Genomic DNA, 115,343 nt, shown 5'->3' on the forward strand with positions numbered 1-115,343 from the left:
CACTATTAAAAACAGAAGATGTCAAGCTTGAGTTTAGCGATGAGAGCATAAAAGCCATAGCAAAAGTCACGCAAAATGCAAATCAAAAAGTCGAAGATATCGGAGCTAGAAGGCTTCATACTGTCATTGAAAGAGTTTTAGAAGACATTAGCTTTAGTGCTGATGAGTATAAAGGACAAAAAGTGATAATCACAAAAGAATTAGTCGATGAAAAGCTTGGAGAGATCAGCCAAAACGAAGATTTAGCAAAGTATATCTTATGAAAAGCGGTTTTATAAGTCTTATAGGACGTACAAATGCTGGTAAAAGTAGCCTTCTAAACTATCTTTTAAATGAAAAAATCTCTATGGTTTCTCACAAACAAAACGCAACTAGAAGAAAAATAAATGGCATAGTCATGCACGGAAACGACCAAGCTATATTTGTGGATACCCCAGGTCTTCATGAGAGTAACAAAACTATGAATAAACTCATGATCGAAACTGCGATAAAATCAATTGGCGATTGCGATTTGATACTTTTCGTAACAAGTGTTTTTGATAATCTTGAAAATTATAAAAAGTTTCTAAATTTAAAACGTGATGTTCCGCACATCATAGCCTTAACCAAAATCGATGAAGCAAGTGATAAACAGATTTTTGACAAGCTTAGCCAATACCAAAAATACGCCGATGAGTTTAAAGCAATCATCCCAACAAGCACCAAAAAACAAGCTTATAAAAAGATTTTAATGGATGAAATTTGCAAGCATTTGCCAGAACATGAGTATTTTTATGATCCTGAGTTTATAACCACAGCCAGAGGAAAAGATATTTACAGAGATCTTATACTTGAGGCTATTTTTGAATGTGTTAGCGATGAGATTCCATACTCGACAGATGTCAAAGTCGATAAGGTGGTAGAAAAGCAAGATATAACTGAAATTTATGCTACTATCGTGACAGATAACAAGCATCATAAGAGTATTTTAATAGGCAAAGACGGAGCCACAATAAAAAGAATTGGCATCAATTCAAGAAAAATTATCAATCAATTAGTAGAAAATAAAATATTTCTTAAACTAAATGTTGAAGTAGATAAAAACTGGACAAGCGATGAAAATGCCGTTAAAAAGAGCTTTGAATATTGACTTTTATCAATTTTTGTAATACAATTAACTTAAATTTATAATAAACAGAGTTAAGTTGTGGATAAAAAACAAAGTAATATTAGCATTATATCTATAGATCCATTTAAGCAAACTGCTTTTTGCTGCCAAAAAGATAGCTTGAGTTCAAAAAGCATTCTAAAGCTTGAAAAAGAAAATGGATTTTTTATATCTTATGTCCAACACAAAGATATCATCATAAGCTCTATTGACATCACAGTAGCGAACTACGATATCCCAACATATGACGAAATCGAAGGAATTATCATCCAAAAGGCGTATCAAGAGCTTGGTCTTGATCCAAATTTAGAATACCAAATCAAATATATCAAACAAAACAATCCAAACACAAATAGCATATATGATGTATTTATAGCAAACAATAGAACAATTGAAAATAAATTTAAAGATATAATACCTCAAATAAAATATCTCGACTGCATAGCCCCAGCGCCACTTTTATTATCTAGCCTTTATACAAATTCACTGCTTGCTAAAGATAAAGTCGATTGTTTTATATATTTTCAAGAAGATGACGCATTCTTGGCGGTGTATCAAAATGGAGAATATTTTCAGTCAAAATCACTCACTAGATACTCTTTAGGAGCGATAAATAATAAATTTACAGAGCTGACTGGAAACAGACTAGAAAATGAAGATTTTTTCAACAAATTAAAGCAAAATGGTCTAAATATAGAGCAAAAAGAGTATTTAACTCAGATATTAGATGATATATTTTATTATGTTTCAGACGTCATAAACAGCATTACTAAATTCTCGGGCGTCATTATCCAAAACATCTATATAGGAAGCGATATTGGTTCTATCAATGGACTTGATAAATTTGTACAAGATAGACTTCTTATAAAAACTCAAGATTTTAACTTCGATATACCGCTAAAAAACAAAGAATTAGACCAAACATATCTGCATAATCTTATGATTTTGTATGCTAAAGATTATATAAAAGATAAAAAACTATTAAATTTTTCTAACTTTTTACGCCCTCCTCCTTTTTTAAGCCGCGATAGTGGAGTTTTTATACTTATAGTTTTTATATCTTTAGTAATTGGGCTTTTATATCCTATTTATCAGTTTAGTTATGGGTATTATTTATCTATGAAAATAGACAAAGAGCAGATTATCTTAGAAGAAATAAGTCAAAAAAATATACTATACAAAAACCAAATTAATCAGCTTATAGCTGACGTTCAGCAGATAAAACAGACGCTAGAAAACAAACAAAATGATTTGCAACTCAAAAAAGATCTACTAGATCAAATTTATGATAAAAAAATGAATTATCCTATGAAAGGTGTTGCTATATACGATATAACAAAATATATCAACAAAACGGATATTAAAATCAAAGAAATTTCTATAAATAATAGAATGATTGTTTTGGATCTAATCAGCAGCAATGATAAACACATCACGCAACTCATAGAAGATCTAAGAGCGTCAAACATCTATAAAACAGTGACAAAAGAGATAAGCTTGATTGACTCAAACTCTACTAAAAGATACTATGAGAGCAATGTCACTGTGGAGATCAGATAATGAATAATATAGAAAATTTGCTTTCAAGACTAGATGCGTATTTTAGCGGTAAAAAGAAAAATGAAATTTATGCTATATTTTGTATAGTATTTATTATTGTTTTTTATATTTGCTATATGTTTGTCTTTGATATTTCTCAAAAATATTACGATAAAAATGTAAATTTGTATGATAATATCATGGAAAAAATCAGTGTTTTAAATCAAGATATGAGCTCTCAAAAAGAGCTAAATGTAGAAGAAAATTTGCTTAAAAAAAATATCAATAAAATCCAAAATATAAAAGATGATGTTAAATATTTAGATAGCGAACTTAAAAAGCTATCTGCGATTTCTTTTGAGTTTAAAGATAAAAAATCATTTTTAAACTATATAGCCAAAGAAGCTCAAGAAAATGGTGTATTTGTCACAAAAATAGTAGATAATTCACAAGCGATATCACAACTAAGCGTTGGAAAAATACAAGATATAAATGTAGAGTTTATCTCAAATTTTGGTAATTTTGTTAAGTTTATAAACGCATTTGAGCAGTCAAATTTCATCATTGAGCTAAACAATATAATCATTACCTCAATAGATGATAAACTATATGTAAATATGAATATTTCTGCTTGGGGAGTTATGTATTGATGAAAAAATTTACATTAATAGCTTTGTGCTGCATTTTTATGAGCGGAAATGACGAAATAATAAAACAATACACAAATTTCATTCAAGACATAAATGAAAAAAGAACCGGACTTACTGAGATAGAGATACAAAGTCTATCAAATCCATTTATAATCAAGCCACAAACTGCAGTTTCATCAAATATAGTCGATATAAATGAAACTCAAGATCCATACAGACTTTATGCAATTTTTGATAATAAAGTCAAAATAAATAGTCTTTGGCTAAAAAAAGGTGATTTAATCGGTCCATATACTGTCGAAAAAATAAAACAAAGCAGTGTTATCCTAAAAAATCAAACACAAAATTTAGAATTAAATTTAACGAAAGGCGACAAAAATGTCAATATATCATATAAATAAAAAGACATTAAAAATACTATCTTTAGCCTTGTCTATGGTAATATTTACGCCAAATTTATCGGCCAATGACTGCTCTAAAAGAGTTTTTAATATCAAGATTACAGATTCAGTATCTACAAATGAAATTTTAAACCAAATTTCTGATATTTGTCATTTTAGCATAATCCAAAACGATGAAAACTCAAGGCAGGTATTAAACGGTAATATTTCTGGTATAAATATAAAAGATTTAACATTAAATGAAATTTTTAATATCTTAATATCACAAAAAGATTTAAACTACACATTTGACCATAATGTACTAAAAATTTCATCTTTAAAGACAAAAACCTTTAAGATAGATTATATAAACTCAAAAAGAGAAGGAAGTGCATCTATAAGAGCATCTGTGGATTCAGCTCCAGTAGAAATAGGAAATAGTAGCACAAGCTCAGGTCAGACACAAGACAATACATCTAGCAATACTCTTGATAACGAAATAAAAACAACAGAAGCTTTTGATTTTTGGGTAAATTTAAAAAGCGAGCTAGAAGCCATACTTGATAGCTCAGATAAAACAGATAATAAAGGCTCTATAGTAATCAATCCAAATGCTGGACTTGTCACAGTATCTGGAACAAGCTCTCAGATAAAACGCATTGAAGATTATATAAAAGATGTCGAACAAAGCCTTAAAAAGCAAGTTATGATCGATGTATCTATCATAGCAGTTGAGCTAAATAATGAATACACCAAAGGTGTTGATTGGTCTAAATTTGAGCTAGGATTTAATAGCTATCTAAGAGGAAACGATGGAAACATACTAACAGATAATAATGGTAATCCATTTTCTTCTGGCGTTCAATTTGGCACAGGAACTTTTGAAAATCCAGCTCAAAGCCTTAGAAATATAACAGGCGGATTTGTTCTTGGCGGTGGACTGAATTTAAGTATGGACGGCGTTTTAAACTTTTTAGAAACCAAAGGCAAAACAAAAGTCGTCTCAAGTCCGAAAATCATGACTATGAATAACCAACCAGCCCTTATAACAGTCGGAGACAATATAAATTATGTTGTTGCTACAGCTAGGACAGATGGCAATACCGGAACACAAACAAATAGCAATACACAATATTCTATTTTTATAGGCATTCTTTTAAATTTACTACCAGAAATTAGCGATGATGGGAAAGTAATGCTTAGAATCAATCCAAGTCTAAGTAATTTTAAATACAATGAAGACAATCAAAGACAAACAACCCCTAGAACGATAGCCCCAGATACTCTTCAAAAGAAGCTTTCTACAGTCGTTCAAGTAAATAGCGGAGATACCATCATACTTGGTGGTCTTATAGGCGAAACCAGAGGCAAAAATAACACCAAAGTCCCAGTTCTTGGCGATATACCAGTGCTTGGAAATTTATTCAAAAGCCAAAGAGATGCTTTAAGCACAACAGAGCTTATCTTTATCATTACTCCAAGAGTTGTGGATGCAAACGATGTTAAACCTATAAAAGCTTCATTAAAAGAACTTGGTTTTTCTGAGTCTGTGTATGAATAAATATACAAAACTAAAAGAGATATTTATCGAGGAAAATGGCGTATTTGACTATGTAAATCTCGATAAATCAACTCTTACGTATCACAAGATACTAAATGCACTTCAAAAACCGCTGAAGCTCATACTATTTTATGGCAAGCCAGGAAGTGGAAAGACATTTTTGCTAAATAAAATATGTAACGATCTATCTTCTAAACAAAAAGTTATCTTTTTTCCACAACCATTTTTCAATGAAAAAGAGTTTATAAACACGCTTTATTTTAATATATTTGGTCAAAATGCACAAAATATAGATAGCTATGAAGAGTTTATGAGAGTTTTTAAAGAAAAATATGGCTCAAATTTAGACACAAAAACAGTTATAAATCCACAAGATCAGATTATACTTTTGCTTGACGAGGCTCAGCTTTATCCTGATTATTTGATAGAAAAAATAAGGCTTATGGCTGATACAAGATATTTTAAAATACTTTTTACGGTTCATAAGACAAGCAGTGAAGATGTTTTGGCAAAAGATTATTTCAAAACTAGGATTTGGGAGAGCATAGAGCTTACTAGTTCAAATTTAGACGAAATAAGCCTTTATATAGAAAAAAAGCTTCTATTTCACGACGAACAAGCGTTTTTTAGTATGTTCAAACACTCTCAGCTCAAGCTCATCCATAAGCTAACAAATGGAAATTTAAGAACCTTAAATAGGCTTATGCATAAAATTTACGAAATTTATGAGCATTATGAAGCAAATAAACCGTCTTTTATAAACTCAAAATACATGGTAACTCAAATCATAGAGATGGCAGCCATAGACTCGGAGCTACTAGATGCTTGATGCGTATGAAATTTTAGAACTCGAAAATAGATGGAAAAAATACAAATCCAAACAAAGAAAATCATCATATAAAAAATACTCTATATTTGTACTAATTTTAGCAGTAATAGGCGCTGGGGTTAGTGGATTTTTTGCATATACTACGCATAAAGAAAATTTAGCCAAACAAGAGATTGCAAAGCTAAATTTACAAAAAGAAGTTGAAGAACTAAAACAAAGAGCAAGAGAAGCTAAGCTAAAACTAGAACAACAAGAAAATAATGTATCAAATACAACTTATGAAGAGCCAAGCCAAAATTTAGAAATAGTAGAGATACAAGAAGCGCCAGCACCTAAAAAACCTATAAAAATAGAAAAAAATATAACCACAAAAGAGAAGCTAACACCTAAGCTTATCACACAAAAAGAAGTAGAAATAGAAGAAAATTTGGAGTTTATAAACCAAATTCCAGAAGTAATCACCGTAGAAGAGTTTGCGAGCGTAAATGAACCACAAATTACGCCTGCAAAACAAGAAATAGAGCAAAAAGAGCAAGATCAAAAACAAAAAGTCATTATAGAAGTTGGCGAATTAAATTTATCAATAGCATCTTTAAAAAAGCGTTTTGAAAGTACAAATGATGTAAAATACGCCATTATGTTAGCCAATGAATACTATAAACAAAATGACTATCAAAATGCTATGAAATGGGCTTTTATAATAAATAATATAGATGCAAATAAAGCCGAAGGTTGGATCATCTTTGCAAAAGCCAAGTATAAAATGGGTAAAAAAGATGATGCTTTAAAAGTATTAGAAGCATTAAAACAAAAGCAACCGTCCACAAATGTCGATGGGCTTATAGTGCAAATACGAACAGGTACTCTATAACTAGGCAAAATTATGAATGAAGAAAAAGCTATATCCGGACCTGAATTTTACCAAAAACCAGTCTCGAGAGAGAACGAGCTAAATCCAGTAGATAAGCAGCTGCTACTCACTTTAGTAAGAGATGGGAAGCTAGATAGCTCACTGGCGATATCCTTAGAGCCACAAATCATACAAAATGGGCTAAAAAATGTTTTATTAGATCAAAATCACATCCAAAGCGATGATTTTAAATTTGCCCTGCTTGATCTATATAGAAGAGATAGAATAACACTTTTTGAAATCTCTGAACGCTTTAACATAGAAGCAAGCGACTTTTTAAGAGACGTGGCAAAGCACTTTAAACTTGAGTATTGCGACTTAGATAGTGCTAGTTTGGATTATGCTTTAGCAGAAAAGATACCAGTTTTTCAGCTAAGAAAACTAGGCGCTCTACCGATAAAAGAAGATGAGATAAATGTATATGTCGCATTCAAAAATCCATTTGATCTAGACTCTCAAGATAGAATCGGACATATATTTAATAGAAAATTACTTAAAGTTGTCGTCTGTGATCCAGCTTCTATAGACAAATATATGAGTAAAATCGAGCTAAATGAGAGCATAAAAGGCATTATCTCTGAGATCAGAAAAGACCTTGGTAGCTCAAGTACGGCTGAGAGCGACAGCAGCGGTATCTTAAAGCTCATCGAAACCATACTAAGAACCGCCATACAAAATAGAGCGAGCGATATACACATCGAACCAGCAGAAAACAACTGCATAGTAAGAAGCAGAATCGATGGTATGCTTACTGAGAGTTTTGTCTTTGATAAAGACATTTACCCACCACTAGTGAGCCGTATAAAGCTTCTATCAAATATGGATATTGCTGAGCGTAGAAAGCCACAAGATGGGCGTTTTTCGGCTCAAATTTTAAACAAAGAGTATGATTTTCGTATTTCGACTTTGCCTATTTTAAATGGCGAAAGCATCGTTTTAAGAATACTTGATAAATCAAAAGTCATCATTAGTCTTGAAAATCTTGGAATGCATCCAGATAATTTTTCTAAATTTAAAAACGCAATGCATCAGCCTTATGGCATAATCTTAGTTACTGGACCTACAGGTAGCGGTAAAACAACAACTCTATATGGCGCATTAAATGATATAAAAAGCGTCGAAAAGAAGATTATCACCGTCGAAGATCCGGTCGAATATCAGCTAAATTTGATCCAACAAGTTCATGTAAATGAAAAAGCTGGACTTACATTTTCTTTAGCACTTAGATCTATTCTTCGTCAAGATCCAGATATTATAATGATAGGTGAGATAAGAGATCAAGAGACATTGCGTATAGCAGTCCAAGCAGCACTTACTGGACACTTAGTGTTTTCTACACTTCACACAAATGACGCTATTTCAGCAATTACTAGAATAATCGATATGGGTATAGAAAGCTACCTTGTAAGTGGGGCTTTAGTAGCTATAGAGGCTCAAAGACTCGTAAGAAGATTGTGTCCACACTGCAAGCAAAAAACAGTTTTGCCAGAAAACACATTGAATAGTATCAAAAAATATCTACCACAAAATTATGAGTTTTACAAAAGCGTAGGATGTGAAGAGTGCTCGCAAACTGGATTTTTAGGCAGAGAGATGATAAGCGAAATACTGCCAATCAGTGATCATATTTCATCAAAAATAGCAGTTGGCGCCTCAAAAGAAGAGCTTAAAAAGATAGCTTATGAAGAGGGTTTTATCGATATGTTTAGCGACGGTATCATCAGAGCAGCGCGTGGTATAACAACCATCGAAGAAGTTTATAGAGTAGCTAAAACATGAGAGTTTACGAAGTAGAACAGATCATCAACTACAAACGCCAAAAGGTATTTATAAGGGCTGAAAACTTAACTGAAGCTAGAGAAATAGCCTCTAAAAATAATCAAGGCATTATAATAAAAATAACCCAAACAAAAAATATACCTTTAGATATGCAAATCGCAGAGCTAAAAGAGCAATTTGGTAAGTCTATGAGATTTTCTAAGATCAAAATACCTGGACTTGTCGCTTCTATAAGACAGCTGAGTGTCATGACAAATGCTGGTATATCCATACATGACAGCATAAAAGAAGTAGCAAAATCAACAACAGATAAAAAACTAAAGATGATTTTTGAAGGGGCGAACAACGACTTAAATGCTGGTATGAGTCTTACTGAATCTTTAATGGCATATGAAAAAGATCTTGGAAATATAGTAATTGCTATGGTAAGGCTCGGCGAAGAAGCAGGAAATCTAGCAGAAGCACTAAAAAAACTAGCAGATATACTCCAAGAAGTCTGGAATAATCAAGTCAAATTTAAAAAAGCCATAAGATATCCTATAACTGTCGTTGTAGCCATAGCTTTAGCTTTTATAGTTTTAATGGTTTTTGTTGTACCTAAATTTAGAGATATATTCGAACAGCTAAATGCGACCTTGCCACTACCTACTAGAATACTGCTTGGCATAGAATCAGGCATAAATAACTATGGCGAGTATCTGCTTATCGGATTTATAGCTTTTGTATTTCTCATCAAAAAGATTTACCAAAAAAACGATACATTTAAAAGCATAGTCGATAGATATGTATTAAAAATTTATCTAATCGGCGGGATAATATTTTACTCGACTATGAGTAGATTTAGTCTAGTTTTTGCTGAGCTTATCAAGGCTGGTATACCTATAGCAGAGGCTTTGGATACTGCTTGTATGACTATACAAAACTCATATATGAAAAACAAAATGCTAAGCGTAAAGCAAAACGTGCAAAGAGGTAACTCTCTAAATGATTCTTTTAAGGATACTGGACTTTATGAGAGTATGCTTATACAGATGATTAGTGCTGGTGAAAAAAGCGGTAGCCTTGATTCAATGCTAGAAAAAGTCACCGACTACTACAAAGAAAAATTTGATAATATCATAGATAATATAGCCAGTTATATTGAGCCTATTTTGCTTGTATTTATCGCAGCTATGGTTATTTTGCTTGGTCTTGGTATATTTATGCCGATGTGGGATATGGCAAACGCGGTAAGATAGTAAATTTGATAGGTTTTGCACTTATCAAATTTACTTAAATTTATTATTTGCTTAGCATTTTTTTAGCGCACTCACTCATTCTTTTGCCATCGCAGCTCGCGCCAAACTCATCTTTTGCCACTTTCATTAGCTTTCCAAGATCTTTTATATCATTTGCCCCAATGCTAGCTATAAGCTCTTTCATCTTAGCTTCTAGCTCTTCGTCGCTGAGTTGTTTTGGCAAATATAAAGAGATTATTGCTATCTCATTTAGCTCTTTATCTGCCAGGTCTTCTCTAGCACCAGCCTTGTACTGAGTGGCTGATTCGTTTCTACGTTTTATCTCAGTTTGCAAGATAGCAAAGACTCTCTCATCGCTAAGCTCCACTCTTTCATCTACTTCGATTTGTTTAAATACTGAGTTTATCAGCCTTAGAGTATCTCTTTTGAAGTTATCTTTTGACTTCATTGCCTCTTTTATGTCGTTTAAAATTTGCTCTTTTACGCTCATTGTTTCTCCTTTAGATTAGATTTATTTTCGCACCTACTGCGATGCCTTCTCTTAGCCCATCATCTATGACGATCCATGGTTTTGAGCTATCAAGCATGGATTTTAGTAGCCAAATCCCACCAAGCACGAGTCCAGCTCTACTATCTCCTGTTAGCTCATCGATATTTGGATTTGTTTTTATAAGCTCTATTGTGGCGTCCATATCGGCTTCATTTATGACTAGACCATTGACTAACTTTGCGTCATAAGAGCTATATGTCAGCCCAAGCTTCAACGCTGCCACGCTTGTAGGCACTCCAGAAGTTAGCAAAATGGTGTTGAATTTAAATTTAGATATAAATTCTCTAGCTTCTTTGGTCTTTTTTATAGCCATATTTTCAAAATCATCATAGTTTTTAAAACTACTTAAATCCTCACCCAAGCACTCTTCGCAAAATTTCACTATACCAAATCTAAAACTCTTAAACTCATCTTTAAAGCCAATCTCAGTACTTGCCCCACCAAGATCAATTAACAAAGCATTTGTGATGTCAATGCCAAGTTTGTCTGCCCTATTTTGCACTCCAAGTTTGGTAAGTCTAGCTTCCAATTGCCCACTTATGATAGTAAATTTAATACCAAACTCCACCAAAATATCATCAAAAAACGCCTTGGCATTGCTCGCAAGCCTAAAAGCCTCAGTCGCCACTGCTTTGTGCCTAAATTTACCAAAATCAAACTCATTTTTTATCTCTTTTAAGCCTGATTTTATGCGTTCCATCGCGTCATCAGCAAGCCCTTTTGGGCTTAGATTTCTTGCTGAGCCGACTATTTTTTCATAGCTTTTGATGACTTCTAAGCTCTCATTCATCAAACAAGCTCGCAAGGTATTTGATCCAAGGTCTATACATATAATCATTTTAAATCTTTTAGATAATTTTTTATAGCTAAATTTTGCCTACGCGAAATCTCTTTTTTGATATTTTCCCCACTAAATCCAGCCGATAAAATACTCTTTATATCGACATTTGGTTCAAATTTAGTCTCATAAAAGCCAAGTCGTTTAGCTAGATTGATCCTATTTTTTGTATTTAGTCCAAGCCATTTGCAAAGTGGTAAATTTAGGGCTACTTTTAGCATATCGAACTTACTAATTTTAGTAAAAAATGGTTCATTTAACACACTTTTATACTCTTTACTAAGCGAGAAAATCTCGGGCAAATTTTTTAAATTATATAAATTTATTAAATCATACAAAAACGTTCTATTATCTTTTGTTATTTTAAAATGTTCTTTGACAAGCCTAGCAAATTTTGGCTCAAATTTAGCCCCAAAAAGCTTGATATCAAGCCCCAAATCACTAAGCAAATTTATACCAAGATCTTGATTTTTTGCCGCAAAAAGCTTTTCAAGCTCAAGCCTAATTCGCTCTTTGCTAAGGTCATTTATATCAATATTTTGCATTATTTCTAAGCTTTTTGGATCGACCTTTAAGCCAAATCTAGCCACGAATTGAACCGCTCTTAAAACTCTAAGACTATCCTCGCTGAAGCTTTTTTCATCAACAATTCTTAAAATCCTATTTTTCAGATCAGCTCTTCCACCCCAAAAATCAAGCACTTCACCACTGAAAATATTTATCATCATTGAGTTTATAGTAAAATCACGCCTTTTACTAGCCAAAAGCTCATCATTGCAATACTCGACGTTAAACGCCTTGTGTCCGATACCGTTTTTGCTCTCAGTTCTAGGCAAGCTTAGATCAAAATTGCCAAATTTATAGACAAAATAGCTTTTACCAACACCTTTAGCTCCAATACTTTGCATCAAAGTATCAAACTTCTCAGGACTAATATCGTAAATTTCTATATCAAAGTCACAACTTTGCAAACTTTGCAATGTATCTCTGACATATCCACCGACAAAATATGCACGTTTTGTGTGTTGTTTGAGAAGTTTGCGTAAGCTTATAAACTCTTTATTTTGAGATATTGCTAAGGCGGTGTTCGATATTTGCAAGTAAAAACTCTAAGAATTTAGTGGTGAGTTCTAGCCTAAGAGCTATGTTGTCTTGTTTGGTATTATTTAGCCCTTCAAACAAAACTGAGATTCTATCTTTTAGATTTTGTAAGAAAATTTGCTCATCTTTTAAGTCTAAATTTGGCTTTGGCTCATTAGCATTTGTTTCTTCTATGACGATGATATCATCAGTTTTAGGTGTTTCATCAGCTCTTTGCATCTCTTCTAATTTTTGTATCTTTTCTAGCTCGGCTGCGACTTCGTCTATAGTAATTTTTGCTATATCTTCAAGTTTCATATTTTGATTAACCACCTTTTAAACTCTCTTATCTCATCTTCATTTTTTAAATTTAAAAAAAACTCAAGCATCTGCTCATTTACACTTATATTTTTTATCCTAAGCCCACTTAGACGGCGGATTGCCGACTGCGCTTCACTGTTTGTAGGATCGGCTTTGAGTATGTTTTTGTATATTTCAAGGGCATCATCTCTTAGCCCTTGATTTTCATAGATTAGTGCTTCGGTTACCGTATTTTTCATATTTTCTTTACATAGTCGCTGATGATAGATCCGATTTCACTCGTAGTGCAGATCTCAACAGCTCCAAATTTAGCTATATCTTTTGTTCTATAGCCATCTTTTAAGACCGCTTTTACAGCTTTTTCTATAGCTTCAGCGGCTTTGTTTTCGTTTAGCGCGTATCTTAGCATCATAGCTGCTGAAAGTATCATAGCTATAGGATTTGCAATGCCCTGTCCTGCGATATCTGGAGCGCTTCCGTGAATTGGCTCATAGATACCGACTTTGCCACCCATTGAAGCACTTGGTAAAAGACCAATAGATCCACATATCATACTTGCTTCATCGCTCAAAATATCGCCAAATAAATTCTCAGTCAAAATGACATCAAACTGAGCTGGATTTCTGACAAGCTGCATAGCTGCATTATCGACATACATAAACTCAAGGCTCACTTCTGGATAGTCTTTTGCGACTTCAGTGGTGACTTCTCTCCAAAGCTGGCTAGTTTCAAGCACATTTGCTTTATCCACCATACAGACTTTTTTGTTTCTCTTCATCGCCGCTTCAAAGGCGATTTTTGCTATTCTTCTTATCTCATCAGTTGTATAAACCATTGTATTGTAAGCTCTGTTTTGCTCTTTAACTCTTGGCTCACCAAAATAAAGCCCACCAGTAAGCTCACGGACAACGAGCAAATCGACGTCTTGCAAGATTTCAGGCTTTAGAGTTGAAGCGTTTACTAGCTCATCAAATATCAAAGCTGGACGCAAATTTGCGTATGCTTCAAGAGATTTTCTGATTTTTAAAAGTCCGCTTTCTGGGCGTAAGTTTCTTGGCAAATTATCCCATTTTTCTCCACCAATCGCACCAAAAAGCACAGCATCGCTTTTCAAAGCAGCTTCAAGAGTCTCATCAGGAAGCGGTACGCCAAATACATCTATAGCAGCCCCGCCCATCAAAAAATACTCATAATTTAGCTCAAAACCAAATTTATCACTCACACTATCAAGTACTTTTATCGCCTCATCAGCTATTTCAGGGCCTATTCCATCGCCTTTTATCACACAAATATTATATCTTTTCATTTTTTTACCTAACTTATAAACTTTTTTTAGCGTAATTAATAAGCCCGCCAGCTTTGACTAATTCTTGCATAAACTCAGGGATTGGCTCAAATTTATACTCACAATTTTGGGTTAAATTTTTGATGATTCCACCACCGAAATTTACCTCAAGCTCGTCGCCTTCATTTATATCATCAGTTTGAGTGCATTCTAGTATCAAAAGCCCAGTATTAAAGCTATTGCGATAAAAAATTCTTGCAAAAGATTTTGCTATTACTACGCTAATTCCCGCAGCTTTTAAAGCTAATGGAGCATGCTCTCTACTACTTCCACAGCCAAAATTTTCTCCAGCAACAATAATGTCACCTTTTGAAATTTTAGAATAAAAATCCTTGTCAGCATCTTCCATGATATGTTTGGCTAAAATATCTGGATCGCTTGTGTTTAAATACCTTGCAGCTATGATTATATCAGTATCAATATTGTCTTTAAATTTCCATACTTTTGACATGGTTTTCCTTGTAAAATTTGGTGGATTATAGCAAAATTAACATAATTTTTGAATAAAAAAATAACGCATATACGCATTTTCTTGCATTTTCAAAGATTAAATTATCTCTACAATCATAATAATAGCAATCGCTCCGATTAAAGTCGCGCTTATTTTTTCCAGCAAATACGCTTTTGTAGGCAATATTTTTTTAAAACTCATTCCGCCAAGCGCGTAAATATGAAAATCGATCATCTCAATCACCATTAAAACGGCTATCATCATATAAAGTCTTGAGCCAAATGGATCGGCTTTGTCCAAAAATGGCGGCATCAAAGCTACAAATAAAGCCCAAGCTTTTGGATTTGAGATCGAGCTCATAAATCCTTGCCAAAATAGCGCTTTTGGGCTTATATCAGTTGCTTTGTTTTCTAAGCTAAATTTAGAGCCTTTAAACATTTTATAGCTCAAATACAGCAGATAAAAAGCACAAATTAACGTAAATATTTGAAAAAACAGTGGAAATTTAAGCAGCAAAGCTCCAGCACTAAAAGCACAGACAAAAGCCACTATCCCAAGACTTAAAGTAGCTCCAAACATCATATACAAGGTCTTTTTATATCCCACACTCATACCAAGACTAAGAGCTAAAGTCATATTAAGTCCAGGCATCAAAGATGCAGCCCAAAAAAACCCTATAAATAAAAGCCAGTCCATTACTTTATAACCTCAAAAAGCATCCAAACTCCAAGAAGTCCAAACATGGTAGCGCTTATTTTATTGATTATTTTGAAATTTGCACTGAAAAATCTTTTGACTCCAGAGCCGCCGATCGCATAGATGTTTGTCGCGACAAACTCAATACAAGCTATGATGATGATAAATGCTGCAAAAGTCCCATTAAATGGGTCGTTTATATCCATAAATTTAGGTAGCAAGCTTATCATAAATCCCCAAATAATCGGATCGCCAAACGCACTTACAAATCCTTGAAAAACTATGGCTTTTGTGCTAAGCAAACTTGCATCGATATTTGTAGTTTGGAGTTTTGTTGTTGTAAACATTTTATAAGCTATAAAAAACAGATAAAACGCACCAAATATCTTTAAAATAGTAAAGAAAATCGGAAATTTGGTTATCAAAAATCCAATCCCTACTCCACTTAAAAATACGATAGCCGCTAGTGACACAGTCGAAGTCAAAATAAACAAAAACGCTTTTTTGTATCCAGCGCTAAGCCCAACAGTAAGTGCCATTATCATATTTAATCCAGGGCTAAGAGCTGCCAAGAAAAAACTAGTAGTAAAAAGCATCCAATCCATAAATTTCCTTTAAATTTTTCAAAATAGTATCTAAAAAAATATAAAATAATTTTTAATTCACAATTTTTTAACATCGCAAATTTATAATTCCACTCACAAAACAAAAAGGATACAAAATGAAACTCACAAAACCAATCGGTACAACAGCCACTATTGTTACATTTATAGTTGTTGGTGTAACTGGTGTGCTTATGTTTTTTCACTTAAATAATGGAGCTATGAAGCTACTTCATGAATACGTAGGACTTGCAATGATAGTAGCTTGTATCGTCCATATAATCGCAAATTTAACGCTTTTTAAAAAGTATTTTATAGGTAAAAAGCTAATAGCCATTGCCATTTTACTTGCTATTAGTATAGTAAGTTTAGAGCTCATGCCAAATGGACAAAAACCACCATTTAAAGATGTTTATGCTAATTTTTTACAGTTAAGCCTAAGTCAAGCCAAGCTTGCTTTTAGTACAAATGAAGATACTTTCAATGAATTTTTAAACAAAAATAATTTGAAATTTGAAGATATAAGCGTAGAAAAATTTGTGGCTAAAAACAACATAAAAGAAAGTGATTTGGTAAAAATATTAATCAATAAATAAAATATAAAGCCCCAGAATAAGGGGCTTTTGGTTAGTAAGCTAAAAAATACTCTTCAAGTTTTTTAGGATCATTTGTCTTTGTAAGTCCTAGCATTAAAAGCACTCTAGCTTTAACTGGATTTAGATTATCACTTGTTATAAATCCAAATTTAGCATCATCTATCTCACCTGGATTTGTTGTCTCTCCGCTACCTACTTTGCTGTCTCTGACAACCACAACGCCGTTTTGAACAGCATTTGCTAATGCATTAAGTGCAGATGGATAGACATTTCCATTTCCCATTCCGGCGTTGATTATGCCTTTTGCTCCATTTTTTACAGAAGTGTTGATAAAATCTGGATTGTCATTTGAATGGCTAAAGATTATATCTACTCGTGGAAGTAAATTAATTTTGCTTATATCAAACTCACTATTTTTTGTGTGTTTTCTTGTTGGTTGCATATAAAACTTAGCATTTCCATATATGACGCTGCCGATTTTGCCTGTATTTGGTGATTTGAAAGTATCAACTGCAGTTGTATTTGTTTTAGTCACTTCTCTAGCTGCGTGGATTTCATCATTCATCACGACCAAAACGCCCTTGCTGACAGCTTCTTTACTTACTGCCACGCTGACTGCATTATACAAATTTAAAGGACCATCGCTACTTAAAGAATCAGAGTTTCTCATAGCTCCGACCATTACAACTGGCTTATCGCTTTTGATAACTAAATTTAAAAAATACGCAGTTTCTTCCATAGTATCCGTGCCGTGTGTGATTACTACGCCATCAGCTTGCCCGCTAGATAAAAGCTCATTTATGCGTTTGCCAAGCTTTAGCCAAACCTCATTATTCATCTCTTGAGAGCCGATATTTGAGATTTGTTCGCCTTTTATGGTGGCTATTTGGCTTATTTGCGGAACTGCGGAGATGAGTTTATCGACTGTGAGCGTACCTGATGAATAAGCGCTACTTAATGAGCTTGATGAGCTTCCAGCTATCGTACCACCAGTTGCAAGTATGTAGATAGTAGGCTTAGCAAAAGCCGAAGTTATGGCTATTAGCATAAGTATAAAAACCTTTTTTAAAGACATAGTATTCTCCTTTGAATTTTAAAAATTAAGTACTAAAATCCAAGGCCTTGGTTTAAACAATTGGCATTATACAATTTAATTTTCATTAAGTCAATATAAATTATAAAATTAAATTATAATACTAATATTGTATTAATGCAAAGCATTATTTATATTTTTGCTTGTTTTTGCACCAAGTTTTTTGATATTTTCAAATCTACCAAGTAGATTTCCAGAACCTTCAAAAAGTGTTGTTTTACTAGTTTGCACGGTTTTTGATACTGTTTGGAGCTGGTTTTCTAGCTTTTCAAACTGCTCTAAAAATACTCCAAATTTATCATACATCTTACCAGCTTCATTTAGGATTTTCATAGCGTTTTCATCGCTTTTGAGATTTCTCCAGCACATATAGACAGTCTTAAGAGCCATCAAAAGCGTGAGTGGAGTAGTGATGAAAATACCCTTTTCATATGCGTATTCATATATCGTGCTATCTTGATTTAACGCTGTGTAAAATATGCTGTCATTTGGCACAAACATAAATATGTATTCGTAGGTTTTGGTGTCATAATCTTGATATTCTTTTGAGCTTAAGAGGTCAATATGTCTTTTCACGTCACCCGCAAGTGCCTTTGCAAAAGCTGGCTTTTCTAGATCGGTCGCATTAAAATACGCATTGTAATTTACAAGCGAGCATTTTGCATCGATTATCGCCTTTTTGCCCTCGCCAAAGTCAATTACCACATCAAGATATTTTTGATTTCCCCTGTCATCTTTGTAGCCAACTTGCTTGAAATAATTCGTCCCCAAAACAAGCCCGCTGCCTTGCAAAACGCTATCAAGCTGGATTTCTCCCCAGTTGCCAAGCACTTTTTTGTTGCCATTTAGTGCGTCGGCTAGATTTTTGGCTTGGGTCATTATGTTTTTGGTTTCAGTTTTGAGATTTTCAAAGTTGGTTTTGAAAGTCGTGTTTGTGTTTAGGCTCTCTTTTTGGTATTTTTCCATCTCATTTTTGAGTGGAGTTATGAGATTTTCAAGGATTTTTTGTGAGTTTTGACTTAAATTTTTTGTGTTCAAATTTAGCAGATTTTCACTCATTTGAGCTACTTTTAGATCAAAATACTCTCTAGTTTTTGTATCTAGCTCATTTTGGCGAGTTTTAAGCTCACTATTTATAGAAATTTGCTCATCAAATTTAGTCTGAAGTCTTGTATTTTGCATTTGCAAATCCAAAATCAAAGATTTAAATTTAGCATTTTCATCTTCTAAATTTAGCTTAAAAATCTCTAGCTTATCAAATTTATTTTGCAAATTTACTAAGCTTTGCTCTTTTAAAATAAGCTCAAATTTAAGCTTATTTAGCCTAAAAAACAGATAAATAATAGCCACACAAAGCAGCAAAATAATAGAGCCAAAAAGTATATAGATTTCCATATTTTTCCTAAATTTAGTTTTGCAAATTATATCTTAGATTTTCTTAAAAACTTTGTTTAAAACCCATAAAAGTGCTATAATAATCCACTTTTACAAACCAAATTTGGAGCAAAGCAATGGAGTATATATTTAACGCGCTATTACCTATTTGTTTGATTATAAGCGCTGGATATTTTTTTAAGCATATTAAGTTTCCTTCTACAGAATTTTGGCCTAAAATGGATAAATTTACATATTATGTTTTGATGCCGTGCTTGCTTGTGTATGAGCTTGGAAGTGTCGATTTAAACATATCTAAAACCATAAATGTGGTCTTTTCTTCGCTTGGATCACTTAGTATTATGCTAGTTATTTTGGTGCTTTTAAATTTGATAATTCGTTTTAAAAACAGTGCATTTACCTCCGTCGTGCAAGGCGGAATCAGGTTTAACACATACGTGTTTTTAGCCCTTACTTCTGCAATATATGGCAAAGACGGCTTAGTAGTCGCAGCCATAATCATAGCTTTTGCCATACCTTTTGTAAATGTGCTTTGCATATCTATCTTTGCTATTTACCTTAAAAATGGCAAATTTTCTATGCGAAATTTCGCCAAAACAATAGCCAAAAATCCACTCATAGTCGCTTGTGTGATCGGCTATATCGTAAATTTGACAAATGCTTTTATACCTATTTTTGTCTTTAAAACTCTTTCTATCCTAAGCCACGCAGCACTCCCCATGGGACTTTTGTCTGTGGGCGTGGGATTTGAGCTAAGATCCATAAGCTCAGCTAAAAAGGAGCTTTTTATAAGTTCATTTGCTAAGCTTATTTTATTGCCTATCATTGCGTATTTCTTAGCTAAGATTATGGGGGCTAATGGGCTTTATCTAGCAGTGGCTACCTTGTACGCTGCGATGCCTACAGCTCCGACATCTCACATACTTTCAAGAGAACTTGGGGGCGACGTAAATTTAATGAGTTCTATCACGACTTTTGAGATTTTATTTTCTATGGCGACGCTTTTTGTAGTCATACCATTGCTTGGATTTATTTAGGTTTGATTTAGCTTCAAACCTAAATTTGAGTTAGATTTTTTTGAGAAATTCTGTTTTTAAAACGACTGTTCCGACTCCACTTATCTTGCATTCTACTTCGCTCTGGCTTCCTGTGAGTTTGATATTTTTTACGGTTGTGCCACGTTTTATGGTGCTACTTGCGCCTTTGATTTTAAGATCTTTAATAACTGTTACGCTATCCCCTGCGTTTAATTCATTACCGTTGCTGTCTTTTGCCATTTTATTCCTTTTAAATTTATTAAAGTTTATTATATCTTGATTTTACTAAATTTTTATACTAAAAAATACCTTAAAAGTGTTATAATTACCAGTTTTTAACAAATTTAAAGGTAAATTTATGAGCTTAGGTAAAAATATTTTTTACGTTTTGTTGTTTATTTCTATGGTTTTTTGGGGTGGATCGTGGGTCAATATGAAGATTTTGGTAAATTATTCTAATCCATTTGATCTGATTTTTATACGTTTTGGCATATCAGCTCTAGCCATGATTCCTGTGATTTTGGCGATGAAACACTCTTTTAAAATAGATTTAAAAAGCCTGTTTGTAGCTATTTTGACTGGATTTTGCCTTGTGTTTTATATGTTTTGTTTCTACTATGGCACGAAATATGGCACCGCAAGCCTTGGTGGGGCTATGGTTACGACGATGATACCTATCATCACTTTTGTGTTTTTGGCTATCCTTGGAGCAAGAAAGGTTAGCAAAAAAGATGGCTTTGCCCTACTCTTAGGAGCTTTAGGCGTGCTTGTAATGCTACGTATTTGGGAGTTTAACACTGCAAATTTACTAGCCCCACAAAATATTTATTATATTTTAGCTGCGATTACTTGGGCTATTTTGACTATCATAAGTGCCAAATCCAAGATTTCGCCGATTGTTTTTACCTTTTATCTCTACATTGCAACCAGCTTTATAGATGCGGTTTTGTTTGTCAAATTTGATGAAATTAGCTTTGGCGAGTTTGATTATATTTTTTGGATAAATATGGCTCTCATATCACTTGGCGCGACAGTTTTTGCAAATGCATTTTATTTTTTGGGAGTTACGAAGCTTGGAGCGGCTGAAGTCAGCTCATTTGTGTTTTTTGTACCGTTTTCTGCGATTATTTTGAGCTATTCATTTTTAGGCGAAAAGATAGGAGCTTCTATTATTATAGGTACTGTGCTTACGATTTTGGCTATTAAGATTTTGAATAATATTAAATTTAGAAGAAAATAAAAGTCTCCTAAAAAGGAGACTTTATGTTGGTTTATGGGTTACATCATTCCGCCCATGCCACCCATACCGCCCATATCAGGCATTGCTGGCATAGCAGGTTTGTCTTCTTTGATCTCACTTACTGTAGCTTCAGTAGTTAGTAGCAAGCTTGCCACGCTTACTGCGTTTTGCAAAGCAACTCTTTCTACTTTGACTGGGTCGATGATACCAGCTTCAAACATATCTACATATTCGCCACTTGCTGCGTTAAAGCCATAGTTTGGACACTCTGAGCAGCTTACAGCATTTGCTACCACACCAGCGTCAAATCCAGCATTTTCAGCTATTTGGCGAAGCGGAGCAAATAGAGCACGTTTTACTATTTGTGCGCCGATTAGCTCATCACCTTTTAGATCTAGGCTTACTTTGTTTCCGGCTTTGACTAGTGCTGCACCACCACCTACGACTATACCTTCTTCAACAGCTGCTTTTGTAGCATTTAGAGCGTCATCAACTCTATCTTTTTTCTCTTTCATCTCAGTTTCAGTAGCAGCACCTACTTTTATAACTGCAACGCCACCACTTAGTTTAGCTAATCTTTCTTGTAATTTTTCCCTATCATAATCGCTTGTAGTTTCAGCTATTTGAGCTTTGATTTGATTAATTCTAGCTGCAATTACTTCTTTATCTCCAGCGCCATTTACGATAGTTGTATTATCTTTGTCTATTACGACGCGGTCAGCTTGTCCAAGGTCTTGTAAGCTAGCGCTTTCTAGTGTTCTGCCAAGCTCTTCGCTTACGACTTCGCCGCCAGTCAAAATAGCGATATCTTCAAGCATAGCTTTTCTGCGATCGCCAAAACCAGGAGCTTTTACAGCTGAAATATTTAAAACACCACGAAGTTTATTTACAACTAAAGTTGCAAGAGCTTCGCCCTCGATATCTTCAGCGATTATTAAAAGTGGTTTGCCTGTTTTTTGGATTTGCTCAAGGACAGGAAGCAAGTCTTTTAAATTTGATATTTTTTTATCAAATAAAAGTATAAATGGACTACTTAGCTCAACTTGCATTTTTTCTGCGTTTGTGATGAAATATGGACTTAAATATCCACGGTCAAATTGCATACCTTCAACAACATTTAGCTCATCATTGATTGATTTTGCTTCTTCTACAGTGATTACGCCGTCTTTGCCTACTTTTTCCATAGCTTCAGCGATCAAATCACCGATTGTGCTATCGCTATTTGCTGAAATAGTCGCTACTTGAGCTATCTCTTTTTTGCCGTCTACTTTTTTAGCAGCTGCTTTTAGCTCATTTGTCACAGCCTCAGCAAATTTATCCATACCGCGTTTTACTTCGATTGGATTAGCTCCTGCAGTGATGTTTCTAAGACCCTCTTTGAAAACTGCGTGAGCCAAAACTGTAGCAGTAGTAGTGCCATCTCCTGCCTCATCATTTGTCTTACTAGCAACTTCACGAACCAAGCTTGCACCCATATTTTCTATAGTATCTTTAAGCTCGATCTCTTTAGCTACGCTTACGCCGTCTTTTGTGATAGTTGGAGCGCCAAAGCTTTTTTGGATTAGCACGTTTCTACCGCGTGGTCCCATTGTCACTTTAACAGCGTCGTTTAGCTTTTTGACACCTTCGTAAAGTTTGTTTCTTGCATCATCTGAAAATATAATCTCTTTTGCCATTTTTATCTCCTTATTTAATTATTCCTAAAACATCTTCTAAATTTAAAACTAAGTATTTTTTGTCATCAAGTGCGATTTCGCTGCCTGCATATTTTGCAAATACAACTACATCGCCCTCGTTTACGCCCTCAGCTTCTTTGCTGGCGGCTACAACTTTACCTTTTGATGGTTTTTCTTTTGAAGCGTTATCTGGTATGATGATACCGCTAGCAGTTGTTTTGACTTCTTCTTCGCGTTCTACTAAAACACGTTTTCCAAGTGGTTGAAAATTCATTTTATTCCCTTTCAATATGATTATTTTTATTTTTGTAATTAGCACTCTTACCTTTTGAGTGATGAAAATATATCATAATTTTACTTCAAAGTCAAGAGCCTAAAGCTAAATTTATCATCAAATTTTAGTCTAATCGGCTCAACTTTATAAAACCACATTTTAACTTTTCCTTTACATTATAGTGTTATAATGATAATAAAAATTACAAGGATATGTTTATGAAGATTTTGGCTTATGTTTTTGCTATTTTTGTTGCACTTTTTACCCTTATTTACGCTGTTTTATTTAGCAGTGCTGGAAACAAACTTCTAAAACCATATATAGAAAATTACGCCACGCAAAAAAGTGGAATACCTATAAAACTAAGTAGTTTTACGCTCACTTCAAGCACGCTAAATACCACTATAAACATAAATCAAGATCTAAATTTAGACATAAATGCAAGTTTTAATCTGTTTTCTCAAAGCTTTGATATGAGCTACAAGCTAAGTGCTGCTACTTTGAAAAACTTTGGGCTAAACTGGGCAAAGGAAGTATCGCTAAGCGGAAATGCAAACGGCAAACTAAAAAACTTCATAGCAAACGGCTCTGGCATAGTGGCTGGATCTGATATTAAATTTAGCTCAAGAGTGCTTGATTTTGCCCCAAAAGAGCTAAAACTAGATGCCAAAGGGCTAAATATAGATGAATTGCTCGTCTTAGCAAACCAAAAACCATACGCAACTGGCAAGCTAAATTTGGTAGCAGATATAGCGTACAAAGATCAAAATCAATCTGGCAACGCAAAGCTCATGACCGTAAGCTCATATCTAAACTCTAAGCTTATCAAAGATGATTTCAATATCACTTTGCCAGCCAATTTCGCTCTAAATTTAAGCTCAGATATAGCCATACAAAACCAAATCGTGCACGCAAAAACCGTGCTTTCAACCCCAATTGCCGTGGCTGCTGCCTTAAATACGCTTTATGACATGGATAAAAACGAAATTACTTCAGATTTTAATCTTGGCATACCAAATTTAGCCAAGCTTGAGCCAATAATCAAGCAAAAACTAAACGGCGAAATACTACTAAAAGGCAATGCTAAAGCAGTACAAGGCAAGCTAGACTACTTAGATGCAGACATCAAAGGGCTTGGCGGAACTGTGAGCGCGAAGCTAAAAGACTCACAAATAGATGCTCAAATAAAAAATCTAAAACTATCTCAAATCTTAAAATTAGCTTCTATCGCTCCACTAGCAGATGGCGATATAAACGGCATTGTAAAGATAAATGAACTAAATGAGCCAGCCCTGATGAGTGGCACGGCAAACTTGCAAATCTCAAAAGCAAATTTAAAAAGCTCTGAGCTAAATAAAATCATCGACTCCAGCCTAAAATCGAACATTGATTTTGCTCTAAACACAAATATCAACATCGATAAAGGTCTTGTCAAATCAAACTCCAGCCTAAACTCAGATCTGCTACAAGTAAGCACTCTTAACGCTAATTATGATCTAAATACAAAAAACTCAAATATAAGCCTAAAAGCAGACGTGAGCGATCTTGGCAAATTTAAAGAGATAATAAATCAAGAGCTAAACGGCAAACTAAGCCTTCAAGCAGACGCAAAACTAAAAGCTGATAAGCTAGAAAATCTAAATTTGCTAAGCAATGCTTTTGGTGGAGAGATCAAGGCAAGCTTGCAAGGGCAAAATCTAAAAGCAAGCGTAAAAAACGCATCTTTGCATGATTTATTTGTGCTTACCAACCAAAAACCTCTTGGCGATGGTGTGATAAATGCTGATATAAATTTAAGCACAATTGATATAAAAAATCTAAATGGAAACGGCGTTTTGAGTATCACAAACGGCAAGCTAAATCAAAAAAATATGAGTGAGCTTCTTGGCAAAGAATTTCCAAAAAACGTGGAATTCAGCCTAAATTCAAAGCCAAATTTCACAAACTCAATAGTATATTTTAGCTCAAATTTAAACTCAAATTTAGCTAAAATAACCAAATTTGACGGCGAGTTTGATATAAATAAAAATATATTAAATGCAAATTATATAGCAAATATTGCGAATTTATCAAGCCTAGAGTTCATCACTGGAGCCAAACTAAATGGCGAACTAAATGCAAACGGCAAGGTTAAATTTGATAAAAATCTACAAGCCACGCTAAACTCAAAACTCTTTAGAAGCGAGCTAAAATCCAGCCTAAATGACAATCTTATAAACTTAAATATAGATAAATTTGCTATAGCTGATCTTTTGAAAATGCTAGGCTACGCTCAGTTTTATGAAGGTAGCGGAAATCTTAAAGCAAATTATGATTTAAGCACCCAAAAAGGCAAATTTGACGCAGATATATTAGAAGGAAAACTAAGCAAAAGTGAGCTTACAAACACAGTCAGCCTAATCCTAAACCGCGATATCACAAGCGAAGTGTATAAAAATGGCTATATAAAAGGCGATATAAATCAAAATTTAGTCACTTTCAAAGAGCAAATGAGCTCTCCAAAATCCGATATAAACGTCACAAAAGGCACAATAAATTTAGCCACAAAGGCTCTAAATATACCGATAGATATGAATGTAGAAAAAACCGATATAAGCGTCAAAATAACAGGCACAACGCAAAATCCAAAATATGATGCAAAATCAAACTATCTACAAAATAAGATAGAAAAAGGCTTAGAAAAATTGCTTGGCGGCAAAGAGTCCAACTCTACTAAATCAAATGACGCAAAAGAACTCATAAAAGGTCTTAAAAGCCTTTTTTAGACCTTTGCATTTTGTAAAAACCAAAGCAAAGCAAACTGTAAATTTGGAGCTTTGACTTTGGTTTCATCATAAATAAACTCCAAAATCTCATCTTTTTTGACAAAAACAAGCTCGATTCGCTCATCATCGACGCCACCGCCAGCTGTTTTTTTCATACTTTCATCTATAATGGTATAAAAAACAGTTTGGCGATTTGCACCAAATCCAAGAGCTGTGTAGCTACTAGTTATCTTCTTTACGACTGTCGCCTCATATCCAGTCTCTTCTAAAATCTCTTCGACCACTGTATCTTCTGGGCTTAGACCTTTATCAAGTATACCCGCACAAAGCTCATAAGTAAATCCAGGCTCATCAGAGCAAATATCGTTTTTCTTTTGATAATACCAAAGAGATGGGCGAAACTGCTTGACGAACAAAAACGAATCAAACTCCTTATGGTACATCACGCAAGACACACTATCGTGAGCTTCTACACAATCCCATTTTTTTTCTTTGCCGTCTTGAGTGTATAAAATGCTAAACGGCTTTACAAATTTTGATTTTTCTAAAGGAACGATTTTTAAATTTTTTATAATAGTATCCACTTTGCAAGTCCTAAAAAGCTGAAAAATCCAACGACATCGGTCACAGTAGTAAGTAGCACTGAGCTTCCTACAGCTGGATCTATATTGAATTTCTTAAGTCCAAGAGGTATCAAAGTACCAAACAAACCAGCACAAAATAAATTTATAACCATAGATATAGCTATAACAAGCCCAAGCATACTCACCCCAAACCAAATATAAGCTATAACGCCCATTATGCTAGCAAATATAACTCCATTTATGAGTGCGATGCTTACTTCACGCCCTAAAACGCTCTTTGCATTGCTAAACTCTATATCACCAAGTGCTAGCCTACGCACAGTAACCGTAAGGGCTTGCGTGCCTGTGTTACCACCCATGCTTGCTACTATTGGCATAAGTATCGCAAGAGCCACGTAAGCCTCGATAGTCTCATCAAATAACCCTATGATAGAAGCACTGATAATAGCAGTGATTAAATTTACAAAAAGCCAAAGCGCACGTGCGCGGCCAGCCTTAAACAAAGTATCTTCATCCTCAGCTTCATCATCGACTCCAGCTAGGTGGTAAATTTGCTCCGTTGCGCTATCTTCTAAGAAGTCATGTATATCATCAGTGGTGATACGACCAAGCAAGACTCCAGCTTTATTGACCACTGCGACCGCACTTAGATCATAATCCCTAACCATAGTCGCAACATCGCTTATATCGTCTGTATCAAGTGCTGAGTGCGGTTTGTATTTGTCATCTTCGCTGTTTTTTACTATAGTTTGTAAATTTTGATTAAAATCAAAAACTAAAAGATCTTCTATCGGCACAGCGTAATGCAAAATCCCGTCTTTATCGACTACAAAAAGCTGAAAAACGTTTTCTATGTCACCGTTTTTTTTCATCACCCTAAAGCGAGTTATGGCTGAGCTTAGCTTCTCATCAAGCCTAGCTGAAAAAAGCTCAGTTTGCATATATGCTCCAGCTTCACTCTCTTCATAGTTTATAAGCTTACTAATCTCTTTTTGGCTATCTAGTTCAAGAGAGCAAAACAGCTCTTTAGCCTTTTCTTCATCGATCTCTTCGATGTATTGGAGCAAGTCTGTGGCGTCATCGCTTTCTAGCTCTTCAATAGCCTCAACTATCTTGTCATTTGAGACATTTTCGATCACGTCTTTGAGCATGTGATCTGGCATCTCTATAGCGACTTCGCCAAGACTAGCAGAATCTAGCTTATCAAGATAGCTAGCATACTCATCTTCATCGTGTTTTTTAAGTACTTTTAGATGCTCTGCAAGGTCTGCTGCACTGAGATCGGCCGCATCGTCAAAGTGTTTTTCTAACTGCTCTTTTACTTCATCTAGCTCTTTATTCATTTATGAACCTAAAATGTTATCACACTCTCAAAAGTCTCTTCTTTTGGATAATTTTTATGGTCGCCCAAGCCTTTGTCGATGTCTTTGTTATAAGTAGCTACTAGAGCGTTAAACTCTGCTTTTTCTTTGCCTCCAAGTGCGCTTTTTGTGATTTTTACTACTGATTCTGGATTTATGGCTTTATTGTTTTTATATAGCCCAAAGTGGAGATGTGGACCAGTACTCATGCCTGTGTTTCCTACATACGCCACTAGCTGACCTTTTTTTACACTTTTGCCTCTTTTCATACCACTTGCAAAGCCATTTACGTGGGCGTATAGTGTCATATAGCCATCAGCGTGGTTTATGGTAAGCACATTGCCATAGCCGCCTTTTTTGCCAGCAAAGCTCACAGTTCCATCTCCAGCAGCATAGATTTTAGTTCCTTTTGGGGCAGCGTAGTCCATACCAAGATGAGCTCTATAGCGTTTTAGTATAGGATGAAATCTTTTAGGCGTAAATCTTGAGCTGATTCTTGCATTTTTAACTGGTTTTACTAAGAAAAAGTTTTCAAGTTCTTTGCCAAATTTATCATAAAATCTACCATCATATTGATAAACATACTCAGCTTTGCCACGGATTTGTATCATGGCAGCTTTGATATCTGGAGTGCTAAAAACTCTTCCCATTCTTCTTTTTTGGCTATAAGTGATGATGAGTTTATCACCTTTTTTTAATCCGCGAAAATCAACACTACCTTTAAAAGCGTTCATAAAAGCACTTGCAAGAGCTAAATTTCCTGTATTTTCTATGATATCTTGATATGGAGAGCGATTTATATCAATGCTTAAAATTCTATCTTCGTTTTCGTATATTATAGGGATAAAATCTAGGTTAAATTTACCAATTTTGTCTTTGTGGATGTGGATTTGAAGCTCATCGCTTATAGGGATTAAGACTTGAGATATCTCATCATCATCGTCTCTTAGTATCTGAAATCTAGTCCCAGTCGTGATCTCACTAGCTAGCTCTTGATCTTCTTTTTCTAGGTTATAATATAGTGATAATGGTATTTTGTTATTTTCTAAAAACATCAAAAGGCTTTCGCCATTTGGCCATGTTAGCTCTTCAACGCTTGGTTTGGCTGCATATAAATTTAAAGCTATAAATAAAAATATAAAAAGTTTTTTAATCATAATATTCCTTGTTATAAAATCGCATAATTCTACACTAAACTTACTTACAATTTGCAAAAATTTAAACAAAAAATATTACTATTAGTTATATTATATATCTAAAGCTACTGTTAAGTCCTATCTAAGGCTTGTAAATTTTTACAAGCGATTTCATTACCTAAAAAACATCCCTTTTCAAAAAATTCTTTAGCTTTATTTATATCTTTTTCTACGCCAAATCCTTTATAAAACATCGCACCAAGATTACTACATCCAAGCCCGTCATTTCCATCGCATGCCTTTTGATATAGCTTAGTAGCATACACATAATGCTTCACAACACCCTTGCCATACTCGTATAAGACACCAAGCTCATTGCAGCTGGTGAAATTTGATAAATTACACTCGACTGTATATATAGTATGTAAATTCGCGCAAGCACCATTAATGCCATTAGCACATGACTGTACAAATAAAGCCTTTGCCATATCATAAGATGTATTTTGGTCGTTTGCATATATTGCACCTAGATTATTACAAGCTCTATAATCACCGTTCAAGCAAGATAAATTATAGTATTTTATAGCCAAATTTGGATTTTTTTTATTATTTACATAAAGATACCCAAGAGATGAGCAAGCTCTCATATTGCCACTTTTACAGCTATTTTCAAATACCTGCTCTGATTTATCATAATCTCCTTGATGATAGCTCACCACACCATCATCAAAATCATCGCCATAGACACAAGCTAAGAGCATAGATATTATTAAAATTATTTTTCTAGTCATTTATAAAAGCCTTAAAGTAATGTTGTTATTAATATTATCATAAAAATTAATAATAATGATATTGATATATAAAAAAATATATTCACAAAAGATCCTAAACGTAATTTTACTCAATTTTAAACATTTTTAACACTAAAAAAGTATTATTTTGTATGCGAGTACATTTTACGAATACAACATCATCGTTTTTTATGTCTCTTCGCAACATATCTTTATGAAATATTAACATCTTATCATTTAGATTGCAATAATACCTAAGCACGCCATATCTATCTCTAACAAGTTTTAAGCATTTTATAGTTCCTGTAAACAAATAAAATTCTGTCACAATTTATCCTTTAAATGTTTGGATATATTTTGTAAGTATTTGTTTAAATCTCTTTGATATTTTTTTTCTGTTTTTATTACTATATCTGCTTTTGATTTTTTAAATACTTGGGCTGCATGAAAAGACTTTACAGCATCTTCCATACTTGGATAAACATTATCTCTTTTATCTATCATTATCATATACCTAAATCAAATTTTAAAATCCGTATTTCTGAAATATTTTTTTGGTATTATCATTTTTTAATAAATTCAAAAAATCCGTACAACTAGCATTTAGGCTACATAGTTTAAATACAATCAAACCTAATTCTTTATTATGCGGTTTGCCATTTGCTATAGTAATACTCACAACCCCATCTTTGCTAGTATTAGCAGTAGCTAAAAGTATATTTCCTAATCTTGATAAAGAAACCATATCTATATTTTGAACAGCTAAAAAATCTCTATCAGATATTATAAAACTTAAATCTTTTGATTGTTTTTGAGATAAAATCAAAAGTTCTTTTGTATTATATACTGGTTCTATGTTGAAGTTATTATTTGCGGATTTCATTTCATAGATTAGATCTTTAACCAAATCCTTATATTTGATATCAACGCCTATTAAAAAGCTATCTCCTAAAAGCAAATTTACTAATACAATTATTAATAACACACTCTTCATATCACCTTCTTATAAATCATCTACGAAAAAACACCATATGATCTGGGAATAGGACACATTACAAAACCATATGGTGCTATCTATAAAGATATAAGGTATTACTACGGTATATCTTTATATTAATCAACCAATATAAACCCCATTTGTATTACTTGATAATTTTATATTTAGAAATATTAATATAAAATTAAATTATATTTCTTAGATTTATTATAATTAATATAAGTACCACTAAATCGTAGTTTTCGTTTAATAGATTATTATTGATTAATATTATATTTTTATATTAAAATATAAGTAATTATTTATAAATAGCATTACAAATAAATTATATAATCATATTATTTTAATAAATATTCTACTAATGTATTGTATTTTTAACTTAAAAATTTTATAACAAACAATAAATTTAAACAAATTTGGCTATAATCACATCAAATTAACAATAGGAGATACTTTTGAAAAAAGTCGTGATTTTATTTTTAATGCTGTGTAGTTTTGCTTTTGGTGCTGAGTTTGATATGAAAACGACATATAGTTTGCTACTTAATACAACTGATGATGGCTTTGGAGAGATAACAGATAGCAAAGATATCATAGTAGGAAGTAGTGGCATCGTGATGCATAAATTTAGCGACGGAAGTAAATCTATCATCGCAAGAGCTGTAGTAACTGAGAAAAAAGCTGGGTTTGCCAAGGTTAGATTCGAGCTTTTTGACTCTTTAAAACAACCAGCGTTGCCTATCCCAAAAATACTACCAGAAAATGGCGACGAAATAGTCTTAAACTACCTATACGATAGAGCTTTGATAGTCGCTCCGAATGAAGAAGTTTTCAAAGAAATAACAAATCATTTTAAAAATATAACTTTCGTTCATCCAGATATGATGGGCTCATATCTAAGCTATGAATACAAGCCAAACCCAAGCAAAAATGACTTTCGTTTGATGTGCGCTCAAAACGCAGCTGGAGTTATATTTATAGCTCTTGATGGCGAAGCTGTTTTTGCTGATTGTGGTAGTTTTAACGTGCTTAAAAAATTCAAAAGCAAAGATATAAGTTATTATCAACTTCCATTTTATACAAGAATTACAGATATAGATACCGTATTTTGGAAGCTTGATAGCGCTAAAATCGGCAATTACAACAAATATTATAAAAGATTATTAGGGGATAAATAATGGATAAAGCTCATATAAAATACTTTGAAAAACTATTAGGCGAAGATAATGCTAAATTTGATAAAGCCCATCAAATAGCCTACTGCTATGACGCTACTAAAAAACGCTTTGAGCCAGATGGCGTGCTATTTCCAAGAAACGAACAAGATGTAAGCGATATACTAAAATATTGCAGCCAAAATAACATTGTCATCGTCCCTCGTGGAGCTGGAAGCGGCTTTACTGGTGGAGCTTTAGCTGCTAATGGCGGAGTTGTTTTGAGCTTTGAAAAACACATGAACAAAATCATAGAAATCGATATGCAAAACATGGTCGCAGTCGTCGAGCCAGGTCTAGTCAATATGAAACTTCAAAAAGCAGTTGAAGAGCTTGGGCTGTTTTATCCGCCTGATCCTGCTAGTGAAAACTACAGCACAATCGGTGGCAATGTCAGCGAAAACGCTGGTGGCATGAGAGCTGCAAAATACGGCATCACAAAAGATTATGTAATGGCTCTAAGAGCAGTGCTACCAAACGGAGATATCATAAGAGCTGGCAAACGCACCATAAAAGATGTCGCAGGATACAATATAGCTGGCATTTTGATAGCTAGTGAAGGAAGTCTTGCAGTCATCACTCAGATCACTTTAAAACTCATCGCAAAGCCTAAATTTAAAAAGACCGCAATGGGCGTGTTTCCTAGCGTAAATGACGCTATGAACGCAGTCTATAAGACAATGGCAGCTGGCGTGACACCAGTAGCAATGGAATTTTTGGATAATCTTAGCATAAACGCAGTTGAGAATAAATTTAATAAAGGTCTGCCAAGAGACGCTGGAGCCATACTCATAAGCGAAGTCGATGGATCAAATTTAGGCGTTTTAGATGAAGAGCTAAAGACGATAGAAAAAGTTTTCAAGCAAAACGGCGCTAGTGAGTTTAGAGTAGCAAAAGATGAAAACGAAAGTAGCGATATATGGTTTGCCAGACGCAACTGCTCTCAAGCAATAACTTGCTATGGAAGCCTAAAACTAAATGAAGACATCACAGTTCCACGCTCAAAGCTTCCAGAACTCCTAGAAAAAATCAAAGAAATTTCAGCTAAATTTAACGTCACAACGCCGTGCTTCGGGCATACTGGAGATGGCAACGTCCATACAAACGTAATGGTCGATGCAAGTGATCCTGAGGCTGTAAAAAGAGGTCACGAGGCTATAACTGAGATTTTCAAAGCTACAGTCGAGCTTGGCGGGACACTTTCTGGAGAGCATGGAATCGGGCTTAGCAAGGCTCCATTTATGAACCTTGCATTTAGTGAAGCTGAGATGAATCTCTTTAGAACTATCAAAAAAGCCTTTGATCCAAGCAATATCTTAAATCCAGCTAAAATGGGGCTTTGATGAGCTTAGCTAAGACTTACATGGCGATTTGCAACTTTTATAAAAAATGGCAAGATAAAGATCTGTTGCATTTTGCTGCGTCTCTTAGCTTTCATACTATGCTTTCTATCATTCCAGTTTTGCTGATTTCTCTATCTATTTTTACGCAAATGCCTAGCTTTTCTGGATATTACACCAAGATAAAAGAGTTTATTTTTTCAAATTTACTCCCAAGCCATCAAGAAAGTATCACAAACTACATCGATCAGTTTTTAAGTAATTCAAGCAGTCTTGGAATAATGGGATTTGTGGCTATTATCTTTACTAGCATTATGTTTTTTAGTGATTTTGAGTATGTCGTCTCTAAGATCACAGGGGCGAAGAGTCGTGGATTTTGGCGAAGTCTTAGCAACTACTGGACGCTCATTACCCTTATGCCTCTTGGCTTAGCCATGTCGTTTTACCTGTCAAATTTAATCCAAAATACGCTAAATCAAAGCGAATATACAAGCGAGATAAACTTCCTTGCGATTTTTCCTTATCTTATTATTTGGGCGATATTCGCTATCACTTATCTCATCATCATAAACCGCGAAATTTCGCTAAAAACCGTGCTTATAAGCTCATTTATCAGCTCGCTGGCTTGGTCGATCTCTAAGTGGTTTTTCGTGCAATACGCATTTTATAACAAAACATACGCAAGCATCTATGGCTCATTTTCGATATTACTATTTTTCTTTGTGTGGATATATCTATCATGGATAATATTTTTATATGGAGTGAAGCTTTGTGCTGTTTTAGAATACCCAAATAGTAAAGATAGCTCACTTTAACCCAACTTTAACCAAATTTAAGTTAATCTTTTAGCTCAAATTTAACCTTTAGGATTATCATGCTCTTTAATAGTTATGAGTTTATATTCTTATTTTTACCATTTACTTTTATATTATATTTTTATCTTTTAGGCAAAAGACTAATTTTAGGAGCGAAGATATTTTTAGTCATTGCAAGCTTGTTTTTCTATGGATATTGGAATTTTATTTATGTGCCTTTGATACTACTTTCTATATTTGTCAATTACGCAGTTGGATTAAGCCTTGTAAATCATAATAAAATAAAGATAAACTCAAAAACTATTTTGATTTTTGGTATTGCTTTTAATCTGATTTTACTAGGATATTTTAAATATACAGATTTCTTACTTGAAAACTTTAATGGTATATTTGGCTCTGATGTGCCACTACCTCACATAGTGCTCCCTCTTGGCATAAGCTTTTTTACCTTTACTCAAATAGCATTTTTAGTAGATGCTTATAGAGGTGAGGCAAAAGAGTATAGTTTGGTTCATTATATGCTATTTGTGACATATTTCCCACACCTTCTTGCTGGACCAATACTCCATCATAAAGATATGATGCCTCAATTTGCTAGCAAATTTAACTGGGTAAAAAACTACAAAAACATAGCTCTTGGGCTATTTATATTTTCTATTGGACTATTTAAAAAAGTTGTGATCGCAGATACATTTGCTGTCTGGGCAAATAATGGATTTGACAATGCGCAAATCCTTACTCTTATAGAAGCTTGGGCTACAAGTCTAAGCTATACATTTCAGCTTTATTTTGATTTTAGTGGATATTGTGATATGGCTATAGGAGCGTCACTGCTATTTAATATAAAACTACCTATAAACTTCAACTCTCCATATAAAGCTCTTGATATACAAGACTTTTGGAGAAGATGGCATATAACACTTAGTAGATTTCTAAGAGACTATCTCTACATACCTCTTGGCGGCAATAGGGGGGGGTACTGGCGTACTTATAGAAATCTACTAGCTACTTTTATACTTGGTGGACTTTGGCATGGAGCTGGATGGACGTTTATCTTTTGGGGATTCATGCATGGAGTTGCACTAGTCATTCATAGGATTTGGAAAAGCCTAAATCTCAAACTACCAAAAATCATTGCTTGGTTTATTACATTTAATTTTATCAATATAGCGTGGGTATTTTTTAGAGCTAAAGAGTGGGAAGATGCTATCAAAGTGCTTAAAGGAATGTGTGGGCTAAGTGGGATTGTGTTGCCAAGCTTTTTATCAAATAAACTTACATTTTTAAGTAAATTTGGTGTGGAATTTGGATCTTTATTTGCAGATATACAAGGAAATAGATATACTATTATTCTAATATTTTTATCTTTTTTATTAACATTATGTTTCAAGAATTCTATGCATTTATTAAATACCAAATTAAATTATAAAATAATGTTTTTATCAAGTCTTATATTTTCATATAGCATTTTATCATTAAGTAAAATCTCTGAATTTTTATATTTTAATTTCTAGGAAAACCCATGAAAAGTAAAAAATTATTAAATTTCTGGATATTTATAACATTAATATCAATATTTTGCATATCTGTATTTAATTATTATGTTGATAGTTTGAATATTTTTGGTAGAAATAACAATATAAATTTGGCTACACAAAAATTAGCAGAAGGCAATATAATTGCTGGATTGCAAAATTTTGATGAAAGGGCTTTTAAACAACATATAATTTTAAATTTAAAAAAAGAACCTGATTTTGTAGCTATAGGAAGCTCTAGAATAATGCAACTTAGAACAAAAATGATAGCAGATAATATAATATTTCATAATTATGGAGTTTCAGGAGCATCTTTAGAAGATTATCTTGGACTTATACAAATTCATTATGATAAATTTAAAAACTATCCTAAAAACATAATAATAGGCATAGATCCATGGATTTTTAATAAAAACAATGGTCAAAACAGATATAAATCATTTGGAGATTATTATTTGAAGTTTAAAAACAAATTACTAAACACAAAAGAAAAAACTACAAAAATATCAAATAATATATTCAAATTATTATCTATTGAATATACTTTAACCAATATTTCATCACTAAAAAAAGAGAAATTTTATATAGTAAAAGATACAAATATAGATGATTATTTAAGAGAGTCAGATGGCTCGCTACACTATCCTTTCGAATACAGATATCCAGATACTAATAGAGTAAAGCGAGATGCTATTGCGTATGCTATAAATAACCAAGTCTACTCTTTAGAGATGTTTAAGTATCTAAGCAATACAAAAATATTTGAAGATTTTATAAAACATTTAATTTTAAATGGAACAAAAATTTATTTTTTTCTTCCACCATACAATCCATATACTTATGATTTGCTAATACAAAATCCCAAATATACTATTATCAACGATATAGAAATATATTTAAAAAATTTTGCTAAACAAAACAACATTCAAGTATTAGGCTCATACAATCCACATACATATATGCTAAAAAATGAGGATTTTTTTGATGGAATGCACGGTCTAGATATCGTATGCGCAAAAATATTTAAAGATATAAAATTATAATCTAAGCTAGAAAATCTAGCTTAGTTCCACCATCTCTTCGGCTCTTTTTAGAAGCTCTTTTGCTCCTCTAGCTATAAACTCGTCAGCAAAGTTTTTACCAGCTATTGTATAAGCTAGTTTTGGATAAGTCTTGCTGTCCCTTAAAATCTCGCTTCCATCAATTAACCCAAGTATAGCCTCTACTTCGATTTTGTCGCCATTTAGTTTTGCATTTATTCCGATAGGTGCTTGGCAACCACCATTTAAAGTATGAACAAAATCACGCTCAATAGTCGTTTCGACCACACTTTGTTCGTCGTTTAAAAACTCTATTGCATCTAAAATCTCTTTTTTATCGACTGCTTCTATTCCAAGAGCTCCTTGTCCCATTGCAGGTATGCTTGAAATCGGCGCAGTAAATTTGACTTCTTTGTCTAAATTTAGTCTATTTATGCCAGCCATTGCGAGAATAATAGCATCAAAATCGCCATTTTTAAGCTTGTTTATACGAGATTGGACGTTGCCACGCAAAGAGATAATCTCAAGATCTGGTCTGTGAGCTAGGATTTGCATCTTTCTTCTAAGTGAAGTTGTGCCGACTTTAGCACCATTTGGTAGCTCATCAAGACTTTTGTAATTCATACTTAGCATCGCATCACGCACATCTTCACGACTACACACACAAGCCAGCTTTAGCCCATCTGGAAATGTGGTAGGCACGTCTTTTAAGCTATGGACTGCTATATCGGCCTTGCCCTCTAACATGCAGTTTTCAAGCTCTTTTGTAAAAAGCCCCTTGCCACCGATCTTTGCTAAAGGAGTATCTAATATTACGTCGCCTTTTGTCTTCATCGTAATAATCTCTACACTATGACCTTTTGCCTCAAGCAAATCCCTTATATGGTGAGTTTGCCAAAGTGCTAAAACGCTATTTCTACTTGCTATTCTTATATTCATTTTTGTCCTTTTGTATCAATAATCTCAACATCTATAATCTCGCTATCGCAAGAGCTTTTTGTATTTGTAAATTCACTGTGATCTGCTGCATTTGAGCCTTGTAAATAAGCTACTAATTTTAAAGTAAAAGACACCAACAAGACAAAAATAGCAACAAAATCACTTAAAATCCCAGGAACTATGAGCAACATTCCACCAAAAGCAATACCCATAGAACCAAATATATTTTTCAAATTTAGCTGGTTCATACTTCCATAAAAATTTGAAAAACCATAGTTAAAAAGCAGGATTACTCCTAAAATTCCACTTAAAAAAACCTCTCCAAAGAAGTTTAAGATCCCATAATTAGCTATATAAAATGCAACGCAAATAAGCTCGATTACAAGATAAGGAAGTAGTGAAATTCTTATCATAATAACTCTTTTAATCTACTCATAATCTCATTTTTGGAAACTTTTGTTTTTTCAAGCCCGGCACGTTTTACCAGCTCGACCTCGCCCTCAGCTAAGCCCTTTCCGACAACCACACCAAAAGGCACACCAATAAGCTCGAAATCAGCCATTTTCACGCCAAATCTCTCATTTCTATCATCGCACAAGACTTCTACGCCAAGACTTTCAAGCTCTTTTTCTAAATTTAGAGCAAAGTTCATTTGCTCCTCGTCTTTGATATTTGAGATGATGATATGAACCATAAATGGAGCGCACTCTTTTTTCCAGATGCAACCTTTTTCATCGTGGCTTGCTTCTATCATCACAGCCACAAGGCGGCTCACTCCGATACCATAACAACCCATATAAAATGGTTTTGCCTTGCCATTTTCATCTAAAAATGTCGCGTTCATCGCTTCTGAATATCTCTGACCAAGCTGAAAAATATGCCCTACTTCAATGCCTTTTGTCAAAGACAAAGTTCCGCCATCAAGTGCCTTGTCTCCAGCCTTTACAGTGACTAAATCTTTGAAACGATCTTTGTTGAAATTTATAATATTTACGCCAATTGCGTGATAGTCTTTCTCATTTGCACCACAAATCATCTCTTTTTCATCTTCAAGCTCAAGATCTATGTAAAACTCAACGCCCTCTGGCAAGCTCACAGGACCACAAAATCCAGCCACAAGACCAGCTTCTTTTATATCATTTTCGTTTGCATCTTCAAGCTCCAAAGCCGCACAAGCATTGCAAGCCTTTGTCTCTTGAAGCTCATCATCGCCACGCACGAAAAACACAACTACTTTTGAGCTATCTTCATAAATAGCCTTTTTGATAACGGCTTTTATAGTATAAAATGGATCTACTTTGAAAAACTCAGCTACTTTAGCTATTGTTGAGCATTCTGGCGTATAGAATTTTTGCATTCCATTAGCCTCAGGGCGTTCGCTTTGGCAAGTTCTTTTGGCTCTTTTGGCAGCTTCTACATTTGCAGCGTAGTTTGAAGCGTCACTGATAAGTATGTCATCTTCGCCGTTACTAGCTAAGACCATAAACTCCTTACTACCACTTCCGCCAATCGCCCCACTATCAGCCTCAACTGCTCTGAAATTTAGCCCCAAACGACTGAAAATCCTGCTATAAGTCTCTTCCATAACTCCAAATTCACGCTTCATATCTTCAGGGTTTGCGTGGAAGCTATATCCGTCTTTCATGATAAACTCTCTACATCTCAAAAGCCCAAATCTTGGTCTTGCCTCATCTCTAAATTTAAGTCCGATTTGGTACAAATGAAGTGGGAGTTGCTTGTAGCTTGTGACCTTATCACGCACTACATCTACTATGGATTCTTCGTGGGTTGGAGCTAGTAAAAACTCATTATCTTTTCTATCTTTTATGCGTAAAAGCTCTTTGCCAAATTTATAGTATCTACGACTTTGTTTCCAAAGATCACTTGGAGTTACAAAGCTAAGCCCCACTTCGTTTGCTCCTGATTTATCCATCTCTTCTCTGACTACTTGCTCTACTTTTCGTAAAACTCTTTTTCCAAGTGGCAAGAAGTTGTACAATCCACTTCCGATCTGAGCTACAAATCCAGCGCGCACCAAAAACTGGTGGCTAGGAAGCGTTGCATCTTTTGGAGCTTCTTTTGTTGTAGGTGCGTATAATTTTGAAAATTTCACTATTCATTCCCTTCTAAATTATCATCTTTTTTAACTTTTATATCAAATAAATACTCTAATGAGCTCAAAATATCATCATTGCTTTTTTCTTTAAGTCTAATGCTTGGCGTATGTAAAAATGCCTTAAAAACTTGATGAACAAGCTTGCAAGCCTCGTCCTTATCGCAATGTCTTATATAACCTTTTTTGATAGCTTTATCTACTTCAAGACCCGCTATATCTTTTGCTTTTTGTCTTAGGGCTTTGATGGCAGGATTACTATCTTGTGAAGAAATCCACTTAAAAAAATCAGCCGTAGATCTACCGACAATAGAATATGCAATGCTAGCTTGCTCTTCACGCAGGGCTAAATTTGTCCTAACTATCTCTTCAAGATCATCAACAGCGTAAACGTGAGTAAACTCATCTTCACTTATATCTATATCTCTTGGAACTGCAATATCAAAAAAGTATCTATGGAAGTCTTTTTGCTCGATTATATCATCTGTGATAATAGCATTTGGCGCTCCAGTAGCACTAAAAATAAGTCTATATCTATTCACATACTCGCTAAGCTTGTCGATACTAGCGCAACTCGCAAGTTCGCCAAGCTCACAAACCAAATTCTCAGCTTTTTGCAAATCTCTATTTAAGATAATAGTATTTACTCCGGCTCCGATTAAATGCTTACAAGCAAGCCTACTCATCTCTCCAGCACCGACCACCACGGCGCTCATCCCGCCGATACTTCCATATATCTCTTTTGCTTTGGCGACTGCTACGCTTGAGACTGAGACTGGATTTTTGCTGATTTGAGTTAAAGCTCTAACCTCAGTGGCGCATTTAAAAGCAAAATGCATGGCACGGCTCACATTTGTAGCACAATCGCCATTGTCATAAGCAAATTTAAACGCATCTTTGAGCTGACCTGCGATTTGGGTTTCGCCCACGACTAGGCTATCAAGTGAGCTTGCCACTGCAAAAAGATGGTGGATCGCCCCCTCATCTTCATAAGTATCAGCTCTAAGCTCCAAAGCCTCAAATGGCACTAAAGTCAAAATGGATATTGAGTTTAAAATATGTTTCAAAGACACTTTTGCATCTTTAACATAAGCAAATATCTCCACACGGTTACAGGTGCTAAGAGCCATGGATTCAAGCACATTTTCATTAGCACCAATCAGCCTTAAAATCTCTCGTTTTTTATCCGCGTCTGCAAAAGAGAGCTTCTCCCTTATACTGATATCTGTATTTTTATGAGTAAAACTTACACTTATATAATGCATTAAAAGTCCCTATCTATCATGTTTGAAACGATTTGTTTCAAATCATCATTGCAAACTGAATTTATAGCTTTATTACCGTAATCTTTGGCTAAGCTTATACTATTTTTTATTATATCATATTCATCAAATTTAGCTTTTATCCAAGCGATCTGCTCTTTATTTAGCTCTTTTTTAAACATTGATTTTAAAGTCTCTTTATCTTCTTTGTTCAGTTTTTCATACAAAAACATATATGGAAGAGTTGTTTTGCCCTCTTTAAAATCATTCATGGCTGGTTTTCCAAGACTATCAGCCGTGCCAGTAATGTCTAGTATATCATCTACTATTTGAAATGCTAGACCTAAGTTTTTACCATATTTAGCATATTTTTCTTCATCTAAATTTACTAGGCTTGCTGCAGCTTTTGCACTAGCCTCTATTAAGACTGCTGTTTTTAAGTAGATCATTTTTAGATATTTTTCTTGATCGTCATTGAAACTAGCTCCAAGCTCCACATCCATGAGCTCGCCGATACTTAGCTTACAAACTGCGTCAGAGATGATGTCTGCTATTTTCATATCAAATTTAACTATCTCATTAAAGCCTTTCGAATACAAAATATCACCAAGCATTATGGCATTTTTCGTCCCAAAAAGTGAGTTTATGCTAGGTTTGCCACGTCTTAGCAAGCTATCATCTATCACATCATCATGAAGCAAACTAGCTAAATGGATCAGCTCGACAACGGCGCATAATCTCACGCTTTGCTCATTTTGGCCAGCTATTTTTAGTATTAATTTACTTCTTAGCTTTTTACCAGAGCTGATTTTTTCAAACATATCTAAAGCTGGTTTATAGCCAAGTGAGCTTATAAAACCATATAAAATTTCATCAATTTTGTCCATCTTGTCCCTCTTTGTTTGGCTCAAATTCAACATAGTCACGCCTATTATTGTCATCTATAAAGACATTAAAAATAGCCAAACCTTTTTTATACTCTTTAAACTCCAAATACAACGTCACGCTATCGGTTGGCTCGTGCTTTGTAAATGGCAAAATCTCTTGCTTGTATAGCTCAAGCCCACGTCTTAAGCTCAGCATTATTTGGCGTGGATACTTTCTAAATTTAGTATGCACGACCATATTTGTATTATCATACAAAGTCCATGAAAACTCAAATATCTCTTTTATATCCTCACGTCTATGAGTGAAAATCACAAAAGCCTTTTCATCTTTTTTTAGCTCAAATGTCTTTTTGTGTTCGAAATTTGGCGCAGCACCATTTGCAAAACTTACAAGAAAAACCACAAGAGCTAAAAGCCTACTCATTTTGAGTTAAAATATCTCCTGTAAGTCCGATATATACATCATTTAAGCCAGTTTCTAGCTCATCTTGCCTAAGAGCTAAAAATGAGTTTATATCTTGCATATTTATGCCTTTTTCTTCGCCTAATTCTCTTAAAGCTACAAGCTCCATAAAGATTTTTTCAAGCTCATTTTCTACTAAATTTCTATTTGCATTGAAAACTATATCAAAAAATTTATCCTTTGGACTACCGCCAAATATATCATCTTCGTAATTCAAATTTAATCCTTATAATTTAAACAAAGCCCAATTTTATAATAATTTCTTTAAAAGATTGATTAAATCTTTTTATCTTATTATATCTCTTTGACCTTTTGCATTTACTGGGCTCAAAACTCCAGCCATTTCTAGCTGTTCGATTATGCTAGCTGCTCTGTTGTAGCCGATTTTAAGCCGTCTTTGCAAGTAGCTAATCGACGTTTTTTCTTCGCTTAGTATGATGCTTTTAGCCTCTTCGTATAGCTCATCAGTTTCACCAATATCACCACTGCTAGATCCTCCAGCTTGTAAGTCACTAGAATCTTTCATAAAGCTCTCTTCATACACCACGTCTTCTTGGGCTTTTAGGAACTCAACTATATCTTCTATCTCTTTTTCGCTGGCAAAAGGAGCATGCAAACGCACTATTCCTGGATTTCCAGGAGGAGTAAATAGCATATCACCTCGCCCAAGCAAACTCTCAGCGCCCATTTGATCAAGTATGACCTTGCTATCTATCTTTTGACCTACCCTATAGCTTATACGACTTGGTAAATTTGCCTTTATAAGTCCAGTTACCACGTCCACGCTTGGGCGTTGCGTTGCTACGATAAGGTGAATTCCACTAGCTCTTGCCATTTGAGCAAGACGACCTATATGAAACTCCACGTCCTTGCCGCTTGTCATCATAAGATCTGCAAGCTCATCGATGATAACAACGATAAATGGCAGAGTTTCGCCACCTTCTTTTTTGATTTTTTCATTATATGTTTCTATATTTTTAGTCTTTGTTTGACTCATAATGCGGTATCTTCGCTCCATTTCAGCGACCAAATTTGCCAAAGCCGAAATAGCCTTTTTAGGCTCAGTTATGACTGGAGCTAAGAGGTGCGGGATGTCGTTGTAAATGCTAAACTCGAGCATTTTTGGATCTATCATAATAAGACGCAAAGTCTTTGGTGAGTTGCGATAAAGCAAGCTTAAAAGCATAGCATTTATTCCCACACTCTTACCACTTCCAGTAGTTCCTGCTATTAGCAAATGCGGGAGTTTTTTAAGATCTGTGATAAATGGATCTCCAACTATGTCTTTGCCAAGAGCGATTGTTAGCTCACTTTTTGCATTTTTATAAATATCGCTTTGCAAAATCTCTTTTAGGTAGATTGTTTCTATATTTTTGTTTGGTATCTCGATACCTACGACGTCTTTGCCTGGAATTGGAGCTTGGATACGGATAGTTTGGGCTTTTAGAGCCATTGCAAGGTCATCTTGAAGTGTTAAAATCTTACTTACTTTTACATGAGCTGCTGGCTTGAACTCAAATGTAGTAACCACTGGACCAGAATACGTGCGAACCACGTCTCCGTCTATCTTGAAGCGTCTTAGTTTATCTAATAAATCAGCTATTTTGCCATCAATTTCTGCTTCATTTATACTTTTTGAGCGTTTTGGTGGATCGTTTAAAAAATCCAAGCTTGGAAGTTTAAAGTCTTTTGGCTTTTCGATTTTGCCCTTTTCAAGCTGGTCTAAAAGCTCTTTGTTTTCAGCTACTTGGCTTAAAATTTCAACTCCATTTATCGTAACTGGAGCTTTTTGGGCTTCTAAATTCTCAATTTTAATCTCTTCTTTTTCTTCTTCTATTTCAATTTTTTTATCTTGAACTGCTTTTTTTTCTTCTTTTTTTGGTTTGCAAATTTGCTCTGGTTTTTGGCTATCTTTTTTGATAACAAAGGCCGTTTGTTTAACACCAGTTTTATCTACAAAAGCCTTTTTGATAGCCACATCAAGTCTATCATCAAAAACAAGCCCAAATGAGATGATAAATATCATAAGTATAAAAACCATACTTCCAATGCTACCAATAACTGAGTTTAAAGACTCTATCAAAAATCCACCAACAAATCCGCCATAGTTTTTTGAAAACATCGATATAAAGAGTAAAAATGCAAAAAACATAAGCACTCCGCCGATAAAATGTCCTAATAAGCGAAAATCAAATTTTTTAAAATTTTTACACAATAAAACAACTGGATACGAAAGAATAAAAGGATAAATATAAGAGATGAAGCCAAAAAGTTTTTGATTTGCACTACCAATAATATTGCCAAAAGTCCCTACAAATGAGGCCTGCGGAACTATAGTCGCAACTCCAAAAAAAAGCAAAATACAAACGCTTATCGTAAGCAAAATACCACGCAAAATTTAATGTCCTTATTGATTTTAGGCTGATTATATCAAATTTATATAAAAAACTAGGTTAATTTGCAATGGTGGTAAGCTAAATTTGGGTAAATTTCTAGCTAAAATAACTAGAAATTTACTATTTTATAGATAGTTTAGAAGACTGATTTGATTCATCTTTGATGAAGCTTGAAGCATAGCTTGATAGCCCATAAGTCTTTGCATAAACATAAGATATGTCTCGCCATAATCAGCATTTATAATCTCTGATTTGACAGAAGAGACATTGACTTTAAGCGTGCTTACACGTGCATTTGTATTATCAAGAGTATTTGTGTACGTTCCTACTTGGGTGTGTTGTTTGTTGATATGGTCTGCTAAGTGATCTATCTTTTTTAATGCACCTTGGATACCAGTAGTTCTAGAATCAGTCGCACCAGAATCAGCTCTATAGCTACCATCTCTAACTGCTTGAATCATACTATCTAAATCTTTGAAAATATCCACACTTGGCTCATCTATGGCAATAGCATTATTTGATGTAAAGCTAAATAAACTTCCAGCTTTTGTGGTGAAATCTTTTGTAGTTGTCACGCCACCGACAGTCTCCACCATACTATCAAACTGCGTATTTGTCGCGCTATATGACTCAAAGATAGAAACATTAATATTTGTTTGAGATTTTGTTTTATCGATTACTTCCATCTCTCCACGGTAATTCAAACCAGCAGTTATAGTAGAGCTTGCATCGGTGACTGCTTTATTGTACTCTTCGTATCTTGCTGTTACAAAATCCCTATTTGAGTTTATAGCGTTTTTAACTGTTGCTATGTCTGTTGGAAATATTGTGATAGTTCCTATGGCTGCTGTTATAGAAGCGACCGTATCAGCGTCTGCGATACCATTCGTTAAAGCAGTAATCACACCAGCTGCACTGCCTAAATCCCCAGCAGTTAGACCATTTATATTGTTATTTAAAGTCACGTTTGGCTCTGCACTTGGGAGATTTCCAGCGCTTACCATTGATATGATATCACCTAGTTGCTTGTAGGTTATATCATTTGCTGGTGTTGAGATTCCGTCTGTTTGTTTTGTTGTTTCGTTATATTTGCCGTTATAAATATTGCCTACATAAGCAGGGTCTGCATCTGGAGTTTGCCAGTTGGCGTCATATCTTGTCACGCTAAAAGTCGGATATTCTCCTCCATTTGGATCTGTGAAATTTATCTTAACTTGATAGTTTGTGCCGTCTTTTGCAGTTATATTCATAGTTAGATTCGACTCCGGATTAGCCAGCAAATCCCCACCAGCCACTTCGCTTAGCCTAGTGTCATTTGTAGCGTAAGCATTTGTTTTTTTGACTACTTGAGATACTGTGCCAGTTAAGGTATTGTCTTTCTTGACTAGTTGTAAATCGTTGTAATCAATGGCACTTGAAGCGCTGTTTGTCTCTGTTTTAAACCCACTTTTGATAAATTCAGTTAAATGCACTCTACCGTCATTTATAGCAGTTTGAATATCATCTAAATTTGTGAAATTTGCAGCCATTGTGGTTCCTGCTGGAACTGGTGGATCTACTTCTACATCAGTCAAACCAAATATACTAAACTCAGTTAGTTTATTTCCTTCTTTTACATCTTTGATCTCGATTTGACCGCTATTATTTAGGGTTACATCGACTATTTTATTTATGCCATTTTTGTCATTTCCAAGAGCGTAGCCGATATTATCAAGCAAAGTCTGAACGCTAGAATCGGCAGTCATAGTAAATTTAGTGCTAAAAGACTCACCATTTGGTTTTTTGCCTTGCATATAAAAAGTAGTTTGAGCTAAAGCCGTTGGATCGGCAAAATCACTATCTGGATTCATTTTTTCTAAATCTGGAGATCTGTAGCTTCCACCTATTATATCCATGATTTTATCGCTAGTTGTAATAGCTATATCTTTGCTCTCATCATATAGTTTTTGCAAATTGTTTTTAAGACTAACATTTGTGGTTAAAATCTTACTATAGTCATTATCTGCGCCTAAAAACAAGCTAGAACCATCTATATTATAAGTTGTGGTTTGATTAGCTCCTATAACTGCTTGAATGTTTTGATCATTGCCTTTATAGTTGCCTAGACTATCTATTGGCTTTGTGTTTAGGGCTGTTCCAGAAAAAAGATATTGACCATTTATCGATGTATTTGCTATATTTACGAGTAACTCTTTTATGCCTTCTAAGTCGTTTGCGATAGCATTTCTTGATGTAGGATCGTGGATCTCATTTGCTGCTTGGATAAGTTTTGTTTTGAAATTTTCTAGCTGTTTGACAAAGTCATTTAAGGCTTGATCTGAGTTTTTGGAAAACTCTGTGGCTTTTGTGGTTGTTTCTTTTATCTGATCTAGCAAATTTACTTCATATTCTAGTCTTGTACCATCTGAGTAAATACCACTATTTTCATATGAATTTTGGATTTTTGATCCACTTGTTAAGCTGGCGTTTAAGTCATAGATACTTTTTGCACTTGTTTGGTAATTTGTTAATGTATTGTAGTTTAGTAATTGACTTGTAACTCTCATAATGAGCTCCTAATATTTTGCTTAATACAAGCAAATTAAGTTCCATTTGAGATATATCGGTAATATAAAATTTTTTATGAGTAAAAAATATTATGAGACTATTAAAGTCCCATAATATTTTTGATGACCAAATATCCTACGGCTGAGCCTATCATAGATACTGGAAGAGTGATGATCCATGCTAGACCAATTGGTTTTAGCATACCCCAATTAGCATTGCGGTTATAGATACCGATACCAAGAACTGCACCGATGAGAACGTGAGTTGAGCTAATAGGAAGACCCATTTGTGTAGCTATAAGTATGACTATACTTGAAGCAAGCTCAGCACTAAATCCAGTTGTCGGAAGTATTTCAGCTAGCTTTGAGCCAACAGTCGTGATGACCTCTTTACCTAAAAACCAAAGACCAACCACAAGGGCGATACCAAATGTCGCCATAGCAACTCCTGGAACTGGTGAAGCCTCATTTATCGCATTATGTTTTAGAACATCAAGTATAGCAGCAAAAGGTCCAACAGCGTTTGCTATATCGTTTGCGCCATGACTAAAAGCAAATGATGAAGCCGTGAATATCTGGAACCAGCCAAAAATACGGTTTATGCTCTTGCTTGCATTGTCTTTTTTGATCAAATTTACCACTGCAAAACTCACCAAATACGCTGCGATTCCTATGACAAATATAATCCACAAAGTCTGAATAGAACTTAAATTTAATCCAGTATGTTTAAGCCCTTTAAATAACATACTTCCAGCAATTATCATGGCAGCAGCACCAGCCACCATAGGGATGTGAGTCCTCATAAAAACTGTAGTATCTACTGATTTTTCACGCTCTTTCATGACTTTTATTTTATCTCTAAAGTCGCACTCAGCGCCCTCACACTCATCTTCATCAGTGATAGCTATGCGACGCAACTCTTTGATTTGCTCGGTTTCACTTTTGTTTGATAGCTCTTTGATATACTGCTCTTTATAAGTTTTACGCTCCCTTTTTAAGGCTTTTAACTCACTTTGGATTCTTGAAGACGGGATAATGATTTTTGATTTGATATAGCCAAATATTAGGTATGCGACCACGCCACCCATCACTGGAGATACCACCCAGCTCAGTGCAATTGAACCTATTTCGCTCCATCTTACCATCTCAAAAGCTCTGCTGCCATCATAATATATAAAGCCCATCATAAGTCCAGCGCCGACTATACCACCCACTATAGAGTGAGTTGTAGACACCGGAAGACCTTTTTTAGTAGCTATAAACAACCATGCTCCAGAGCTAAAAAGAGCTGAAATCATGATGATAACAAAGGTCATTGGATTTACGCTGTCTTTTGGCAAGGATATAATGCCACTTCTTATGGTATTTGTGACTTCTGCTCCAGCAAAAACAGCTCCACTTAGCTCAAAGACAGCTGCGATGACTAAAGCTTGTTTTAGTGTCAAAGTCTTAGCCCCGACGCTTGTTCCAAATGAGTTTGCGACGTCATTTCCACCGATATTGAAAGCCATAAAAAGCCCAAAAATACTAGCTAAAATAAATAATAAAAGATGATTGCTAGGAATATAACTATAACCCCACATAAAAAATGCGGTCAATGAAATGATGAAAAATACAAGTGCAAAGAGATTATCTCTTGACAAAAAACACCTCCATTTTGTAATAAAATTTACATATTATAAACTTTTTGTTCTTAAATTTAACCACGATTAAGTAATTTAATAGCAAATTTTACAGCTTCTTTAAAGCTTCTTGTATCAGCCACGCCTTTATAGGCTATATCATAAGCCGTGCCGTGATCTACGCTTGTGCGAATGATTGGTAAATTTAGGCTTACATTGATTGATTTATCAAAATACAAAGCCTTAAGCGGTGCAAGTCCAGAGTCGTGATACATGGCTACAAGGCGGTTGCAAGACTTTAGCGATAATGGATTGAAGGCCGCGTCAGGCACCAAAGGCCCTTTGAAAATCTCTTTTTTGAGTATTTTGTTTGCTAAATTTATAGCTTTTGAGATTTGCTTTTCTTCTTTGCCGCCGATTGCTCCGTTATCCCCAGCGTGTGGATTAAACCCTAAAACGCCTACATTTTCAAATTTAGTTGAGTTGTATAAATTTATCAAAAACATAGCAAGTTCGTTTGCTTTTATCATTTTTGAGACTTTTTTTAGCGGAACATGATCACTAAAAAGTGCTACAAAAAGCTCATCGCACCCAAGCATCATTATGGCGTCTTTTTTGAAATGCTTGGATAAAACGTCTGTGTGACCGACATATGGCAAACCTGCTTTTTTCCACGCTTCTTTATTAATTGGCAAGGTTACGACTGCGTCAGTGCTGCCATTTTGCGTGCTTAAAATGGCATTTTCAAAGCTAAGAAATGAAAATTTACCACTTTTTTTACTCACAATTCCTGGCTTTATGCTAAAGCTTTCCCCACACTGAGCTATCTCAAAATCGCTTGGAATAGGCAAATTTAAAAGCTTTGAAGCCTCTTTTAACAAATCTTGATTTATAAAATATACAGGCTTACAAATTTTGCTTATTTCTTCGTGGGATTTTAAGGCTATTTCTATGCCAACGCCGTTTATATCGCCTACGCTAACTGCGATTTTGGGTAAATTTGCACTCATTTTGTCAGCTCTTTCATCTCCAAAACTGCGTTTTTTAGCCCCACAAAAACGCTTCTTGCTATAATGCTTTGTCCGATATTTAGCTCAAAAATCTCATCAATGCTTGCTATTTCTCCAACATTTTGATAGTTTAGTCCATGGCCTGCTGCTACTTTCAAGCCTAAATTTACACCAAGTTTGGCTGATGATTTTATCTTTTCAAGCTCGAAGTTTAGTAAGTTTTTTAGCTCATCTTTGCTTAAATTTAGGCTATCGATGGAGTATTTTGTATACTTTAAATTTGAGTTTAGCATCAAATATGTATTAGCGTATGCTCCTGTGTGAAGCTCCACAAAAGAGGCTTTAAGAGCAGCTGAACGCCTTATATCTTCAAGGCTCGGATCTATGAAAAGCGAAACTTCTATGCCGTTTTTATGCAGCTCATTTATGGCGTGTTCAAGCCCTTTTGAGCTCAAATTTAGCCCGCCTTCAGTCGTCAGCTCTTCTCTTTTTTCTGGGACAATTGTCGCGCGAGCTGGCTTAAGGGCACAGACTAACTTTATAATCTCTTCATTAATGCTACACTCTAAATTTACTGGGATTTTGCTGAAATTTATGATATTTTTTACGTCAGTTTCATTGATATGACGGCGATCTTCTCTTAAATGAATGGTGATTTGATCAGCGCCAGCGCTAATGGCTTCATACATCGCAGAGATTATATCTGGATCATTAACCTCTCTAGCTTCTCTTAAAACTGCCACGTGATCGATATTTACGCCAAGTTTCATAACTAACCTTTAGTTTAAATTTGACATAGATTATACATCAAATTTATTTAAGCACTTATAAAGTTATCTTGCTCTTTGAAATACGGTTTTAGCGATTCATAAGCGATGCCTATTTTTTGAAATTTATCTGTGTAGGCTTTTTGGATTTCTAGTGGTTTTTTACTGTGGCGATCTGGGTGGTAGATTTTAGTAAGGTTTAAATAACTAGCTCTAACAGTCTCAAAATCATCATTAGCGCTGCAGCCCAAAGTCTCAAAATGCTCTTCAAGCAAGCTTGCAAGCATAGAAAATCTTCTTACATAGTTTTTTGAGTTTTGGATTTTGATGCGTTTTTTAAAGCTCTCAAAATCATCTTTTTCAAAGATGAAATTTACCATATATTTCAGATGCTCTTTGAAGTTAAAAATACTATCTAAAATCTCGATTTTATCACTAGATTTGAGACTTATTATAAGAGTTTTTTTAGTATCAAAATACTCATATTCTATCTCACCCAAACTTTTCATAAGATATTTGTTGAAAAGCTCCTCGCTGTTTTGCAAATCAATCAAAATACTGTTTTTATCAAATTTAATAGGAATATTAAGCAAAGCTTGGATTGAGTTTGCTTTTTTATAAACTAGTTTGATATTTTTATGATATGTGAATAAAAAATTCACACTTTGGTTTGAGATTTTTGAGTAAATTTTGCTAATTAATTTTAAGAAATATCTTCTTTGTACAAGCTCATTTTCGTTGTAAAAAACGATGATTTTATCGCGATTTCCAACGCAGTTTAGGAAATTTTCTTTGATCTTTTTACCAAGACTTTCAAACAACAACGCATCATCAGTTCTAACAGTTATAGACTCCAAAGTCTGAGTGATATTCATCATAAACCTCGCTAAAATTTTTACTAATTTTAGTCAAGCAAAGTTTATTCCAAACTATCTAGCCACACAGGATTTTCGTCTATTTTACAGTAAGTTTTTAGTGTTTGGTATGGTTTGTATTCGTCTTTGTATCTCAAACTCTCGCAGTCTTTGACATAAAATCCCAGATAAATCCATTTAAGATTGCTCAAACAAGCCATATTAATCTGCATAAGAAGTGAAAATTTACCCAAGCTAAGATATGCAAAATCTGGATCCCAGTAGCAATAAACCGAGCTTATTCCATCATCTCCTATATCTATCAAATCCACACAAACCAAAGTCTCATTCACGAAATAATCAACCTCATAGCCAAACTCTCCAGCGCCCTCTACATAGACATTATAGTATCTTTTGAAATCCAGCTCGTGAAACTCCCAGTCACGTTTTTCTTGCATAAATTTATGATATTTTGTGTATAAATTTAGTCGCTCGGTATCTACTTTTGGCTTGGATATTTCTATTCTTGTGCCCACGTTTTTATTGATAACTCTTTTGTGACTTTTACTAAATTTGAAGTTTGTAGCGTCTATTCTAATGCTTTTACACTCATCACATCCGTGGCAGATAGGTTTGGAAAAATAGTTTCCAAACCTTCTATATCCACGTTTTATAAGCTCTGAATTGTAGCTAAATGTGCAATCATCAATATATCTATATCTAGTTCTAGAATCTCTATCTTTTAGGTACGGACAAAGCGTATCTAAAGTGCAAAAACCAACCTCAGTCAATCTTTTTTACGTCTGCAAATTTGATAAAATCCAAAAACTCATCTTTTAGTCTATGCTCTTTAGCATCTGGCATCTCTATCTCATTTGGCTCTTTAAAGATGTCTTTGAACTCATCTCTATTTGGATTTGGCTTTGGCTTTTTAGGGGCGACTTGCTTTTTTTGTTTTTGCTCTTTTACAAGATCGCTTTTTATATCCTTTAAACTATCAAAAAAATCATTCACACCCTACTCCTTAGTCCTGTCAGCTTTTACTTTTTTTATCGCTGCTGCGATAGCTGCTATGACCTCTTCTTTGTTGTCTTGGCGACCATCGTGAGTGTTTTCAAGAATATCTTGCAAACGCTCTTCTATATAGCTTGTATCAAAAAATCCGCGTCTGAAGTGGCGGCGTTTTGAAATCGCAAGCAAGAATGGCAAAGTAGTGATAACGCCTTCTATTTTAAACTCATCTAAGGCACGCTCAAGCTTGCTAACTGCTAGGTCGTAAGACGCTGCTTTTACCATAAGTTTAGCTAGCATTGAGTCATAAAATGGCGGTATAGCGTAGTCTTGATACAAGTGGCTATCTACTCTGACGCCAGGTCCGAGAGCTGGGAAATATCCTGTGATTTTACCAGGGCTTGGAGCGAAGTTTTTCCAGACATTTTCAGCTGTGATTCTTGCTTCTATAGCCACGCCCATTGGCTTGACTTCGCTTTGCTCGATGTCTAGGATTTCTCCAGCTGCGATGCGGATTTGACGGCTTATAAGATCGACACCAGTAATCTCTTCAGTCACGCCATGCTCAACTTGGATACGAGTATTCATCTCCATAAAATAGAAGTTATTATAATCATCAAGCAAAAACTCAATTGTGCCAGCGTTTGTATAGCCTACAGCTTTAGCTGCTGCTACAGCTGCCACGCCCATACGTTTACGCAAATCCTCGCTGATAGTAGGGCAAGGAGCTATTTCGATGACTTTTTGGTGACGGCGTTGGATTGAGCAGTCACGCTCACAAAGGTGGATTAGATTGCCATAATTATCACCTAAAATTTGAAACTCAATATGACGTGGTTTTTCTATAAGTTTTTCCATGAATACTTCATCATTGTTGAAAAACGCCTTTGCCTCTCTTTTGCAGCTTTCATAGTTGCTCTCAAGCTCGTCTTCACTCCACACTTCGCGGATTCCACGGCCACCACCGCCGCCACTTGCTTTTAAGATCACCGGATAGCCGATCTTGCTAGCATAGTCCTTGATAGTTTCAATTGTTTCGTTGTTTAGTTTTTCAGTACCAGGGACAACTGGAATACCGTTTTTCTTCATCAAAAATCTTGCGATATTTTTGTTTCCCATTTTGCGAATTATGTCTGAATTTGGCCCTATAAATATAAGTCCAGCGTCCTCAACTTCTTTTGCAAAATCGTAATTTTCACTCAAAAATCCGTACCCTGGGTGGATCGCATCAGCCCCACACGCCTTAGCCACTTCGACTATTCTTTTTGCGTCAAGATAGCCTTTTATTGGGTCTTTGCCGATCTGATATGCCTCATCTGCGACTTTGACATGAAGACATTCATGGTCTGGTTCTGTGTAAATAGCAACATTTTTTATATGCAGATCTTTACACGCCCTTACTATACGAACAGCAATTTCGCCACGGTTGGCTATAAGAATTTTATGTATCATATCTTACCTTTTTTGAAAATCTTTGTTTGCATAATAATAGCCAAATTTGATTACGTTTAGCTAAAAAATAGTTATATTTGCATTTGTTTTTTTATTTTGTGTTACTTTTTTGTATTATTTGATTTTTGTGTGGATAAATTTGAAACTAAATTTGGAATTTAGATAAGTGGTGCGCCCTAGAGAATTCGAATCTCTGACCTTTTGAACCGCAATCAAATGCTCTATCCAGCTGAGCTAAGAGCGCACATTAAATTAAAGAAGTGGAATTATACAAAATACTTCCTTAAAAAAAGCAAAAATTTAAACTAAATTTGACTTTATATAGTTTTATTTATAAATGATTTTATTTATCAAAATATAAAATTGCCTTAAGCAAAAAGTGATAAAATCACGCTCAAACTTTGATTTAGGAGTGATAGTGAAAGAACAATTTTCCAAATTTTATAAATTTAAACTCATAATAATCCTAGCTTTTATGTCCTCACTAGCGCCACTAGCTACTGATATGTATCTTCCAGCTCTTGGCGAAGTCCAAAAAAGCTTTGCTACAAACTCATTTTTGACCCAGCTCTCTTTGGCTTCGTTTTTCATAGCATTTTCGCTTGGACAGCTTGCTTATGGACCACTCAGCGATGTTTATGGACGCAAAAAGCCACTATATGGCGGAATTTTGCTATTTATACTCTCAAGTATCGCTTGTATCAGCATCGATTCGATTTATACTTTTATATTTTTTCGCTTCACTCAAGCGCTTGGTGGATGCGTTGGAGTAGTCATCGCCATAGCCATAGTAAATGATAAATTTAACGTCAAAGAAGCTGCTGGAATATTTGCTTTGATGATGGTAGTTTCGTCTTTAGCTCCTATGCTTGCACCTACTTTTGGTGGTATTTTTTTGGATTATTTTTCTTGGAAAGCTATATTCAGCGTGCTTTTTGGGCTTGGGATTTTGCTTTTTTTGATGATAATGTTTGGGCTAGATGAAAGTGCAAAAATCGATAAAACGCTAAATTTAAGCCCAAAATCTGTATGGCAAAACTATAAATTTATACTAAAAGATAGAAGATTTAGGATATATGTATTTTCAGCTGGATTTGCTCTGGCTGCGATGTTTGCTTATATTACTGGATCTCCTTTTGTATTTATAGAACACTTTGGACTAAGCCAAAAAGAATACGGAATCGTCTTTGGCATAAACGCTTTAGGATTTACGATTTTTGCAAATATTAACGCAAAATTAGTCCAAAAATTATCTCCATATCAAATTTTACCTTACGCATTTTTATCTATGCTTTGTTTGGCTATTTTACTCACAATAGCTGGATTTATGGGGCTTGGATTTATTTGTATTGAAATTTTTATATTTCTTACGGTCGGCTCACTTGGCTTCATTGTGCCAAACACAACAACTCTTGCGATGGCTAGATTTAAGCAAAAATCAGGCTCAGCGTCTGCTATTTTAGGCACTAGTGAGTTTGCGATAGCTGGGATTATTTCTTTTATCGTCGGAGCGTTTAAGGCGAATCACCCTTTTTCACTTGCTATCATAATGGTAACTTGTGTTTTGATAGCTTGTACAATCTACCTATCTTTGAATAAAAAGAGATTTTTAAGCGGTAAAAATAGTAGTTTAACACAATTTTGTCGCTAAAGAGATTTAGAGCTTACGACGTAGTCTTTTGCGAATTCGTATATCTATAAACTTCAAGAAAGTACCTAAAAATAGCACTGTAAGTGGATAAGTAATAATCATAATAAATAAAGTTATTAAACTTTTTGAGACTGCATCTGCAAAACTTTTAATTTCAAGGTCACAAATGCACCAAGCTATCATCCACGCAGTAATAAAGATAGTCAAGCTATAAATGGAGCCTCTAAAAGTCATATAATCTTTCATCTTCATGAGTACATTTTACCTAAAAAAGATAAAAAATACAAGATACACAAGTTGGTCTAAGTATCTTGTTAAAGAGATCAAATTTGAAAATATAGATCAGTATTTAAAAGAAACTATAGAGATTCTCAAATCTTTAAATGCGTGTAATAAATGATAAAAAGCGATAAAACGTATCACTTGTGGAAGCAGGCAACAAATCAACAATATATAAAAAAATATAGATAAGTGTAGCATAAATAATAGATGAAGCGATTATGTATTCATCGTTGTTTGTGAATAGCAAAACAATAAATGAAATGATGCAAAGTGCAATAAAAATTGTAAATCTTTTCATAGATACATTATATAAAAAAAGGTAAAAAAATACAAATTACTCACGCAGGCTAAAAACTATCTACAACACAAATATGAGAACGGCTTATGCAAAAGCTAGATATGAAAGTCAAATGGAGAGTCCCCACGAGTATTTTAGATACACAGCTGTGTTAGATCAAAGAACTAGACCAAGCCATGCCAAGCTTCATGGCACAGTACTACCAAAGAATGATCCATTTTGGGATACAAACTATCCACCAAATGGCTGGAACTGTAGATGTAAAGTCCAAGTCCTTACAAAAAGAGAGCTTGAGCGTAAAGGTATTACGCCATTAGCAGATAGCTCTATGCTTAAAAATGTAGCAGACAAAGACTTTGCATATAATCCAGGTAGAGTTGATAAAATAGAGCAAATTTACGAGCAAAAGTTAAGTAAATTTAGCACTACAAATGGAAGTGCTTCAAAGATATTTATTAGTAATGTTCTAGCTAAAACTAAAGATTTTAATCATCAAAGAGATTTATATGTATGGCAGCGTGGGCTTGATAATGCTGTAGATGAGTTGCTTATTAAAAAGAATGTAAAGTCTCCTATAAATGCATTTGTGATAGGTAAATTAAATAAAGATATAGCAAACAAAGCTAGTAAAGGTCTTGGTATAGATATACAAGAAGATAGTATAGCAGGTGATAAGCACGGTATCTTGCATATTAGGGAAGATAGAAAAGGCATATATGGTCAAGATTTGCGAATAGAAGAGATTAGGCAGATAGTTAAGGTTTTAGATGACAAAAATACACCAGTTAGCATTGATACTAAAAATAAAAATATCATATTTTGGTTTGATGACAAAAAAGATAGTAGTAAAATAAATAAAGTAGTCATAGATTTAAATTATAAGTTAAAGAAGTTTGGGCTTACAAATTATATGGTTAGTGCCGGCAAAGTAAATAAGGCTGATAATTTTAATAAATATACAAAAATCAGATGACGGTAGGAGTTGCACCTACAATACAGATCCAACCCTATAAAATATAGGTATCTATCGACTACTACATTGCGATCATCAATCATCTGATTAATATAAGTATTATACCACAACAAAGGAAATTTATCAAATGAGCGTAAAAATAACAGGCTTTGAAAAGATAGAAAAGAAGCTCGAGCAATTAAGAAATTTAGGAACCAATGTAAAACCATTTTTAAGCACAGCTGGCCAGATGATAAGAAATGAGATAGAGGGTAGCTTTGAAAAAGAAACTAGTCCGTTTGGCGAGAGATGGAAGCCACTAAGTGCATCTACTATCTTTTCTGAAATCAAAGGTGGTATGAGAGGTAGTATGGTAAAACAAAGCATTAACTTTTAATCAAATTTTTGCTATATTTTCACTATCATTTCTCAAAATCAAGGAAATCAATGATCCATAAAACCCATGTTTCTTTCGCACTTTGCGTCTGCTTAGCTCCAGTTGCGGCTCTTTCATATTTTGGCTCATTAAATTTAAGCCAAGAAACTCTTATGCAATTTATCGCTGCCATTAGCATTGGAGCGTTGTTTCCTGATATCGATGAACCGCAGTCCAAAATCGGTCAGAAATTTACCGCCGTGTCAAATTTAATCAAAACGCTTTTTGGGCATCGTGGTGTGACGCATTTTTTCATAGTTCCAGCTATTTTAGCTGTTTTATTTTTAATATTTTTGCCAGCGAATTCCACTTATATCGCTTTGGGGTCTGGATTTATACTCGGATACACATTACATATAGTAGGTGACGCATTCACTAAAAGTGGCATACAAAACGCATTTTGGCCATTTTTTAAGAATAAAGCATTTGGAATGTTGCCAAAAGAGTTTAGATTTTACACCAACTCAACAGTCGAGCTAAAGCTTGTCTTGCCACTTACGATGATTTTGTGCGGCATTGAAGTCTATCAAATTTTTGGTAGCGACCTAAAAATAGGCAACCAAAACCTAGAACAAATCTTAAATCAAATTCTAAAAGCCCTACTTTGAAATAGCTTTTACGTGTGCGTTGTATGTGGTGCTAAATTTATGCTTTCCAGTCTCTTTATTCCTCACAAAATACAAATAATCAGTCTTTTTAGGAAATATAGCGGCCTTTATAGCTTCTAAGCTGACATTGCAAACTGCAGTATCTGGAAGCCCTTCGTAAATATAAGTATTGTATTTACTATAGTCTTTTCTAATCCTATCGGCTGTTATTTTTTCGTGTGAATAAAGCCCATAGTTTAGCGTCCCGTCCATTTGAAGCTTCATACCTTTTTTGAGTCTATTGTAGATGACCGAAGCGACAAGCGGCATTTCGCTCGCATCGGCGGCTTCTTTTTGGATAACAGAAGCAACGATGATGAAGTTAAACCACTTTTTCTCATCCCACTGCCCAAATATCTTTTTAGCGATGCTTTCATGGTGTTTTTTTGATGAGTTTATCATATAATAAACAAGATGTTTTTCGCTTATTCCTACTGGTATTTTGTAGGTTTCAGGCACCAAGTAGCCCTCTTTTATCGGCGACATAGCATTATATTCTTTGACTAATAATTCATAGTTTAAGCTTAGCTTTTCAGACAAATCTTTTAGAAAATACAAAGTAGTCTCACCAGGTATCAAAGTGATATCCATGAGCGCTGCTTTTGCAGTAGTTAGCTTGTATAAAAAATCAAATTTGCTAAGCCTTGTTTGACCTATTTCTATCCAGCCAGATTGTGGAAATCCCATAAAAACAAGAATATATTTGTCAAATTTATTAACATTAAAGTTACGCTTACTTAAATACGATATAATCTCACTCACGCTTCCATTTGGAAGATATACAACCTTACTAGTATCTATTGGTCTTGCAAGAGTTGCAAACAAACTTAGGAAAACAATGAGAATAATTTCGCAAATCATAAAAAAAATGCGTCTATTTATAGCTTTTTTGGTTATCATTATTTCTACCCTTGTCCTTACTTTGCTTCATGGAATTCACGTTGATGAGTTTAACTCAAATTTGATTTATATCAAAGAATTATATATAAAATTAGATAAAAAACTAATTGTAAATATCAAAAATATCAAAATTAATAAAGAAAAAAATAAAAAAACTAGCGACGCAGAGCTGCTCAGCATAGCAGACAACGCAATTTGGATAAATAAAATATTCAAAGAGATAAACATACAAAATATATCTTATGATGATATAAATATAACTATGGTTTATAAAGATGATATATTTTTCATAAATACTCCATATCTTACGATTGATACTAGGATTTATGATGAAAGTCCGCTTAAAATAGCGGTAAATCAGCTTAATTTTAAAGATTTTAACGTGACTTTGCAAGGCGATTTGAGAGCTGATTTAGCAAAAGATTATTACGATTTCAATGGAACAATTGCAAGTTATGAGCTTTTTGGGGATTTGTCGCTAAAGCTTGATAAAGAGATGCTAAAATACAAGTTATCAAATGTAAAAGCTAGTAGCTTAGAGCATTTTATATCAAATTTAGCCCAAAAAACAGGGCTTGATGAAGAGATCAAAAAGTGGATTTATGGCTATATTGTAGCTGATGATTATTTAGTAGAAGAGCTTAGAGGAAAGCTAAATTTAAAGACATTAGACTATTATCCAAATGAATTATATGGCAAGGCAAGAGCTTCAAATTTAGTAGTCAAATTCCACCCAAATGTCACTCCAGCTATTGCAAAATCAGCAAGCGTAGAGTTTGTGGATGACAAGCTGATTTTTAGCCTAAATGAGCCGACATATTATGACAAATCCATAGCTGGCAGCAGCGTAGAGATAGAAAACATTATAGGGCAAAACTCAAATTTGAAGCTTCATCTAGCTACCAAATCCTTGCTAGATAGCAAAATCCACGAAATTTTAAAAGCCTATGAAATCAACATTCCCATAACTCAAAAAAGTGGCGAACTTAATAGCACTTTAGATCTTAGGGTATATTTTGATCCATTTAAGATAGAAAGCAGTGGTAAATTTGACCTCAAAAACGCAGATATACTCATCTCAAATGCTCCTTTTAGCTCAAAAGGCGCTAATGTAATCTTAAAAGACGAGCTTATTAGTATACAAAATGCAAATTTAAAAAATGAAATCTTTGAAGCAGACGCAAACGGAGTTATAGATTTAAATCAAAGTAAGGCTGAATTTGATGGTGAATTCAAAGAAATTTGCATTAGTGGTTGCGAGATTTTGGATATAAAAAATAGCCTTCAAACAGTTCTTTTAGACTTCAATCAAGATATGCTTATCACAGCACCCAAGCTAAACTTTTCAATGAAAATAGCAGATCAAAATATCATCAATATAAATGATATATCTATGCTAAAACCACACTCAAAGCTTATGCAAAGTCTTGATATAAATGGTGGCAATTTAGAGATTAAAACTACTAATTTTTCAGATTTAGATATAAGTCTTTTGGGGGCTAAATTTGACCTGCCGCTAGCAAAAATAAGCGGTCAAAGCTATGATGAAGATGACTTTCATATAAAAATGGCAAAAAATATAAATCTAAGTAGCAAAAGCGGGCTAATATCTGCAAATTTAGATGATAAAAATCTAAATTTAACTCTAAATTCACTAAAAATTTTATTAGATTCAAACTCTACTGATAGCATGAAATATGAAAGAAATATACATTTTAATGCCAAAAACTCAGCCGTCATCTTGCAAGATTTAAATAGAACAATAAACTTTAGCTCATTTGATGGAAATTTGCTAAACTCAGAGCTTCAATTTAGCGGCAAAACTGGCGATGGAAATATAAATATCAATAAAAAACCAAACTCTCTAAAGATAAGCGGACAAAATCTCAGCTCGGACTTTGCAAACGATTTTATGGGGCTAGAAGCTTTCAAAGATGGCAACTTCTCTATTAGGCTATCAGGAGTGGATTTTGATACATTTAAAAGCGAAATAAAGGTTCAAAATACATATTTGAGCGATTATAAATTCTATCAAAGATTTTTATCATTTTTGGATTCTATACCATCTTTATTGATATTTAAAGTACCAGATTTCAATGACAAAGGCTTTACTGTAGATAATGGAACTGTCTTGATAAACAGAGATGCAAACAAACTAAACATACAAGCTCTAAAGCTCACAGGCAGCAGTGCAGACATAGCTGGCGGTGGCAATATAGATCTAAATAGCAAAGATATAAATATAGATTTGGAGCTAAAACTTTTAAAAGACGCCAGCTCAATCATCAGTAAAATCCCACTAGTAAACTATATAATACTTGGAAAAGACAAAACGATCTCGACGATAATAGAAGTCAGAGGCACTTTAGATGAGCCTAAATTTAAAACAGAGGTTATAACTGATATTTTAAAAACACCTTATAACCTTATCAAAAATACCTTAGAGCTTCCATTCAATCTATTCTAGCCTACTCCATTTCAAGGCGCATTAAAAAGAGATCTTCTCCTGCTGTGACTTGCAAGTTGTTTGAGCCACAAGTCGGACATAAGAAGTTATTTTCCATTAAAACACCTTCAAATCCGCATTCATCGCACTTCACAACTATATCTTGGGTGTTGATAATGAGCTTGGCATCATTACAAATCGTTCCTTGTTTAAAGGCATCAAAGGCACTCTCTAAGTAGTGAGGCTCCACGCCACTAAGCCTGCCGACTTGGATCTCGACTCTAGTAATGTTTGTGGCGTTGTTTTTCATAGCATTTGTTTCACAAAGCTTAAATAGATCTTGAACTATGGCTAATTCATGCATGATTTTCCTTTAACAAATTTAACAAATTCGTGGCAGAAGCTCGCCTTTTGGCGGCTCAAGATATCTGCTTGACCCATAAGCATTTTCAAGCAAAACTCCAGCTTTTTTATCGCTTACAACTTCACCTATAATACTTGCCAAGCTATTATATTTTTGTAAAATCTCAAGAGCTTTTTGCTCATCGCTAGGATCTACTGCTAGAACAAAGGTGCCTTCATTTGCTAGCTCATAAGCCTCAAATCCAAGCAATTCACAAATCCCTACTACTTCATCGCTTAAAGCTATTTTTTCTTCATAAACTTTTAGCTCGAAGCCTTTAAAATTTGCCCATTCATTAAGCACTGCTGAAAGCCCACCACGAGTAGCGTCACGCATACACTGAAGCTTTACACCTGAGTTTATTAAGTCTAAAACAACGTTTTTAAGTGGCTTGCAGTCACTTTTTAGCTCACTTTGCAAGGCAAGCTCTTCACGACTTGCCAAAATCACAGCCCCGTGTCTGCCAACATCCCCACTAAGTAGTATTTTAGCTCCTACTTTTAGATTTTTTAGCTCTATTTTATCGCAAATTATCTCGCCAATTCCGCTTGTGTTGATAAAAATCTTATCGCAACTTCCATTTGGCACGACTTTTGTATCCCCGCAAACTATACTTACTCCAGCCTCATCAGCAGTTTTTTTGATTGAGTTTAATATCTCTTTAAGCTCAAATATTTCAAGACCCTCTTCAAGTATGAGCGAGCAGCTAAGATATTTCGCATCGGCTCCCACCATACTTAGATCATTTACCGTGCCACAAACTGCGATTTTACCGATATCTCCACCACTAAATTTAATAGGAGTTACCACAAAACTATCAGTGCTAAATGCTATTTTTGAGCCTAAGCTTAGTATAGCACTATCATTGCTATCTTTTAAAATTTCATTATTAAAAGTCTCAAAAATCAGCCCATTTATAAGCTCATTCATCTCTTCACCGCCACCACCGTGGCTTAGCATTATCTTTTGCATTTAACCCCTTTTAGCGTATTTGTAGTAAGCAGCGCACGCGCCCTCGCCACTCACCATACAGCTTCCAATTGGATTTTGTGGATTACAGACTTTACCAAAAACCTTGCAGTCATAAGGCTTCGCCCTACCTCTTAAAATCTCACCACAAATACAAGCCTTGCTCTCTTTAGCACTTTGCACGCTGCAATCAAAGCAAACCCTAGCATCAATGCTGGCAAACTCGTCCTTTAGCTTCATGCCACTATTTGGTATCACACCAAGCCCACGCCAAGGAAAATCGCAAATCTCAAAATACTTATCTATTAGCTCTTTAGCCCTTAAATTTCCATTTTCGTTTACCACTCTAGCATATTCGTTATAGACTTCGTGAGTGTTTGCGTTTTGTTGTCTTACTAAATTTAACACACTATCCATAATGTCAAGTGGCTCAAATCCGCTAACTGCAATAGGCGTTTTATAGTCATCTGCTATGCTTTTATATACGTTGCTTCCTGTGATTACGCTGACATGACTAGGCCCCAAAAATGCGTCTATTTTCACATTTTCATCGTTCATTATCGCCCTTACAGGAGCTGGGACGGTGACGTGATTTATGTGAAAAAATAGATTTTTCAGCCCTAAATTTAGCGTTTTTTCTACCAAAACAGCACTCATTGGCGTAGTTGTCTCAAATCCAATAGCAAAAAATATAACCTTTTTATCTGGATTGTCTTGCGCGATTTTAAGGGCATCAAGAGGCGTATAAAGTGCTCTTATATCGTGTCCTTCACCTCTTAGCTTCATTAGGCTTGTATGGCTTCCTGGCACTCTTAACATATCTGCAAGTGTGCAAAATATCACGCCGTCCATACTAGCAAGTTTTATTGCTTCATCTATGCGAGTTTTTGGCATCACGCACACAGGACAGCCTGGACCATGAACGAAGTTTATATGCTCACCAACAAGACCTGGAATGCCAAATTTCATAATACTATGCGTATGTCCGCCGCAAATTTCCATGATATTTAGCGGCTTATTACTCTCTTTTTTTATCAGCTTTGAGATAGCTAAAATTTTATCTTTATCTCTAAAATCGTTTATCAAATCCATCATTTTAGCCTATTAGCAAGTCCCATATCGCCGTCATAGACGCCAATTGTCTCATTATTCATTTCTTTTACGATGTTCTCATAAACCTTTAAGCTCTCTAAAGCGTATTTTGTATCTATCTTTTCCATTGCAAAGCCCACATGGATCAGCACGTAATCGCCAACATTAACTGGCTCAGCGATAAGATCCAAGCTCACTCCACGACGCACTCCAAGAGTTTCGACTGTCGCGAAGTTGTTCTCATCTATTTCTATAACTTTTGAAGGTATGCTAAGGCACATTATCTAAATTCCTTTTTCATTTTTATATAATTTATCCATTTATCAATGCCTGCGCCAGTCTTACTATCAACCTCGATGATATCGACTTTTGGATTAAGTTTTCTTGCCTCTTTTTTAACCTCTTCAAGGTCAAAATCAAAATGTTCCAAAAGTGAAATTTTAGTGATTATCAGTACGTCTGCTGCTCTAAACATCACTGGATATTTTGCTACTTTATCAGCGCCTTCGGGAACGCTTAAAAGCACGGCGTTTAAGTGTGAGCCGACATCATAACTAGCTGGGCAAACTAGGTTTCCGACATTTTCTATAAAAACCAAATCAAGCTCATTTAAAGGCAGATGATGAAGCCCTTCATGAACCATAAATGCGTCCAAATGACAAGTCTGTCCAGTAGTGATTTGATGGGCTTTTGCTCCAGCATTTAGTATGCGATTTGCATCTTTGTTTGTTTCTAGGTCGCCTTCAACTACGCCTACTTTAAACGCACCATTTTTTATAGTTGCTTCAAGCAAAGTTGTCTTGCCAGCACCTGGAGAGCTCATCAAATTTATACACAAAATCCCTTTTTCGTCCAAATGCGCTCTATTGTGAGCAGCTTCAGCGTCATTTTGTGATAATATTTTTGTAATTACATCAACTGTTTTTTTCTCATTCAAAGCTGGGTGAAAATGATGATCATGAGAGTGCTCTCCGATATGCTCGTGAGAGTGAGTGTGAGTAACTCCGTCATGACTATGCTCGTGAGAGTGTCCATTTCCCATACTACAACCGCAATCTTTACACATAATTTATCCTTATTATTAATGTTTTGGCACAGCAGCACGAACTAATTTTGAGAATTTCACCCCTTTTAGTCCAGCAATACTGTCACTAAATTTTTCTATATCGTTAGCAAAGCCCTTTAAAACCATATTTTCCAAGCAGTTATGATGATCTACGTGAATATGATTCGTGCAAATTATATTGACATTTGCGTCGTGCTCGATATTCATTTTTCTGCTCATAAGCTCACCTTGATGATGATCGTAGATTATGGTTAGGACGCCAATTAGCTCTTCATTGTCGTGCGACCAGCTGTCTTTGACTATCTTTTCTCTGATAAGATCTCTTGTAAACTCACTTCTACTGGCGTAATTTCTTGCATATATCATCTTATCAAGCTCACTTAAAAGCTGCTCTGGAAGAGAGATACTAAACCTTATTATCCTATCTTCTTTATTCATTATGATTCCTAATTTTTTGTTTTTGATTATAACTTAAAAACTTTAAGCCATAGTAAATTTGCCCCATTGCAATAGCCGAATCATTCGCCGGTTCATCTTTTGGAAGATAGTATTTGATAGAGTTTTTTTCTAAATTTGATATTGTTTTTGATAAAAGCGCTCTATTTTGAAAGACTCCACCGCCTAAAACAACTGGTTTTTTATGGTGCAATGCAAGCTCCAAAATAAGATCAGCGATACCATTTATAAACCCAGTCGCCGCTACTTTTGGCTCGTCAGCTAAGGCGTTTAAAAAAGCATTTTTGTAGTTTATAATGCCATTTTCTATATCAAATTTATAAGCTATATCCAAGCTCTCATCGTACAAGCTCTCAAGCTCCATGGCTGCTTGCGCGTCATAGCTGATCGTTTCAATGCCAAGCACCAAAGAGGCAAAAGCATCAAAAATCCTACCAAGCGAGTTGGTTTGTACGCCTATATTTTTTGAGATAATTTTACTTAAATTTGCTAGTTTTATTTTGTCAAATTTAGCCTCCCATTTCGGTGCTGAAATTTGATATTTTTTTAGGATTGCATAGGTGAGATGATATATGTTTTTTATGGCGTTGTCGCCACCAACTAGCAAAAATGGATCAAATTTAGCCACTCTTTCATAGCCATTTTCATCAGCCAAAAACACTTCCCCACCCCAGATACTAGCATCATCGCCATATCCAGTCCCATCAAATCCAAAGCCAAGAACTTCGCCTTGCAAATCATTTTCAAACATAACTGAAAGCACGTGAGCGTAGTGGTGTTGGACTTTTCGTACCTTAAAACCAAGTTTTTCAAAGTGTTTTGTATGCAAAAAATATGGGTGCAAATCAGCCACAACAAAATCAAACTCCAGCTCATAAACGCTCTTAAACATATCAACAAGGCTTAAAAACCTCTCAAATGTCGCTGTATTTTTCAAATCTCCGATGTATGGCGAACTAAAAATCAAACCATCTTTATAGATAGCAAACTCATTTTTCAGCTCGCTTCCGATAGCTAAAAAACAGCTTTTTTGGCTAAATTTAGACTTAATTATTTTGGGTTTAATACCCCTTGAAGTGCGTAGCCACTGAGTTTTGCCATCGCAAACAAAAGCTATACTATCATCGCTTGGATTTAAAATATCTCTGTCATTATCAAGCACCAAATCAGCGATATTTTTAAGCTTCAAGCAGACTTCATCATAGTTTTTGATTATCGGCTCACCACTTATGTTTGCACTAGTTGCGATGAGCGGGAAGTGAGTGTATTCAAAAAGCAGCAAATGAAGAGATGTGGGAGCCAAAAATATGCCTACTTTGTCTAAATTTGGAGCTAAAATTTCAGGCAAATTTCTATTTTTTTTAACTAAAACTATAGGTTTGATATTTGAGTTTAAAAGCTTTAGCTCACTTTGGCTAAATTCAGCAAAATTACTAGCCATAATCTCATCTTTACACATCAGTGCAAATGGCTTGTGTGGGCGATTTTTGCGACTTCTTAGTGAGTTTATCGCAGTTTCATTTAAAGCGTTGCAAACAAGATGAAATCCGCCAATGCCTTTTATGGCAATAATTTTGCCATTTTTTAGCTCGCGTACGCACTCATTTATGGCTTCAAAATCACTAAATTTAATCTCATTATCAAGGCTTTTTAGGCTCACTTTCGCCCCACACTCATTGCAAGCAACTGGTTGAGCGTGATAGCGGCGATTTAGCGGATTTTCATACTCGTTTTGACACTCATCGCACATTTTAAATTTAGCCATTGTAGTATTTTGGCGGTCATAAGGAAGCGATCTGATAATAGAAAATCTAGGGCCACAGTTCGTGCAGTTTATGAAAGGATGATGGTAGCGGCGATTTCTTGGGTCATAAAACTCGCTTTTACACTCATCGCAAATCGCAAAATCAGGCAAAATAGGAGCTATTTTTTGTGCGTCTTTTGAGGTTATGATTTTAAACTCGCTAAATTTTCTTTGGCTAGGAGCGATGCTAAGCTCATCGATTCTTGCAAGAGGTGGAAGCTCATCTCTGATAGCTTGAATAAATTTATCGCAACTAAGATCATCAGCATAAATCTCTATTTTAACGCCGCTTGAGTCGTTAAAAACCTCTCCGAAAATGCTAAATTTAGAAGCAAGCAAATATATAAAAGGCCTAAATCCAACACCTTGAACCAAGCCTTTTACTTCGATTTTAAGAGATTTCAAGCCCGTATTGCTCGCTAAATCTTGTTTTGTAGTTTGAGTTTGAATACTTCAAAACCAAATTTGCTATAGTTTTATTTTCAAAAAGCATTCCAGATAGTAGCATATCGTGGCACTCGAACTCATCTTTGATGATGTCGCCAAAATCGCTTATGAAAAATGCCAAACTCTCAAAGCAACCAAAAGATATGTTTTTCGGCTCAGCTCCAGCAAGTTTGAAACTCATCAAAGATCTAAAGAATTTAATCTCGTCAAATTCATTTTTGCTACTCATTTTATAATCAATCCTAACGCCCTTTTGACCGCCAAAATCTCTTGCAAAATCAAAAATCTTCTCGCCAAATCCAAGTATATTTCCAGCTATCAAAAATAAAGAATGAAAGTTATTTGGTAAATTTATCTCTCCGCTTGGGAGTTCATAAGCTGCTTTATAGTTTTGCAAAAGTCTATCACCACCTTCATAGCTTTGGATTTTTTCATAGATCTCTTCATAGCTTTTTGGGGTGTTTATTTTAAGCAGTTCGTATTCGTTTTCATCTTTATAAACCTTGATAAAATCGCTAGATTTATGACTTAAAAATATCCTTGTTACAGTTTTGCTAAGCAGATCAAATTCTTTTAAATTTAGCCCAAAAAGAGCTAAATTTTTATCATTTTTTGAGTTTATAAAATCGAAATCTTCTTTGCTTATAAATTTATTATTTACAATACTTAAAAAGCTATTTTCTAAAACTGAAATTTTAAAATCTACCTTTGCTCTTACTTGCAAAAAGCTTATTCCATCTTCAAACAAAGCCTTGCAAATCTCGTAAATATCGATATCCCAAGCAGATCTGACATCAAAATACATCGGCGCGTTTTCGTGATTGCCCCTAAAAATAGCATTTGTTTTTAAAGTAAGAACTGGCTTTTCAAAACTAGCTAGTGCAATAAGAGTTTTTTCATCACAGACAAAAAGCTTTGGAAGCGTTTTCAGGTTTGTAGGCAGCAGATAATCACACTCAAACCCGTCAAATTTAGATATCTCAAATCCGTCAAAAACAACGCTTTTTCCAGCTTTTAGATCCGAAATAGCCGATTTCATAAACTCTTCATTTTTGCCAAAACCAAATTCATTTTGACCTGATTTTAGACTAAGTGGAGTTATATTATTAAATTTAAAATCAAAACTAGCATCGATATGACTAGGCATTTCATCTGCAATTTTTACGTTTGAGTTTTGTAAAAATATAGAGTGCGGCACCATTGTTATGAACTCATCATTAAATTTGCTAAGCCCTGCTTCATCGCCTTTGACATACAAATTTATAATAGAATTATCATAAGTTATAGCGTACTTTAGACCACTTTTCTTCGCCCAAAAGCCAAGAAAAAAACCAAGAGTTTTTTGTGAGCTAGCGAAGTTAAACTCAAAACAAATTATCAAAATTGCTCCTTTTTCCACTCATTCGCAATGCTCTGAATGTCTGTATCGTCAATTTTTTCATATTCAAAACCAAGTTCGCCAAGATGTTTTAGCAAAGTTTTTTGCATTACAGTAGTGCCGTTTTTGACCTCACTACTCAGCTCAAAACTCATAGGAGTTATTCTTTTAGGGATTATTCCTAGTATTTTGGTTTGTGGCCTATCACCCACTAAATCCATCATTTCAAGCGTTTGAAGCATCTCTATTTCGTGAGCTGAGCCAGACCAGTTAATGCTACGTGGCATATCATCAAAATCAAAAAAATACACTTCACCGATATTTGAGCCATCAGCGTCTATACAATCTACAATGATAGCATAATCATAGCTAGCTATTATCGGGCTTAAGACATTTGCCAAAGTCCCGCCATCGACAAAATCTAAAGTATGTTCTTTTGATTTAAATTTGAAGTTTTTTTCAATCATTTTAGTAAAATGAACGCCGACCCCTTCGTCGGCGAACATTACATTACCTATTCCAAGCAGTAAAACACGCATTTATTAATGCTCTTTTGGGAATTTATAACCACTTATAATGGCATCCATTGCCCCATCTTTACCTTTAATAGCATTGAATATAGCCATATAAACGTGTGCTACAACAAATATCATTATAATCCACATAGCTATATGATGGATTAAACGAACATTTGCAAGCCCGCCCATCCATACTTCTACTACTCTCATCGGATCATAAAGTAATCCACCAAGTCCTTCGTGATAAACATGAACGTATAAAATAAGTCCAGTTAGACAAATCACAAATAAAACTATGTAGAAAAACAAATATGACACAAATTGCAAAGGATTATAAACTCCGCTTAAATGTGGATGTTTACCTAAAAATAGATAGTATTTTACTTGATCTATCCAAATTTTTGGATTTATTGAGTCTTTTACACTGACTCTTTCTATCTTACTTTTCTTATCAAACAAAAAAAGATAAAATTTGAAAATAAAACATCCAATAAGCACAAAACCTACTATTTGGTGAACTGCACGCCATTTAGCATTCATAAAATTTACAGGCTCACTAGTAATCACTGGGCTTACAAAAACATAAGCCAAGTAAAAGCCACTCACTATCAAAATAGCGATACTAATAGCTCTTATCCAGTGAGTTAATCTAAGTCCGATTGAAAATTCATACTCGGCGATACGTTTGTTATCTTCTTTCATATCCGCTCCTTAAATCAAATTCGGATTTACTTTATACTTGCTAAGCTCATTTCCCTTAGTATCCATAACATGAACCGCGCAAGCTATACAAGGATCATAAGAGTGGATTTTGCGAATGATTTCAAGAGGTTGTTTAAGATCAGCTATCTTCATACCAACAAGGCACGCTTCATAGCTAGCCATTTGACCTTTTGCATCTTTTGGGCTTGCATTCCAAGTAGATGGAACTACTGCTTGCCAGTTTTCGATAACACCATTTTTGATTCTGCACCAGTGGCTTAGCATACCTCTTGGAACATTACCTATAAATCTACCTTTGTACTCTTTGTTATTATCTATAACATATTTTGCGCAAGTGCTTTGGTCGATTTTTAAATTTGCTATTAGGTTGTTAAGTGCTGTTAAGGCATTATCAGCAACTATTTTAGCTTCGATCATACGACAAGCTGTTCTACCAAGTGTTGAGAATACTGCAGATAGTGGAAGACCTGTATCTTTTAAGAATTGATCTACTACTGCGACAACTTTTTTGTTGCCTTTTGCATAGTTTACAACGATATTTGCGATTGGTCCTACTTGCATTGTTAAACCATCATATCTTGGAGCTTTTATCCAGCTGTATTTACCAGTGATGTCAAACACCTTGCTCTCTTCCATCTCGCCTTTTGCATTCATAGTTTTAGCATCTTTAAATCCTGTATAGTTTGGATCAGTTTCGCCATCGTATGGATGAAGTGGAGCTGGATTTTTATACCATGATCTTGTAGCTTCTTCAGTTATTTTATTTTCATCTACTTCATAAACCTTGCTTACATCGCCATTTAAGATATAGCCACCCTCAAATAAATAATCATTTGCACCAACTTGGAAGTCAGTATAAGTCATTAAATTTGGTGTGCCAACGTCATTTAAAACGCTTGGTTCATTAGCATAAGCTTTGCCAGCCATTACTAAATCTGGATAATATGCACGGTTGATGAAATCAGCCATTTCCCCAAATTTAACCATATATTCGCCAAGTCTAGCTGGATCTTGTAAATCCATGATACAAGTTACACCACCAACTGTAAGGCTTTGTGGGTGAGGTTGTTTAGCACCAAATATAGCCATAGCTTGAGCTACTGTTCTTTGAAGTTTTAAGCACTCTAAATAGTGGCTAAGAGCTATAAGGTTTTGCTCTGGAGTTAGTTTATAAGTTGAGTGACCCCAATATGCATTTGCAAATGGTCCAAGATTTCCTTTTTCAACGAATTTTTTAACTTTATCTTGAACTAGTTTTAGTTGGTCTGCACCACAAGCGTATGGATATTCAGCCCATTTAAATGCCTCTTCGCTAGCTTTTTTAGGGTCTGCGCTAAGAGCACTAACCACATCAACAAAATCAAGCCCATGAAGTTGATAAAAATGCACTGGGTGATCGTGTAAAAATAGTGCTGCATTCATAAGTGTTCTAGTAAGTTTTGCATTTAGTGGTGGAACTATACCAAGAGCATTTTCAACTGCTTCGATACCTGCTCTATAGTGTGAAAATGTACAAACACCACAAATTCTTTGAGTCATAAAACCAGCATCTCTAGGATCTCTTCCTTTTACTACTGTTTCGATACCTCTCCAAAGAGTTGAGCCACTATAAGCTTCTTTAACCATATTATTTTCATCAACTACAACTTCGATTCTAAGGTGACCTTCGATTCTTGTTATAGGATCTACTACTATTCTTTGTTCGCTCATATATTACTCCTTGTCTTTTGCAACTGTTGAAACTAATGCGTGGGCTGCTACTGCAACTCCAGTGATTGCTAGAACGCCGATACCTATCTTATCAGTAATAGCATCAGCTCCTATGCCGTCAAATACTGTATCAAATAATCTATCTCCAAGTGGTTTTTCAAATGGTCCCATTGTATCCCAAAAATCAGGCTCAGAGCAACCTATACAGCCGTGACCTGCTTGAACTGGCCAGCTAGTGTGTTGGTTAAATCTCTCACGTGAGCAGTTGTTAAATGTATATGGTCCTTTACAGCCGACTTTGTATAGACAATAACCTTGTTTTGCACCCTCATCGCCAAATTCTTGAACGAACTCACCAGCATCAAAACGACCACGTCTTTCGCAAAGATCGTGAATCCTGATACCATAAGCCCATTTTGGACGGTTATAAACATCAAGCGCTGGAAGTGAGCCAAATAATAAGAAATTTAATACATTTCCTACGATATTTTTCTCGCTTGGAGGACAGCCCGGTACGTTTATAACAGGTTTATTTGTGATTTTATAAAGCGGTTGAGAATTTGTTGGGTTTGGGCGAGCGGCTTGAATACCACCAAAGCTTGAACAAGTTCCTATAGCAAATATTGCTAAAGCATTGTTACTTGCATGGATCGCGTGGTCTCTACCAGTTGTACCTTTTGGTCCAACAGTTAGATAAAATGCGCTATCACCATCAGGAATACCACCTTCTACCATTAAGACATATTTGCCTTTATATTTTTCTATAGCACCTTCTAGGTTTTCTTCAGCTTGCCAACCAGCAGCAGCCATGACTGTTTCGTGGTATTCAAGGCTGATATAATCAAATATCAAACTATCGATTGTAGGAGCGTCAGTTCTTAGTAAGCTTTCGCTACAACCAGTACATTCAGCCATATGTAGCCAAATTACAGGAAGTCTATCAGCAAGCTCGGCTGCTTTTGCAACTGTAGGAGCAAAACTTGCAGGAAGTGCCATTGCAGCAGTCATCATTCCAGCCCATTTCATGAAATCTCTACGAGTAAAGCCATTTTCTTTTAAAACAGCCATAATAGAGCTATTTTCTTTGATTTTTGGCATTTTTGATAGGGCATCTAATCTATCTTGTATAGTGTTTAAGAGTTTATGATCAACCATAAATTCCCCTTGAAGTTAAGATTAAATTTATATGAAATAAATTTTTAATTGTTGCTATTCTACAATCATTATTCTTAATAATTTACATAAAATAAAGTTAATTTTAAAAACTAATATTAGTTTAATAACATATTTTTATATTAAGTAACACTAGTTTAATTTATAATAAAAACATCATAGAAACTTCAGTAAAATCATATATATTATAGTGGGGGTGAGTATACTTAAAAGTGCATTTCTTGTATAAATCTGTAAAACTAACGCAAGTATCACACAAAAAATTTGATTAAATCCATACGGATAAATTTCAAAATTGGTAAATTTTAAAGAGTAAATAACCAAGATTATCATGATTAATAAACCCATATTTTTTTGTAAATGGATCAAAACCCAGTGATCTGACCTCTTTTTAAGCAAAAAATATGGCAAAAATCTAGTTAGCATCGTAGCGAGCATAGCGACTAAAATATATGGCAAAACTTCCATTATAGCCACCTTTTAAACATAAGCAAAAATATGGTCGCCGACAGAAGCGTCCCCATTAAAAAAAACTTATCACTAAAGATAAACAGTCCAGCAATACCGATGATAAAACCGAGTAATAATACTTTATAGTTTTTATTTTGCCTATAAAGTTCATAGCTTAAAACGACAAATAATGCAGTCAAGCTAAAGTCGATACCAGCGTAATCTATTTTTAAATTTTTCCCTATCAAAACGCCAATACTCACGCCTAAAACCCAATAAATTTGATTTAAAAATAGAGTTAAATTTACAGCCATATCGTAGTTTTGAACGTTTTTTATATAGTTTTGAGCCTTTAAAATAGCAAAGCTCTCATCAGTCAAAGCAAAAATAGCATAAAACTTAAATTTCAAAGCCTTCAAGTCATCAAGCAACGCCATAGTATAAAAACAATGCCTTAAATTTATCAAAAAAATAGCCAAAAAAACTTCTAAAAGCCCAGCGTGAGCAGATATCATACCCACTAGCAAAAACTCAGCGCTTCCAGCATACACCAAAAGACTTGTTAAAATAACTAGCACTCCATCAAGCCCGAAGCTAAGCCCAAATAGCCCAAATGCAATCCCAAGTGGAATGTAGCCGACCATGGCAGGTATTGTTATTTTGAATATTTCAAATTTGCTTAGCTGTTTCAATATTTTTCCAAAAAGTTTTAAAATAAGCTCGGATTTTACATAATTTTAGCTTTACTCTTTATAAATATTTAAATACTAAAATTTAATAAAAAATTTATGCCAAATTTTGATTTATAAAATTTATATATTAATATAGAAATCAAAACTTAATATAAGATTATATGATTTTAAGTCTTTATATGTTAGCATAACCACAATTTTTGCTAATTAAATTTAGCAAATCAAGTAAGGAAGTTATGGAAAATCAAATTCTTCTAGAAATTTTATCTAATAAAAAAGTTCTTTGTTTGGAAGATGAGCCAAATATACTAAAAAATATTATAGAATCTTTAGAACTATTTTTCGGTCAAGTTGTCGGCGTCAAAGACGGTGTAGAGGCTTTTGATGAGTTTATGACAAACTCTTATGATGCTTTAATTCTTGATATTTCAGTTCCAGGCTTAGACGGGCTAGAGCTTGCAAAAAGAGTCAGACAAATCAACCACACCATACCTATAGTTATCTTATCAAGCCACACAGAACAAGAGTATTTGTGGAGAGCTATTGAGCTTAAGATCACAAGATACCTTCCAAAACCTTATGACAAAGCAACTTTCATAAAAGCTCTTGAAAGTATAGCCTCTGAGCTAACTGACCATGTTTTGATTTTTGCTATAGATAATGATTTGAAATATGACTTTAGCAAAAAGATACTTTATAGTAGCGATGAGACCTATCATCTTTCTAAAAAAGAGAGCCAGCTGCTTGAGTATTTCTTAAAAAACAAAAACAAAACCATAACTTATGAGCAAATTTTTGACTATATGTGGGAGTTCGAGCAGCCAAGCAAGGAAGCTATCAAAACCATAATCAAAGATTTAAGAAAAAAAATCGGTAAAAGTATCATCAAAAATTTATACGGCGTTGGGTATTTGTGTGAAATATAACTTCAAATTTATCGTCTCTTTGTTTGCGATTTTATACGTGGCAATCACGCTTTTGGTTTTTAACTTCTATAGAGAACTCGCTATGAAAGATGCAAGACAGCAAGCATTTTACATACTAGATGCGATGAATGCAGTAAGGGATTATGTAGCAAGCGTGCAAAGACCACTTCTTGAAGAGCTAAAAGACAAAGACATTTTAGCAGATGATTTTTTTGATTCTAGGCTGATGTCATCATCGTATATCACAAGAGAAGTGTATAAAATCCAGCACGCAAAACAAAATATAGACTATGATTATAAGCTAGTCGCCCTAAATCCACTAAACCCTTCTCACATCGGAACTGAGTTTGAAAACAAAATCCTAAACGACTTTAAAGAAAATAAATACAATAGCTATTCAAGCATAATTCTTGACGAGAATCATACACCATATTATTATGTCGGACTTCCTATCAAACACTCTCAAGCATCTTGCGCTGATTGTCACACTCCTGACTCTGCCCCTAAAAAGCTAGTAGAACAATATGGTAATAGCTTAAATTTCCAAAGCCAAATCGGCGATACCATAGCCATGATATCATTTAAAATACCTATAGAAAATATATTGTCATATCATCTAAAAGAATTTATAGTAAGTGGTGCTACTATATTTGGGGTTTTTGTACTGTTTATATTTTTTATATATAAAATCCAAAAAAAAGAAAAAGAGCAAAACGAACTTCTAATGATCCACCAAAGCAGACTTGCTCTCATGGGCGAGATGATAAGAAATATATCTCATCAGTGGAAGCAGCCATTAGCTCAAATCAGCTCTACACTTATAAATTTAGAACTATACGCTCAAAGAGATAAACTAACCAAAGAAAAGCTATACGAAAAGATCAAAGACACAGACGAGCAGGTTAAATTTATGTCAAACACTGTAGAGTATTTTAAAAATTTCTTCAATCCAAATATGCAAAAGAAAGAGTTCACAAGCAAAGAAGCCATAGACCAATCCCTAAAACTCTTAAATGAAGCTTTAAAAACAAATAGCATAAAAGTAAATATAGATATTAAAGACAACTTCACTCATTTTGGAAATATTAACGATATTATGCAAGTTATCATAAATATTATTAACAATGCAAAAGAAGCTTTTGTATCTACAAACATCACAGATAGACAAATCCACATCACCTCAGTAGCACAAGATAATATGCGTATCATAAATATAAAAAATAATGCTGGGAGCATAGATCCAGAGCTTATAAACAAGATATTTGAGCCATATTTCACAACCAAAAATACAGGAAATGGACTTGGCTTATATATGTGTAAGATGATAATGCAAAAAAACAAAGGAAAGATATTTGTGCAAAATATAAATAATTGTGTAATATTTACTATTGTCTTTTTAAATTCATAATTTGTTAATTTTTCCCCTTTTTTTACCACTATTTATTGTTACTATTTGAAATATGCAAAATTATCACAATTTTGGATGAATTTCATAAAAGGAGAGCAGATGAAAAAGTTAAATAAAGCGTTGCTTTGTTTGGCTGTTGGCTTTGGCATTTTTGGTTCAAACGCCTGTGCTATGGAAGGCATGGACATGACCAAAGAAGCAAGAGACATCATTGCTAACCCAAAGGGAACTTTGGAGAGCAGAGGCGTTATTTCATTGCAAGACTACATTGTAGAAGAGCAAGAAATGTACAATTGGTTGTTTAAAAACCACCCTATTTTCACAAAATATGGTGGTAAAACAGTAGGTAAAATGGCTGTGGGTGACCGTGGTCATGAGTGGATAGCTGAGGGTCATGGTAAAGATTTATCTAAACTTAGCAAACGTGAAAACGGACAAGGCGTAAGCTCAATGATGTATAGGATAGCATCAACTTCAACTTTGATGTTCCCTAATAAATTTATAGGTCCTGAAAAATGTGGTGAGTGCCACCCTGCACAATACGAAGTATGGAGCAGATCAAGACACTCAACAACTATTCGTTTCCCAGGCGAACACCCTGAGTTTAACAACAATCTAGTAGATCCTGTATTTGACAAAGATACAGCTTCAATCCTTCCAAAAGGTATTACTCCAGATGTAGTTTATGCTACTATCGGTCACGTAAGAACAAAACTTGGATATATAGATGCTTGGCTACTTCGTGGTACATATCACGTTGAAAACGGACTTTTAAAAGACGGAACAGGTCAAATAGTCGCTGGATCAAACCAATGGCAAAGAACTTGGGCTCTAAATTTAACTCCAGAAGTTGTCAAAAAAATCAAAAAATGGATTCCAGAATTCCCAGAAACTCTTGAAGAATACGGCGTAAACTCTGGATATGTAAGAGGTCTTGCATCATACGCTGCAAAATACAAAACTCAAATGTCTTTCCAAGCAAATTCATCATACTGTGAAGTTTGTCACCCAGTTAAATTTGACTTCAAAGACAAAAAAGATTTCTACAACGCTTTAGGAAATGCTAAAGAGTTACAAAAACACACTATTTCTAAAGGCGTAAGCTGTGAAGAGTGCCATGGCGCTGGCGGACACTTAGATGGTGGTACTGGAAATCGTATGTCAAACTGCGAACGCTGTCACCAAAGATTTAACTATAGCCCAGATTTAGCAAGAAGTAATCCACTAAATGCTGGAAAACTTGACCTTTCTTTGAGTTCTAAATTTAAATCAATGGGACCAGGATGTGGTAGTGAAGGCTCACAAACTTACTTTACAGCTCACTATGACAAAGGTATGAGATGTACAACTTGCCACGATCCACACGATGTAACAGGTCCAGTTGTTGGCGATAAGAGCATAAAAGGACTTAACTATAACTCTGAACAAGGTTATTTAAGTGCATTATATACTAAACCAAAAATTAGAAAAGATTGTAAAGACTGCCACAAAGAGCAAGCTTACATAGCTTCTAAAGCAGACACTCATAGTAAAAATAGCTGTGCAAGTTGCCACATGCCATTTATGATGAGTTGTGAAAACTTCTACGCAGTTCAATTCCAAGACAATGCTGGATTTGATACTCAAAGAAGATCACACATCTGGAAAATCGATGTTAGCCCAACTAGAAAATCACTTGTTGCAGGTGCTACTTCAAAAGATCCAAGAGATGGTAAAGATTGGTATTTCCAAAGAAATGAAGATGGACGTAACTTCGTCGACTTGATGTGGGCTTGTGCTAGAACATCATGGGCAGACCAAGATATGGTAGATGCAAAAGGCTGCCACAGTCCAGTGCTTTCAGAGCTTAAAGAAACATTGCACTTCAAAAACCAAAAACAAGCTTATGATGAAGTTATGGGATGGCAAACTCCGGTTAAAACTACCTTAACTCAAATCAAAGTTGGTATACAAGGAATTTATGGTATTCTTGAAGTTAAAAAACTTAACCCAAGTGACAAGACAAGAGTTTACGAGCTAATCGAAAAAGCTCAAGAAACTGTTGATCTACTTGAAAAAGATGGTTCATTTGGTATGCATGGTTTCAAATATACTAAACAAAGACTTGACGCTTCTAAAGAGTACATCAACGAAGCTCAAAGAATTATCAACAAATAATTCACACAACAAAAAAGGGCTATGACTTCATAGCCCTCTAAATTTAAAAGGTTAAAACGATGCAAAAACAACTCTTAACAAGTTTGGTTGCGATTTTTTGTTTAGCAGGATATTCATTTTGCGCTGATCTAAAAACGCAAGAACAAAAAGAATCTTATAGTATTGGAGCTTCTACTGGAAGCTATATCTCTAATCAAATTTTAAACCAAGAAGCACTTGGAGTAAAATCAGATATAAATGCAGTAGTTGATGGCTTTATGGACGCTCTTAGCAAAAAACAAAAACTAAGCGATGAAGAGATTATCACTCTTTTAAACGCGAGAGCTGATAGGCTAAATGAGATAGTCAAAAAACAACAAAAAGAGCAAATTGACGCAAATCTAAAAGCTGGAAAAGAGTTTATGGCAAAAAATGCTAAAAGCTCAAAAGTCAAAACTACAAAATCAGGCGTCCAATACGAAGTTATAAAACCGGCAAAAGGCGAAAAACCAAAACCAGAAAGTATCGTTTTGATCAATTACAAAGCGTATTTAGTAGATGGAAAAGTTTTTGATGACACTTATGAGAAAAAATCCCCTGCACATCTTTCAATGATAAACATCATTGATGGCTTAAAAGAGGCGCTTTTGCTTATGAATACTGGATCAAAATACAAAGTCGTAATCCCAAGCAATCTTGCTTATGGTGAAGCTGGAATGGGCGAAATCCCTGGTGGCTCGACAGTTGTTTTTGAAATAGAGCTTATGAAAGTTCTAAAACCAGGCGAGCTAGCAAACAGTGCAAAGGCTCTGAGTGATGATATGAAAAACTTTCATGACACAAATACGACAAAATAAAATCCTTGCTACCCACGCATAAAAAGGAGAGTAAAAATGGAAAACAAAAGAAGAGCCTTTATCAAATATCTTTCTGTAGGCTCAGTTGGTGTTGGTGTTGCAAGTTACTCAAATTTGCTTGCAAAAACGCAACCAAGCCAGGATGAAACTAAAGACAAAAAACCACATTTTGGGATGATATTTGACCAAAATAAATGCGTTGGATGTACTGATTGTGAAAGAGCTTGTAAAAAGGTAAATTTGGTTCCAAAAGATCAAATGAGACTTTACGTACAAGACAAAACAGACCCACAAAAAAGAATGGAAAAAAGATATGTCAGAGTATCTTGCCAACAATGCGTTGATGCACCTTGCGTGAAAGTTTGCCCTACAAAAGCCTGTCACAAGGATGAAAACGGCATAACTACAATGAATACAGATGATTGTATAGCCTGTAAATACTGCATAGTTGCCTGTCCTTATGATGTGCGTTTTATCAACGAAGAGACAAAATCTGCTGAAAGCTGTAACTTCTGTGCTGATACAAATTTAAAAGACGGACATGAGCCAGCTTGCGTAGAAGCTTGTAAATACGAAGCACTAGTATTTGGCGATCTAAATGATGAAAACTCATATATAAGCAAAATGCTAAATGTAAAAGATAGTCTTAGGATGAGACCTGAGTGTGGTACAAATCCTAGCTTACGCTATATCCCTGTAGTGAAATTAGGAGTATGATATGAACTCAGCAATAAATTACACATATACATTTTCTCACGGCGTCGAGTGGGGTTGGCCGATTGCCGTTTATCTTTTGCTAGCTGGTATGAGTGGTGGGGCTTTGATAGTTTCTATACTCATAAGACACTACAAAAAACAAGAGGCTAGTACTCCACTATTTAAAGCAGCTTCATTGCTTGCTTTTGTGACAATTATGCTCGGTATGGTTTGCCTTGTAGGCGACCTTGATAAGCCACTATATTTTTGGAAAATACTAATCAATTATAACTTTAACTCAGTTATGTCTATTGGTGTTTTAGCACTTTGTATTTATATACCACTTAGCTTTGTTATGGTGCTTTATGCCTTTGAAGATGAGATACTAGAGCTTTTAAGCAAACGCTTTACATTTTTAAAGGGTTTATTTGTAACTGTGATGCAAATCCTAAACAAAATCCGTCCATTAGTAAATGCACTTTGTATTGCTTTTGCTGTGATTGTTTGTGCTTATACTGGATTTTTGATCTCAGTTTTGGTTCGTTTCCCACTTCTTAATACTGCAGTATTGCCTGCGCTTTTTGTGGCTTCTGGACTAAGTGCGGGAATCGCTGGCTCAAGTTTACTTGCGGCACTTTGCTTCAAAGAAGATCACCACTCAAATGATCTAAAAACACTACACAAAATCGAATGGCCAGTTATGGCTGTTGAGATTATGCTTCTTGGAATGATATTTGTATCACTTATCATAGGAAGCGACGCTCAAAAAGCTGCAAGTGCGGCATTTTGTGGTGGTGCTTGGTCTGGGCTGTTTTGGGTAGGTGTTGTTGGTATAGGCTTTTGTCTTCCTATAGTTTTAAATTTTCTACTAGGTAAAAAAGTAGCTTCATCAAATTTGGCGTTTTATGTAAGTAGTTTTGCAAGCGTTATTGGTGTTTTACTTTTAAGAATATTTATAGTCTATGCTGGACAAACTTATGATATATTTATATAAAAAATGAGGAAATAGCGTGAAATTGATTTTAAATTTAAAACGAGTTCTTTTATCTTATAAATTTATACTTTTCTTGCTATTTATACTTGCTTGTGGCGCTGGCGTAGCCACATTTTTAGAGAGCATTTATGATACTCAAACTGCAAAGATTTTTGTCTATAATGCCTTTTGGTATGAAGTTCTCATGTTTGTTTTGATGATATCTTTGATAGGTATCATCTTGCAAACAAAAATGTATAAACGCTTTGGCGCCTTTGTCATTCACTTAGCTTTCATAGTCATCATAATAGGCGCTTTTTTGACTAGATATTTTGGAGATGAAGGCATTATGCATATCAAAGAAGGTGACAAACAAAACCAAATGGTAAGCGTAAAATCATACCTTCAAATCAAATCAGACAATCAAATTTTTGAATACCCACTAAATTTAGCCCGCATAGGCAATAACGATTTTTCATTTTCTCAAGAAATAAACTCAAAAACTATAATTATAAAATTTAACTCTTATGAACCAGCACAAAAAGGGCAGCGTGCAACTCTTATGGTTGATGCCATTATAAACAGACAAATCTCACAAACTATAGCCATAAAAGGTGGTGTAGGCTGGCTTGGTGAGCCAAGCATTTTAAATTTCGACAATCAAAAAATAGAGCTCTCATGGGGTTCTAAACTAATAAATTTACCATTTTGGATAAAGCTAAATGATTTTGAACTACTCAGATATCCAGGATCTAAAAGCCCATCATCTTATGCTAGTTATATCGATGTTTTGGATACAAATTTGAATAAAATTTTAGATTATAAAATCTTTATGAACCACCCTTTAAGCTTTGAAGGGTATAAATTTTTCCAGTCCTCATACGATCCTGATGAGAGTGGAAGTGTGCTAGAAGTAAATAAAGATCCAGGAAAATGGCCTACATATTTTGGTTATTTTCTACTTTGTCTTGGCTTTGTCGGAAACTTTTTTACAAAAAAAAGCAGATTTGCAAAGCTAAAAGAGATCATAAAAAACAGCTCATTTGCATTTTTTATATCTTTTGCCCTACTCTCTTTCGCAGCTCCAAGCTTGCAAAGCAGTGAGCTAGAGCAGTTTAGAGCTAATTCATACGAGCACGCATCTGGTGAGTTTGCCACTCTTCTCGTGCAAGATTATAAAGGCAGGATAAAACCTATTGGCACAGAGGCTCATGAAATAGTAAATAAAATCAGCGGCAAAAGCTCGCTTATTGGCTTGAGTGCTGAACAAATCATCTTAGGAATAAATACAAATCCAAGCTTATGGCGAACTTTAGAAATAATAAAATTAAATAATAATGAGATAAAAGAGCTTTTAAATTTGCCAAAAGAGCAAAATTTCGTCAGCTTCAATCAAGCCTTTGATGAGAATGGCAACTACAAACTTGCTATTTTTGTAGACAAGGCAAATGAAAAAAGCGTGTCACAAAGAGGAGTTTTGGATAACGAGCTTATCAAATTTGATGAGAGATTAAACATAGCTTATCTTACTTTTAAAGGTGTGTATTTTAAATTTATCCCAATAGCAAATGACAAATCAAACAAATGGTTATCACCAAATGACGCATTTTACGATGATAGAGTAGATTCTGAAGTAAAAAATATGCTAAATGATTATCTTGTTGGTCTTGAAATTGGCTTACAAGGTGGTGACTGGAGCGGTGCAAACAAAGCCTTAAATGAGCTAAAAGCCTACCAAAAAGCAGTCTCAAGCCACATACTTCCAAGTCTCAAACGCACACAAATAGAGATTTTATACAACAAGTTATCAATCTTTAAAAATTTAGTATATTTTTATCTTATTATTGGCGTAATTGCCCTATTCTTAGGCTTTATATCAATATTTTTGCTAAAACGCTTTTCAAATTTAGAAAAACTTATATTTGCCATTTTTGTTGCTGGATTTTTAGCTCACACTCTTGGACTTGGGCTTAGATGGTATATTTCAGGGCACGCTCCTTGGAGTGATTCTTATGAATCAATGATATATATCGGCTGGTCTGCAATTTTGGCTGGAATGATACTATTTAAAAGATCTATACTCATACTTGCGGCTTCGTCTTTGCTCGCTGCCATTATGATGCTTGTGGCTCACATGAGCTTTATCAATCCACAAATCACAAATTTAGTCCCAGTCCTAAAATCATACTGGCTTAGCGTGCATGTTTCAGTTATCACTGCAAGCTATGGATTTTTGGGTCTTGGAGCATTGCTTGGGCTTATAGTTTTAATCCTAATGATATTAAAAAATGATAAAAACAAAGATAGATTAAACGCACAAATCAAATACCTAATAGCCATAGATGAGATAAGCCTTATAATCGGACTTTCTATGCTTACAGTGGGCAATTTTTTTGGCGGGATTTGGGCGAATGAAAGCTGGGGAAGATATTGGGGCTGGGATCCTAAAGAGACTTGGTCTTTTGTATCTATCATAGTTTATGCCATAGTTTTACACCTTAGATTTATACCAAAGCTAAATTCAGTTTATGTATTTGCCATAACTTCAGTTTTTGCGTATTCATCTATCATAATGACATATTTTGGGGTGAATTTTTATCTTACTGGTATGCATTCATACGCAGCCACAGGACAAAGCCCTGAAGTACCAAATTTAGTCTATTACGTGCTATTTACGATAATACTTATAAGCATCTTTGCAAGCAAGGGCAAAGATATAAAACCAATCAAATAAAGGAATAAAAATGAAAAAAACTCTTATCACAGCTCTAGTCGTTGCCACGTTTGCAAATGCTGGCTTCATCGCTGATGGAATCGAAGCCAAACAAAATGGCGACCACCAAAAACTAATAGAAATTTACTCAAAAGCTTGCAATGAAGACAAAAAAGCCTCAGGCTGTTACAATCTTGGCGTTTTGTATTATGAAGGCACTGGAAACGTCCAAAAAGACTACAAAAAGGCCATAAACTCTTATGAGAGAGCTTGTAAAGACAACTTTGCTCTAGCTTGCAATAATCTTGGATATATATACGAAAGTGGCTCTGGCGCAGACCAAAACTTCACAAAGGCGATCTCTTATTACGAAAAAGCTTGTAAAGACAATGAAGGATGTACATCTTTAGGACTTCTTTATGCTAATGGCGCTGGCACTCCAAGAGATATAGAAAAAGCTATAAAACTCTACACAAAAGCTTGCAATTACGGCGATATGATGGGCTGTAATAATCTTGGATATTTATACATGGAAGGAATCGGCGTAGAAAAAGACTTCAAAAAAGCCAAAAACTACTATGAAAAATCTTGCGCTGGCGAGATCGGCATAGGATGTGACAATCTTGGATTTTTATACGCTTTTGGCAAAGGAACTGAGCAAAGCTACAAAAAAGCAGTAGAATATTACCAAAAAGCTTGTTCTTTTAACTTCTACAAAGGTTGCAATAATCTTGCTATCATGTACGCTGAAGGAAAAGGCATTGGAGCAGATGTCGCAAAAGCCAAAGAGCTATTTAAAAAAAGCTGCGATAAAGGCTTGAAAGTCGGCTGCGAAAATCTAGAGCTTTTAAACAACATCACAAAATAACGCCTAAATTTAAAGGAGAAATTATGTTTTCAAAATTATGTTTTGCGCTTAGCCTTTCAGTAAGCTTAGCCTTTGGCGCTGGAATGTTTCAAAGCGTCGAACCAGATAAGGCAACTTTGGTAAATACAAAACAAGGCGGCGAATACTGCATGAATTGCGGTATGAACTTACCTAAATTTTACAAAACAAATCACATCCACAAAGATACCCAATACTGCTCATTGCACTGTTTATACGAAGCAACAAGAGGAAATCTACCAAGCGAAGCTAAGGTTGTCGATACTAAAAATTTAAATTTCGCAGATGCTTACAAAGCTACTTATGTCATAGGAAGTAGCATGAAAGGCACAATGAGTCAAAATAGCAAATACGCTTTTTCAAGCATTGAAGATGCAAAAGAGTTTCAAGCACAAAATGGCGGAAGTATAGCAAATTTTGAAGAAGCTTTTGAGGTGGCTAAAAAGGATTTTTTAAGCGATAAAAAGATGATAAAGGCTAAACGCGAAGGTGGCGTCTATGAAAAAGGTAAAACCGTATATGAGACAAAATGCCAAAAAGTAAATGCAAAAGAGTTTAAAAATATAGCTAGCCTAAAGGCAAATTTAAAAGAAGTTTGCTCTACCAAAAACGATGCAGAACTCCAAGCAGCTGCACTTTATATCTGGGATACTCCAAAAGCAAAAGAACAAAAAACTATATCTAAAATCATGGTTCCAAAAGATGCAAAATGTCCAGTTTGTGGTATGTTTGTAGCTAAAAATCCAAGCTGGGTAGCTATGATAAATGATGGAGATAAAGAGCTGTATTTTGATGGTGTAAAAGATATGATGAAATTCATATTCAAAGAAAACAAAAAATTTAATCAAATTTTTGTAACCAACTACTACAAACTACAAAAAATTGACGCAAAAACTGCTATTTACGTCATAGGATCTGATGTTTATGGGCCTATGGGAAGTGAGCTTATACCATTTTCTACCATAGAAGAAGCAAGAACATTTGCCAAAGATCATGATGGCAAAACCATACTTAGCTTTGATGAAATAACCAAGAGCCTGGTTGAAAAATTATGAAATTTATAGCTAGTTTTGTAGTCTTTTTTACTTTTTTATACGGATTAATTGCTTTGCATTATGTTAGCTTTGATAGGACTAACAAAAATGCAAAGATAGATGAGCTAGCAAAAAATATAAAAGATCCAAGACTATCTACTACATTTATATCAAAAGATTATAAAAGGTTTGCATATGATAAGTAAAAATTTTATAGACTATAGCATAACTCTGCTTTTTAAGGACAAAGCAGATCACTCCTTTAGTTTTTTGATATTTTCTTTTATAGTGTTTTTGCTAAGCTCAGTGCTTTTTATATCTGATTCTATTAAGTATGATATAACTAATAGTATAAAATCAAGACCAGATATAGTAGTCGAAGCTCTAAGAGCTGGCAAAGACGATTTGATACATGATGGATATATATATGATATCTCCCAGATAAGTGGAGTTGGAGATATTCAAGGAATCGTAGATGGAATGTATTATTTTGGTCAAAAAAGAGTGTGGTTTCATATCATAGGAGATGAAAATCTTGATGAGTATGAGATGATTATAGGTAGTGGTGTCAAAGAAGCCATGCAAGAGCTTTATTATGAAGATGTTTTTAACTTCCTTACAGAAAAACAGCTTATACCGATCAAAATAAACAAAATTTCCCCACACGAAACCAACATAGTTTCAAACGATGTCATATATATGAACCCTCAAACAGCAAGGGATGTTTTAAGCATTGACGCTGGCAAATACACCAAGCTTTATGTTAGCGTCCCAAACCAAAATGAAGTAAGCGAAGTGGCTTTAAAAATAGCAAATTTATATCCAAATACAGTAGCCACAAGCGCAGAAGACGCAGTAGCTGCTGTAAATAATCTATACTACTACAAAGGTGGTATATTTATGATTTTATACGTTGTAGCTATGGTATCATTTTTTATACTTTTAAAAAATCAAATTTCACTAGTTTATGGCGAAAAGAAAAAAGAGATAGCCATACTAAGAAGCATTGGTTTTTGTATCAAAGACATAATCGCACTTAAATTTATACAAAATATAGTAGTCAGCACCGCGGCATATTTGCTAGGAATTGCACTTGCTTATATATACGTATTTGTGGCAAACGCTCCACTTTTAAGAAATATATTCTTAGGAAGCGAACTAAATAATTCTATAACTTTTACTCCAGTCATTGACTTTGATATACTGTTTCTTATATTTATATTTAGCGTGATTCCATTTTTAGCTTTTGTTATCATTCCATCTTGGCGGGTAGCGATCAGCGATATGAGCGAGGCAGTAAAATGACGAAAATCAAAATAACAAATTTGGCTAAAGTTTATAATCAAAACAAACAAAACGAGTTTAGAGCATTGATAAATATCAATTTAGAGGTTAAAGAAGGTGAGATCATCATACTCAAAGGAATCAGTGGAAGTGGAAAAAGCACGCTTTTATCTATCCTTGCTGGTCTTACTAAACCCACAAATGGCGAAATTCTAGTAAATTCGCAAAATGTGTCTAAACTACCAGATATCATGAGTTCATCATATAGGCATAAAGACATTGGTTTTATCTTTCAATCGTTTAATTTATTGCAAGGACTTAGCGTTTATCAAAACGTCAAAGCCCCACTTTCCCTTACTTTTCTTAAAAAAGATGAATTAAACGCAAAGATACAAAACGCCATGAATTTAGCAAATATAGCACACAAAAAAGATGAGCCTATCTCACACTTGAGCGGTGGAGAGAAGCAAAGATGTGCTATAGCAAGAGCCTTGGTGATGGATCCTAGCATCATACTAGCAGACGAGCCTACAGCAAATTTAGACAAAGCTAACTCCCTAGTTTTTATAGATATATTAAAAAAATTTAAAGACTTAGGCAAGACTGTAATAGTAGCTACTCATGATATCTTATTTGATGAGCTTGATTTTATAGATAGATATATCCATATCCAAAACGGCGAGATAGTCCAATGAATATATTTTTATCAGATCAGATCATCGCCTTTTTACTTATAGAGCTTATTATCATTGTCCTTATGGCTATATCTCAGTTTTATATAGTTTCTATAATGCGTTTTTGGGATTTTGAGGCTACGACCTCTTTACAATATAATTTAGAAAAGAAAAACTATCTCATCAACACGATTTTGCTCTTTGCTATTACGTGCAAAATCATACTTTTTATATTTTTTATACTCTCTTTAAACAAGCTTTCAAGCATAGTTCCAGGCGCTATGTGTTCAGCTGGAGTTGTCGGCTCAAACAAATACGGCAACATACTTTTACTACTCAAAATTCTACTAATTTTTGGTTTTGGTTTATGGATAATCATAAATAGCCTTGATCTAAAGGCGATAACTTTCCCATATCTTAGAAAAAAGTATATGATTTTCACACTGCTTTTTACCTTTGTTTTGGTTGAGTTTTTTTTAGAAATTTCATTTTTTACCAATATTCCGCTGAAAGTCCCTGTTTTTTGCTGCTCAGTAGTCTTTCAAGCACCTCAGCTACCATTTGGGTACACCAAGACTCTTTTGGTAGTGTTTTTTTATACGATTTTTACCAGCATTATAGTTTTAAATTGGCTCAAGCAATCCATAGCAAGCTTTGCTTCTAGCTTGCTTTTTATGTTTGTTGCGTACTATGCTATTACATATTTTTTTGGGCTTTATGTCTATGAAATGCCAAATCATCAATGCCCATATTGCATGCTTCAAAAAGAGTATTTTTACGTAGGATACATCATTTGGGGATCTTTGTTTTTGGGAGTATTTTTTGGGATTGTTCCGTTTCTGGTCGAACTTATCACAAAAAATAGTTATTTTAACCTGCTAAAATACTCATCAATTTGCTTTATTATAAACGCCCTAACTTGTAGTTTTTACGTCGTCAAATACTATATCAAAAGCGGAGTTTTACTATGAAAAAGCAGATCTTTGCCACTGCTATTTTGGCTGCTGTTTTTATAATGCTTATAGCTTCTATTGATTTTGGAGTGACAAGCACTCTTGTCAGACACGGCAACACTGCGAAAATAGCCCTTACAGATATGGATTTTAACAAAAGCAAATATCTATGCTCTGAAACCAAAGCCCCTATCAAAGAGTACGAAAACTCAGCTCAAGCAGTAAGAAGCAATGGTGACACATACTTTTTTACCGACATTACCAATCTTTTCACATGGCTCATCAGACAAAAGGACAAAGACTCTATCACGACTTGGGTCTATACTCAAGATACAAAAAAATATGTCCCAGCCAAAAACGCTTGGTACTCTAGAGTAGATATCACACCTATGGGATATGGAATAGCAGCTTATGAGTATCATTTGCACGGGGTTAGCGATAGTTATTATGATGAGGTTGTGCTTTTTGCGGCACGTGGTGAAACTCTCATAAATCCACTTATAAACATACTTCTTACAGAAAATAGAATTTAACCACTAAATTTAATCACAACTGTAAATTTGCATAAAATAAAAATCATTGCAAGCATATCAAAATAATTTTTATTTTGATATAATTTTAATTATTTTTAAATTTCAATTTAATATCATTACATCCCTTACATAAATATATAATTCGGTCTAAGGAGAGAACATGAAAAAAGGTTTTACTATGATCGAACTTGTGTTCGTCATTGTAATTTTAGGCATCTTAGCTTCAATCGCTGTTCCAAAACTAGCAGCCACAAGAGATGATGCCGAAGTAATAAAAGCAGTAGTAGAGATGAAAGATGCTATTACTCAACTTACAGCATACTACACAGTAAATGGCAAATTTCTCACCGTTGCTAATGGAGATACTGGCGGAGCTCAAATGGATATAATGTCTCCTCTTATAAAAGAAATAAAAAATAGACCTGCTGGCAAAAGATGGGTAGATTGTGTAAATATGAAAGTTTCAAATGCCGAAGGTCTTATCAAAATAGTAGAGCTAAACACTCCTAATAATTCGCCATTTTGCAAAGCTTTAAAAGAAACCCAAGCATTAAAAGACTGGACTAAACAAACACAAGATAATGGCGGTATCAAAGTCGGCGGTTATAGTTTATTCCAAGAAAATAGTGACAACTAAATAAACAAAACCCCTAAATTTAGGGGTTTAATCTTTTGAATCGTATAATTATAATACATTTATAACTATCTCATCATTCAAAGCTGTGATGTTTATGCTATCTCCTGATTTGAGATTGTCTTTTAAAATCTCTTCAGCAAGCCTGTCTTCAACAAGCTCATAAAGTGCCCTTCTAAGTGGTCTTGCTCCATAAACTGGATCAAATCCAGCCTTTGCTATAAGCTCTTTTGCGCTTGCATCAAGTGTGGCTTTGATACCACGTCCAAGAAGCGTTCCTTCAAGCTCTTTAAACATAATAGAAACTATGCCACTAAGCTCATTTGCACCAAGTGGATTAAAGATTATGGTGTCATCAAGCCTGTTTAAAAACTCAGGTCTAAAATACTCTTTCAATGCCTCTTTTACCGCATTTTCTCTCTCATCGCCACTTAAATTTGCTATCGCAGATGAGCCGATGTTGCTTGTTAGAATGATGATTGTATTTTTGAAATCCACAGTTACGCCTTTATTATCAGTAGCCCTGCCATCATCTAAAATCCCAAGCAAGATATTAAACACATCTTTATGCGCCTTTTCTACTTCGTCAAACAAAATCACGCTATATGGACGACGTCTCACAGCCTCACTAAGCTGACCGCCCTCATCATATCCCACGTATCCTGGAGGCGCTCCAAGTAGTCTTGAGACGCTGTGTTTTTCCATATATTCACTCATATCAAAGCGAATCAGAGCCTTTTCATCATCAAACAAAAACTTAGCCAAAGCCTTAGCACTCTCAGTCTTGCCAACTCCAGTTGGTCCTAAAAATAAAAAGCTTCCAATAGGACGGTTTTGGCTACTTAAGCCAGCTTTATTTCGTTTTATGGCTCTTGCTAGTGCGTGGAGAGCAGCGTCTTGGCCTACTACACTTTGCTTTAGATGATCTTCTACTTGCAAGTATTTTTCTTTTTCGCTTGTTAGCATACGTTTGACTGAGATTCCAGTCCATTTGCTAAGTATTCCAGCCACAAGGTCTTCATCGACTTCATTTTTTAGTAGTACTCCACCCTTTTTCATCTCTTCCCATTTAGCCTCAAACTCTTTTATTTTCGCGTTTGCTTCTGGGATTTTGCCGTATTCTATCTCGGCTGCTTTTTCATAAGCGTTATTTCTTTTTGCTAGTTCAGCTTCGTTTTTTAGACTTTCTATGCTTTTTTTAGCTTCACTAATAGAGTTAAAGACTGCTTTTTCGTTTTTAAATTTAGCTTCCAAGCCAGCTTTTTTCTCGTTTAAATTTGCTAGCTCTTTTTCTATCTCATTTAGCCTATCAATGTTTTTGTTCTCACCTTCCATTTTCAAAGCTTCACGCTCCACAACTAGAGTTTCGATCTCTCTTTTGGCTTTTGAAAGCTCATAAGGCTCGCTTTCGATCTGCATTTTTAGCTCAGCTGCTGCTTCATCTATGAGATCGATTGCCTTATCAGGCAAAAATCTGCCACTGATATATCTATCGCTTAGCTTTGCAGCTGCTACAAGCGCACTATCAGTTATATTTACATTGTGGTGTACTTCAAGCCTGTCTTTGATACCACGCAAAATTTGAAGCGCTTCATTTACGCTTGGCTCAGCTACATTGACTGGTTGAAAACGACGTTGCAAGGCTGCGTCTTTTTCAAAATATTTTCTATATTCTTTAAGCGTTGTAGCGCCCACAGCGTGAAGCTCACCTCTTGCAAGAGCTGGTTTTAGGATATTTGCAGCGTCCATACTGCCCTCACTTGCTCCAGCTCCTACTATAGTGTGAATTTCATCGATAAAAAGTATGATATTTCCAGCTTTTTTGACCTCTTCAATGACGGCTTTTAGCCTATCTTCAAACTCTCCTCTATACTTCGCTCCAGCAATCAAAGCACTCATATCAAGAGCAATTACTCGCTTATTTGCAAGGCTAGTTGGGACTTCTTTTTTATTGATAAGCTCAGCCAAACCCTCCACGATAGCAGTCTTTCCAACTCCTGGCTCACCTAGTAAAATAGGATTGTTTTTTGTTTTGCGGATGAGGATTTGCATCATTCTTGTGATCTCTTCATCACGTCCGATGACAGGATCTAGCTCACCAGCGGCTGCTTTTTTGGTTAGATCTACACCAAATTTAGACAAGCTATCAAGTGTTTCATCGCTTGTTTGATTATCTATAGTTCTGCCACCACGAATAGCCTCAAGCTCTTTTCTAAGATCTAGCAAATTTATATATTTGCTCAAAATCTCTTTCAAAGGCTCTTTATCAAGATTGCCTAAAATCCATGTATCAACTGCGATAAATTTATCGCCAAGACCGACCATGACAGCCTTTGCATTTTCCAAGCTACTTACTAGCTCACTTGAAACTTTGATATTTTCTTTATTTACATTTGAGCTAGTTGGCAAGGAGTTTGCCCTACTTTTGATATCAAGTAAAACTGCGTCTTTGCTTACATTTGTTTTATTAAAAATTTGATTTAAAATCGAGCTGCTATCTGCTAAAAGTGCCCAAAGCATGTGAAGTGGCTTTACTTCTGGATTTTTAGCTCCGATTGCTAGACTTAGTGAGTTTTCTACTAGGCTTCTGGCTTGATCTGTTAATTCTTCAAATATATTCGCCATATTTTCTCCTTAACTTTATATTGAGCGTATTATACAACTTTAGTCTATATATGTCAAGGTTATAATATAAAATTAGCAATCATTTTATATAAGTGCTAATTTTACAGAGATCAAATTTAGCCAGATTAGAGCAAAAACGCAAAAAATAACCAATTTTTACTTTAAATTTAGGTCGTATTAAGTAAAATTGAAAACTTAAAAACATTGGAGTAGATTTTGAAAAAAAAGAGCTTTTTTCAAGCGTTTGGATTTTCTACTGCTGTAGCAATAGGCCTATTTGCCACAGTAAATTTAAACGCCCAAACAGATACACAAACTAGCAAACTTGAAGCGTTAGCAAAACTCACAAAAACAATAGCAATCGTCGAAAAATACTATGTCGATGATATAAATTTCACCACCATAGTCGATAAAACCATAGCTGGACTTATGACAAATTTAGACGCACATTCTAGCTTTTTAGATGAAAAAGCGTTTAAAGATATGCAAGTCCAAACAAGCGGCGAGTTTGGTGGACTTGGAATAACAGTAGGCATGAAAGATGGTGCTCTGACTGTCATATCTCCTATCGATGACACGCCAGCTTATAAAGCTGGAGTAAAAGCCGGAGATGTCATATTAAGAATAGATGGCAACTCAACTATCGGCATCACGATAGATGAAGCAGTAAATAAAATGCGTGGAAAACCAAAAACTCCAGTCAGCATAACAATTGTCAGAAAAGGCGAAAAAAAGCCATTTGATCTAAACATCATAAGAGATCTTATCACAGTAGAATCAGTCCAAGCAAAGCTGATAAAAGATGAAAATATGCTCTATCTTAGAGTTACTACATTCGATCAGCACGTAACAGACAAAGCTAGAGAGTTTATCAAGAAAAATCCAAATGTAAAAGGCATCATACTAGATCTTAGAAACAACCCTGGCGGACTTCTAAATCAAGCAGTTGGCTTAACAAATTTATTTGTAGATAAAGGTGCCATCGTAACCCAAAAGGGTCGCACAAAAGGCGAAGATGAAGCCTATAATGCAGATCCAAAAGTCATGGTAACAAAAGCTTCATTAGCAGTGCTGATAAATGGCGGAAGTGCGAGTGCGAGCGAGATCGTGAGCGGAGCCTTGCAAGATCTTAAAAGAGCTGTTGTAGTCGGAGAAAATACATTTGGCAAAGGAAGCGTTCAAATGGTTATGCCAGTAGACAATACTGAGGCTCTAAGACTTACTGTAGCAAGGTATTATCTCCCAAGCGGACGCACTATCCAAGCAGTCGGAGTAAAACCAGATATTTTGGTATATCCTGGAAAAGTTCCTAGTGAAGATGATAATGGATTTAGTCTAAAAGAAAGCGATTTAAAACAACATTTAGAGAGCGAACTTGATAAAATAGAGCCAAAAAATGGCAAAAAAGAGACTAAAGACGATAAAAATATAATTTCACAACAACAAATTTATGATGATATTCAGTTAAAAACTGCAATTGATAGTATAAAAATTCTAAACATTAGATAAGGAGAAGATTATGACAAAATCAGAGATGATTTATGAGGGAAAAGGTAAAAAAATGTGGTCAGTCGCTGAAGATAGCGACTTGCTGATAGCTGAATTTAAAGATGATTTAACAGCATTTAACGCAGAAAAAAGAGGCAGTGAGAGTGGCAAAGGCGCACTAAATAACAAAATCTCAACTGCAATATTCAAACTTCTAAAAGAAAAAGGTATCCAAACTGCACTTGTCGAAACTCTAAGCGACACAGAACAACTAGTCAAAAAATGCAAAATCATACCATTAGAAGTGGTCGTGAGAAACATCGCTACAGGAAGCCTTAGCAAAAGACTTGGTATCAAAGAAGGAACAGTTTTACCATTTACTTTAGTTGAGTTTTACTACAAAGATGATGCGCTTGGCGATCCACTTGTAAATGATGAGCACTGCTTGATGATGGATCTTGTAAAAAGCGAAAACGACCTTGATAGACTAAAACATCTTGGACGCGAAATCAACTCTATATTATTTAGCTTTTTTGCAAACAAAGGCCTAAAACTAGTTGATTTCAAAATCGAATTTGGCGTGGATAAAGATGGAAATATACTTCTTGCTGACGAGATTAGCCCAGATAGCTGCCGTTTTTGGGATGCTAAAACAAATGAAAAAATGGACAAAGATAGATTCAGACAAGATCTTGGCAATGTAAAAATGGCTTATGAAGAGGTTCTTCGCCGCATTCTATCTGAGTAAATTTACTTAATAAATTTGCCCTTTTTCGGGCAAATTTAACTCTTGATTTTTAAATTTAAAACAACAATAAAGGCTAGAAATGAAAGTTACAGTAAATGTTTTTTTAAAAAATGGCGTTTTGGATCCTGCTGGTAAAGCTACAGAACACGCTTTAAAATCTCTTGGTTTTAGCGGAGTAAATGGAGTAAGAATCGGCAAACAAATCATCTTAAATTTATCAGATAATTCAAGCGATGAAGATATCAAAACAATGTGCGAAGAACTACTTGCTAATACAGTTATAGAAGATTATGAAATCATAAAAGGCTAAAAATGAAAGTAGCTATCGTAAATTTCCCTGGAACAAACTGCGAAAGAGATACAAAATACGCTTTTGATAAACTAGGCTGCCAAACTGAAGTTATCTGGCACAAAGATACCACTATAAACGCTGATCTTATAGTCTTGCCTGGCGGTTTTAGCTATGGAGATTATCTAAGAACTGCAGCTATTGCTAAATTTAGTCCAGCTATGAACGCTGTCAAAGCCCACGCTGATAAAGGTGGCTTGGTACTAGGTATCTGCAACGGTTTTCAAATGCTTTTAGAAACCGGTCTGTTAGAAGGTGCTATGAGAAGAAATGAAAATATGAGCTTCATAAGCAAATTTCATCATCTAAAAGTCATCTCAAACAACAATAAATTCTTATCAAAACTAAATAATAACGATATAGTCGATATCCCTATCGCTCATGGCGAGGGCAACTACTACACTGACGCTGATACGCTCAAAAAGCTATATGACAATGACCAAGTTATCTTAAAATACTGCGATGAGCTTGGAAATCTATCAAATGCAAACGGCTCAGTCGATTGTATCGCTGGAATTTGCAACAAAAACAAAAACGTTTTTGGACTTATGCCACACCCTGAACGCGCCATAGAGCCACTACTTGGAAGCGTTGATGGATTAAAAATGCTAGAAGGTTTGATTTGCTAAAACTTCTCTTATTCATATTTTTTATTAGCTCTCTAATCGCTCAGCAAGAAGTAAGTGTATTTGGCAACCAAAGCACTCCTGAGCCTAAAAGACAGATAACAGCTGGAGAAATTGGGAAAATAGCCCCAACTGATGAGCCAGACTATTTAAGAGATAATAAAGAGATTTATCAACAAGTCGAGCTAAACGAACTAAAATTACAAACATCAAAAACTCCAAGATCTGTCTATGTCTACCAAACTTTTAGCATAAATCTCAAAGCAGACACCGAACAAAATCTAAATTTTGACCTAAATTTGACTGCGAATTTAGACGGCATAACATGGCTAAATCCAAAGCCAAACTGGAATGAGATAAAAAAAGGCATTTATGAAACCACATTGTGGTTTGAAGCAAATAACACAAATGCGAGCATAGATAAACTAACTCTTACTCTAAATAGAAATGGAGCTTTTTTTCAAGATGCCAGCATAAAACCAAAGCTTCCTTTGATAAAAAATCTCAAATTTGATCCAAATTTTAGTTTTGTTGTAGCAGACGCTCTTGATGTAAAAAAGATCAAAAGCTCTAAATTTGATGATTTAAGCAACTTAATAACCATAGAATTAGAAACAAAAAACGGAAATCTTAACTCATTTGCGATACCAAAAGAGTTTAAAAAACAAGGTATTGAGTCTATAAAAGGCGATTATTTAAGCCAAAATGGTAATTATTTTATCATCGCTGACACTGATGTAAAAGAGATAGAGTTTAGCTATTTTAATCTCAAAAGTTCTAAATTTGAGAGCTTCAAGCTCCCAGTCAAAGTAGAAATAGACGACCTAAGCACTCAGGTAAATTTAAACCCAAAAGAGAGCGAGTTTGAGCTATATAAAGATATAAGCATATATGCTTTGATAGCAATTTTCTTGCTATTTTTTATATTTAAAAGAAGCTATTATTCGCTAGTTTTAGCCATAGCTTTTGGCGGATATACTTTTTATGATAGTAAGCCATTTAGCGATGGAATGCTTGAGATAAACTCAGAAGTCAGGATTCTTCCGACACCAAATTCGACTATATTTTATGTATCCAAAGCATCACAAAAAGTCAAAATAATGTCAAAAAATGACACTTATACAAAGATTATTTTATCAGATAAAAAAATCGGTTGGGTAAAAAATGAAAATATTAAATAAATTAATAGCAGTTCTTATTGCCATAGAGCTAATCTTAAGCATAGCTATAGTCGTTTTACTCATGGCTATTTTCAACAAACAAAATAGAGCCATAAGAAGAGCTTGGGCGAAGCTTCAAAAAGTGGTTATGGGATATAAAATAGAGGTCTTTGGCAAGCCTAATAGAGAGGCAAATTTACTCATCATAAATCACCAAAGTATGCTTGATATAGTGGTTCTTGAGGATATACACCCTGCAAATTTAGCTTGGATCGCCAAAAAAGAGATAGGCTCTATCCCTATTCTTGGCAAAATCCTTTCACTACCAAAAATGATCCCACTAGATAGAAGCAACCCAAGAGCCATCACAAAACTCATAAAAGATGTCAAAGATAGAGTAGAAAATGACAGAGTTGTAGCTATGTTTCCAGAAGGTACCAGAGGCAGAGGCGATAAGCTTTTGAAGTTTCAAAGTGGCGCTAAAATCATGGTTTCAAAGCTAAACTTAAAAGTCCAACCAGTTCTCATAATCGGCTCAAAAGACATATTAGACACTAAAAACTTCTCAGCTAATATTGGCAAAACTCTAAAGATTTTCTATCTCGATATGATTGATACCACTGACGAAAACTGGCTTGAAAACACTAGAGCTAAAATGCAAGAGTTACTAGATCAAAATTTATGAGCCTTATAAGTATTATTTGCATAGGAAGTGGCGGATTTATCGGGGCTGTTTTGAGAGCCTTATCTAACGCCCTTGTAGCAAAAATATTTCCAAATTTAGCATTTCCGCTTGGCACACTTTTTGTAAATGTGCTTGGTGGGTTTTTGATAGGTTTTATCCTAAGTCTTGCTTCATCCCTGCCACTAAATCCAAATTTAAAATCATTTTTAGTCACTGGAATACTTGGTGGGCTTACTACATTTTCCACTTTTACATACGAAAATATGCTACTTTTAAACTCTGGAAATTTTTTGAATGCGTTTTTGAATATCTTTTTAAATGTAGTTTTATGTATCATATTTTGCTATATCGGAGCAAATTTAGCCAAATTTATATTTTGATAAACTTGATAGTATTATTATCAAGTTTTCTAAATTTATATTGACAATATTAGCACTCTATGATATAATTTGCCAAAAATTTTAGGAGAACTAATATGGTAAAACACGAATTTCAAACCGAAGTAAATGACTTACTAAATTTAATGATTCACTCTTTATACTCAAATAAAGAGATATTTTTGCGTGAGCTTATCTCAAACGCAAGCGACGCATTAGACAAGCTAAACTACCTTTGTTTAACTGATGAAAAATACAAAAGTATAAACTACACACCAAAAATCTCGCTATCAATCAACAAAGATGCAAAAACCCTAACCATCAGCGATACCGGTATTGGCATGGATGAAAACGACCTTATAAATAATCTTGGAACAATCGCAAGAAGTGGAACAAAGGGCTTTTTAAGCTCAATGAGTGGCGATGCGAAAAAAGATAGTTCGCTAATTGGACAATTTGGCGTTGGATTTTACTCTGCATTTATGGTAGCAAATAAAATAGACGTCATCAGCCGCAAAGCTCTAAGCGACAAAGCCTATAAATGGAGCAGTGACGCAAAAAGCTATGATATAGAAGAGGCAAGTAAAGATGGTTTTGGTACCGATATCGTGCTTCATCTAAGTGACGATGAGTTTAATGATGATTTTCGTATCGAAAGTATAGTCAAAAAATACTCAAACCACATTCCATACCCTATTTTTATGTATAAAAATGAATGGATAGAGCCAAAAGAAGGCGAAAAAGAGGGTCATAACGAAATCAAAAACTCTCAAATTAATAAAGCCTCAGCCCTTTGGAGACTTCCAAAATCAAGTCTAAAAGATAGCGACTACAACGAGTTTTACAAACAAATCAGCCACGATAGTAGCGATCCGCTTTTCCACATACACACAAAAGCAGAGGGCAAGATAGAATACACAACACTATTTTATGTCCCAAGCGTCGAGCCATTTGACCTATTTCGCGTGGATTATCAAAGCGGCGTGAAATTATATGTCAAAAGAGTATTTATCACTGATGATGCAAAAGAGCTATTGCCACCATATCTTAGATTTGTTCGTGGCGTGATGGACGTAGAGGATCTGCCGCTAAATGTGAGCCGTGAGATACTTCAAGAAAACCGCATTCTAGCAACAGTAAAAGACCAAAGTGTCAAAAAAATCCTAACCGAACTTGAAAAAATGCTAAATAATGATAGAGAAAAATATATGAAGTTCTACTCACTATTTGGCAAAGTTTTAAAAGAGGGACTTTATGGATTTAGCGCAAATAAAGACGAACTTTTGAATTTGTGTTTATTTAAATCTAGCTTAAAAGATGGCTTCATAAGCCTAAAAGAATACAAAGCAAATATGCAAAAAGACCAAAAGTCAATCTACTATATAAGCGGCAAAAACGAAGCTATGCTAAGAAACTCACCACTCCTAGAAAGTTTCAAAAAACAAGGCATAGAAGTCCTAATCTGCGATGAAGAGATCGATACTATCGTAATGCCTATGGTTTATGAATTTGACAAAACCCCTATCAAAGCCATAAACAACTCAGATATAAATGACGAGATAAAAAATGATGAAAAGATCGATGAAACAGCCCACGCTGGACTAATTGTTAAGATAAAAGAAGCTCTAAAAGACGAGGTCAAAGATGTCAAACTCTCAAACAGACTAAGCGACTCAGCAGCTTGCCTTATCTATGACAAAAATGATCCAGACTACGCTATGCAAATGATGTTTAAACAAATGGGTCAGGAAGCCCCAAGCGTGAAGCCGATACTTGAAATAAACCCAAATCATCAGATATTCACAAAACTTGAAGCAAATGAGCTAATGGTAAATGACATATCAAATTTACTACTAAATATGGCAAAAATCAGCGAAGGCATTCCAGTAGAAAACCCAACTGAGTTTGCTAAAAAGCTTACAAATATAATGATAAAAGCATTATAAAAAAGGGAGTTTAACTCCCTAAATTTATGGTTTTACGGTTGGTAGATTTTTGACTTTATTCATTCCACCACCTAAATTTATGACATTTTCAACGCCAGCATCACTCAGCAAAGCTGAAGCTGCTTTGCTTCTTGCGCCACTTCTACAAATTATTCCAACTTTTTTATTTGTATCAATTTTGCTTTTTACCTCATTTACAAAATCACTATTTATACTTCCATCAGCGTTTCTATAAGTTACCAAAATTGCTCCATTTATCACGCCAGTTTCAGCCCATTCAGCTGGAGTTCTTACATCTACTATTTGGATATTTGGATCGTTTAAAATCTCACTATTCACCTCAATTGTCTCAAATTTAGCAAACATTTGCACGCACAAAACCGCCAAAACAAGTAAAATCTTTTTCATATTTTCCCTTTGAATTAAAATAGTGGGAAGATTAGCATATAAAAGTTAATAATGATATTTAAGTGATATTTGGTAAAATTTAAAGTAAATTTAAGAGCAAATAACCCAAATTTATATCAAATTTGGGTTACGTAGTTTTTAGTCTTTTTTCATTGTTCCAGTTTTTTTGAAGCGACTATGCCAGCTAAGAGCTTCATCTAAAAGATGAGGCGTATGCCCCGCTTTTGGCTGCTCACACGCTCTATCAAAATAATCTTGAAGCATATCTCTAAAATCAGGATGAGCGATAGCTATCATTTTTTTAGCACGCTCTTTTGGGCTAAGACCACGCAAATCAGCGAACCCATACTCAGTCACGATGACCATACTATCGTGTTCTGTGTGATCCAAATGGCTCACAAAAGGCACAATAGCAGAAATCGCCCCACCTTTAGCCATAGACGGAGTTAGAAATAGCGAAAGATAGCCATTTCTAGCAAAATCTCCACTTCCACCAATGCCATTCATCATATTTGTTCCCATGACATTTGTTGAATTCACGTTTCCATAAATATCAGCTTCAAGCATTCCGTTCATCGCTATGACGCCTAAACGGCGAATCGCTTCTGGGCTATTTGATATCTCTTGAGGGCGTAAAACTATATGTTCTTTATAAAAATCAACATTTTTTCTAAACTCCTCAACAGCGCTTGGGCTAAGTGAAAGAGCTGAAGCCGAAGCAAAATCCACAGTTCCGTGTTTGATAAGCTCTAGCATACCATCTTGGATGACCTCAGAGTAGCACTCAAGACCTTTATATCCAGCTTTTGTAAGTCCAGCAAGTACAGCATTTGCGACGTTTCCTATACCGCTTTGAAGTGGTAGAAGCTTGCCTTTTGGAAGTCGTCCAGCCTCAACTTCATTCTCCAAAAATTTAACGACATTGTCACCAATCGCGATAGAAATCTCATCAAGTGGTGTAAATTTATTTAGCCTATCTTCTGTTGAGCTTAAAACCACTCCGACGACTTTATTAAAATCAACTTTCATATAAGGACTTCCCACGCGGTCTCTTGGCGTTTTTATAGGGATTGGCTCACGGTGCGGAGGAAGTGGCTGATGATAGACATCATGGAAGCCATCAAGCTCTTTTGGTTGGTGGATATTTAGCTCAAGTATGATTTTATCAGCGTAATTCAGCCATGATTGATTGTTGCCCACTGAAGTGGTCGGGATAAGCTCCCCATTTTCAGTAATGCCAGAAATTTCAATAACTGCAAAATCCATGTTACCAAAATACCCAGCTTCTACTTGCCAAGCCAAGCTTGAGAGGTGAACATCGACGTATCTTGTAGCTCCAGAGTTTATAGCTGCTCTCATATTTGGATCAGTGTTAAAAGGAGTTCTAAACGCCACAGCCTCAGCTTTTGCCAAAGCTCCGTCTAAATCCACATCGGTGCTAGCTCCAGAAAATACATTTATTTGATATTCTTTTCCTTGCTCGTGCATATTCTGGGCTTTGTTGGCTATTGCTAAAGGCACGTAAAGTGGGCTTCCAGCACCAACAAATCCGCTAAAACCCACAGTAGATCCATGACTTATAAGCGCAGCAGCCTCATCAGCCTTGATAAGTTTAGTCAAAAATCTAGCATCTTTTATGCGACTAGTATCACTAATGGTATTGTCTATCATTTTTATCCTTTAAACTTTAGTGATTTGATTATAAACAAACTTTTTGTAATTTTTCTTATGTAAATATTGCTAATATAATATTTTAAGCATAAATTTATATAAATTTCCTTACCATTCCAGCCTCTTCCAAAAAACAGCTTGGCTTGTAATCGACTTTTCTGATTTTATCATACTTAGCATAGCTTAGATACAGCTCATCTTTAGCCCTTGTCACTGCGACATAAAACAGTCTTCTTTCTTCTTCAAGACTCCCGCCCATTCCCATAAGTTTTAAATTTGGAAAGCGATTTTGTGCGAGATCTACTACAAAAACTTGACCAAACTCAAGCCCTTTACTCGCATGAACTGTGAGCAAATTTACGCCCTCGCCTTCGCTCATTTCAGTTCTGCCAAGGGTTAGAAAGTTATAAAAATTATCACACTCTTTGTGCTTTTTACTCATCTCAAAAAGCACTCTAGCTTTAGCATAAATCCGCTCTTTTGCCTCTTTTTTTTGCTCTTCATCGACATTTCCATTTTTCAAAGTCGCTCTTTTGGTCGCCAAAAAATCAACTATAATGCCATAAATCTTTGAGCTAATCACAGCGTTTAAGACCTCTTGTGAGCTATTATTGCCATAAATTTGAGCCAAAAGATTATGAATTTCATATAAAAAAGTAGCTCCAAATTCATTCAAATTTGAGTAGTTTAGAACTGGATTAGCCATAAATTCATCGCTAAATCCAAGATTTTTGAATCTCGCAGAGTCCCTAAACTCATCAAAATCATCAAAAAGTCCAAGCTGATAGTTTTTCTTTTTTCGCTCATAAACTTGCACTCCGTGGTCTGGTTTCAAAAGCCCACACACGATATTTTTATCTCCAAGACTCAAAAGTGTATCAAAAATCTCCTTAGCAGCCGCATTTCCCATGCCTCTAGCATACTCAAAAATATGAATAAACGCCATTATATCTTTTGGATTGACATAAATCCCGATTAGATCGATCAGTGCCTTTATCTCACGCGCCTCAAAAAAGCTCACCCCGCCCTTTCTTTTGCAAGCTATTCCATGCTCGCGAAACGCCATTTCAAGCCCATCTGCACTTGAGTTGTTGCGAAAAATCACAGCTATATCATCCTTTTTATATGGCGAAATTTCAATAGCTTCGGCTATGTTTTCATACTGATTAAAAAGCTCTTCGTAAATCAGCAAATTTGGGGCTTTGAAGCTCCCTTCTCTGCTTACTGTAAGCTGTTTTGGATAGAGTCTTGGATTGTTTGAGATTACCTTGTTTGCAAGGGCTAAGATTTTAGCACTACTTCTATAATTGGTGTTTAGAGTGTAAATTTGAGCGCCTTCATATCTCAAGCCAAAACCACCAATTATATCGATATTTGCGCCATTAAACGCATAAATACTTTGGTCAAAATCCCCCACACAAAATAGACTTTTTGTATTAAAAGCGTCAATGAGTGAGCCTTGAAGCGAGTTCGTGTCTTGATACTCATCAACTAGAATTTCATCGAAATACACAGGCGCGCCTTTTTTTAGCTCATTTCTCATTTTGATAAGCAAATCATTAAAATCAGCGTAATTAAACCTTGCCTTTTGCTCTTCAAATTCACGCAAAATATCTTCGTAAATTTCAGCGTAAACTGCTTGATCTTCATAATTTACGCTAAACCAATCAGCGAAATTCTCACCCTTCACGCATGAGTTGCAAAAAAGCGAATAAACATCATAAAGATAAGCCCCACTATAAGCTTTCACCTCAGCTATACGGTGAAATTGACGCCTTTCGACAAGGCTTTTGAGCAAAGTTTTTAGCTCACTTGGTTGCTTTAAAATGACGCCTTTTTCAAGCTTTTTTAAAAGCGAATTGCTAACTGAATGAAATGTGCCAGCTGTGATTTTGGAGATGATTTTGGAGCTAAAATGACGGGATAAGCGCTCAACCATCTCAGCGCCAGCTTTATTAGTAAATGTTAAAAGTAGGATTTTTTCAGGTTTTATGCCAAGATTTAAAAGATGAGCTATGCGAGCGACTATCGTACTAGTCTTGCCAGTGCCCGCACTTGCGATAACTAGATTTTTACCAGCTGGAGCTGTGGCGGCTGCATATTGCTCTTGATTTAGTTTTGAAAGTGGCATAAATTTATCCTTTTAAAAAGGCAAAATTATAGCTTTTTTTGGATAAATTTATGATAAGTTAGTCCTCGTAAAGCTTAGCTATTTCTGGTGGAATTGCTACTGGACGTTGATTTTGTATATCAAAATAAACATAAGTCGTTATGGCTTTTGCGACGATTTTTCCAGCCTTTACAAACTCAAAATATCTTTTGCTACTCGCCTTTTTTTCTTGTTCTACCCAAGTTTTTATCTCCACTTCATCGCCCAAAAATAGCTGACCCAAATAATCTATCTCATTTCTTCTGACGACCCATGTAAAGCCGTTTGTAAACTGAGACTCAAACGTATCGCCGACTTGCTCTGAGTGAGCCTCTGCGGCATCTTGCATAAATTTAAGATAAAACGCGTTATTTACGTGTCCGTTTAGATCGATGGCTTCATTGGTGATACTAAATTTATATATAAATTCTTTCAAATTTGACCTTTGTATTGGAAATTTATCACTTAGACTTATTTAGCATAGTCATAACTAATGCCAACATTTTTGACCTTTCTATGTCCGCAAATAAACTCGCTCTTGCTATCTAAAACTTCATCTTTAAAATACGTTTTTATATTTACGATTTTTGTATAACCAAGACTTTTTGCTCTTTTTTGGGCCACTTTTAGGCAAGCTATTAGTGCGTATTGACATGATTTTTCTAGGCTTGATTTTTCATTATCTTTGGATATCGTTTTGACTTCGCCAGTTAGCACGTCATAGCTTTGCATTTCATCGCTACTAAAGCTTCTACTGGTTGTTTTTTTGAATTTATCACCACTAAATGTCTCTCCAGCATATCCACTGCCAAACTTAAATGTGATATCTTTGTCAAAGCCATTTTTGGCAAATTTACTATTTAACGCATCTTGCAAACTAAATTTACTCACTTGATCGGCTCCAAGTACGCTATTTGCTAACATGCAAATAAAAAATATTTTTGCAATAAAACCCATTTTTTTCAAGACAAATCCTTTTATTGATATTTAAATTTAGAGTATTTTAGCTAATTATTTGTGAATTTATGTATAAATTTGGCTAAGCAAACTCAGCCAAATTTTAAGTTATAGAAGTAGCAAAACCCACAGGTCACAAAGCAACCTGTGGATAATATTAGAATTTGTAGTTATAGCCTACATAAGCACCATAACTTGTTGCTTTGTCGATTCCGTCAATACCTGTTTTTGTATAATCGCTTTTTACACCAAATTCAATCTCATTGCTTTTGTCAATTTCATAAATTCCACCAAGTCTTACACCTACTACAGCACCGGCACTTGTTTCAGAGCCATTTTCTGAGAAATCATATCCTAGCACTTTACCATTTCCTTTAATCTCTGCTTTTGTTATAGCTAAACCAGTATAAGCACCAAGAACTGCTTTGAAGCTTTCAGTAATAGATGGAGTATAATCAGCGCCAACTAGGAAGTTATGAGATTTCCAGCTCATTTCTACATCGATGTTTCCACCAGGTCCTGCAAATGAATAATCTTCGCTAGCTTTAGTTCTATAAGAGTATCCACCCCAAACTCTAAAGCTACCAAAATCTTGACCAGCTTTAAGACCAAATTCAAATGCACCGTCTTTTGGATCGCTAAATGTATCACTTAGTTCGCTATCTAAACTTACTTTGCTTTGGTTAAAACCACCTTCTAAACCAACAAATGCTCCCTCAGCCAGTGCTGCACTACTTGCTAAAGCGCTCACTAGAAGAACTTTAGCTCCAAATTTTGCTATGTTTGCCATAGAAATCCTTTTAAAATAAATTTTGATACGTCCTTTGACGCACCAAAATTTATTATATTTCAAAAAAAAAAAACGGCTTAAACAAAGCAAAAAGTCCGAAAAAATGGAGATTCGTGCTACTAAAAGTAACATAAAAAATATACTATTAAAATAGTCTTAATAATACAAATTATAAATGAAAATTTGAAATAAATTTAAGTATTGTTTAAAAGCATTTAAATAGAGTTTATAAAACAAATTTAAAAAAGTGGAAATAAATAAGATTGATCTGAATTTAGAAGTAAATTTAAAGCGTGTTTAACGCAGCTTTAAAGCCACGTTAAACGCGTTTGAATGGATTATTTTTTAGGTGAAGTCATGTTTTCAGGTACAACCCATTCATCGAATTGCTCAGAAGTAAGAAGACCCAAGTTTATAGCCTCTTCTTTTAGAGTTGTTCCGTGTTTGTGTGCTGTTTTTGCTATTTTAGCTGCATTTTCGTATCCGATATGTGGATTTAATGCAGTTACTAGCATAAGACTTTCGTGAAGAAGTTTGCTGATTTTTGCTTCATTTGCTGTGATACCTACAGCGCAATTATCATTAAAACTTACCATTGCATCGCTTAGCAAGCGGATACTTTCAAGCAAGTTGTGAGTAAGAACTGGCTTAAATACGTTTAGCTCGAAGTTGCCTTGGCTAGCTGCCATTGCCACGCTTACGTGATTTCCCATGACTTGGACTGCTACCATTGTCACAGCTTCGCATTGAGTAGGATTGACTTTACCTGGCATGATAGAGCTTCCTGGCTCGTTTTCAGGGATATTTATCTCGCCGATTCCACATCTTGGACCACTTGCTAGCCATCTTACATCATTTGCGATTTTCATTAAATTTGCTGCTAAGCCATTTAACGCACCGCTCAAAAATACCTCTGCATCGTGGCTTGTTAAGCCGTGGAATTTATTTGGATGAGATTTAAATTTGAACTCAGTTTTTGTTTGCTCATTTAAAACTTCACTTACCATAGGGCTGAAATCTGGGTGAGAGTTTAGTCCAGTTCCTACAGCAGTTCCGCCAATTGCAAGCTCTTCTAAGAATGGCATAGCAGCCAAAACTTGAGCTTTGCTAGCTTTAAGCATATGAGCATATCCGCTAAACTCTTGACCTAGAGTAAGTGGAGTAGCGTCTTGCAAGTGAGTTCTACCGATTTTTACTATGCTTTTAAACTCATTTGCTTTTGCTTCAAGTGTAGCTAAAAACTTATCAATAGCTGGGAAAAGTTGTTTTTGAAGCTCTAAAACAAAAGCAATTCTCATCGCAGTTGGATAAGTATCGTTTGAGCTTTGACCTTTGTTTACATCGTCATTTGGGTGGACTAGTTTTTTTACTCTGAAATCCTCGCCAAGTATCTCTGTAGAGCGGTTTGCGATAACTTCATTTAGGTTCATATTTGATTGAGTACCACTACCTGTTTGCCATACTACTAACGGGAAGTTGCCGTCTAGTTTGCCACTTAGTATATCATCGCAAGCTTGTTTGATAGCGTTTGTTTTAGCATCATCAAGTCTGCCAAGTTTATTATTTACGATTGCACACGCTTTTTTAAGATGAGCAAAACCCTCTATAACTTCGCTTGGCATAGTGCCTTTGCCGATTTTGAAGTTTTCTAAACTTCTTTCAGTTTGAGCACCCCAATACTTATTGTTTGGGACTTTTATCTCGCCCATAGTATCTTTTTCTATACGAAATTCCATATGTGTTTCCTTTCAAAAAAATAAATTGGGTGATTATATCATTTAAATTTATAAATATAATTTAAATTTATAAAATTAAATCACAAAATTTGCTATACAATTTATTAAGCTAAATTTAGATAAAATCTAGCATTTTTTAATCAAATAAGGAAATTTAATGGCTGATTTTTATAACGCAAAAGAAATCGAAGAAAAATTTTATAAAATCTGGGAAGAGCGTGGGTATTTTGAGATAGACGGCAACAAAGAAATAGCCCAAAATGGCAAAAACTTTTGTATCATGATGCCACCACCAAATGTAACTGGAGTGCTTCATATAGGGCATTCGCTTACTTTTACTTTGCAAGATATAATGACTCGTTATAAAAGAATGGACGGATTTAAAACACTATGGCAGCCAGGACTTGATCACGCTGGTATCGCCACTCAAAACGTCGTAGAAAAGCAACTTTTAGCTAAGGGAATCACTAAAGAAGAGCTAGGGCGTGATGAGTTTCTTAAAAAAACTTGGGAATGGAAAGAAAAAAGTGGCGGAACAATAGTCCATCAAATGCGCCGCCTTGGTATCACTCCAGCTTGGAGTAGAGAGCGTTTCACTATGGATGAAGGGCTTAAAAACGCTGTAAGAAAAGCCTTTGTAAACTTATACAATAAAGGCTTGATAGTACGCGGAAATTATATGGTTAATTGGTGTACGCATGATGGTGCATTAAGTGATGTAGAAGTCGAACATAAGGCAAATAAAGGCAAACTATACTATATAAAATATAAAATTCTAGGTAACAGCAATGTAGAAAATTTAGCTGAAGTATCTTGCGATGAATTTGCCAAATTTGATAACCAAAATGATAAGGCGAAGTATCGTGCTGTAGATGTGGTAAATTCGAACGCCGTGCGAATGAGTCGCACTAATGGTGCGTCGCAGTGCAGCACAAGTGAGAATTTATCTCAGATGCAGTGTAAGACAAGCCGTTATGTGATAGTAGCGACTACGCGTCCTGAGACCTACTTTGGCGATACTGCTGTTATGGTAAATCCAAACGATGAAAGATACAAGGATTTAGTGGGTAAATTTGTCGAGCTTCCTATCATAAATCGTAAAATAGAGATCATCGCCGATGAGCACGTTGATATGGGCTTTGGTACTGGCGTGGTTAAAGTCACTCCAGCTCACGATACAAACGACTACGAAGTCGGCAACGCTCACAATCTTGAGTTTATCACAGTTTTTGATGAAAAAGGCATATTAAATGGCGAATGTGGCGAGTTTAAGGGCTTGGAGAGATTAGAAGCTAGAGATAAAGTAGTAGCAAGACTTGATGAGCTTGGCTTCATAGAAAAAATCGAAGACTACGAAAACCAAGTTGGGTATTGCTATCGCTGCAAAAATATAGTCGAACCATACATTTCAAAACAATGGTTTGTCAAATCCTCTATCGCTGATACTGCCATAGCTAAAGTCAATGAAGGCGGGGCTAAATTCTACCCAGCCCACTGGATAAATAGCTTCAATGCGTGGATGAGAGAGCTAAAAGACTGGTGTATTAGCCGCCAACTATGGTGGGGACACCAAATCCCAGTATTTTACTGCGAGTGTGGGCATGAGTGGGCAGATGAGTGCGAGAAGCCAGCGTCTTGTCCAAAATGTGGTAGCACTAAATTTACCCAAGATCCTGATGTGCTTGATACTTGGTTTAGCTCTGGACTTTGGCCGATGAGTACTCTTGGCTGGGGCAATGGCGACGCACTTAAAAATAAAAAATGGTTTGAAAACGACCTAAAAGATTTCTACCCAAATACAATGCTGATAACTGGCTTTGATATACTATTTTTCTGGGTTGCAAGAATGATGTTTCAAAGCGAAAACGCTCTAAGCGAGCTTCCGTTTAAAGATATCTATCTTCACGCACTTGTCAAAGACAAAGACGGCAAAAAAATGAGCAAAAGTAGCGGAAACGTGGTCGATCCATTAACCAAAATCGATGAGTATTCAGCTGATATTTTGCGTTTTACAGTAACTCTTCTTTGCGTGCAAGGTCGTGACATCAGACTAAGCGAAGAAAAAATGGTGCTAGTAAGAAACTTCACAAACAAGCTTTACAATGCTAGTAAATTCCTGCTTCTAAATGCAGATAAATTTAATGACCTTGATGAGAGTAAAATCGGCTCAAAGCTTGGTTTATACATGCTTAGCCGATTTAAAACTTGCGTAAATTCAGTAAGAGAAAATTTAGACGCATATAGATTTAACGACGCCGCAAATGAGCTATATAAATTCCTTTGGGATGAATTTTGTGACTGGGGAATTGAGCTTAGCAAAGCCGATAAATCAAGCATTCCAGAGCTTGGAATGATATTTAAAGAAAGCATGAAACTACTAAGTCCATTTATGCCATTCATCAGCGAGTTTTTATACCACGAGCTAAGCAGCACTTGCCTAGAAAACAGCAAATCAATCATGATAATGCCATACCCAAAACAAGGCAAAGAAGATGAGCAAATAGTAAATTTATTCAACCTTGTCATAGAAGCAATAGTAAGCATTCGCCGTGCAAAAGCCACAATCGAGCTTGGTAATTCAAAAATAAGCAAAGCTTATGTAAAAGCGTCTTGCGATCTAAGCGAGGCGATAAACTATATCAAACTACTTGCCAAATGCGAAGAAATCGAGTTTGTGAGCGATATAGTGCCAAACTCAGCGCGCGATGTGAGCGAAAATCTAGAAAGCTTCGTGCCACTTGCTGGCGTGGATACGACTGCTATCATTGCTCGTCTAACTAGCCAAAAAATAAAGCTTGAAAAAGAGATTTTAAAACTAGAAAATATGCTTGGAAATGAAAAATTCGTCGCAAACGCACCAGAGCAAGTCCTAGCTACAAACCGCGAAGGCCTAGCAACTGCGAAGGCTAAATTTGAAAAAGTAGTAAGCGAGTTAAAAACTCTTGGTGAATTTAATTAAAGGATTAAATATGAACTTCATTCGTTTGATTTTAGTTGGGCTGGTTTTTGTCGCTACAATGTCTGCAAAAGATATAAATGTAGTTATTTTTTTAGCTGATAAAGTTAAATTTGATAGTGCTTTTACTATCACTAGCGGACTTCAAAAAACACTTCAAAAAGATGAAAAAGCTGATATTGAGCTTGTTCTAGGTGGAAGTGCTGTTGAGATATTTGCTAGTAAATCAAAAAAAAGATCTAGCTATGCAAGAAAAAATAAAAACATTAGTCGCTATGCCAAACATAAGAGTCGTAGCTTGTCAAGGCGCTATGAAAAGAGGCGGCATAGAAGAAGCTTGGCTTGTTGATGGTGTAAAAACAGTCAAAGCAGCTCCAAGAGAAGTTGTGCTAAAGCAGCTTGACGGATACGCGGTGCTACACCCATAAAAAGGAACTTGTATTGATACAAATCTCAAATTTAAAAAAATATTACGGCAAAAGTCTTATCATAAATGATGTAAGTGCCACCATAAATGATGGTGAGATTTTTGCTATCGTCGGACACAGTGGAGCGGGTAAAAGCACACTGCTTCGTTGCATAAACGGACTTGAAAGTTACCAAAGTGGCAGCTTAAAAGTAGATGGCAAAGAAGTTTGCGAGCTAAAAGAAAACGAGCTAAGAGAGTTTAGAAAAGATATCGGTATGATATTTCAGCATTTTGCTTTGATGAGTAGAAAGAGCGTTTTTGAAAACATCGCCACGCCACTTAGATTTTGGAAATACGATAAAGATTATATAGAAAAAAGAGTAAATGAGCTCCTTGAACTTGTCGGTTTAAAAGAAAAAGCAAACGCCTATCCTGGCGAGCTTAGTGGCGGTCAAAAACAACGCGTCGCCATAGCCAGAGCCTTAGCCTTAAAGCCCAAAATTTTACTCAGCGATGAAGCCACTTCAGCCCTTGATCCAAACACAACAAACCAAATCCTAGCTCTTTTACGCCAAATCAACGAAACTCTAGGCATCACGATAGTCATCGTCACGCACGAAATGGAAGTGGTAAAAAGCATAGCAAGTAGAGCGATTTTACTTGAAAATGGCGTCATAACCAATCAAGGCAGTATCATCGATCTATTTTTAAAACCAGATAAAAATATGCAAAAATTCCTTGGCGAAGAGGAGATTTTGCCACAAACTGGAGTAAATATAAAGCTATTTTTCCCTCCAAAAGTCGCATTCGATACAGTCATCACAAGCATGGCAAGAAGCCTAAATATGGACTTCAACATAGTATGGGGCAAGCTTGAACGCCTTGATAAAAACGTCCTTGGCAGCCTTGTTATCAACATCAAAGAAGAAGATGAGACAAGGGTCGAAGAGTTTATCAAAAACTCAGGCGTATTATACGAGATCGTAAAGGATAAAAAATGATACCAAAACTTCTACTAGAAGCCACTCTTGATACGCTTTATATGACCTTTGTATCGACATTTTTAGCCTTTGTCATAGGGCTTGGTCTTGCCATAATCCTAGTTCTTACCAAACCAAACGGACTTAAACCAAACAAAATAATCTTTGGATCACTTGATTTAGTCGTAAATGTGCTTAGAAGCTTCCCATTTATCATTCTTATCATCGTGCTTTTTCCTTTTACTAAATTTGTAGTAGGCACGAGTATCGGCACCAGCGCAGCTATCGTCCCACTTACTATTGGCTCAGCACCGTTCATCGCTAGAATAATCGAAAACGCCATGAACGAGGTCGATTACGGTATCATCGAAGCGGCTCGTAGCTTTGGAGCTAGCAGGTTTCAAATTTTGTTTAGAGTTATGTTCGTCGAAGCTCTCCCAAGCATCATAAACGCCGTCACTCTCACTCTCATCGTAGTTATCGGATTTACTGCTATGGCTGGCACTGTTGGTGGTGGTGGGCTTGGAGATGTGGCGATGAGATACGGATTTCAACGCTTCCGCCCAGATATCATGGCTTATACGGTTGTTATTTTGATCGTAATGGTACAAATCATCCAAAGCACAGGCGATTTGCTATATAAGATTACTAAAAAATAGATTGATTTATATTCCAAATTTGAGCTGATTTTTCATCTGTAAGATAAAAAATCTTTAGCTCAAATTTTGCGATGGCAAATCCCACTCTATACAAACTAAAATCTAAATATTTTTCTTACTATTATCAATAAATTTAATCAATCTATAAATATTATAACTATATAATTAAAGGTTAAAAACAAAAAGGAGTAAATTTGAAAAATACAAACAAAATTGCAATCTCGCTCATAGCTTCTTGCTTCATCGCTCAAGCGTCTTGGGGGGGGGGGAGTTCGATAGATGTATATGATGATGGTTTAGGATTAAAAATATTAGTTGATAGCAATCCCCCTTTCTTATATGACGGCAATGTTTATGGTAGCAATGCCAATAATATTAAGCCTATGAACAAGCCAGATGATAGTGGTAATACCTTAACCATAAAAGACACTATATCAAATAATGTTATAAATTCCTTACATGCTGGTCATGCTTATTACAATGATGTTGCCACAGCAAACTCAAATACAATGAATATAAATGGCTCCATTACTACTACAAAATATCTTGAAATACAAGGTGGAAATGTCTATACTAGTAACTCTAGCGGCGAGGCTAGCTCAAACAAACTATATATAAATAGAAATATAAAAAGCAACGATCTCGAAATCCAAGGAGGTAGCGTAAGAATCCATCTTGGCGATGCTAAAGCCAACTCAAACATAGTAAATATAAATGCCGATCTTGATACTACATTTTTCAGCAATAGTATAATAGGAGGCACATCTTGGGTAAATACTATCGGCAACGCCGATGCCTCATATAACACCGTAAATATAAATGGAAATATAAAATCCACTAAAGAAAATATAATACGAGGAGGATATGCCAATAGTTTTGAGACTGGAACAGCCACCGCCACAAACAACACTGTAAATCTTCTCTCAAATGCTAGTTTTACTGGTAGTACAACTATATCTGGCGGATATGCTTTTGTTAATTCTATTAAATCAACCTACCAAGATAACTTTGATAGCGTAGCTAAAGGCAACAAACTAAATATCTATAGTAAAAGCATAGAAGTAAAAAATATACAAAACTTTGAGTTTGTGAATTTCTACCTGTCAAACGATATAAAAGCTGATGATACTATCTTAACTCTTACTGATACAATAAGCACAGACTTGTCTAAATCAAGAGTCGGCGTCGGATTAATGAATGGTGGCACTCCAGCACTAAATGTAGATGATAAAGTAACTCTAATAAGTAATCTAAATGGTATACTAGCCCCTACAAATATGACAAATAATATTTCAGCTATGCAAGGTATTTCACAAGTATATGATTTTGAGCTTTCTACTACTGATGACGATGACAATCCTACTAATGGAGTAAAAAGCATTGTCGCCACAACAATTAAAAAATCAACCAACGAAAAACAAAAAGCCATAAATGAAGGAGCAATCTCAAGCTCACTAAGTGCTGTATCAAGTAGTGAGCAAGTAGATAGTGCGTTAAATGCTATAAATTCTTTAAGCTTTAATGGTTTTGGTGAAGCTAGTAGTGGAAGTATGGGAGCAAGTAGTATTAAAAGTAATACAGGAAGCTATGTAGATTCTAATATGATAGGACTAATAGCCACTATTAGTAAAAGAGCAAATGATAGCTTTATATATTCAGCATTCTTTGAAGCTGGATATGGTAAGTATGATAGCTTTAATAGCTTTGATAGTGGAGATATAAAAGGAAGTGGAGATAACTCATACTTCGGGTTTGGTCTTATGAGTAAGACTAATCTAGTAAATAACTTCTATATAGATAATAGTATTAAATTTGGTCAAGTTAAGAGTGATTTTAAAAGTGATGATTTTGGAGATAGTAGCAATAAGATAAGTGCTAGCTTTGATTCTAAAAGAGCTTATTATGGATTATCTCTTGGAGTGGGTAATATAATAGAACTTGATAATAGATCAAATTTAGATATCTATACAAAGCTATATTATACTAGAGTAGGAAGTGATAGTGTAGATATGAGTACTAATGATAAATTTAGGCTTGATACATTTAACTCTTTTATAGCTAAGCTTGGAGCTAGATATAATTATGAACTAAAAGAGAGTACTACTTTATATACTGGGGCAGCTTATGAATATGAGTTTGATGCTAAACAAAAAGGATATAATCTAAGCTATAACTATGAGATAGATCCTACTGATATGCAAGGAAGTAGTGGGAGCATTGAAGCTGGTATCAAACTAAAACCACTTACAAATAGTGATAGACTTACTCTTGATCTAGGAATCAAAGGATTAAGCGGT

General features: G+C 35.0%; 110 protein-coding genes, 1 tRNA gene and 1 pseudogene (2 of these 112 cut by a window edge). 52 read left to right on the top strand and 60 right to left on the bottom strand.

Translation table 11 applies throughout. The features are described from left to right. The 10 genes in view from hslU to CIG1485E_RS04600 are tightly spaced (at most 57 nt apart) and all read left to right on the top strand, a layout consistent with a single transcriptional unit that may run on beyond the window. A protein-coding gene (hslU, locus tag CIG1485E_RS04555; RefSeq protein WP_038454208.1) for an HslU--HslV peptidase ATPase subunit crosses the window boundary here: on the top strand, positions 1 to 263 show its 3' end. It extends 1,060 nt beyond the left edge of the window; 263 of the gene's 1,323 nt are visible here — the last part of the coding sequence; its start codon lies beyond the left edge, outside the window; the stop codon is at positions 261 to 263. After that, complete coding sequence (gene era, locus CIG1485E_RS04560; RefSeq protein WP_038454210.1) at positions 260 to 1,129, top strand: GTPase Era; 870 nt, start codon at positions 260 to 262, stop codon at positions 1,127 to 1,129. Before hslU ends, era begins: the two co-directional genes overlap by 4 nt. A 57-nt stretch (positions 1,130 to 1,186) precedes the next feature. Then, the gene (locus CIG1485E_RS04565; RefSeq protein ID WP_051870925.1) at positions 1,187 to 2,707 is read left to right on the top strand and encodes a Cdc6/Cdc18 family protein; all 1,521 of its coding nucleotides are present in this window, start codon (positions 1,187 to 1,189) and stop codon (positions 2,705 to 2,707) included. After that, positions 2,707 to 3,336, top strand: coding sequence for a hypothetical protein (locus tag CIG1485E_RS04570; protein WP_038454212.1), 630 nt, complete (start codon positions 2,707 to 2,709; stop codon positions 3,334 to 3,336). Before CIG1485E_RS04565 ends, CIG1485E_RS04570 begins: the two co-directional genes overlap by 1 nt. Then, the gene (locus CIG1485E_RS04575) at positions 3,336 to 3,737 is read left to right on the top strand and encodes a hypothetical protein (protein WP_038454214.1); all 402 of its coding nucleotides are present in this window, start codon (positions 3,336 to 3,338) and stop codon (positions 3,735 to 3,737) included. The genes CIG1485E_RS04570 and CIG1485E_RS04575 overlap by 1 nt, the downstream gene beginning before the upstream one ends. Then, positions 3,715 to 5,277 carry a pilus (MSHA type) biogenesis protein MshL gene (gene mshL, locus CIG1485E_RS04580; protein ID WP_038454216.1) on the top strand — a complete coding sequence of 521 codons (1,563 nt, stop codon included), beginning with the start codon at positions 3,715 to 3,717 and terminating at the stop codon, positions 5,275 to 5,277. The genes CIG1485E_RS04575 and mshL overlap by 23 nt, the downstream gene beginning before the upstream one ends. After that, positions 5,270 to 6,106: an ATP-binding protein gene (locus CIG1485E_RS04585; protein WP_038454218.1), complete on the top strand. Its 837-nt coding sequence runs from the start codon at positions 5,270 to 5,272 to the stop codon at positions 6,104 to 6,106. The genes mshL and CIG1485E_RS04585 overlap by 8 nt, the downstream gene beginning before the upstream one ends. After that, positions 6,099 to 6,977 (top strand): CDC27 family protein, encoded by an 879-nt coding sequence (locus CIG1485E_RS04590; RefSeq protein ID WP_038454220.1) that lies wholly within the window; start codon positions 6,099 to 6,101, stop codon positions 6,975 to 6,977. Before CIG1485E_RS04585 ends, CIG1485E_RS04590 begins: the two co-directional genes overlap by 8 nt. Positions 6,978 to 6,989: 12 nt before the next feature. Further along, on the top strand, positions 6,990 to 8,795 hold the full coding sequence (locus CIG1485E_RS04595) for a GspE/PulE family protein (protein ID WP_081867138.1): 1,806 nt from the start codon (positions 6,990 to 6,992) through the stop codon (positions 8,793 to 8,795). Beyond that, entirely contained in the window at positions 8,792 to 10,033 is a 1,242-nt protein-coding gene (locus CIG1485E_RS04600) for a type II secretion system F family protein (protein ID WP_038454222.1), read from the top strand. Before CIG1485E_RS04595 ends, CIG1485E_RS04600 begins: the two co-directional genes overlap by 4 nt. A gap of 43 nt (positions 10,034 to 10,076) precedes the next feature. Here CIG1485E_RS04600 and CIG1485E_RS04605 read toward each other — a convergent pair whose 3' ends face one another. From CIG1485E_RS04605 to CIG1485E_RS04645, 9 genes are all read right to left on the bottom strand, one after another. Further along, a complete protein-coding gene (locus CIG1485E_RS04605) occupies positions 10,077 to 10,523 on the bottom strand; it encodes a GatB/YqeY domain-containing protein (RefSeq protein ID WP_038454224.1) in 447 nt (148 codons plus the stop codon). Between the two features lie 10 nt (positions 10,524 to 10,533). Next, a complete protein-coding gene (locus CIG1485E_RS04610) occupies positions 10,534 to 11,421 on the bottom strand; it encodes a Ppx/GppA phosphatase family protein (protein WP_038454226.1) in 888 nt (295 codons plus the stop codon). Beyond that, positions 11,418 to 12,521: a tRNA nucleotidyltransferase/poly(A) polymerase family protein gene (locus tag CIG1485E_RS04615; protein ID WP_038454228.1), complete on the bottom strand. Its 1,104-nt coding sequence runs from the start codon at positions 12,519 to 12,521 to the stop codon at positions 11,418 to 11,420. The genes CIG1485E_RS04610 and CIG1485E_RS04615 overlap by 4 nt, the downstream gene beginning before the upstream one ends. Next, the gene (locus CIG1485E_RS04620; RefSeq protein ID WP_038454230.1) at positions 12,481 to 12,819 is read right to left on the bottom strand and encodes a CiaD-like domain-containing protein; all 339 of its coding nucleotides are present in this window, start codon (positions 12,817 to 12,819) and stop codon (positions 12,481 to 12,483) included. The genes CIG1485E_RS04615 and CIG1485E_RS04620 overlap by 41 nt, the downstream gene beginning before the upstream one ends. Further along, the gene (locus CIG1485E_RS04625) at positions 12,816 to 13,061 is read right to left on the bottom strand and encodes a tetratricopeptide repeat protein (protein ID WP_038454232.1); all 246 of its coding nucleotides are present in this window, start codon (positions 13,059 to 13,061) and stop codon (positions 12,816 to 12,818) included. The genes CIG1485E_RS04620 and CIG1485E_RS04625 overlap by 4 nt, the downstream gene beginning before the upstream one ends. Beyond that, positions 13,058 to 14,128: a 3-isopropylmalate dehydrogenase gene (gene leuB, locus CIG1485E_RS04630; protein WP_038454234.1), complete on the bottom strand. Its 1,071-nt coding sequence runs from the start codon at positions 14,126 to 14,128 to the stop codon at positions 13,058 to 13,060. The genes CIG1485E_RS04625 and leuB overlap by 4 nt, the downstream gene beginning before the upstream one ends. A gap of 13 nt (positions 14,129 to 14,141) precedes the next feature. Then, on the bottom strand, positions 14,142 to 14,618 hold the full coding sequence (locus CIG1485E_RS04635) for a 3-isopropylmalate dehydratase small subunit (RefSeq protein ID WP_038454237.1): 477 nt from the start codon (positions 14,616 to 14,618) through the stop codon (positions 14,142 to 14,144). A 96-nt stretch (positions 14,619 to 14,714) separates the two neighbouring features. Continuing rightward, entirely contained in the window at positions 14,715 to 15,314 is a 600-nt protein-coding gene (locus CIG1485E_RS04640; protein WP_038454239.1) for a LysE family translocator, read from the bottom strand. Then, positions 15,314 to 15,919, bottom strand: a complete 606-nt coding sequence (locus tag CIG1485E_RS04645; RefSeq protein ID WP_038454241.1) for a LysE family translocator — start codon at positions 15,917 to 15,919, stop codon at positions 15,314 to 15,316. The genes CIG1485E_RS04640 and CIG1485E_RS04645 overlap by 1 nt, the downstream gene beginning before the upstream one ends. A 116-nt stretch (positions 15,920 to 16,035) precedes the next feature. Between CIG1485E_RS04645 and CIG1485E_RS04650 the strand changes: the two genes are divergently transcribed. Beyond that, positions 16,036 to 16,512 (top strand): DUF4405 domain-containing protein, encoded by a 477-nt coding sequence (locus CIG1485E_RS04650; RefSeq protein ID WP_038454243.1) that lies wholly within the window; start codon positions 16,036 to 16,038, stop codon positions 16,510 to 16,512. Between the two features lie 31 nt (positions 16,513 to 16,543). Here CIG1485E_RS04650 and CIG1485E_RS04655 read toward each other — a convergent pair whose 3' ends face one another. Next, positions 16,544 to 17,587 (bottom strand): type II asparaginase, encoded by a 1,044-nt coding sequence (locus CIG1485E_RS04655; RefSeq protein WP_038454245.1) that lies wholly within the window; start codon positions 17,585 to 17,587, stop codon positions 16,544 to 16,546. A gap of 132 nt (positions 17,588 to 17,719) precedes the next feature. Beyond that, complete coding sequence (locus CIG1485E_RS04660; RefSeq protein ID WP_038454247.1) at positions 17,720 to 19,000, bottom strand: DNA recombination protein RmuC; 1,281 nt, start codon at positions 18,998 to 19,000, stop codon at positions 17,720 to 17,722. A 218-nt stretch (positions 19,001 to 19,218) separates the two neighbouring features. Here CIG1485E_RS04660 and CIG1485E_RS04665 point away from each other — a divergent pair, with 218 nt between their 5' ends. Next, complete coding sequence (locus CIG1485E_RS04665; protein ID WP_231723665.1) at positions 19,219 to 20,037, top strand: AEC family transporter; 819 nt, start codon at positions 19,219 to 19,221, stop codon at positions 20,035 to 20,037. A gap of 30 nt (positions 20,038 to 20,067) precedes the next feature. On the opposite strand, the gene CIG1485E_RS04670 is transcribed toward CIG1485E_RS04665, so the two are convergent. After that, positions 20,068 to 20,277: an alkylphosphonate utilization protein gene (locus CIG1485E_RS04670; protein WP_038454252.1), complete on the bottom strand. Its 210-nt coding sequence runs from the start codon at positions 20,275 to 20,277 to the stop codon at positions 20,068 to 20,070. 118 nt (positions 20,278 to 20,395) lie between these two features. On the opposite strand from CIG1485E_RS04670, the gene CIG1485E_RS04675 reads away from it, so the two are divergent. Further along, on the top strand, positions 20,396 to 21,277 hold the full coding sequence (locus CIG1485E_RS04675) for a DMT family transporter (protein WP_038454254.1): 882 nt from the start codon (positions 20,396 to 20,398) through the stop codon (positions 21,275 to 21,277). A gap of 38 nt (positions 21,278 to 21,315) precedes the next feature. Here CIG1485E_RS04675 and groL read toward each other — a convergent pair whose 3' ends face one another. Both groL and groES read right to left on the bottom strand, forming a co-directional pair. Further along, entirely contained in the window at positions 21,316 to 22,953 is a 1,638-nt protein-coding gene (groL, locus tag CIG1485E_RS04680) for a chaperonin GroEL (RefSeq protein WP_038454256.1), read from the bottom strand. A gap of 10 nt (positions 22,954 to 22,963) precedes the next feature. After that, positions 22,964 to 23,227: a co-chaperone GroES gene (groES, locus tag CIG1485E_RS04685; RefSeq protein WP_038454258.1), complete on the bottom strand. Its 264-nt coding sequence runs from the start codon at positions 23,225 to 23,227 to the stop codon at positions 22,964 to 22,966. Positions 23,228 to 23,445: 218 nt separating this feature from the next. On the opposite strand from groES, the gene CIG1485E_RS04690 reads away from it, so the two are divergent. Continuing rightward, entirely contained in the window at positions 23,446 to 25,992 is a 2,547-nt protein-coding gene (locus CIG1485E_RS04690; protein WP_038454260.1) for a hypothetical protein, read from the top strand. Here the strand turns inward: CIG1485E_RS04690 and CIG1485E_RS04695 are convergent. From CIG1485E_RS04695 to CIG1485E_RS04725, 6 genes are all read right to left on the bottom strand, one after another. Further along, positions 25,989 to 26,576, bottom strand: coding sequence for an NUDIX domain-containing protein (locus CIG1485E_RS04695; RefSeq protein WP_038454262.1), 588 nt, complete (start codon positions 26,574 to 26,576; stop codon positions 25,989 to 25,991). The two genes, CIG1485E_RS04690 and CIG1485E_RS04695, sit on opposite strands and share 4 nt — an antisense overlap. Further along, positions 26,561 to 27,919 carry a magnesium transporter gene (gene mgtE, locus CIG1485E_RS04700; protein ID WP_038454264.1) on the bottom strand — a complete coding sequence of 453 codons (1,359 nt, stop codon included), beginning with the start codon at positions 27,917 to 27,919 and terminating at the stop codon, positions 26,561 to 26,563. The genes CIG1485E_RS04695 and mgtE overlap by 16 nt, the downstream gene beginning before the upstream one ends. An 8-nt stretch (positions 27,920 to 27,927) precedes the next feature. Then, positions 27,928 to 29,094, bottom strand: coding sequence for a peptidoglycan DD-metalloendopeptidase family protein (locus CIG1485E_RS04705; protein WP_038454266.1), 1,167 nt, complete (start codon positions 29,092 to 29,094; stop codon positions 27,928 to 27,930). Positions 29,095 to 29,204: 110 nt separating this feature from the next. Then, a complete protein-coding gene (locus CIG1485E_RS09200; RefSeq protein WP_051870926.1) occupies positions 29,205 to 29,864 on the bottom strand; it encodes a tetratricopeptide repeat protein in 660 nt (219 codons plus the stop codon). Between the two features lie 324 nt (positions 29,865 to 30,188). Beyond that, positions 30,189 to 30,368, bottom strand: coding sequence for a hypothetical protein (locus CIG1485E_RS04720; RefSeq protein WP_038454270.1), 180 nt, complete (start codon positions 30,366 to 30,368; stop codon positions 30,189 to 30,191). A gap of 22 nt (positions 30,369 to 30,390) precedes the next feature. Further along, positions 30,391 to 30,849, bottom strand: coding sequence for a hypothetical protein (locus CIG1485E_RS04725; protein ID WP_144242172.1), 459 nt, complete (start codon positions 30,847 to 30,849; stop codon positions 30,391 to 30,393). 467 nt (positions 30,850 to 31,316) lie between these two features. Between CIG1485E_RS04725 and CIG1485E_RS04730 the strand changes: the two genes are divergently transcribed. The 5 genes from CIG1485E_RS04730 to CIG1485E_RS04750 are packed head-to-tail and all read left to right on the top strand — an operon-like array spanning position 31,317 to position 36,808. After that, complete coding sequence (locus tag CIG1485E_RS04730; protein WP_038454274.1) at positions 31,317 to 32,039, top strand: plasminogen-binding N-terminal domain-containing protein; 723 nt, start codon at positions 31,317 to 31,319, stop codon at positions 32,037 to 32,039. Then, a complete protein-coding gene (locus CIG1485E_RS04735) occupies positions 32,039 to 33,418 on the top strand; it encodes an FAD-linked oxidase C-terminal domain-containing protein (protein ID WP_038454276.1) in 1,380 nt (459 codons plus the stop codon). The genes CIG1485E_RS04730 and CIG1485E_RS04735 overlap by 1 nt, the downstream gene beginning before the upstream one ends. Next, on the top strand, positions 33,418 to 34,230 hold the full coding sequence (locus CIG1485E_RS04740; RefSeq protein WP_197408294.1) for a YihY/virulence factor BrkB family protein: 813 nt from the start codon (positions 33,418 to 33,420) through the stop codon (positions 34,228 to 34,230). Before CIG1485E_RS04735 ends, CIG1485E_RS04740 begins: the two co-directional genes overlap by 1 nt. 59 nt (positions 34,231 to 34,289) lie before the next feature. Then, positions 34,290 to 35,744 (top strand): MBOAT family O-acyltransferase, encoded by a 1,455-nt coding sequence (locus CIG1485E_RS04745; RefSeq protein ID WP_038454278.1) that lies wholly within the window; start codon positions 34,290 to 34,292, stop codon positions 35,742 to 35,744. A gap of 8 nt (positions 35,745 to 35,752) precedes the next feature. Beyond that, positions 35,753 to 36,808 carry a hypothetical protein gene (locus CIG1485E_RS04750; RefSeq protein WP_038454280.1) on the top strand — a complete coding sequence of 352 codons (1,056 nt, stop codon included), beginning with the start codon at positions 35,753 to 35,755 and terminating at the stop codon, positions 36,806 to 36,808. Between the two features lie 15 nt (positions 36,809 to 36,823). Here the strand turns inward: CIG1485E_RS04750 and hemC are convergent, their stop codons facing one another. From hemC to CIG1485E_RS04835, 17 genes are all read right to left on the bottom strand, one after another. Continuing rightward, positions 36,824 to 37,744: a hydroxymethylbilane synthase gene (gene hemC / locus CIG1485E_RS04755; protein WP_038454282.1), complete on the bottom strand. Its 921-nt coding sequence runs from the start codon at positions 37,742 to 37,744 to the stop codon at positions 36,824 to 36,826. Beyond that, positions 37,741 to 38,157, bottom strand: coding sequence for an FxsA family protein (locus tag CIG1485E_RS04760; protein ID WP_038454283.1), 417 nt, complete (start codon positions 38,155 to 38,157; stop codon positions 37,741 to 37,743). The genes hemC and CIG1485E_RS04760 overlap by 4 nt, the downstream gene beginning before the upstream one ends. Next, positions 38,154 to 39,857 (bottom strand): proline--tRNA ligase, encoded by a 1,704-nt coding sequence (locus CIG1485E_RS04765; protein WP_038454285.1) that lies wholly within the window; start codon positions 39,855 to 39,857, stop codon positions 38,154 to 38,156. Before CIG1485E_RS04765 ends, CIG1485E_RS04760 begins: the two co-directional genes overlap by 4 nt. Then, a complete protein-coding gene (gene hemA / locus CIG1485E_RS04770) occupies positions 39,857 to 41,122 on the bottom strand; it encodes a glutamyl-tRNA reductase (RefSeq protein WP_038454287.1) in 1,266 nt (421 codons plus the stop codon). Before hemA ends, CIG1485E_RS04765 begins: the two co-directional genes overlap by 1 nt. After that, positions 41,122 to 42,006: a polyprenyl synthetase family protein gene (locus CIG1485E_RS04775; protein ID WP_038454289.1), complete on the bottom strand. Its 885-nt coding sequence runs from the start codon at positions 42,004 to 42,006 to the stop codon at positions 41,122 to 41,124. Before CIG1485E_RS04775 ends, hemA begins: the two co-directional genes overlap by 1 nt. Continuing rightward, positions 41,993 to 42,430: a hypothetical protein gene (locus CIG1485E_RS04780; protein ID WP_038454291.1), complete on the bottom strand. Its 438-nt coding sequence runs from the start codon at positions 42,428 to 42,430 to the stop codon at positions 41,993 to 41,995. Before CIG1485E_RS04780 ends, CIG1485E_RS04775 begins: the two co-directional genes overlap by 14 nt. After that, positions 42,423 to 42,686, bottom strand: a complete 264-nt coding sequence (locus CIG1485E_RS04785) for a DUF2018 family protein (protein ID WP_038454293.1) — start codon at positions 42,684 to 42,686, stop codon at positions 42,423 to 42,425. Before CIG1485E_RS04785 ends, CIG1485E_RS04780 begins: the two co-directional genes overlap by 8 nt. Before the next feature lie 69 nt (positions 42,687 to 42,755). Next, the gene (locus tag CIG1485E_RS04790; RefSeq protein WP_038455595.1) at positions 42,756 to 44,828 is read right to left on the bottom strand and encodes an FtsK/SpoIIIE family DNA translocase; all 2,073 of its coding nucleotides are present in this window, start codon (positions 44,826 to 44,828) and stop codon (positions 42,756 to 42,758) included. Positions 44,829 to 44,990: 162 nt separating this feature from the next. Next, positions 44,991 to 47,411 carry a flagellin N-terminal helical domain-containing protein gene (locus CIG1485E_RS04795; protein ID WP_038454296.1) on the bottom strand — a complete coding sequence of 807 codons (2,421 nt, stop codon included), beginning with the start codon at positions 47,409 to 47,411 and terminating at the stop codon, positions 44,991 to 44,993. 101 nt (positions 47,412 to 47,512) lie between these two features. Continuing rightward, positions 47,513 to 49,054 (bottom strand): inorganic phosphate transporter, encoded by a 1,542-nt coding sequence (locus tag CIG1485E_RS04800; RefSeq protein ID WP_038454298.1) that lies wholly within the window; start codon positions 49,052 to 49,054, stop codon positions 47,513 to 47,515. Between the two features lie 56 nt (positions 49,055 to 49,110). Continuing rightward, positions 49,111 to 50,043, bottom strand: a complete 933-nt coding sequence (pdxA, locus tag CIG1485E_RS04805) for a 4-hydroxythreonine-4-phosphate dehydrogenase (RefSeq protein WP_038454300.1) — start codon at positions 50,041 to 50,043, stop codon at positions 49,111 to 49,113. Beyond that, positions 50,040 to 50,813 (bottom strand): pyridoxine 5'-phosphate synthase, encoded by a 774-nt coding sequence (locus CIG1485E_RS04810; RefSeq protein ID WP_038454302.1) that lies wholly within the window; start codon positions 50,811 to 50,813, stop codon positions 50,040 to 50,042. Before CIG1485E_RS04810 ends, pdxA begins: the two co-directional genes overlap by 4 nt. Before the next feature lie 47 nt (positions 50,814 to 50,860). After that, positions 50,861 to 51,685, bottom strand: coding sequence for an adenylosuccinate lyase (locus CIG1485E_RS04815; protein WP_038454304.1), 825 nt, complete (start codon positions 51,683 to 51,685; stop codon positions 50,861 to 50,863). A 44-nt stretch (positions 51,686 to 51,729) separates the two neighbouring features. Continuing rightward, on the bottom strand, positions 51,730 to 52,455 hold the full coding sequence (locus CIG1485E_RS04820; RefSeq protein ID WP_038454306.1) for an arginyltransferase: 726 nt from the start codon (positions 52,453 to 52,455) through the stop codon (positions 51,730 to 51,732). Beyond that, positions 52,448 to 52,678, bottom strand: coding sequence for a hypothetical protein (locus CIG1485E_RS04825; protein WP_038454308.1), 231 nt, complete (start codon positions 52,676 to 52,678; stop codon positions 52,448 to 52,450). Before CIG1485E_RS04825 ends, CIG1485E_RS04820 begins: the two co-directional genes overlap by 8 nt. 3 nt (positions 52,679 to 52,681) lie before the next feature. Then, positions 52,682 to 54,127, bottom strand: coding sequence for an acetyl-CoA carboxylase subunit A (locus CIG1485E_RS04830; protein WP_038454310.1), 1,446 nt, complete (start codon positions 54,125 to 54,127; stop codon positions 52,682 to 52,684). Positions 54,128 to 54,294: 167 nt separating this feature from the next. Beyond that, positions 54,295 to 54,371 (bottom strand) — tRNA-Arg (locus tag CIG1485E_RS04835). A 171-nt stretch (positions 54,372 to 54,542) separates the two neighbouring features. Here CIG1485E_RS04835 and CIG1485E_RS04840 point away from each other — a divergent pair. The 4 genes and pseudogenes from CIG1485E_RS04840 (at position 54,543) to CIG1485E_RS04860 (ending at position 58,354) form a co-directional block, all read left to right on the top strand. Further along, positions 54,543 to 55,778 carry a multidrug effflux MFS transporter gene (locus tag CIG1485E_RS04840; RefSeq protein WP_081867164.1) on the top strand — a complete coding sequence of 412 codons (1,236 nt, stop codon included), beginning with the start codon at positions 54,543 to 54,545 and terminating at the stop codon, positions 55,776 to 55,778. Positions 55,779 to 56,407: 629 nt separating this feature from the next. Then, positions 56,408 to 57,331, top strand: a pseudogene (locus tag CIG1485E_RS04850) (phage head morphogenesis protein); the annotation flags it as partial. A 127-nt stretch (positions 57,332 to 57,458) separates the two neighbouring features. Continuing rightward, positions 57,459 to 57,707, top strand: a complete 249-nt coding sequence (locus tag CIG1485E_RS04855; protein ID WP_051870928.1) for a phage virion morphogenesis protein — start codon at positions 57,459 to 57,461, stop codon at positions 57,705 to 57,707. A gap of 50 nt (positions 57,708 to 57,757) precedes the next feature. After that, the gene (locus tag CIG1485E_RS04860) at positions 57,758 to 58,354 is read left to right on the top strand and encodes a metal-dependent hydrolase (RefSeq protein WP_051870929.1); all 597 of its coding nucleotides are present in this window, start codon (positions 57,758 to 57,760) and stop codon (positions 58,352 to 58,354) included. Here CIG1485E_RS04860 and mltG read toward each other — a convergent pair. Next, a complete protein-coding gene (mltG, locus tag CIG1485E_RS04865) occupies positions 58,346 to 59,293 on the bottom strand; it encodes an endolytic transglycosylase MltG (protein ID WP_197408296.1) in 948 nt (315 codons plus the stop codon). The two genes, CIG1485E_RS04860 and mltG, sit on opposite strands and share 9 nt — an antisense overlap. Here mltG and CIG1485E_RS04870 point away from each other — a divergent pair. Continuing rightward, positions 59,232 to 61,760, top strand: a complete 2,529-nt coding sequence (locus CIG1485E_RS04870; protein ID WP_144242173.1) for a YhdP family protein — start codon at positions 59,232 to 59,234, stop codon at positions 61,758 to 61,760. The two genes, mltG and CIG1485E_RS04870, sit on opposite strands and share 62 nt — an antisense overlap. 1 nt (position 61,761) lies before the next feature. Here the strand turns inward: CIG1485E_RS04870 and hypA are convergent, their stop codons facing one another. The 14 genes from hypA to CIG1485E_RS04940 form a co-directional block, all read right to left on the bottom strand. Next, positions 61,762 to 62,103, bottom strand: coding sequence for a hydrogenase maturation nickel metallochaperone HypA (gene hypA / locus CIG1485E_RS04875; RefSeq protein ID WP_038454314.1), 342 nt, complete (start codon positions 62,101 to 62,103; stop codon positions 61,762 to 61,764). An 18-nt stretch (positions 62,104 to 62,121) separates the two neighbouring features. Further along, positions 62,122 to 63,114 carry a hydrogenase expression/formation protein HypE gene (gene hypE / locus CIG1485E_RS04880; protein ID WP_038454316.1) on the bottom strand — a complete coding sequence of 331 codons (993 nt, stop codon included), beginning with the start codon at positions 63,112 to 63,114 and terminating at the stop codon, positions 62,122 to 62,124. Further along, positions 63,115 to 64,203, bottom strand: coding sequence for a hydrogenase formation protein HypD (hypD, locus tag CIG1485E_RS04885; protein ID WP_038454318.1), 1,089 nt, complete (start codon positions 64,201 to 64,203; stop codon positions 63,115 to 63,117). Beyond that, entirely contained in the window at positions 64,203 to 64,484 is a 282-nt protein-coding gene (locus CIG1485E_RS04890; protein ID WP_038454320.1) for a HypC/HybG/HupF family hydrogenase formation chaperone, read from the bottom strand. The genes hypD and CIG1485E_RS04890 overlap by 1 nt, the downstream gene beginning before the upstream one ends. After that, complete coding sequence (hypB, locus tag CIG1485E_RS04895; RefSeq protein WP_038454322.1) at positions 64,484 to 65,269, bottom strand: hydrogenase nickel incorporation protein HypB; 786 nt, start codon at positions 65,267 to 65,269, stop codon at positions 64,484 to 64,486. The genes CIG1485E_RS04890 and hypB overlap by 1 nt, the downstream gene beginning before the upstream one ends. A 15-nt stretch (positions 65,270 to 65,284) precedes the next feature. Further along, positions 65,285 to 65,707, bottom strand: a complete 423-nt coding sequence (gene nikR, locus CIG1485E_RS04900; RefSeq protein WP_038454324.1) for a nickel-responsive transcriptional regulator NikR — start codon at positions 65,705 to 65,707, stop codon at positions 65,285 to 65,287. Further along, the gene (hypF, locus tag CIG1485E_RS04905) at positions 65,700 to 67,934 is read right to left on the bottom strand and encodes a carbamoyltransferase HypF (RefSeq protein WP_038454325.1); all 2,235 of its coding nucleotides are present in this window, start codon (positions 67,932 to 67,934) and stop codon (positions 65,700 to 65,702) included. The genes nikR and hypF overlap by 8 nt, the downstream gene beginning before the upstream one ends. After that, on the bottom strand, positions 67,921 to 69,357 hold the full coding sequence (locus CIG1485E_RS04910) for a hypothetical protein (protein ID WP_038454327.1): 1,437 nt from the start codon (positions 69,355 to 69,357) through the stop codon (positions 67,921 to 67,923). Before CIG1485E_RS04910 ends, hypF begins: the two co-directional genes overlap by 14 nt. Then, entirely contained in the window at positions 69,354 to 69,893 is a 540-nt protein-coding gene (locus CIG1485E_RS04915; protein ID WP_038454329.1) for a HyaD/HybD family hydrogenase maturation endopeptidase, read from the bottom strand. Before CIG1485E_RS04915 ends, CIG1485E_RS04910 begins: the two co-directional genes overlap by 4 nt. Before the next feature lie 3 nt (positions 69,894 to 69,896). Then, complete coding sequence (gene cybH / locus CIG1485E_RS04920; protein ID WP_038454332.1) at positions 69,897 to 70,574, bottom strand: Ni/Fe-hydrogenase, b-type cytochrome subunit; 678 nt, start codon at positions 70,572 to 70,574, stop codon at positions 69,897 to 69,899. A 9-nt stretch (positions 70,575 to 70,583) separates the two neighbouring features. Beyond that, entirely contained in the window at positions 70,584 to 72,305 is a 1,722-nt protein-coding gene (locus CIG1485E_RS04925; RefSeq protein ID WP_038454334.1) for a nickel-dependent hydrogenase large subunit, read from the bottom strand. Between the two features lie 3 nt (positions 72,306 to 72,308). Then, positions 72,309 to 73,460, bottom strand: coding sequence for a hydrogenase small subunit (locus CIG1485E_RS04930; protein WP_038454336.1), 1,152 nt, complete (start codon positions 73,458 to 73,460; stop codon positions 72,309 to 72,311). A gap of 174 nt (positions 73,461 to 73,634) precedes the next feature. Next, positions 73,635 to 73,946 (bottom strand): branched-chain amino acid transporter permease, encoded by a 312-nt coding sequence (locus CIG1485E_RS09705; protein ID WP_038454338.1) that lies wholly within the window; start codon positions 73,944 to 73,946, stop codon positions 73,635 to 73,637. Beyond that, on the bottom strand, positions 73,946 to 74,620 hold the full coding sequence (locus tag CIG1485E_RS04940; protein WP_038454340.1) for an AzlC family ABC transporter permease: 675 nt from the start codon (positions 74,618 to 74,620) through the stop codon (positions 73,946 to 73,948). The genes CIG1485E_RS09705 and CIG1485E_RS04940 overlap by 1 nt, the downstream gene beginning before the upstream one ends. A 236-nt stretch (positions 74,621 to 74,856) precedes the next feature. On the opposite strand from CIG1485E_RS04940, the gene CIG1485E_RS04945 reads away from it, so the two are divergent. The 15 genes from CIG1485E_RS04945 (at position 74,857) to CIG1485E_RS09645 (ending at position 90,330) form a co-directional block, all read left to right on the top strand. After that, entirely contained in the window at positions 74,857 to 75,546 is a 690-nt protein-coding gene (locus CIG1485E_RS04945; RefSeq protein ID WP_038454342.1) for a response regulator transcription factor, read from the top strand. Continuing rightward, the gene (locus CIG1485E_RS04950; RefSeq protein ID WP_038454344.1) at positions 75,536 to 76,954 is read left to right on the top strand and encodes an ATP-binding protein; all 1,419 of its coding nucleotides are present in this window, start codon (positions 75,536 to 75,538) and stop codon (positions 76,952 to 76,954) included. Before CIG1485E_RS04945 ends, CIG1485E_RS04950 begins: the two co-directional genes overlap by 11 nt. 99 nt (positions 76,955 to 77,053) lie before the next feature. Continuing rightward, entirely contained in the window at positions 77,054 to 79,111 is a 2,058-nt protein-coding gene (locus CIG1485E_RS04955; protein WP_038454346.1) for a multiheme c-type cytochrome, read from the top strand. A gap of 59 nt (positions 79,112 to 79,170) precedes the next feature. After that, positions 79,171 to 79,947, top strand: a complete 777-nt coding sequence (locus tag CIG1485E_RS04960) for an FKBP-type peptidyl-prolyl cis-trans isomerase (RefSeq protein WP_038454348.1) — start codon at positions 79,171 to 79,173, stop codon at positions 79,945 to 79,947. 36 nt (positions 79,948 to 79,983) lie between these two features. Continuing rightward, on the top strand, positions 79,984 to 80,664 hold the full coding sequence (locus tag CIG1485E_RS04965; RefSeq protein ID WP_038454350.1) for a 4Fe-4S dicluster domain-containing protein: 681 nt from the start codon (positions 79,984 to 79,986) through the stop codon (positions 80,662 to 80,664). A 1-nt stretch (position 80,665) separates the two neighbouring features. Continuing rightward, positions 80,666 to 81,637 (top strand): NrfD/PsrC family molybdoenzyme membrane anchor subunit, encoded by a 972-nt coding sequence (gene nrfD, locus CIG1485E_RS04970; RefSeq protein ID WP_038454352.1) that lies wholly within the window; start codon positions 80,666 to 80,668, stop codon positions 81,635 to 81,637. 22 nt (positions 81,638 to 81,659) lie between these two features. Continuing rightward, the gene (ccsA, locus tag CIG1485E_RS04975) at positions 81,660 to 84,350 is read left to right on the top strand and encodes a cytochrome c biogenesis protein CcsA (RefSeq protein ID WP_038455609.1); all 2,691 of its coding nucleotides are present in this window, start codon (positions 81,660 to 81,662) and stop codon (positions 84,348 to 84,350) included. 10 nt (positions 84,351 to 84,360) lie between these two features. Continuing rightward, positions 84,361 to 85,197 (top strand): cysteine-rich Sel1 repeat protein, encoded by an 837-nt coding sequence (locus CIG1485E_RS04980; RefSeq protein WP_038454354.1) that lies wholly within the window; start codon positions 84,361 to 84,363, stop codon positions 85,195 to 85,197. A gap of 23 nt (positions 85,198 to 85,220) precedes the next feature. Beyond that, positions 85,221 to 86,270 (top strand): nitrous oxide reductase accessory protein NosL, encoded by a 1,050-nt coding sequence (locus tag CIG1485E_RS04985; RefSeq protein WP_038454356.1) that lies wholly within the window; start codon positions 85,221 to 85,223, stop codon positions 86,268 to 86,270. A gap of 53 nt (positions 86,271 to 86,323) precedes the next feature. Then, complete coding sequence (locus CIG1485E_RS09640) at positions 86,324 to 86,455, top strand: hypothetical protein (protein ID WP_265182796.1); 132 nt, start codon at positions 86,324 to 86,326, stop codon at positions 86,453 to 86,455. Beyond that, entirely contained in the window at positions 86,445 to 87,554 is a 1,110-nt protein-coding gene (locus CIG1485E_RS04995) for an ABC transporter permease (protein WP_038454360.1), read from the top strand. The genes CIG1485E_RS09640 and CIG1485E_RS04995 overlap by 11 nt, the downstream gene beginning before the upstream one ends. Then, positions 87,551 to 88,228 (top strand): ABC transporter ATP-binding protein, encoded by a 678-nt coding sequence (locus CIG1485E_RS05000; protein WP_038454362.1) that lies wholly within the window; start codon positions 87,551 to 87,553, stop codon positions 88,226 to 88,228. The genes CIG1485E_RS04995 and CIG1485E_RS05000 overlap by 4 nt, the downstream gene beginning before the upstream one ends. Next, positions 88,225 to 89,178, top strand: a complete 954-nt coding sequence (locus tag CIG1485E_RS05005; protein WP_038454364.1) for a hypothetical protein — start codon at positions 88,225 to 88,227, stop codon at positions 89,176 to 89,178. Before CIG1485E_RS05000 ends, CIG1485E_RS05005 begins: the two co-directional genes overlap by 4 nt. Beyond that, positions 89,175 to 89,693 (top strand): hypothetical protein, encoded by a 519-nt coding sequence (locus tag CIG1485E_RS05010; protein ID WP_038454366.1) that lies wholly within the window; start codon positions 89,175 to 89,177, stop codon positions 89,691 to 89,693. The genes CIG1485E_RS05005 and CIG1485E_RS05010 overlap by 4 nt, the downstream gene beginning before the upstream one ends. A 160-nt stretch (positions 89,694 to 89,853) precedes the next feature. Beyond that, positions 89,854 to 90,330, top strand: a complete 477-nt coding sequence (locus CIG1485E_RS09645; RefSeq protein WP_051870930.1) for a type II secretion system protein — start codon at positions 89,854 to 89,856, stop codon at positions 90,328 to 90,330. A gap of 48 nt (positions 90,331 to 90,378) precedes the next feature. Here the strand turns inward: CIG1485E_RS09645 and CIG1485E_RS05020 are convergent, their stop codons facing one another. Further along, complete coding sequence (locus CIG1485E_RS05020) at positions 90,379 to 92,952, bottom strand: ATP-dependent Clp protease ATP-binding subunit (RefSeq protein WP_038454369.1); 2,574 nt, start codon at positions 92,950 to 92,952, stop codon at positions 90,379 to 90,381. A 216-nt stretch (positions 92,953 to 93,168) separates the two neighbouring features. Between CIG1485E_RS05020 and CIG1485E_RS05025 the strand changes: the two genes are divergently transcribed. The 8 genes from CIG1485E_RS05025 (at position 93,169) to htpG (ending at position 100,331) form a co-directional block, all read left to right on the top strand. After that, a complete protein-coding gene (locus CIG1485E_RS05025) occupies positions 93,169 to 94,461 on the top strand; it encodes a S41 family peptidase (protein ID WP_038454372.1) in 1,293 nt (430 codons plus the stop codon). Between the two features lie 10 nt (positions 94,462 to 94,471). After that, positions 94,472 to 95,188, top strand: a complete 717-nt coding sequence (purC, locus tag CIG1485E_RS05030) for a phosphoribosylaminoimidazolesuccinocarboxamide synthase (RefSeq protein ID WP_038454374.1) — start codon at positions 94,472 to 94,474, stop codon at positions 95,186 to 95,188. A gap of 79 nt (positions 95,189 to 95,267) precedes the next feature. After that, positions 95,268 to 95,498, top strand: a complete 231-nt coding sequence (gene purS, locus CIG1485E_RS05035; protein WP_038454376.1) for a phosphoribosylformylglycinamidine synthase subunit PurS — start codon at positions 95,268 to 95,270, stop codon at positions 95,496 to 95,498. A 2-nt stretch (positions 95,499 to 95,500) separates the two neighbouring features. Continuing rightward, positions 95,501 to 96,166 (top strand): phosphoribosylformylglycinamidine synthase subunit PurQ, encoded by a 666-nt coding sequence (gene purQ / locus CIG1485E_RS05040; RefSeq protein ID WP_038454378.1) that lies wholly within the window; start codon positions 95,501 to 95,503, stop codon positions 96,164 to 96,166. Next, positions 96,160 to 97,344 (top strand): SH3 domain-containing protein, encoded by a 1,185-nt coding sequence (locus CIG1485E_RS05045; RefSeq protein WP_051870931.1) that lies wholly within the window; start codon positions 96,160 to 96,162, stop codon positions 97,342 to 97,344. Before purQ ends, CIG1485E_RS05045 begins: the two co-directional genes overlap by 7 nt. Then, complete coding sequence (locus tag CIG1485E_RS05050) at positions 97,328 to 98,008, top strand: lysophospholipid acyltransferase family protein (RefSeq protein ID WP_038454380.1); 681 nt, start codon at positions 97,328 to 97,330, stop codon at positions 98,006 to 98,008. The genes CIG1485E_RS05045 and CIG1485E_RS05050 overlap by 17 nt, the downstream gene beginning before the upstream one ends. After that, positions 98,005 to 98,388 carry a fluoride efflux transporter CrcB gene (crcB, locus tag CIG1485E_RS09350; protein ID WP_081867139.1) on the top strand — a complete coding sequence of 128 codons (384 nt, stop codon included), beginning with the start codon at positions 98,005 to 98,007 and terminating at the stop codon, positions 98,386 to 98,388. Before CIG1485E_RS05050 ends, crcB begins: the two co-directional genes overlap by 4 nt. A 95-nt stretch (positions 98,389 to 98,483) precedes the next feature. After that, positions 98,484 to 100,331 (top strand): molecular chaperone HtpG, encoded by a 1,848-nt coding sequence (htpG, locus tag CIG1485E_RS05060; protein WP_038454384.1) that lies wholly within the window; start codon positions 98,484 to 98,486, stop codon positions 100,329 to 100,331. Positions 100,332 to 100,355: 24 nt separating this feature from the next. Here htpG and CIG1485E_RS05065 read toward each other — a convergent pair whose 3' ends face one another. From CIG1485E_RS05065 to fumC, 7 genes are all read right to left on the bottom strand, one after another. Further along, positions 100,356 to 100,739, bottom strand: coding sequence for a rhodanese-like domain-containing protein (locus tag CIG1485E_RS05065; protein ID WP_038454386.1), 384 nt, complete (start codon positions 100,737 to 100,739; stop codon positions 100,356 to 100,358). A 138-nt stretch (positions 100,740 to 100,877) separates the two neighbouring features. Further along, positions 100,878 to 102,410, bottom strand: a complete 1,533-nt coding sequence (locus tag CIG1485E_RS05070) for a succinate CoA transferase (protein WP_038454389.1) — start codon at positions 102,408 to 102,410, stop codon at positions 100,878 to 100,880. Positions 102,411 to 102,504: 94 nt separating this feature from the next. Next, on the bottom strand, positions 102,505 to 104,541 hold the full coding sequence (locus CIG1485E_RS05075) for an ATP-dependent helicase (protein ID WP_038454390.1): 2,037 nt from the start codon (positions 104,539 to 104,541) through the stop codon (positions 102,505 to 102,507). Positions 104,542 to 104,599: 58 nt separating this feature from the next. Further along, positions 104,600 to 104,995: an acyl-CoA thioesterase gene (locus CIG1485E_RS05080; RefSeq protein ID WP_038454392.1), complete on the bottom strand. Its 396-nt coding sequence runs from the start codon at positions 104,993 to 104,995 to the stop codon at positions 104,600 to 104,602. 35 nt (positions 104,996 to 105,030) lie between these two features. Beyond that, complete coding sequence (locus tag CIG1485E_RS05085) at positions 105,031 to 105,525, bottom strand: hypothetical protein (protein WP_038454394.1); 495 nt, start codon at positions 105,523 to 105,525, stop codon at positions 105,031 to 105,033. A 148-nt stretch (positions 105,526 to 105,673) separates the two neighbouring features. Then, positions 105,674 to 106,306, bottom strand: coding sequence for a hypothetical protein (locus CIG1485E_RS05090; protein ID WP_038454396.1), 633 nt, complete (start codon positions 106,304 to 106,306; stop codon positions 105,674 to 105,676). 338 nt (positions 106,307 to 106,644) lie between these two features. Next, on the bottom strand, positions 106,645 to 108,042 hold the full coding sequence (fumC, locus tag CIG1485E_RS05095) for a class II fumarate hydratase (RefSeq protein ID WP_038454398.1): 1,398 nt from the start codon (positions 108,040 to 108,042) through the stop codon (positions 106,645 to 106,647). A 157-nt stretch (positions 108,043 to 108,199) separates the two neighbouring features. On the opposite strand from fumC, the gene CIG1485E_RS05100 reads away from it, so the two are divergent. The 5 genes from CIG1485E_RS05100 to CIG1485E_RS05120 all read left to right on the top strand — a co-directional run. After that, a complete protein-coding gene (locus CIG1485E_RS05100) occupies positions 108,200 to 111,001 on the top strand; it encodes a valine--tRNA ligase (RefSeq protein WP_038454400.1) in 2,802 nt (933 codons plus the stop codon). Between the two features lie 242 nt (positions 111,002 to 111,243). Further along, entirely contained in the window at positions 111,244 to 111,426 is a 183-nt protein-coding gene (locus CIG1485E_RS09415; RefSeq protein ID WP_407637585.1) for a hypothetical protein, read from the top strand. Between the two features lie 13 nt (positions 111,427 to 111,439). Further along, positions 111,440 to 112,408 (top strand): methionine ABC transporter ATP-binding protein, encoded by a 969-nt coding sequence (locus CIG1485E_RS05110; protein ID WP_038454402.1) that lies wholly within the window; start codon positions 111,440 to 111,442, stop codon positions 112,406 to 112,408. After that, positions 112,405 to 113,046: a methionine ABC transporter permease gene (locus CIG1485E_RS05115; protein WP_038454404.1), complete on the top strand. Its 642-nt coding sequence runs from the start codon at positions 112,405 to 112,407 to the stop codon at positions 113,044 to 113,046. The genes CIG1485E_RS05110 and CIG1485E_RS05115 overlap by 4 nt, the downstream gene beginning before the upstream one ends. Positions 113,047 to 113,240: 194 nt before the next feature. Beyond that, a protein-coding gene (locus CIG1485E_RS05120; protein ID WP_038454406.1) for an autotransporter outer membrane beta-barrel domain-containing protein crosses the window boundary here: on the top strand, positions 113,241 to 115,343 show its 5' portion. The gene runs 48 nt beyond the window's last position; only the first 2,103 of its 2,151 coding nucleotides appear in the window; the start codon lies at positions 113,241 to 113,243; its stop codon lies off the right edge, out of view.

Source organism: Campylobacter iguaniorum (assembly GCF_000736415.1).
Classification (GTDB): domain Bacteria; phylum Campylobacterota; class Campylobacteria; order Campylobacterales; family Campylobacteraceae; genus Campylobacter; species Campylobacter iguaniorum.

What these genes read in the sequence shown, in the direction of transcription:
- era (WP_038454210.1), top strand. Translation starts at nt 260, where the DNA reads ATGAAAAGCGGTTTTATAAGTCTTATAGGACGTACAAATGCTGGTAAA.
- CIG1485E_RS04570 (WP_038454212.1), top strand. Translation starts at nt 2,707, where the DNA reads ATGAATAATATAGAAAATTTGCTTTCAAGACTAGATGCGTATTTTAGC.
- CIG1485E_RS04575 (WP_038454214.1), top strand. Translation starts at nt 3,336, where the DNA reads ATGAAAAAATTTACATTAATAGCTTTGTGCTGCATTTTTATGAGCGGA.
- mshL (WP_038454216.1), top strand. Translation starts at nt 3,715, where the DNA reads ATGTCAATATATCATATAAATAAAAAGACATTAAAAATACTATCTTTA.
- CIG1485E_RS04585 (WP_038454218.1), top strand. Translation starts at nt 5,270, where the DNA reads ATGAATAAATATACAAAACTAAAAGAGATATTTATCGAGGAAAATGGC.
- CIG1485E_RS04590 (WP_038454220.1), top strand. Translation starts at nt 6,099, where the DNA reads ATGCTTGATGCGTATGAAATTTTAGAACTCGAAAATAGATGGAAAAAA.
- CIG1485E_RS04595 (WP_081867138.1), top strand. Translation starts at nt 6,990, where the DNA reads ATGAATGAAGAAAAAGCTATATCCGGACCTGAATTTTACCAAAAACCA.
- CIG1485E_RS04600 (WP_038454222.1), top strand. Translation starts at nt 8,792, where the DNA reads ATGAGAGTTTACGAAGTAGAACAGATCATCAACTACAAACGCCAAAAG.
- CIG1485E_RS04605 (WP_038454224.1), bottom strand. Translation starts at nt 10,523, where the DNA reads ATGAGCGTAAAAGAGCAAATTTTAAACGACATAAAAGAGGCAATGAAG.
- CIG1485E_RS04610 (WP_038454226.1), bottom strand. Translation starts at nt 11,421, where the DNA reads ATGATTATATGTATAGACCTTGGATCAAATACCTTGCGAGCTTGTTTG.
- CIG1485E_RS04620 (WP_038454230.1), bottom strand. Translation starts at nt 12,819, where the DNA reads ATGAAACTTGAAGATATAGCAAAAATTACTATAGACGAAGTCGCAGCC.
- CIG1485E_RS04625 (WP_038454232.1), bottom strand. Translation starts at nt 13,061, where the DNA reads ATGAAAAATACGGTAACCGAAGCACTAATCTATGAAAATCAAGGGCTA.
- leuB (WP_038454234.1), bottom strand. Translation starts at nt 14,128, where the DNA reads ATGAAAAGATATAATATTTGTGTGATAAAAGGCGATGGAATAGGCCCT.
- CIG1485E_RS04635 (WP_038454237.1), bottom strand. Translation starts at nt 14,618, where the DNA reads ATGTCAAAAGTATGGAAATTTAAAGACAATATTGATACTGATATAATC.
- CIG1485E_RS04640 (WP_038454239.1), bottom strand. Translation starts at nt 15,314, where the DNA reads ATGGACTGGCTTTTATTTATAGGGTTTTTTTGGGCTGCATCTTTGATG.
- CIG1485E_RS04645 (WP_038454241.1), bottom strand. Translation starts at nt 15,919, where the DNA reads ATGGATTGGATGCTTTTTACTACTAGTTTTTTCTTGGCAGCTCTTAGC.
- CIG1485E_RS04650 (WP_038454243.1), top strand. Translation starts at nt 16,036, where the DNA reads ATGAAACTCACAAAACCAATCGGTACAACAGCCACTATTGTTACATTT.
- CIG1485E_RS04655 (WP_038454245.1), bottom strand. Translation starts at nt 17,587, where the DNA reads ATGTCTTTAAAAAAGGTTTTTATACTTATGCTAATAGCCATAACTTCG.
- CIG1485E_RS04660 (WP_038454247.1), bottom strand. Translation starts at nt 19,000, where the DNA reads ATGGAAATCTATATACTTTTTGGCTCTATTATTTTGCTGCTTTGTGTG.
- CIG1485E_RS04665 (WP_231723665.1), top strand. Translation starts at nt 19,219, where the DNA reads ATGGATAAATTTACATATTATGTTTTGATGCCGTGCTTGCTTGTGTAT.
- CIG1485E_RS04670 (WP_038454252.1), bottom strand. Translation starts at nt 20,277, where the DNA reads ATGGCAAAAGACAGCAACGGTAATGAATTAAACGCAGGGGATAGCGTA.
- CIG1485E_RS04675 (WP_038454254.1), top strand. Translation starts at nt 20,396, where the DNA reads ATGAGCTTAGGTAAAAATATTTTTTACGTTTTGTTGTTTATTTCTATG.
- groL (WP_038454256.1), bottom strand. Translation starts at nt 22,953, where the DNA reads ATGGCAAAAGAGATTATATTTTCAGATGATGCAAGAAACAAACTTTAC.
- groES (WP_038454258.1), bottom strand. Translation starts at nt 23,227, where the DNA reads ATGAATTTTCAACCACTTGGAAAACGTGTTTTAGTAGAACGCGAAGAA.
- CIG1485E_RS04690 (WP_038454260.1), top strand. Translation starts at nt 23,446, where the DNA reads ATGAAGATTTTGGCTTATGTTTTTGCTATTTTTGTTGCACTTTTTACC.
- mgtE (WP_038454264.1), bottom strand. Translation starts at nt 27,919, where the DNA reads ATGAATAAAGAGCTAGATGAAGTAAAAGAGCAGTTAGAAAAACACTTT.
- CIG1485E_RS04705 (WP_038454266.1), bottom strand. Translation starts at nt 29,094, where the DNA reads ATGATTAAAAAACTTTTTATATTTTTATTTATAGCTTTAAATTTATAT.
- CIG1485E_RS09200 (WP_051870926.1), bottom strand. Translation starts at nt 29,864, where the DNA reads ATGACTAGAAAAATAATTTTAATAATATCTATGCTCTTAGCTTGTGTC.
- CIG1485E_RS04720 (WP_038454270.1), bottom strand. Translation starts at nt 30,368, where the DNA reads ATGATAGATAAAAGAGATAATGTTTATCCAAGTATGGAAGATGCTGTA.
- CIG1485E_RS04735 (WP_038454276.1), top strand. Translation starts at nt 32,039, where the DNA reads ATGGATAAAGCTCATATAAAATACTTTGAAAAACTATTAGGCGAAGAT.
- CIG1485E_RS04740 (WP_197408294.1), top strand. Translation starts at nt 33,418, where the DNA reads ATGAGCTTAGCTAAGACTTACATGGCGATTTGCAACTTTTATAAAAAA.
- CIG1485E_RS04745 (WP_038454278.1), top strand. Translation starts at nt 34,290, where the DNA reads ATGCTCTTTAATAGTTATGAGTTTATATTCTTATTTTTACCATTTACT.
- CIG1485E_RS04750 (WP_038454280.1), top strand. Translation starts at nt 35,753, where the DNA reads ATGAAAAGTAAAAAATTATTAAATTTCTGGATATTTATAACATTAATA.
- hemC (WP_038454282.1), bottom strand. Translation starts at nt 37,744, where the DNA reads ATGAATATAAGAATAGCAAGTAGAAATAGCGTTTTAGCACTTTGGCAA.
- CIG1485E_RS04760 (WP_038454283.1), bottom strand. Translation starts at nt 38,157, where the DNA reads ATGATAAGAATTTCACTACTTCCTTATCTTGTAATCGAGCTTATTTGC.
- hemA (WP_038454287.1), bottom strand. Translation starts at nt 41,122, where the DNA reads ATGCATTATATAAGTGTAAGTTTTACTCATAAAAATACAGATATCAGT.
- CIG1485E_RS04775 (WP_038454289.1), bottom strand. Translation starts at nt 42,006, where the DNA reads ATGGACAAAATTGATGAAATTTTATATGGTTTTATAAGCTCACTTGGC.
- CIG1485E_RS04780 (WP_038454291.1), bottom strand. Translation starts at nt 42,430, where the DNA reads ATGAGTAGGCTTTTAGCTCTTGTGGTTTTTCTTGTAAGTTTTGCAAAT.
- CIG1485E_RS04795 (WP_038454296.1), bottom strand. Translation starts at nt 47,411, where the DNA reads ATGAGAGTTACAAGTCAATTACTAAACTACAATACATTAACAAATTAC.
- pdxA (WP_038454300.1), bottom strand. Translation starts at nt 50,043, where the DNA reads ATGAGTGCAAATTTACCCAAAATCGCAGTTAGCGTAGGCGATATAAAC.
- CIG1485E_RS04810 (WP_038454302.1), bottom strand. Translation starts at nt 50,813, where the DNA reads ATGAAACTTGGCGTAAATATCGATCACGTGGCAGTTTTAAGAGAAGCT.
- CIG1485E_RS04815 (WP_038454304.1), bottom strand. Translation starts at nt 51,685, where the DNA reads ATGAATATCACTCAGACTTTGGAGTCTATAACTGTTAGAACTGATGAT.
- CIG1485E_RS04830 (WP_038454310.1), bottom strand. Translation starts at nt 54,127, where the DNA reads ATGATACATAAAATTCTTATAGCCAACCGTGGCGAAATTGCTGTTCGT.
- CIG1485E_RS04855 (WP_051870928.1), top strand. Translation starts at nt 57,459, where the DNA reads ATGAGCGTAAAAATAACAGGCTTTGAAAAGATAGAAAAGAAGCTCGAG.
- CIG1485E_RS04860 (WP_051870929.1), top strand. Translation starts at nt 57,758, where the DNA reads ATGATCCATAAAACCCATGTTTCTTTCGCACTTTGCGTCTGCTTAGCT.
- CIG1485E_RS04870 (WP_144242173.1), top strand. Translation starts at nt 59,232, where the DNA reads ATGAGAATAATTTCGCAAATCATAAAAAAAATGCGTCTATTTATAGCT.
- mltG (WP_197408296.1), bottom strand. Translation starts at nt 59,293, where the DNA reads ATGATAACCAAAAAAGCTATAAATAGACGCATTTTTTTTATGATTTGC.
- hypA (WP_038454314.1), bottom strand. Translation starts at nt 62,103, where the DNA reads ATGCATGAATTAGCCATAGTTCAAGATCTATTTAAGCTTTGTGAAACA.
- hypE (WP_038454316.1), bottom strand. Translation starts at nt 63,114, where the DNA reads ATGCAAAAGATAATGCTAAGCCACGGTGGTGGCGGTGAAGAGATGAAT.
- hypD (WP_038454318.1), bottom strand. Translation starts at nt 64,203, where the DNA reads ATGGATTTGATAAACGATTTTAGAGATAAAGATAAAATTTTAGCTATC.
- CIG1485E_RS04890 (WP_038454320.1), bottom strand. Translation starts at nt 64,484, where the DNA reads ATGTGCCTTAGCATACCTTCAAAAGTTATAGAAATAGATGAGAACAAC.
- hypB (WP_038454322.1), bottom strand. Translation starts at nt 65,269, where the DNA reads ATGTGTAAAGATTGCGGTTGTAGTATGGGAAATGGACACTCTCACGAG.
- nikR (WP_038454324.1), bottom strand. Translation starts at nt 65,707, where the DNA reads ATGAATAAAGAAGATAGGATAATAAGGTTTAGTATCTCTCTTCCAGAG.
- CIG1485E_RS04915 (WP_038454329.1), bottom strand. Translation starts at nt 69,893, where the DNA reads ATGCGTGTTTTACTGCTTGGAATAGGTAATGTAATGTTCGCCGACGAA.
- cybH (WP_038454332.1), bottom strand. Translation starts at nt 70,574, where the DNA reads ATGAAAGAAGATAACAAACGTATCGCCGAGTATGAATTTTCAATCGGA.
- CIG1485E_RS04925 (WP_038454334.1), bottom strand. Translation starts at nt 72,305, where the DNA reads ATGAGCGAACAAAGAATAGTAGTAGATCCTATAACAAGAATCGAAGGT.
- CIG1485E_RS04930 (WP_038454336.1), bottom strand. Translation starts at nt 73,460, where the DNA reads ATGGTTGATCATAAACTCTTAAACACTATACAAGATAGATTAGATGCC.
- CIG1485E_RS09705 (WP_038454338.1), bottom strand. Translation starts at nt 73,946, where the DNA reads ATGGAAGTTTTGCCATATATTTTAGTCGCTATGCTCGCTACGATGCTA.
- CIG1485E_RS04945 (WP_038454342.1), top strand. Translation starts at nt 74,857, where the DNA reads ATGGAAAATCAAATTCTTCTAGAAATTTTATCTAATAAAAAAGTTCTT.
- CIG1485E_RS04955 (WP_038454346.1), top strand. Translation starts at nt 77,054, where the DNA reads ATGAAAAAGTTAAATAAAGCGTTGCTTTGTTTGGCTGTTGGCTTTGGC.
- CIG1485E_RS04960 (WP_038454348.1), top strand. Translation starts at nt 79,171, where the DNA reads ATGCAAAAACAACTCTTAACAAGTTTGGTTGCGATTTTTTGTTTAGCA.
- CIG1485E_RS04965 (WP_038454350.1), top strand. Translation starts at nt 79,984, where the DNA reads ATGGAAAACAAAAGAAGAGCCTTTATCAAATATCTTTCTGTAGGCTCA.
- nrfD (WP_038454352.1), top strand. Translation starts at nt 80,666, where the DNA reads ATGAACTCAGCAATAAATTACACATATACATTTTCTCACGGCGTCGAG.
- CIG1485E_RS04980 (WP_038454354.1), top strand. Translation starts at nt 84,361, where the DNA reads ATGAAAAAAACTCTTATCACAGCTCTAGTCGTTGCCACGTTTGCAAAT.
- CIG1485E_RS04985 (WP_038454356.1), top strand. Translation starts at nt 85,221, where the DNA reads ATGTTTTCAAAATTATGTTTTGCGCTTAGCCTTTCAGTAAGCTTAGCC.
- CIG1485E_RS04995 (WP_038454360.1), top strand. Translation starts at nt 86,445, where the DNA reads ATGATAAGTAAAAATTTTATAGACTATAGCATAACTCTGCTTTTTAAG.
- CIG1485E_RS05000 (WP_038454362.1), top strand. Translation starts at nt 87,551, where the DNA reads ATGACGAAAATCAAAATAACAAATTTGGCTAAAGTTTATAATCAAAAC.
- CIG1485E_RS05005 (WP_038454364.1), top strand. Translation starts at nt 88,225, where the DNA reads ATGAATATATTTTTATCAGATCAGATCATCGCCTTTTTACTTATAGAG.
- CIG1485E_RS05010 (WP_038454366.1), top strand. Translation starts at nt 89,175, where the DNA reads ATGAAAAAGCAGATCTTTGCCACTGCTATTTTGGCTGCTGTTTTTATA.
- CIG1485E_RS09645 (WP_051870930.1), top strand. Translation starts at nt 89,854, where the DNA reads ATGAAAAAAGGTTTTACTATGATCGAACTTGTGTTCGTCATTGTAATT.
- CIG1485E_RS05020 (WP_038454369.1), bottom strand. Translation starts at nt 92,952, where the DNA reads ATGGCGAATATATTTGAAGAATTAACAGATCAAGCCAGAAGCCTAGTA.
- purC (WP_038454374.1), top strand. Translation starts at nt 94,472, where the DNA reads ATGACAAAATCAGAGATGATTTATGAGGGAAAAGGTAAAAAAATGTGG.
- purS (WP_038454376.1), top strand. Translation starts at nt 95,268, where the DNA reads ATGAAAGTTACAGTAAATGTTTTTTTAAAAAATGGCGTTTTGGATCCT.
- purQ (WP_038454378.1), top strand. Translation starts at nt 95,501, where the DNA reads ATGAAAGTAGCTATCGTAAATTTCCCTGGAACAAACTGCGAAAGAGAT.
- CIG1485E_RS05050 (WP_038454380.1), top strand. Translation starts at nt 97,328, where the DNA reads ATGAAAATATTAAATAAATTAATAGCAGTTCTTATTGCCATAGAGCTA.
- crcB (WP_081867139.1), top strand. Translation starts at nt 98,005, where the DNA reads ATGAGCCTTATAAGTATTATTTGCATAGGAAGTGGCGGATTTATCGGG.
- htpG (WP_038454384.1), top strand. Translation starts at nt 98,484, where the DNA reads ATGGTAAAACACGAATTTCAAACCGAAGTAAATGACTTACTAAATTTA.
- CIG1485E_RS05065 (WP_038454386.1), bottom strand. Translation starts at nt 100,739, where the DNA reads ATGAAAAAGATTTTACTTGTTTTGGCGGTTTTGTGCGTGCAAATGTTT.
- CIG1485E_RS05070 (WP_038454389.1), bottom strand. Translation starts at nt 102,410, where the DNA reads ATGATAGACAATACCATTAGTGATACTAGTCGCATAAAAGATGCTAGA.
- CIG1485E_RS05075 (WP_038454390.1), bottom strand. Translation starts at nt 104,541, where the DNA reads ATGCCACTTTCAAAACTAAATCAAGAGCAATATGCAGCCGCCACAGCT.
- CIG1485E_RS05090 (WP_038454396.1), bottom strand. Translation starts at nt 106,306, where the DNA reads ATGGCAAACATAGCAAAATTTGGAGCTAAAGTTCTTCTAGTGAGCGCT.
- fumC (WP_038454398.1), bottom strand. Translation starts at nt 108,042, where the DNA reads ATGGAATTTCGTATAGAAAAAGATACTATGGGCGAGATAAAAGTCCCA.
- CIG1485E_RS05100 (WP_038454400.1), top strand. Translation starts at nt 108,200, where the DNA reads ATGGCTGATTTTTATAACGCAAAAGAAATCGAAGAAAAATTTTATAAA.
- CIG1485E_RS09415 (WP_407637585.1), top strand. Translation starts at nt 111,244, where the DNA reads ATGCAAGAAAAAATAAAAACATTAGTCGCTATGCCAAACATAAGAGTC.
- CIG1485E_RS05115 (WP_038454404.1), top strand. Translation starts at nt 112,405, where the DNA reads ATGATACCAAAACTTCTACTAGAAGCCACTCTTGATACGCTTTATATG.